Below are 115343 nucleotides of genomic sequence, written 5' to 3' on the forward strand. Positions count from 1 at the left end.
CTCACCCACCGGCGCACTCACCAACCTGCCACCATGAGTCGCCAAACCACGCCGAAGCTCACCACGCAACCCACACGCACCCCTCCAACCCTCATCAGCCAACAACACCACATACCGCATCGTCGCTGCGGTTCCCCCCAGATCGTGGAGGGCTTGCGGCTACGCGGCGTCCGGGACGGGCGTCGCGGTGGTCTGCTCGTAATTGACCGGTGACATCATGCCAGCGGCGCTGTGTCGGCGTTGGTGGTTGTAGAACCCGTAGGCCCAGTCGATGACGACGGCCCGGGCCTGGGCCCGGGTGTCGAACTCGTGCCGGGACAGGACTTCCCACTCCAGGGAAGAGAAGAACGCCTCGGCGGCGGCGTTGTCGAAGCACGAGCCGACCCGGCCCATCGACTGGCGGATCCCGAGGTCGGCGCAGAGCCGGGTGAACGAGGTCGCCGTGTAGGTCGAGCCCCTGTCGGTGTGGAAGATGACGCGGTTGGCCTCGTCCTCGCGCCAGATCGCCTCCTTGCCGCCGCGAGCGGTGACGGCCATCCGGATCGCCGCGCACGCCAGGTCAGCGTCGGGGTGGGCGCTGGTCGCGGCGCCGAGCAGCCGGCGCGAGTACAGGTCGATCACGGTGGCCAAGTACAGCTTGCCCTCGGCCGTGGGGATCTCGGTGATGTCGCCGACCCACTTGTAGTTGGGCGCCGGCGCGGTGAAGTCGCGACGCACCAGGTCCAGGAACTTGGGTGCGGTCCTGTCCTGCCTGGTCAGGCCGCTGCGGCGCTTGATCACGCGGGCCACCAGGCCCTGACGGCGCATCGACTCGGCGACCGTCTTCTCGCTGACCCGCCATCCGGCCTCGCGCAGGTCCTCGCGCAGGCGGGGCGATCCGTGCAGGCCCTTCGCCTTGCGGAACGCGACGGCCACGGCCCGGTCGACGGTGTCGCGCCGCCGGTCGGTGTCGGTGAACAGCCCGCTCGCGGCGCCCGGGCCGTCCGCGTGCTTGATCCACTTGTAGAACCACGCCTCGGAGACTCCGAGCAGCGCGCAGACGGTCGTGTGTGGCACGGCGTAGTTGGTCCTCTGGTCGGCGATGAAGCGTGCCACGCTCACTTCGTCGCCTCCTTCACCCACAGGACCACGGATCGCTTGAGGACATCGCGCTCCATCCGCAGCTCGGCGACCTCGGCGCGGAGCCGTTTCAGCTCCTCGTAGTCGTCCTTGGACAGCTCGCCATGACCTTCGCGTGCGGCACGAGCGCGTTGGACCCAGTCGCCCAGCGTGCCCTCGTTCACGCCCAGATCTCGAGCGACCTGCGTGATCGGCTTGTTCGTCTCCTCGACGATCCGGACCGCTCCCTCACGGAACTCCCGGTCGTACTTCTTGCGCTTCTCTGGCATCTCGATCCTCATTGTGGATGCCTCTACGCTCCGGGGGGAACCTCAGACGCTGGCGCAGCAGCTCCAGTACCCGAGTCTTGTGGTTAAGAGGAATAGTGGCCGTCCAGGTGCACTCCAGGCTCCATCCACCCAGCTCCGGGGCGACATCACACCGCAATTCGATCTGCCGGTTGGTCAGCAACTTCTGCAGCCGACGATGCAGGGTGCTGGCCGGAACGTCGAGGGTACGGGCAAGTGAAGTGGCGCTGGTACGTCCATCGACAGCGAGCGACTGAGCTACCTCCCGGTCCAGATCGTCGGGAGGTAGCATCCACAACTCCCCTGGCCGGGGGCCCTTGGCCAGGGTTTTCTCCGTTTTACTCAGCGCATCGATATGCCAAGAGTTCGAGCCGATAACGACTGAAGTCACCAAAGCGCTGCGCGAGCCATGAACCCCGCGCAACCCTCCAATCCAGTCGATAACCATGTCTGACAGGGTGGGAAGATCAGGCGCAACGACCGTCAAAAGAAGATCACGATCCCCCGTTGTCTCGTCAACACTGACGATCATGGGATTCGCACAGAGAGTCTTGATGACTTGGGGAAGGCTCTCGGTATGACAGTCGACCTCAACGATGGCTGTCATCTGCCGGTTGAGGTTCGGACAGGCAGTTATCCATGCAATTCCGTCATCGACGAGCCGTTGCCAGCGGTGGGCGACGGTGGTCGGGGAGACACCCAAAATATTGCCCACTTTGGCCCAGCTGGCGCGCGGGTCGATCTGCAAGACGTTAACGAGTCGCCGGTCAAGCTCTTCGTACATGTGACTCCTTCGCCGACGCTGGGAAGATCCTTAAAAGTGTCTCACTTCAGTTGGAAATAACGTGCAACCACCCCGCCAGTTGTGCGCACATCTGTCGCAGGAGCCACCGCACGAACTCCCAGTGCCAACGTAGGGGCCAGACGGATCAACGAAGAGCCGTCGACCTGCACAACTGCAGGTCAGGGCAGGCCTCCTTTGACTGCAGAGATGTCGCCAGCGCAGCGCTTGCGACTGAAGTGGCATCACAGCAAGGAAGCCGGCTCTTCAACACCAGACATCGTCGTCAGGGGGAACCACAATGACCGCTACCAATCCCATCCGAGTCGTCCAGTGGGGCCTAGGAGCGATGGGCCAAGGCATGGCCAAACTCATCGCTGCCAAGGACGGACTGGAACTCGTCGGGGCCATCGACGTCAACCCAGCTCTGGACGGCAAAGATGTTGGCGAGATCCTCGGCACTGATCCACTCGGAGCCACCGTCACAACTCATCCCACCTCCATCCTCAATTCCAACAACGTCGACGTCGTCACTATCGCCACAACCTCGTGGCTCCGCGACCAGATCGCCGATCTGCGCACCATCATTACCGCTGGCATCAACGTCGTGAGCATCGCCGAAGAGATGTCCTGCCCCGAGGCCCAGAACCCCGACATGGCCAAGGAACTCGACGAACTCGCCAAGCAGCACGGCGTCTCGGTCGTCGGCGTCGGCGTCAACCCCGGATTCGTGCTGGACCACCTCGTCGTCGCCCTCAGCTCCGGAAGCCAGGAAGTCACCCACATCGAAGCCCGCCGCGTCAACGACCTCGCCCCCTATGGCCAGACTGTGCTGCGCACCCAGGGAGTCGGCACCACCCCCGAGGAGTTCAAGGCTGGCGTGGCAAACGGATCCATCGTTGGCCACGTAGGCTTCCCCGAATCCATCCGGCTCATCAGCGACGCCCTCGGTCTGGACGTCGACTCGATCGAGCAGCACATCGAGCCCATCATCGCCAAGGTCGCCCGCCCTGCCCGGGACCGCACCGTCGAGCCAGGTCAGGTGGCTGGCTGCAACCACACCGCCGTCGGCCGTCGCGGAGGCGAGGAGGTCATCCGACTCATCCATCCGCAGCAGGTCGCCCCAGAGACCGAAGGCCAGGAGACCGGCGACTTCATCACCATCACTGGTGTTCCAGACATCGCAATGTCGACAGGCCCAGAAATTGCTGGCGGCAGAGCTACCGCGGGAATTTGCGTCAACACCATCCCGCGCATCGTCACTGCCACCCCCGGCCTCAAGCGCATCATCGACCTGCCCTCACCGTGTGCCCTCATGGGACCGTCGGCCTACCAGCGTCGTTGAGCGAGGTCGTCATGACAGATATCCCTCACACCACCCCGCAGGCAGACAGCCTCATTCCGAAGGGCACCTGGGTCGAGGTCCGCACCGTCATCCTGCCGCCCTCTGATCGGGCCGCTGCCGTACCGGCAGACACCGCAGCCACCCCTCTCGTGCAGTGGGTTAGCGGATTCCTCGACCAGGAGGCACACCTCGGTGACGAAGTCACCATCACTTCGATTATCGGGCGGCATCACACCGGCGTCCTCGACCGCATCAACCCCAGTTACAGCCACAGCTTCGGCAACACCGTGCCCGAACTGCTACCCATCGGCACCACGCATGAACCCATCACACCTCACGGGCAAAAGGACCAGTCATGAGCAACTCATATGACGACGTCATGGCTCGCCGCAGCGACATCATGCGGCAAGCCCTCGCCCTGGACTACGACAGTTTTCAGCACGGTGACCTAGTCTTCGACTACGACGCCTTGATGTCCTCGACTGGCTACCGCCTGGACGACGTCGCGCGCATCCAGGCCGAAACCAAGGTTGGCCACACCCCGCTATATGAGTTACATCGCCTCACCGAAGCCGTGCGTGAGATCGCCGGCCCTGGAAAAGGCGCCCGGATTCTCCTCAAAGACGAGGCTGCCAATGCGTCGGGCAGTTTCAAAGCTCGTCGCGCCTCCCTGAGTGCCCATGAAGCCCAAGTTAAGGGCTTCGCCGGCATGGTGACGGCAACCAGTGGAAACTACGGCGCTGCCGTCGCCTCCCAAGCCGCTCAGCGCGGGCTGGCCTGCATCGTCATCCAGGAAATCTACGACTCCCAGCACGTCAGCCAGCCCGAGATTGTCGAAAAATCCCGAGCCTGCGAGGCTTACGGCGCAGAAGTGATCAAGCTAACGGTCGGACCGGAACTTTTCTACGTGCTGCTGCGCACTTTGGAGGACACCGGATACTTCAACGCCAGCCTTTACACCCCCTACGGCATCGCCGGCATCGAAACCCTCGGCGCCGAAATCGGCCGCGAAGTGCAGGAACGCTACGGCCGCCAACCCGACGCCGTCGTCGTTACTCACGCCGGTGGCGGCAACATCACCGGAACCACCCGCGGCTTGCGCAAGGTGGGCTGCGACGAGACCCAAGTCATCGCGGTATCGGTGGATCTCACTGGGCTGCACATGGCCTCCGACCACGACTTCAACAACAAGTCGTTTACGACGGGGCACACTGGCTTCGGCGTACCCTTCGCAACCTGGCCGGACCGCGTCGACGTCCCGCGCAATGCCGCGCGTCCGCTGCGCTACATGGACGGCTACCAGCTGGTATCCCAAGGCGAGGTCTTCTACATGACCGAGCTCCTCACCAAGATCGAGGGCCTGGAGCGTGGGCCAGCCGGTAACACCAGCCTGACGGCCGCGGTCGCCATGGCCCGTCAGATGGATCGCGACCAGATCGTTGTCGTCCAAGAAACCGAGTACACCGGCGCTGGAAAACACCACAATAGCCAGCTGTCTTTCGCACGGTCGCGGGGAATTGAGATTCGCCGCGGCGATCCTGCCGACAACGTTCCAGGCAAAGCGATCGTCATTCCAGAACGCCTCGATCAGGTAAGCGTCCGCCCCCTCGACCTCGACAAGCTGCGTCACAGCTACCTGCGCCACGCGAGTCAGATCGTGGCACCCGAGCAATGGGGGGACGTCGAGCTGGAGTTCCTGGCTGCTGAAACCAACACCACCACTGATGACGTCCGCCAGATCGGCGCTGACCTGGCCACGCAGACGAAAGGAGCATGATGTCCAACCCTGATCAGGAGCGCGTCGAGCGCTACGAAGCTCTGCGCTCCGAACTCGCCGACCTCGACGACGCGGCCCTCAAGGAACGCTTCTGGCAACTGTGCGAGGAGGTCATGACACCGGTCGTTGACCTTGCCCGCAGCCACACCACCCCCTCCATTGAACGGTCCGTTCTACTGCGCATGGGAATCGACTCGGTGACAACCCATGCCGTCGTTGAGAACGTCTTCGCGGCCGGTTTGGGCGGCAAAGGGGCCGGCCACGCCGTACTGCGACTGTCCCGTCGTGACGGCATTGATCTGTGTAAGGCAGCTGCCCGCATAGCCGAGGATCCCAAGACCCTCGACGGACTATTCGACGGCACACCGCTGCCAACCGCGAAAACGCCGATCGCGGATTCCAAGGAAGGAGCCCCGGCATGACTGCCCAAGACACGTGTCTGCACCACAAGCACGCCCGCCAGCGCGAGCACCTCGACCCCGTCAGCGAATCCGCTGTGATGCCGTCGAAGCCGATCGAGCCCCACTCCCAACAAGACTCCCCCGGCCCGAATACCAAACTCAATATCGAGGAGATCCTCACCGACCTTGAGCACTACCATCCCCGTCGCAAGGGATGGACCTGGCGGAACGTGCCAGAAGAGGGAGTCGACATGGGCGACTTCCACTACCGGAACATGTCCACCCCGCTGAAGCAGAGTATGCCCCTGCCCGCAGCAGAGTACTTCGAGAACATCGATCCTCAGCCGGCACCCGTCGTCACCTCCGAGATCGCCTCCGGGCACTTCGAGGACGACCTGCGCCGCATGAGAATGGCGGCTTGGCACGGAGCTGACCACATCATGGTCATCCGCACCACCGGGCAGAGCCACATCGACGGACTACTAGAAGGCACCCCAGAAGGTATCGGCGGCGTTCCAATCACCCGTAAACAGCTGCGCGCCAGCCGCAAGGCCTGCGACCTCATCGAGGACGAGGTAGGACGCCCCATCAACTTCCACTCCTACGTTTCCGGAGTCGCCGGCCCTGAAGTGGCCGTCCTCTTCGCCGAGGAAGGGGTTAACGGCGCTCACCAGGATCCGCAATACAACCTGCTGTACCGCAATATCAACGCCTACCGCAGCTACGTTGACGCCGGCGAGGCCAAGAAGGTGATGGCAGGCGCACAGATCTTCCAGATCGACGGCGCACACAACGCCAACGCCACCGCCCGGCATGGCTGGAAGGTCATGCCTGAGCTCATGGTCCAGCACGGCCTCAACTGCATGTTCTCGGTCCTGATCGGGATGCCGAAAGACCTCATCGGCTTGTCGACAGTTCCGCCCAGCGCTCCACCGGCGCCCAAACTCTGGTACAACCTGCCATACGCGGTGGCCCTACGTGATCTGTTCAGCGAGTACAAGATGCGCGCCCAGCAGAACACCCGATACATCGAGTCCGACCTCGCCGAAGCCATCCGTACCCACACCATCGACACCCTCATCTCGATGCTGACCAGCGCAGACATCCAGAGCACCATTCCCCCTGACGAAGGCCGCAACCTGCCCTGGCATCACAACTCCGTTCGCGGCGTCCAGACGGTCAAACAGACCTGGGCCGCCCTCGATGGCATCAAAGAAATGGTGACCATCAACCGCGACGGACCGCTGGGTGACATGGCTCGCGACCTCAAGGAGAGGGCCATCGGGTTCCTTACCGAAATGCTCCACGTCGGTGGCTACTTCGCCGCCGTTGAAGACGGATTCTTCGTCGACTCGGCAGAATTCCCGGAACGCAACCACGACGGTATCGCCCGTGACGGCCAAGGCGGAATCGCCGAAGGAACCGTCGTCGAGCGTGACCCCGACTACCTCGCCCCAGTCTGCGACCATTTCGGCAACAATAACCTGCCCGAGGGCCTCAATAAGCCGTGCGATCTCATCGACGGCTGCACCCTGTGTAAGCCCGAGAAAATCGTCTACATCGACGAGCTCGACCCCAACGACTCGGCCGCCACCCGCCTGGCCCGCACCCGCCCCTTCCGCGACGGCACAGCGCTGCGGCCCGAGGCGGAATGGGCCGGTGACGGCGTCGTTCTGGTACAGATGAACATCCCCGCCTCCGAGGACATCGCCCGTGAAGCAGCCGTCGAGATGGCGCGCAGAATGGGCATCACCGACCCTTAGGTTTGCAACCTGCAAGCGCTGCACCCCGCCGAGGGATGCTTCGCTGAAGTCAGGGGTCAGGCGACCCACGTCGACGTCGACCCGTCCAAGCTGACGATCCCGGAGAAAATCGAACTGCTGCCCGCCGACGAATTACGGCAATTCGTCACCGACCACGAGTTGTCGGTAGTCGCCGGCACCGTTGGTGAGGACGAGCACAGCGTCGGACTGCGCGAAATCCTCGACATCAAGCACGGTGGCATCGAGAAATACGGGGTGAAGTACCGCTACCTCGGCACATCGGTGCCGGTGGAGAAGATGGTCGATGCCGCCATCGAAAGCGGAGCCGACGCCATCCTCATCTCCACGATCATCAGTCATAACGACATCCACCGCACCATGATGCGCAAGTTGGCTGATCTGGCCACCGAAAAAGGCATCCGCGACAAGGTCGTTCTCGTCGCCGGCGGCACCCAGGTAAACCGAGAAATGGCAGCAGAGACCGGCCTGGACGCCACATTCGGGCGCGGCACCAAGGGCATCGACGTCCTCGACGCCATCGTGCGCACCATGCGCATCCGCGAAGAGGGCTAACTACGATGACCATACTCACCACCGTGGAGATCGGCTCCACCATCACCAAGGCCAACGCCTTCTGCATGGAGTCCGGGGTGCTGCACCACATCGGGCAGGGTTTCGCCCCTACCTCGGTGGCCGACGGCGATGTGCGCATCGGCGCGGATGCCGCGATCACCCAGATGCGTGAGCAATGCGCCTCACCGCTGGCCGCCGAGAAGGTCTTCGTGAACTCCTCGGCGGCCGGAGGATTGCGCATGAGCGTCCACGGTCTGACCCGCTCCATGACGGCCAGAGCTGCGCGCGAGGCAGCCCTGGGCGCCGGGGCCATCGTCACTATGACCACCGTCGGGGCAATGGACGAGTTCGACTTGGAAGATCTCCAGGAGAACCACCCCAACATCATTCTGCTGGCCGGTGGGGTCGATGACGGAGAAAAACGTATCGTCGTCGAGAACGCGAAGATCGTTGCGTCCGCCCAACTTGGGGTGCCAGTTATCTACGCCGGGAACTCCCGTGTCAGGCGACACGTCGAGTCCATCTTCGCCGATGCCGGCCAACCACTGACATGCGTCGAGAACGTCTTCCCTGACGTCGACGTACTGCGTGTCGAACCGGTGCGCGCCGTCATACACGACGTCTTCAACGATCACATCACCGCCGCCCCAGGCATGCACGGCCTGGCCGAGCTGACTGACCATGAGATCCTGCCGACCCCAGGAGCCGTGCTGCTCGCCACTGAGTTGTTCGCCGATGCCGTGGGCGATGCGGTGGTGGTCGACGTAGGTGGCGCCACCACCGACATCCACAGCGTCACCGACGGATCCTCGGAGTGGTCGGCTCGGGTGATCGACCCCGAACCACGAACTAAGAGAACCGTCGAGGGCGACCTCGGAGTCTTCGTCAACGCACGTCGCGTCGCGGCGATGACTGATGAGGGAGAGGAGGAGCGTCTGGAATGGCTGCGTGCCATTCCCGGCGACGAGCGGGAGGCTGAGGTGACCCAGTGGCTTGCCCGGGAGGCCGTCGAGACCGGAGTGGGCCGTCATGCCGGAACGGTGACCGAGATCTTCACCCCGACCGGCAAGACCCAAGTGGTGCGTGGCAAGGACCTCAGCGCCGTTCGCTGGGTGGTGGGAACCGGAGGGGCCTTGACTCGGGTACCGGGCGGTGCGGATATCCTCCGCCGAATCTGTACCGGAGCTGGCGCCCAGCTGCTGCCTAGTCCTGAGGCCACCATCGTCATCGACCGCGACTACCGATTTTCCGCCCTCGGGACGATAGCCCAGTGCTACCCCGACGAGGTCCGTCGCACCTTCGCAACCTGGATCGAATCCCTCACTGGCAGCACAAAACTGCCCAACGACGAGAGGGTGGGCGTCACTGATGACGCTGCCCCACCCGACGTGACAAAAAACGACACCCCACACGGGATGGAAAACACATCATGAACGGCCTCACCCCCCGGTTGGAGATTTTCGCCGACCGTATCCGCAACAATGCGCGGGCAATCGTTCACCAGTGCGCCGAACACGGTGTCCAGGTCGCAGCCGTCACCAAGGTGCTACATGCCCACCCGGTGCTCCCAGGCTTTGGAGGACACCGGCATCACGATGCTCGCTGATTCTCGACTTCAAAACCTGCGTCAAATCGCCGAATGTGGCACTTCGCTACCAACTATGTTGCTGCGAGCCCCTGGACGTCACGACATTGACGACACTGTTCAGCTCGCCGACATTTCTCTCAACTCCTCCCTTACGACGATGACCGCTTTATCGGACGCCGCTGTCCGAGCCAGGACCCGCCACGGAGTCATCGTCATGGTCGATGTCGGTGATCTGCGTGAGGGAGTGTGGCCCGACCATCTCGTTGATGTTGTCTCCGCGGCAGCCGCCCTGCCCGGCATCGATATCAAGGGGGTCGGTACCAACCTGGCCTGCTACGGCGGAGTCCAACCAAGCGTCAAAAATATGACTCGCCTAGTACAGTTACGCGACATGGCGCGCGCGGCCACCGGCCTGGAGCTGGATCTCATCTCGGGCGGGAACTCGGCAAATCTTCCGCTTATGATGAGCGGTACCATGCCGTCCGAAATCAACAATCTGCGCATTGGTGAAGCCATCATCCTGGGTCGCAACACCCTGGATCGGTCGCCATGGCCGCAAACCCGTCAGGACACCGTCGAAGTTGTCACCGATATCATCGAACTCGAGCGCAAGCCATCGATTCCGCTAGGACGCACCGGCGAGGACGCGTTCGGTCAACACGTCACCTTCACCGATCGAGGTACTCGGCTGCGTGCCATCTGTAATCTCGGTCGCCAGGACGTCAATCCGTCTGATCTGACGCCCGTTGACCCTGGCCACATCGTGCTGGGAGCCAGTTCGGATCACCTCATCGTTGATATGACTGATTCCGCCGAATCCGTCGAGATCGGCACTGAAGTGAGATTCCGGCCCACCTATGCCGGCTTGCTCGCCACCGCCACCTCCTCTGCCGTGTGGAAGGCAGCGGCCACTGCCCATCGCCTGTGAGGCGACCGTCATCACCTTCACCGAACAAAGGAGTTCCCGTGAGTGCACGAGAAACACAATCCATCGACGTACCGCATCACAGCGCCCTAGCTAGACCCGTGAAGAAACCGTCACCCGCTCTCGGCCGGGAAGGCCCCGCAGAGGAGCGTGAGCTACAACGTGGGCTGACCAACCGTCACCTACAGCTCATTGCACTAGGCGGCGCCATCGGCACTGGAATGTTCATGGGATCGAGCAGCACCATCCATCTTGCTGGCCCGTCTAGTGCCCTCGTCTACGCCCTCATCGGCTTCTTCCTCTACTTCATGATGCGGGCCCTTGGCGAGATGCTGCTGTCCAACCTCAACTACAAATCTTTCCGGGACATCGCTGAGGACCTGCTTGGTCCAGCCGGTGGTTTTATCGCCGGGTGGACATATTGGTTCTCGTGGATCGTGGCCGCCATGGGCGACATGGCCGCTATTACCGCCTACTTCCAATATTGGTGGCCGAATGTCCCGAAGTGGCTTCCCGCAGCCGCCCTAGCCGCCGTCCTACTCGCCCTCAACATTATTGCCGTGCAGTTCTTTGGTGAGGCCGAGTTCTGGTTCGCCCTCATCAAGCTCATCGCAGTCGGTGCGCTGGTCATTGTTGCCATCGCACTGTTGGCAAGCCGCTTCGTCTCCCCCGACGGCGACCCTGCCACCATCGCCAACCTGTGGAATGATGGCGGTTTCTTCCCCAACGGCCTGATGGGCTTCCTCGGCGGCTTCCAGATCGCGTTCTTCGCCTTCGTCGGTATCGAGCTCGTCGGTACTGCCGCTGCCGAAACCAAGGATCCCTGCACCACTCTCCCAAAGGCAATCAATGCCATCCCGGTGCGACTTGCCCTCTTCTACGTGCTCGCCCTGCTAGCCATCACCGCCGTCATACCGTGGCGCAAAGTCGTGCCCGGGGTAAGCCCTTTCGTGTCGCTGTTCGGCTTGGCGGGCTTCGGCGCAGCTGCCAGTGTGATGAACTTCGTCCTGCTTACCGCTGCGGCGTCATCGGATAATTCCGGCCTGTACTCGACCTCACGAATGATGTACGGCCTAGCCCTCGACAGCCAGGCTCCCTCACGGTTTCGAAAACTGTCGAGCAACAACGTGCCGCGCAACGCGCTTGTCGCCTCGTGCCTGCTGCTGCTATGCGGCATCACTTTCCTCTACACCTCGGATTCGATCATGCAGGCCTTCGCCTTGGTGACGACAGTTGCCGCCCTACTGTTCCTCTTCACCTGGTCACTCATCGTCGTCTGCTACATCGTGTACCGCCACAAGCGCCCGCAGCTCCACAACGAGTCCGTCTACAAGATGCCTGGTGGCGTCCCCATGTGCTGGGTTGTGCTGGCCTTCTTCGCCACCAGCCTGGTCATTCTTACCTTGGACCCGACCACTCGGATCGCAGTGCTCATCACCCCGATCTGGTTCGCGTTCATCGGAGCGATGTACTTCGTGTACCGCCGCCGCGAGCAGCATAAAGAAGCGTTGCGCTAACTTTCACCGACGCCCCGACCCCAGGAACACACCAGATGCTCGTCGAGCCGTGGCCCGGGGATATTTGACCCGAGGCGATGCTCGTTGGGTACTGCCGCGGGCTGGCTCAGCCGTCTCAGCACCCTCGATACCCATCGATCACCACCTGCGTGAAAAATTCACCGACATGCAGCCAGACAGCCGTAAATCCTCTTTATATTGCCATTATTTCACCCCTTCCATATATCAAATTTGTCGCACGCTAACACACCAGTGTTACACTGCAATGAAGTCGCGTCGCGGCAGGCCGAATCACCGTCGATCCACCCTCATCGCACGCCCCTGGTTTTGGCGACCGTATTTAGGAGGCGACTGATATGACTGGTTTTAGCAAGATTCCAGGCAGGGAGCGACACTCGCACACATTGGCGTCAAGCGAACACCACGGGAGCGCGCCGAGAGCCGGGGCGTCACCGTCCAACCAGCAGCCAGAAGCTCACCTGCACCGCAACCTCAACAACCGTCACATCCAGCTCATCGCTATCGGCGGTGCTATCGGAACCGGCCTGTTCCTAGGCTCTGGCAAAGCCATCCGCGCCGCAGGCCCCAGCATCATCGTCTCATACCTCGTCATCGGCACCATGCTCTACTTCGTCGTTAGGGCTATGGGCGAGCTGCTCATGTACAACCTCGATTACAAGAGCTTCCAAGACTTCGCAGCTGATCTGATCGGCCCCTGGGCTCGATTCTTTGTAGGGTGGACCTATTGGCTTTGTTGGGTCGTCACCGGCATGGCCGAGCTCATTGGAATTACGACCTACTGGGATTTCTGGGTTAAGAATAGAGGGATTGCGACTCTACTCGCAGCCGCCACATTATTTCTCCTGCTCTGTTTGAACCTTCTTACCGTAAAAATGTTTGGAGAGCTAGAGTTCTGGTTTGCGCTCATCAAGATTATCGCGATTATTTCTCTCATCCTCCTCGCCATCGTGCTAGCCGTCATGAAGTTCCGATCTCCGTCTGGAGGCGCGGCATCCATCGCCAACCTGTGGAACCGCGGCGGCTTCATGCCCAACAGTTGGAGTGGCTTCTTCGCTGGTTTCCAGATGGCAGCATTCGCCTTCGTCGCAATTGAACTCATCGGAACCACCGCCGCTGAGACACAAGATCCCGAGAAGACCCTTCCCCGGGCCATTAGCGCTGTCCCGGCCCGAATCCTTATCTTTTACGTCGGCGCCTTGCTTGCGATCATGACCGTCGTTCCGTGGGACCAGGTCCGGGCAGATTCCTCCCCGTTCGTGCAGGTTCTCGGACTAGTGGGATTCACTGGCGCAGCTAGCGTGATGAATTTCGTCGTCCTGACATCGGCAGCCTCATCGTCTAACTCTGGGATCTACTCCATCTCAAGAATGCTTTTTGGGCTCGCACACAAGCACATGGCGCCGAAGTTGTTCGGCCGACTCAGTAAGAACGGCGTCCCCTGTTGGGGCCTCGTCGTCACTGTCCTGGCCCTGAGCACGTCACTGCTCCTAGCCGCATCCGAGTCGTTTACCAAGGCATTTACCCTCGTCACGACAATTTCGTCGGTACTATTCCTCTTCGTCTGGAGCATGATCGTCATCAGCTACATGAAGTACCGCAAGGTTGCGCCCGCCGCCCACGCCGCATCTAGGTACCCCATGCCTGGGGGTCGCGGCATGTGCTGGGCCATATTGGCGTTCTTCGTGTTCGTCCTCGTGCTGCTGACTCAGGAAGCCGACACTGCTCGAGCCCTGGCCCTCACACCAGTATGGTTCGTCATCCTCGGAATCGGCTGGTTCTTCGACCGCCGCCACGCCACCCAAGACGATGTAGGCACCGACGACGCCCATTCGAACGGAGATAGCTAAGTGATGATAATCGTCGGGTGCCGTTTTACCTGAGCACTGTGCCCGCGTCGCCGTCCTCCATACCGACCCTCAACCCTTCTATCCCCTATCCGTCCCTCTCAGACAATCCCTTCGCCTTCCTCCCGGGCCGATCCCGCCCTGCTCAGTCCAGCTCTTCCCGGATCAACCCGCCGCCTTACCCATCAGTCCGGCCCCTCCCCAAGCCAACCCGCCGCCTTACCATTTCTGACAGTTCAAAGGAGCTATGACACATGCCACGTTGTCCATCACCTTCTCACGCCATTATTGATCTGCGTGCCATCGCTGCGAATCTCGCCGTCGTGAGAAAACGCGCAGGTGACCGAAAAGTCCTCTTTGCCGTCAAAGCCGACGCCTACGGACATGGGGCAGTCGAGGTCTCGCGCTATGTCGAAAAACACCGATATGCCGACTGGCTCGCCGTCGCCACCGTCGCTGAGGGTCAGGAGCTGGTTGAAGCCGGCATCACCCTGCCCATACTCAAGCTCTCCCCCGCCGATCCTTGGGACATGGATGCTGCCATCACATCTGGGATGCGTCTAACCGTGGTGGATTTCGACACTCTGGAAGCGGTAAGTAAAGCCGCTGTACGACTAGGGATCACTGCCAGGATTCACATCGCTGTCGATAGCGGCATGGGACGCATTGGGCTGCGCCCTGAACACCTTGCTCAACTCACGGCTGCCGCTGACCGTACCGAACGCGTCGAAGTCGAGGGCGTCTTCACCCACCTTCCCATGAGTGATGTCCCTGAAGGAGAAGAGTTCACCCGCCATGAGATCGACGCCTTCATGACTGCTGTCACCCAGACACAAACCGATCGCGGGCCGTTTCCCCTCGTGCACCTGGCAAATTCCGGCGCCATCCTCGGCCACGACCTCGGGAAAACCTCTATGGTGCGCGCCGGCATCGTTGGATACGGATACGACCCCGACCCTCACGCCAATCGTGCCGACCTACACCCTGCCCTGTCATGGATCAGTCACGTCACCTTCGTTAAAACTATCAATCCGGGGGATGCCATCGGCTACGGCAGGACATGGACCGCTAGTGAAACGACAAAAATCGCCACCGTCCCCGTCGGTTACGCCGACGGATTGTCCCGAGGGCTGTCGAATAAAGGGCACGTCCTCATTGGAGGATCGGTTCATCCCATCGTCGGTCGGATCTGCATGGACCAATTCATGGTCGATCTTGGCCCCGATTCGAGCGTCACGGTGGGGGATGAGGTAGTACTCATTGGAACCCAAGGGGATGAAGTTCTGACCGCTGATGATATGGCCGAGCTCCTCGGGACAATCAGTTACGAAATCACCTGTGCCATTTCCAAACGCGTGGATCGGCGCTGGGTCGGACAGTGACGCGCCCACGCCAGTCATCCGTGCGGTGCCCGTAAGAGTATTCCCCAGGCGCTGCATGCCGTCGTCTGCCCCGTGTTACCAAAATCCCCGGTTCAGTTGAAGACTGATCACGTAAGGTCCGGCACCACGCCTCGATCGGGAAAAATCGTCATCGGGTCGCTGTAGTCCGCAATCGGACAAGGCGTGGTGAGGAGCTCAGCGCTGGCTACTCACTCGAAGTGGTAATGCTTCACGACCTTGTCAATACATTCGCGAGCCATCTCCGCGACAGGCATCTCACAAAAAACCCGCAGGAGAGGCTCCGTGCCAGAAAACCGCACAATGATCCACCCACCGTTCACGAAGTAGACCTTCACCCCATCCATGTCGCTGATGTGATCGACTTCTAGGCTGAAGTCGGGTAGGTCCTTATCCTGGTAGATACGCTGCTTAAGGCGGTCTTTGTCCTCAGGAGCGAAGGAGAAGTCGTCCTCCACCATCTCTAGCCGACCGTAACGCTCCTCGATGTCAGCGTAGATCTGCGAAAGTTTCTTACCGCGCTTAGCGATCATCTCCACCAGCAGGGTGCCGGCGTAGATGCCATCCTTGCCTGCAATATGCCCCTTGACGGTCAAACCTCCAGAGGACTCACCACCGATGATGGCGCTAGTCTCAGCCATCTTGGACGACACCCACTTAAATCCAACCGGTACCTCGTAACAGGTTTGCCCGTGGGCCTCAGCGACACGGTCAAGCAGATGGGTCGTCGCGAGGTTACGCACGCAGGGGCCCTGCCATCCCTTGTCTTCTAGAAGGTAGGTGTACAGCAACACGAGGATCTGATTGGGGTGCAAGAAATGCCCCTGATCATCAATGATGCCGAGGCGGTCTGCGTCACCATCGGTGGCGATGCCGATATCAGCCCCACGCTCGATGACTTCCTGGGTGAGCGCTTGCAGGGTCTTGGAGTTCGGCGAGGGAAGCCGTCCACCAAAGAGTGTGTCGCGACGCTCATGAATGGTATCGACGTCGCAGCGAGCCGTCATAAGAATGGTCTGAAGACAGGTGCGAGAAACGCCAAACATGGGGTCGAGGACGACCTTGAGGTGGGCGTGGCGGATAGCCTCCAGGTCGACATGATCAAGGATCGCGTCAATGTACCAGTTCATTGACGTCTGCACCTCAATTACGCCGTCACGAAGAGCATCGGTGCGGTGCATGCGCCTAATATCCCCGGTGCTGATGGAATTGGCACGGCACTGAATAGGTTCGGTGATCTTGACCTTGGCGTCGCGGCCACCTTCTGTGAACACCTTAAGACCGTTATAGGTGGCAGGGTTATGGGAGGCTGTCACGGCCATGCCATAGGCACAATCGAGGTCCCGAACGGTCCACATAATCATCGGGGTCGGTGCGGGCCGGTCGATGATCCGCACGACGATGTCGTTACCGGCGAGTACTTCCGCTGCCCACCAGGCAAATTCCGGAGAAAGGAAGCGCTGGTCATATCCGATGACAACAGGGCGATGTTGTTGGTTTTCGTCGTGTATACGGTCGGCAAGCGCCTGAGCGACCCGCTCAACATTTAAGCGAGTGAACGTATCCGCGATGATGGCTCGCCAGCCGCCGGTGCCAAACTCAATCTCGTCCGCCATGGCTCATAGATTAGGTCGAAAAAATCTTCCCAGTCCGTGAAACCCAGCTCCACAGCAGCTGCGCTCATCGCTCCTGCGCGATAGCAGGAATACGATGAGCGGGCCAGTGAACGAATCAGTCCAGGCGCCGGGCGGAAGGTCCCGGACGCGTCACCACAGTACTAGCCTGTGCAGCTTCCTCCGGGTATTCGCCGCGATACTTACCGAGCCACGTGCTGGCGAATTCCGAAGCCTCGGCGGTAGGCACGAGCGCCCACACCGAGCCACCGAACCCGGCCCCGAACGAGGTGGACCCAATCGCTCCAAGCTCGCGAGCGATGCGCGCGAGAGCCGATGTCTGCGGCGCTTGATTACCAAGGAGGCCCTCGGCCGCACGCTGCGACTCGTCAGCAATTCGCCCGAACTCTTCGAGATCACCACACGCCAGTGCCTTCGACGCCCCCGGAATGATGTTTTCAGACTCGGCAAGGAAGTGATCGAGACGCCGAGTAAGACCCTCGCAATCACTCACCACCTCGTGCAGCTTCTCAGCATTGGGGTCGACCACCAAAGCATCCCCGAGAACAGCGTCCTGACGACCTGTGGTCGAATTCCACCGCTCGATGATCTCGCGCGTCGCCAACGATGCCGCATTGTAGAGGTCACGAGCAGCTCCGGTCTTCTCGGCCGCCACTCCGGAAACGATGACGACAAAGGACATGTCTTCAGGAAATGGGACTCGCTGCTGCAATCGAATCGGGCAAAAGCGAAATTGACCGAGCTGCCCGTTCTCACTGCACACCATTGCGGTGTGGTCCTCTGAACCGCCAAAAGTTCCCACACCTGCGGCCCCTACGAGGTCCTTGAAAGTCATACCGTTTTCGTGACAGGCCAGATACCCGGCCAGATCGACATCGTCGGTGATGTTGTCTTGCCACGTGCGAGTATCAGGTAACCCATTGAAATCAGCCAGCCCCAACACGATCGCGCTGACGAGCGCAGACGAGGAACTCATCCCACTGGCTAGCGGCAGGTCGGAAGTTAACCGAATCCTGGCGGGGGCCAAATCACCGAAATTTGCCGTCAGACGGTCAATAACAGCCTGTGCGTACCTACCCCAGTGCCCAGCCGGCAGTTTTGGATCACGGCCCGCAGCCAAGGACAGCTCACCGGGAGCGGCGTCCGTCGACACCGTTATCTCGCTGTCACCTGGCTCGACGGAAATCGTCACTCCGCGATCCACGGCGGCCACCAGCGTGGACCCACCGGCATAGTCAGTGTGTTTGCCGAGGACCTCTATACGTCCCGGAACGAACCAGCGTGTCACAGTCTCACCTCGTAACTGCTGAGAGCCTCCACCACAGACGCAATGTCGCCGCGGTTCGACATGTCGAGAACCCCCGACTCGACCGGAATAACATCAAAATGCTCGCCGTGCTCCACCATCCAGCGCACTGCATCGACAATCTCGTACTCCCCGCGCTCCGACTTCTCGATCGAGCGGCACGCATCGAAGATTTTCGGGGTGAAGAGGAAGCAGTTCATCGATACCAGTGCGGCCTCTCCGGCAGCTTCAACGGTGTGGGGGTCCGGCTTCTCGATGATGCCCGTAAGCTGGCCGGAATCATCAGAATCCAGTAGGGCGAAGGCACGAATACGCTCAGGGTCGATGTTGGAATGCGCGATCATCGCGCGCTTTGTGAAACCTAGGGTCCCTGAGGCCGGAAGCTCGCGAAGCCTGGCGACCGCATCCTCCGGGTAAAAATTGTCAGAGTTCACAACCAGTACCCGGTCATCGCCGGCAAACTCCTCGGCGGCTGCAACGGCATCCGCAGTACCCAGAGGATGCTCCTGGACCGCATAGACAATCGACAGTCGCGATGTTTCACACGAGTCGTAGTAGTCCCGGATCATGTTGTGCTCGGGGCCGATCACCAGACAAAATTCGTCAAAACCGGCGTCGGCTAGCGCTGAGATGACGTAGTCGAGGAATGGACGACCATCAAGACTGATCATTGCCTTGACGCCGGCTGCGGCAGCAGCTGCCTGATCTGCCGTAAGGGAGACCCCCTCGGCAGATTTACGCATCCGCGCTCCCAGACCACGCGCCATGATGACGACCTTGTGAGGAGCCGTTTGTGTCACCGGATCGTGTGTCATGTGGGCAATCCTAGGAATCGATCCGAATCCGCGCGCGGCTGGGGCAGCATCCGGTCACTTCAGATGATCCTTTTCCATTTTTGCCCGTCGGCCAGGGGACACGTCAATCACGTATCCTGGCGGCATGGCCACCGGTAGTAACGGCACCTTGGACAAGAAGTCGCCAGCTAGCATGCACACCTCGGTAATCGTCTTGTCCCTCGTCCTCATCTTCGCTATCCGGAACAGCGCCCTCGACGTACCCCTCAGCCTGGTGCTGCTGGTGACGGCCGTCATGTGGGCCGTTCAAAGACAGAAGGCCAAGTCCAAACGAATCAAGAGCAGCGAGCACCACGAGTCCACCTCAGATGAGCAAAACCTGGGGACCCCGGCCCCCAATCCCGCGAAAGAAAAGAAGGTCGTAGAGCGCAGACCTCGATCATCAGCAGATAGGGACAACAGCTTCTCCGACTCGCCGGATCAAGCCCTGCGCGGTGGCCCCTTCGCGGCTCTGACCGATGCGTTACCCAGCAACGGTGACCAGTCCGGTAAGCACATCGAGCCCGCGCGGCCTCAACAACATCATCCAGCCCCGAAACTGGGGCATCCGCAATATCAAAGTCGTGCGCCGCACCCTTTCCCTCAGGATCCGGAGTCCGTGGGTCTCCACGACCCCGAGTCCCTCCTGCCTGAGATCGCTAGGCCCAAGATCAAACCCCCGGCCACGCCTGCCTCCGATGTTCCGGCACTCACTCCACCTACGGACGAGGCTATGAAAGCCACGGCCTCGAGTCCTGCTGTCACTCAGAAAGCCGCCTCAATCGCCGCCCCCACAAAAATCGCCCGCGACAGCCGATCCGACGACAACCAGGGCGGATCAGCAGCCATTTGCGTGACGCACGAGTCAGCTACGACGAGTCTGCACGAGCTCCGCGAGGACAACGGTTCGTGCCTGTCCACGTCTTCCCTCTTCGCGTAGCGATCACCGGATTCGCGCAGCGGCGACCGGACCCCACTCATTTACAACCCCACCAAGAGAAATCGCGAAACATGTCTGGTCGCCGACGGACCCGGCATAATCCGGTCCCAACCCCCAGCGTGCTGACGCTTTTCGCAAGCGTGCGAAAGCGGACCCCAACACAAACAGCATGTACCTGGTCGCAAATCCGACATACCGCTTTACGCCGCTGCAGCCACACCCCGGTGCCGGCCCCAGAGCGCTGACCTGACGGTGCCGAGTACCAGCTCCGGATTGTCCCGAATCATATTTGGCGTGATCCGAATGACGCGCAATCCAGCTCCCACCAAAAGTGCGTGGCGCCTGGCTGTCGCCTCGTAGTCTGCTGATCCCCCGTGGAAGGCATAGCTGTCGACCTCGACAACCACATTCTCCTTCTTAAACCAGAGGTCAGGAAAGACGGCGTTCCCGTCAATCCACAACCTCTCGTTCGCCTTCCACCCACTGATCCGATGACGGCGGAACAACGCATGAATCTCTCGCTCAGCGACAGACCACGGACGGTCCAACAACTGGCGCAAAACTCGCCTAACAACGCTGGATGGAGCCTTCCTCGCGACCCTAGGACGAACCTCGCGAAGGTCTTCAGGAGTTGCGTAGCCTTGCCGAAGGCATTCCGTGGCAGCTTCCCAGTCCCCACGCAGCGCCAACCAGAAGCACGTGTAGGCGCGAGTGGTACGTACACCGTACCGATCCTCGATGACGGGCTCGCTCGCAGCGCGATGGAACCTTAGCCATGGCCGACGCGAGCACCGCGGCATCGAGTGCGGGACGATGACGTCAATTTCGGTCACCTTAAGATCCCTCATCCCCGCCAGGTACAAAGCAGCCCTACCGGCAAAGACCGCGCTCGGACGCCACAACCTGACGGCACGCATCCACGACTCTGGGTGTCTGGCGGCCGTAGCCGTCATGACGATTCTGGGCAGGGGTCTGATGACGTGGCCCTCCCGTGCCGCTCGCCGCGCCTGCCGAGCGACTCGTCCCACCGAACTGATCTTGGCCACACCGCCGTTGGCCTCCAGGATGTCAACTAACTCCATACTTTCAGTTATCGTTTCGCCCCAGGTATTTTCGTCATCCAATTCGACATCTGTGGATAACGACCGCGGATGCTATCGGAGTTGTCCACAGCGTGACTCCTCGAGGGCCCCACACGCACCGTGTCGACCCCACGCCACAGCCCAATGGGCCAGATTCCTGACCGCCCCTCCCCCTCCTCCCCCGTAGCCTTCCTGACCAAAAATCCCACTACCCCGTCGCCTCTGTCCTTCCCGTGCAAAGTAGGCTTGCGACATGGCAGAGATGCGCATTGAGAAAGACAGCATGGGCGAGGTCGAAGTACCCGCCGAGCACTACTGGGGGGCCCAGACACAGCGCTCCCTTCACAACTTCGAGATCGGTCGTGACACCTTCGTTTGGGGGCGGGACATGATCCGTGCTCTCGGAACTCTCAAAAAGTCCGCGGCACTGGCCAACAAAGAACTGGGCGAATTGCCGGGCGACATTGCCGACCTCATCGTTCAGGCTGCCGACGAGGTCATCGCTGGAAATCTCGATGGCGAGTTCCCGCTAGTGGTCTTCCAGACTGGTTCGGGAACCCAGTCCAACATGAACACCAACGAGGTGATCAGCAACCGTGCCATTGAGCTGGCCGGTGGCGAGCGCGGGTCGAAGAAGCCCGTCCACCCCAATGACCATGTCAACCGTGGCCAATCGTCTAACGACACTTTCCCGACGGCCATGCACATCGCCGTCGTATGCGCCCTCAACGAGCGCCTTTACCCCGCCGTCCAGCAGCTTCGCGACACCCTCGACGAGAAGGCCAAGAAGTACGACGACGTCGTGATGGTCGGCCGCACTCACCTACAGGACGCAACGCCGATCCGCCTCGGCCAGGTCATCAGCGGCTGGGTCGCCCAAATCGATTTTGCCCTTGACGGCATCCGCTACGCCGATTCTCGCGCCCGTGAATTGGCCATCGGTGGCACCGCCGTCGGAACCGGCCTCAACGCCCACCCCGATTTCGGCCCGACCGTTGCCAAGCACGCGACCGAAGAGACTGGTCTTGAGTTCAAGCAGGCCGACAACCTTTTCGCCGCGCTGAGTGCCCACGACGCCTTGGTGCAAGTTTCGGGGTCGCTGCGTGTCCTCGCTGACGCCCTCATGAAGATCGCCAATGACGTCCGCTGGTACGCCTCCGGCCCCCGCAACGGTATCGGCGAGCTCCTCATTCCCGAGAACGAGCCCGGCTCTTCGATCATGCCGGGCAAAGTCAATCCGACCCAGTGCGAGGCCATGACGATGGTCGCCACCCGCGTGTTCGGTAACGACGCGACAGTCGGTTTTGCCGGTTCCCAAGGCAACTTCCAGCTCAATGTGTTCAAGCCCGTGATGGCTCACGCCTGCCTAGAATCGATCCGCCTCATCGCCGATTCGTGCATCAGCTTCGACAAGCATTGCGCCTACGGCATCGAGCCGAATCCCGACAAAATCAAGGAGAACCTCGACAAGAACCTCATGCAGGTGACGGCTCTCAACCGTCACATCGGTTACGACCTGGCTTCGAAGATCGCCAAGAACGCTCACCATAAGGGCATCAGCCTGCGTGAGTCCGCTCTCACGATCGGCGGCATGAGCGAGGAGGACTTCGATAAGTGGGTGGTCCCCGCTGACATGACTCACCCCAGCGCCGCTGAATGATTTTTGTCGCCATGACGACGCGTCGGGACGGTCTCTGCATCGACAGTGCCCGTCCCGACGTTTTTGTGTATGGGAAGGAAGGGTAATCCGGGAAACGGACCGCTTCGAGGACAAGATGATCCGCCTGCGTACCGACCGCGGTCACCGGAGACTAGAGGAACCCGCCGCGACAGGACTCACGTAGTGGGGATCCACGCACAGGACGTGCGGTGCCATCACCCCTTGACAGCTCCAGCAGCGAGCCCTGACTGCCAGTAGCGCTGAAGGACGAGGAACAAAATCACCAGCGGGACGACTCCAATGACCGAAGCGAGCATCACAGCCCCTTTGTCCGGGGCGAAATAGGCCATCATGCCGTACAGCCCTTGGGTTACCGGCTGCAAATTCTCATCGGTTATCATCATCAACGGCAGCAAGAAGTTATTCCACGTCGCGACGAAGATGAACAAAAAGATCGTCACCATGGCCGGGGCCAGCAGACGCAGCACCATGGTGGAGAAGATCCGGAATTCTCCCGCCCCATCAATGCGGGCAGCTTCAAGGAGTTCCGTCGGCACCGAAGAATCTGCGTAGACATTGCCGAGAAATACCCCAAACGGGCTAACCATCGATGAGATGATCACTGCCCATATGGTGTTAACCAGGTGTAACTTGATGAACAGCAAGTACAACGGAACAGTAAGCAACGCTACCGGCATCAGTAAGCCAATCATGATGACGATGAGCAGCACTTGGCGCCCCGGGAACTTGAATTTAGCTATTGCATACCCACAGGCTACCGAAATGAGCGTCCCGACGGCACCAGACACCGTTGAATATAACAATGAGTTGAGTACCCACCTCGGAAACATTCCTTTGGTCCAGGCCATGAGGGAGTGCCAGTTGGCGGTCCAGTTGAACTCCCCGAAGGTGAATCCAGAAGTGCTCACCAAATCGGTGTTGTTCTTAGTAGACGCGATGACCAGCCAGATGATGGGGAACAAAAAGTAGCACGCTGCAAAGATCAAAATCACCAATGTGATTGTCCGGGCCGTCGTGGAGGGGGCAATCGATCGAGGCGGAAGGCCAGCCAACGAGGGGCGATACTGAATGCCATCCTTGGTGACGGCGGTTTTGCCATGTGGCATGTTAGTCCACCTTCCTCTGAGCGAGGGCATAGATTATTGCGAGTACCCCGGCAACCAAGGCCATCATGATGGATACCGCGGAGGCCGGCCCGGCACCGCTAGGGCTAATTTTTCCATTCATGGTGTTGTAAGCCATCATCATGGGCGTGTAATCCCGCGGCATCCAAGTCGCAACGGTGGCTAAAACCGTCGGCTCATTGAACAATTGCACGGTGCCAATAATGGATAGCAGAACTGCCAGCATAGCTGCACCTCGAACCATCGGGACCTTAATCTTCGTCATGATATCCCAGCCCGAGGCGCCGTCAATACGTGCGGCCTCGTAAAGATCTGATGGGATCGCTTGTAGAGCGGCTAAGAAAATCAACATATTGTAGCCGGTAAAGGTCCACGTCGTCATATTGGCCATTGATGCGAGGATGACATGGGAGCTCAACAGACTGAAGCCTAAATGTCCCGCGAAAGGGGAAATCTCGGGCACGTAGAGGTAAGTCCACATGATCGCGGCTACCAGCCCCGGAATGGCGTATGGCAAGAAGTATGAGAGGCGCCAGAATCCGGGATGGCGCACCAGGTAAGAGTCGATAATCAGAGCGAGTAACAGTGCCGTAAGGATCATAATCGGGATTTGAAATACACCGAACAGCATGACGCGACGAATACCTTGCCAGAAGGCGGGATTCGTACATACGTCCTGGAAGTTCTCCAGGCCGACAAATTTCTCCACTGTCCGGCCTCCGCCGAAGAGACCACCACCCTCGGCAACCTGCTTATGGAAACCAGCCCGGATGCTCTCGATGATGGGAGCAACGAACACGATGATGAAGACGATGGTGAATGGCAACGCGAATAACCAACCGGTTAACGCCTCGTGCCTGGCCTTGCGACTGGCCATCGTGGATGAGGACATGCCGCCTCCTGTGGAGAGTTGTCACGGTGCGGATCTTCCCGCGCCGTTCGGCGACCATGGTGATCACCGCGGACTGTGTCAATGACAGATCACAACTGTCAGTTGAGGTGGGGCTCAGGCCCTCCTGGACCACAGGAGGGCCTGAACCGGTAAAAATGGCCGGTCCGGACTGCGCATAGCGCTACCCGCTCAGCTAGAGGCCGGCCCCGTCGATAATCACCCGTTCACAGGGAGTCCAGCGTCCTTGAGGGCCTGGACCGAGGTGTCCTGCGTAATCTGGAAGATGTCGCCGACTTTCGCCTTGCCAGAGGCGGCATCAGCAGCCTTCTCGTTCATCTTCGTGCCCACGGCGGTGAAGCCAGGAATATACCCAAACTGCGAGTCGAGTTTCTCATTTGCCTTAGCAAGCTCGGCCATAACGTCCTGGCCACCAAACTGCTTCTTCATTTTCGTAGGAGTAGTCACCTGGCCCTTAGCGGCGGGGACCAGACCCTGGGTAGCAAGGTCGTTGACCTGGGTGTTGAACCAGTCGTTAAACTGCATCGCCTGAGCGGGGTACTTGCAGCCCTTGACGACGGCGACACCTGAGCCGCCATCAGGTCCAGTCATGTTCGATCCGCCGAAGGATGGCAGCTGGGCGACGCGCCACTGACCGCTATAGCTGGTCTTGTCGAGGGCGTCCAGCATGAAGCCTGTCTCCCAAGCAGGGGCGATATTGCCGATGAGTTTCCCGCTGACAAGGTCCTTCGTATACGCATCGCTCCAGCGGGCGTCGGTGATAGCACTTTTGTCGTCGAGGGCTTTCTGCCAGAAATCGGCAACAGTCTTGCTCTTGTCACCGTTGGTCTCGACCTTCCACTTATCGCCTTCGGAGGAGTACCAGACGGCGCCCGCAGCAGCAGCCTGAGCGGACAGCCAGTTCTGGGCTTCGTCGGGCTCAAATCCGAGGAGGTACTTGCCCTTGGCGGCGGCCTTCTTAGCGGAGGCAAGCAACTCGTGAGAGGTTTTCGGAACTCCAATGCCGAGCTTCTTGAACTCGGCTTCGTTGTAGACGTACATCAATGGGCCAGTATCTTGAGGCAGCCCGACAACCTTGCCGCCGACAGACATCTGACCGTATGCGCCCGAGAAATGATCCTTATATTTCTCGGCCTCGTTGGTGACGTCCTGCACCAAGCCCTTGACGTACATGTCTGGGACCTCGGAATATCCCGACTGAACCAGGCAGGGGGCGGTCCCAGCCTTCACGTCAGCCTCTAGCTTGGGCATGAGCTCATTGGCCTTACCCGGGAATTTCGTGGCTTCGACCTGGATGTCAGGATGCTCCGAGTTCCACTTTTTAACGATGCCAGCGACCTTCGTCATCCCCTCCCCGTCGGGTAAGCGGTGCAAGTACTTGATAGTGACCGGGCCGGGGGCTGCCGCAGACTGCGACGCAACCTCACTGGGCGACCCGGATCCCCCCGTAGAACTGCCACAGGCACCGAGCAGGAGTGTTCCGACGACGATCGCACCAACAGAGGCCATCCGACGAGTACGGCGTGTGATCATGTCAACCCTCTTCCTTGAGTCATGGGCCACAGGTGGACCCGCATCTGCCGACCGGCGTGCATTAGATACCGCCCTAGAATCCGCCACAACATTGTGTACACGTGTACATTACGACTCGCGCACCGCCCCAGACAAGTGAGGTTGCACAATCGGAGCGTCACCGATGACGAACCGGACTAGTGAGGAGGATTGCCGATGAGCGCGGAACCAAGCCGACCCACCATGCACGACGTGGCTCGGGTCGCCGGCGTCTCCCATGCCACGGTGTCACGGGTCCTCAACGGCCACACCAACGTTGCTCCCACAACCGCACGAGCTGTCGCCGACGCGATCATTACCACCGGCTATGTACCTAACCGGGCAGCACGGTCGCTACGAGTCCAGTCCACCGACACTGTGGTCCTCGTAGCCCGCGAAAAAGTCGACGTTTTCTACAACGAGCCAACCCTGTCACCGATGGCATCAGGGGCGAACCTTCGTCTTTCCGAACACGGATACCAGATGTTGTTAGCCCTCGTCGATTCTCCCCGATCCGCTGAGCGGGTTGGGTCATTGATTGCCGGGGGATCCTTCGACGCGGCAATTTTGGTCGCCATGAGCAACGACGACCCGCTGATCACGCGTCTCATGGCCACGAATATTCCCCTCGTAACTGCATCCACGCCGTTTCCAGGATCTGACATCCCTTCGGTCGACACCGACAACGTCGGAGGTTCCCGAGCTATCACTGCGCAACTTGTAGCCACTGGTCGGTCAAAACTAGTCGCTATCGGAGGGCCATCGTGGGCCCCGGTCACCCCGCTACGTCTCGACGGGTTCTACCAAGGTGCAAAAAATACCGCCTTAGGGCACAGCACAGTCGATGAGTGGACCCTCACCGCCGGCAAGCGAGCAATGGCAGAACTCCTTGAGCGCCACCCGGACCTCGACGGAGTCGTCGCGGCCTCAGACCTACTGGCCGCAGGGGCGATCCAAGCCCTCAACGACGTCGGTCGGCCGGTGCCACAAAGTGTTGGCGTCGTCGGGTTCGATGATGCGCCGGTCGCTGCTCTCAACGATCCTCCGCTGTCGACAGTGCGCAGTGATGCCAGGGCAACAGGAATCGCCCTGGCGGACCTGACGATCGCACAGATTCGCGGTCAGGAACTCCCCCAGCGCCACCTCCTACTACCCAACGAAGTGGTCTGGCGGGAGTCAGCCTGACCAGTCAGTCACACCACCGACGGGCGTTGCAGGTCAGTGTAGTTGACGGCCTTAGCGTCAAGGAGTTCGACAAAAGCATCGAACCCGTTGGCCTCCAGCCACTGGCGCTCGGTCTCGGTGATCGGTACGCCAAGCAACCAGTGGACCTTCATGTCGCCAATTTCCACCCGGTCGAGCTGGGGGGTGGTGAAAGGATGGCACCACATCAGATGCGGGGTGGTGGAATTCGGCGCGTACATCGACACAACGTCGCCGAAGACGATTCCGGGAGCCATCGACCAGTGATCACGGAGCACCGCGAAGGCGCACGATCCCAGAACCTTACCCATGACGTCGGAACCGGGGGCGCCCACCACCATAAGCTCAGCGCGAATGTCGCTGCTGGTGCCGTCAACGAGACCGACCGCATTGGGCTCGGCGTGCAAACTCACCGTCGACCAGGTCGACCAGCCCGGCGCAGGCGCATCAGCAAAAGCCAGCACATCGATGCGCACCTCTTCAGCGGCATCGACCATACCGTCCGCACGGGGAGTACCACCGACCGCCTCGACTACGGCCTGGGCAACCTGGGGGCCGGTCAAGGGCATCTGCGTTGGCTCGGCCAGATGCTCGGGCAGATCTTGTGGGTCCAGCGGCCGCTCAGCCGTTAGCCCATCACTGCCAGGAAGGCGTGCTGCAGGGGAGACGTTTTCGTCGCTCATACATCGATCCTGTCACGTCGATGGCTCGAACGCGTCCGGGGCGGGGGTTTTCTTGCCCGGGGTGGAAAGGTGGAAGTGTTATTGGGGAGTACATCCACCGCCTGAATCCGACCGCAAAGGGAGACAATGCCTCCGCTGAAATCCGACGTGTGGACATGGGACACACTCATCCACATCGTCATCATCATTGCTGTAGCGATCGTCGCCCGTTGGCTGCTCCGCAAGGGTGTCGATTGGACGATTCATCTCATGGTGTCGCGCTCCGACAAACGCGAAGCGACGATGCCAGGCCGCACTCGTCGCATCTTCACAGAAGCGACCGGCGCGAGCATCGATCGACAAAATCAGCGAACCACAACCGTTGGCGGACTTCTTTCGAATGTCGGTGTGACGATCATCATCATCGTCGCCCTACTGTCAGGATTCAGCACCATCGGCATCAAGATCACCCCGATCCTGACTTCCGCCGGAATCGTCGGCGTCGCCCTGGCCTTCGGTGCCCAGACGCTCGTCAAGGACATTCTGGCGGGACTTTTCATCATCTTCGAAGACCAGTACGGCGTCGGTGACGCGGTGAAGATCAATGAGGTGGAGGGTCTCGTTGAGGATGTCGGCCTCCGCGTGACCCGGATCCGCGATTGGAATGGCGCAGCCTGGTATCTACGCAACGGTGAGATCACCAAGGTGGGCAATGTCACTCAGGGCTGGACGACCTCGTTTACTGACATCAAAGTGCATGCCTTAGAGGACCCGAACCAGGTGATCCGCGTCATCCGGAAGGTACTCGACGATCTCGAAGTCGAATTTGAGGGAGTCCTGCTCGACAAACCGCTGGTACTGGGGGTGGGCGACATCACCGGCGACACTATGACCTTCCAGGTGATGACGAAATGCATCGCCAACCGGCATCACGACGTTCTGCGCGCCCTGCGCCGCGAGTGTAAGGACGCCTTCGACGCAGCACGAATCCGCAGGGCCTTCTGATCTGACGGGCTAGTTTCGCCGAAGTCTGACACCTACCGTCATCACCGGTTCAGCGACCGAGCTCCTCCCGCACCGCTCGCTCCACCGCCTGGCTCAGCAGCAACCCGGCTTGGGCCATCGACACCTCAGGATCAGGCTCAGTGCTGGACAAGCAGATGATCCTCTGGAATGCCCCGCGCTTGTCCTCGGGGAGATCACACTTACCGCATACCGCCCACACCGGCACTCCTGCGTCGAGAGCAATCTTGCGGATAGTGTCGGGAAGCTTGCCCAGCAGGGTCTGCCCGTCGAGTCGGCCCTCGCCAGTGACAACAAGTCCGGCCTCGGAGATTTTTGACACCGCCTTAGCCCATCCGAGCACGGCGGCAGCCCCCGGGCGGTACTTAGCTCCCAGACAGCGAAGCGCCCAACCAACTCCGCCAGCGGCACCGGATCCCGGATCGTCCCGGTAAGCAGTGCCGATAGCTGGTTCCATCAGGTCAGCGAACCTGGTCAGACCGGCCTCAGCGACCCCAACCCCCTCGTAGTCCAAACCCTTTTGGGGACCGAAAACGGCTGCTGCGCCTTCCGGCCCCAGCAACGGCGAAGTGACGTCACACGCAACCGTCAAATTAGCTCCCGCCAATTTTCGATTGAGTCCGGACAAGTCGAGGCGCGAGAGTTCCGTCAACCCTGCCGCCCCGGGAGAAATCGGCGCGAGATTTTTGTCGAGCAAACGCGCACCGAGGGCTTCCAACATTCCTGCGCCGCCATCAGTGGACGCTGATCCGCCGACCCCAACGGTGATGTCAGTCGCACCTTTGCGCAGCGCAGCTGCGATGACCTCGCCAAGTCCACGGCTGGATGCCACGAGGCCACGTCGGGGCGTCGGCGGCCCGGATACTCGATCCGCTCTCTCTAAACCACAGCAGGTTGCCATTTCGATAACAGCATGGTGATCCCGCATTGCGTAGTCGACTTCCGCGAGGTCTCCCGTGGCGCCGTGACACTTAACGGTGACAGCATTCCAACCGGCCGCTAGAACCGCCTCAACGGTCCCTTCCCCGCCGTCAGCAACCGGGATTGTAATGACTTCACGATCCGGATCAGCCGCAGAAAATCCCCGCTGGACCGCTCTGCAAGCTTTCCCAGAGCTAAGTGAGCCTTTAAACGAGTCAACGGCTACGACCACCGGCGCATTCGGATCGGGACGCATGCTCTCAGCATGACACGCCAGCATGTCGTGGCCAGAAACCGGCTCCCCCCATCGTGATAAGCATTTCTCCCGCCTCGGGCCCCATGCCCTCACTTTTTCACCCCGACACGCACAGTGTCGGTACTTTTCGTCGCAACCCGTAAACTCAGGGTCATGGTGAATCGCGCCTACCTGTCCCTGAGTGTTCTTGCCCTCGTGTTGTGGGTGGCCGCGTATCGTCATCTACCCGGCTGGGCAGCTGGGATAACGCTGGCGTGCATCGTGCTGTTCTCACTGTTCTGCGAGTGGTCGCGGGTACGCACCCTGGCACGCATCGGCAAGGCTCGCGGTACCGCTACCCGAAGCTCGCGCGGCCGTAGGTTGTCCTGATCGACGCCAGGCGACCTTCATGACACGACCTGTCAGAACACGTTCTGTTGTGCTTCTACCGCCCAGTAGCCCCGACGCCAATGTCGCGTAGGCTATTTGCCGCCATGCCTGAGAAAAAAGTCAACAGCACCACCGTGCTGCCCGCCGCTTTGCGTCCCGCCCCCGACGAGTCTGGGATGACCGTGCCGCAGCTGCTCGAACACCGCATCAATGTGCTTTTCGAGCAGATCCCGTTGGTAGCCGAACTGGGTGATGCCTTCGCACAGGCTGGTCACGATCTGTATCTCGTTGGTGGATCTGTTCGCGACGCCCTCATGGGTCGGCTGGGTCACGACCTCGACTTCACCACCGACGCCCGCCCCGATGACACTGAAGCGATCCTGCGTAAACGCACCCATGCGACCTGGGACATTGGCCGGGCTTTCGGAACCATCGGCGCCCAAATTGACGATTGGGTGGTCGAGGTCACAACCTACCGCGCGGACGCTTACCATCCCGATTCACGCAAGCCCGAAATCGTCTACGGCGAGACCTTGAAGGACGACCTTATTCGCCGCGACTTCACCGTCAATGCGATGGCCCTTCACGCCGCTACCCGAATCTTCTCGGACCCTTACGCAGGCCTGGCCGACATCGTGGCGGGAGTTTTGCGCACCCCTTTCCCCCCGGAACGGTCTTTCAGTGACGATCCGCTGCGGATGATGCGAGCGGCACGTTTCACCTCTCAGCTGGGCTTCACCGTCACTAACGAGGTACGTGCCGCCATGACCGACATGGCCGCTCGTATCGAGATCATCTCGGCCGAACGTATTCGCGATGAGCTCTCCAAAACCCTCCTCACCGACCACCCCCGTGAGGGACTGAACCTCCTCGTGACTACAGGAATTGCCGACTATGTGCTGCCCGAACTCCCCGCGTTGCGTCTCGAGCGCGACGAGCATCACCGTCACAAGGACGTCTATGAACACTCATTGACGGTTTTGGATCAGTCGATCGACCTAGAGAAGCGTCGCGGCCATGACCCGGACCTCACGGGTCGTCTGGCGGCCCTGCTGCACGACATCGGTAAGCCCCCGACGCGCAAGTTCGAGCCTGGCGGCAAGGTGAGCTTCCATCACCACGACATCGTGGGAGCAAAAATGGCGCGCAAACGTCTTAAGGCTCTCACCTACCCCAGCCAGATCGTCAAGGACGTCTCCAAGCTCGTTGAGTTACACCTGCGCTTCCACGGCTACGGCGACCAGGGCTGGACCGACTCGGCGGTTCGTCGTTATGTTCGAGACGCCGGCGATCAACTAGAACGCCTCCACATCCTCACCCGATCTGACTGCACGACCCGCAATCGTCGCAAGGCCGAGCGGCTGGAATTCGCCTATGACGATCTTGAGGCGCGCATCGCCGATCTGGCCACTAAGGAGGAGCTCGCCGCCGTTCGACCCGATCTCGACGGTCAGCAAATCATGGCGACCTTGGGCATCAAGCCAGGGCCGGAGGTTGGTATGGCATACAAATTCCTACTTAACCTTCGCTTAGATGAAGGTCCGCACACTGCCGATGAGGCGAAGGCCGCGCTGCTGGCCTGGTGGGCCGAGCAGGATCACTAAACCATCTCTGATGGTCACAGCTGAAACAGGTCGGCCAACTACCATGACAGACGTGCCTTCTCCGTCCCGCCTCCGCCCAGCCGCCTGGCTGCTCGGTCTTTTAATGGTTCTGGCAACCGTTGTGGCGGGATCGTCCCCCGCCCAGGCGCGCGCTGTCCCCGAATTAGTCAAGGTGGCTATTACCTCCGTCACACCACCAACCGGCGACCCCAAAACTCCCATCACCATCAAGGGGACGGTCACGAACACCTCCTCGGTGTCCATGACGTGGGTACAGGCGTCTTTCTGGCGTTCTCAGGACGAGATCAACGACACCCGGGACCTCTCTGACCTCCTAGCTTCCCCGGCTACCGTGCCGGTGGGGATGCGTTGGTTCCGCGAGCCGAATGAGGCGTCAATTTTTAACATCACAGACCCGGAGGCCAACCAGACCTTTAAGCCAGGAGACACCGGGTCGTTCAGCGTCACCGGTACGCCCGCGCAAATGGGTCTGACGTCGCCAAATGCCGTCTATGCGGTCGGGATTCACGTGCAGGCGTCCCCAGGGAATCAACCGCGGCGAACCGTCGGACGGGCACGGGTACTGACGGTGCTCTCCGACGCTCACACCAGCGCAAACCTAGCCCCCGTTATCGTGCTGTCCGCCCCGCCGTCGCGACGAATTGACGGTACTTTTACCGACGAATCTCTATCCGACGACATCACCCATCGGTTGAAGCCCCTCGCTGAGGCAGCACATACCCGCAATGCCACCGTGCTCGTCGATCCAAGTCTTATCGATGAAGTTCGCGCCATGGCGTCGGGCTATCGGGTAGCTGGCAAAGGCCCGAACACAGTCGTTGGAACTGGCCAAGAGCGCGCCAAGGAATGGCTCAATCTCGTCGAACCCCTCTTATCGTCGGGCCGGGCATATCGCCTGCCCTACGGAAATGCTGACGTCGTCGGGGCTGTACGGCAAGGAAGCCCACGCCTCTTACCGAAGGTCAAGCACGCCCTCGACCCTTCCAACCCTGCGGCACATTTGCCCTTGGCCATCATCGATCCAGCTGCTGAACTCGACAATTCGTCGTTCAAAACCTTGGCTAAAGAGCTCTCCCCTTCCGTCATACTGACTTGCGCAGCATCAGTTCGTAAGGGGGTTCGCGAAGACTCTGGGGTGAAGATCATCGGGTTGGCCGACACAGTTCGGACCGGCGGCCATCCCCAGTCGAACAGTGACCCTCAACGGCGCGGAATCTTGCTGTCTCAAGCCCTCCTCATGACCCGTGAGTCGATCCCCGCTGTCACCCTCGTGACGACTGTCGACGACGTCCAGGCCACCGCCCCCATCAGCTGGCTTCACCTGCAAAACCTGTCGACAGTTCTCAACGGGGCGAAGCCGGGTCTGCACCTGCCGGAAAGTCGTGCCGGAGACACGATCCTCAAGGATCCGTGGTGGCAAGTCCAGCACGATGTCGGCATTGATGCTGACGGCTGGTCAGATTTGGTTGGGGCCTCGCCACAGACGGCTTCTTTGACCTCGGCGAAATTTGTCAGCCGGTCGCTGTCATCGTCACTCAAGGATCGGGAAGCGTGGGCCGTTGACGTTATGCGCCCGGCATCGGAGGTCATTGCCGGTAACGGTCTGGTCTTGCATTCGGCTTCCCAATTTGTGATGTCGTCATCACGTAACGATTTCCCGCTCACGATCACGAACTCGCTAGCACAGACGGTTCGTGTCAAGGTCGTAGTTACGTCAGAAAATCCGCAGCGCATCGACATCCCGGACACCCAGGTTGTTGCGATACAGCCCAAAGAGACGCAAACCATCAAGTTCGCTCCCAAGGCGAGTTCGAACGGCGTCGTTGAGATGCAGGCTCACCTTTCGACTCCGTCGGGGCGGCTCCTGGGTTCTCAGGCAAACTTCGTAGTCAAAGCCACCCAGATGGATGACGTGGGCTGGATCATCATCGTCGTGTCGGCATTAGTGCTCATCATCGCGACGGTGCTGAGAATCCGACAGGTGACGGCGAGTTCCCGGCGCGACACCGAAACGGCGGCCCCAGATGCTGAGCGACCTGCAACGAAGCTTGATGACATTTCTGACGACGCGCGAGCCGCCCCCGCACGAAAAGATCAGGAAGCGGTCCCAGGCGACGAGTCTGCACCGGGCCCTCTCACCAACATCGACGACCCCACTGTGTGACAATCCCAGAGTTCCCGAGGACGGATCGGTATCGTTGACGGTGCACAGTCGGATCGATCAGCCAGGAGGTGGCAGTGTCTTTCGAAGACTCCGCCGACCGCTACCGCGATCCGTGTCACTCGGGCTCCCATGAGACGGACGATCTCCCTCACCTCTCCGCGGGATCTTTTCTGGGCGGTCGTTATCGCCTCGACCAAGAGCTGTCACATCCGGAATCCTCATCACTTACGTGGCGGGCTTTCGACACTAAATTGCACCGCCCGGTTCTTATTCACGCCCTGCCCCCACATGGCCCTCGCACCCCTGCTGTCCTCGACGCCGCTATGCGCGCCGCTGTTGCTACCGATTCGCGCTTTTTGCGGGTTCTTGACGCCGTTGTCGCCGAGCCGGGAGAACCGGCTTCGTGGGTTGTCAGCGAATACGCACCTGGCAAATCAGTCGAGGAGTTACTAGGAGCCGGCCCGCTGTCGGCACTGGAGGCGGCGTGGATCGCCCATGAGATTGCTGATGCTATGGCCCCGTTGCATGCCCAAGGGGTCTTCCATGAACGCATTAGCCCCGGGACTGTCCTAGTCACCTCGACAGGAAACCTCAAGATCAGTGGTCTCCTCATTGAGGCCGCGTTGCATCCCCGGCAGGGAGACACTTCTCGCCCTTGGCCCGACCGCGAGGCCGCCGACGTGACGGATATTGGTCGCGTCCTTTACGCCTGCCTGGTGTCTCGTTGGCCCAACGGACGGGGACACCGGCCCTCCGTGGAACCGGCGACGACCATGTCGTGGGGGCTGCCACCTGCACCTACAGATGCTCATGGGTGGCTCACTCCACGCGAGGTGCGCGCCGGGGTCTCTCCCGCCCTCGACGTTCTCTGCGACCAAATCCTCTCAGAAGTTCCTCACTATGACGAGGTCCCAGTGCGCACAGCCAACGAGACCGCGCAGTCTCTGGGGCGGATCTTAGGATCTGCCGACGCCGCCGCTGATTTGGAGCGCCGCATCCATTTCCCAGTGGGCCCGGCGTCTCGGGCCGGGGAAGAACCATGGCGGTCAGACGAGTCCCCGGCACCGATGCCACCACAGAGTCCCGATGAGCCTGAGCGGGATGAAAAGTACGGTCCTGATGAAGAGGGGTACTGGTCTCCGGAGGCTGCTGCCGGCGAGTGGGGCCGTCGCGTTGAGCCCGTAGCGTGGACGGGTCCTAACGGTCCCCGCACCATTCAGTCCCCTCAAGACTGCTCAGAAGACGACGGCGCTGAGGTCGAGGCGAGGCTGGTGAAAGCCCGCCCAGATGGTCGACGCTGGCCACCGATGTTCATGGTTTTGGTGGCTGTCGTCATGATTGTGTGCCTCGTTGCTGTCGGGATGCGTCACATCGGCAGCGGCACCTCGCAAGCGTCCGGTGATCCGACGGTTGTTAAACCGACGCATGTTCAGGAGTTTGACCCCTTTAAGGACGGTGGCGACGCCAAGGAGAACCATAACCAGGTGAAACTTGCTGTCGACGGTAATCCGTCGACAGCGTGGCACACTGTCGTCTATCGCAACTCGGCGAAGCTCGGGAACCTTAAGCCCGGGGTCGGACTCGTCGTCGATTTGGGTCGGGTCACGGAGGTCACCTCGGTCAAGGTACGGCTGGTGGGTTCTGGCACGAGTGTCTCGCTATGGGAGCCAGGGCATGACGCGTCCTCGGATCAGCCGCCGATGAAGACAATCAAGGATTGGACTCGCGTCGCAGCGGTGTCGGAGGCTGGAACGACCGTGACGTTGAAGCCGCCGGCGGATACAAAGACCAGGCACCTTTTGGTGTATCTGACCAAGCTTCCCCTGAAATCAGCTACCCGGTTCCAGGGCGGGATCGCCGATATTACGGTCATCGGCGCCTGATGTGGTTGAGGCATCCCACTGTGGCTGACGCATCACGACGCGGCCATTCGACCACAGCCGCGTCGGCCGATGTGCTGGTTTGCAACGCTGACCGCAACGCTGCCACCCCGGGCAAAAATTCCCGCCCCACGAGTTCATCCAGCCCAGGATTTCCCGACCCCTACCCAGGCTGACATTTTTCGTCACGAGTAGCTGTCATGCTCGGTTCGTGACACAACGGGGTGCCGATCGATACAGCCACGAGACCCCACTCGCCCTGCAACAGCGCAGGAGCTAAACGCAGTGGTGCCCCGCGCTCGAAGGCACGGGGCACCACCTATCAACGATCCATCAGAATCAGCACAAGGTCACTCCTTGACGTCATCGTCCACCCAGTCGAAGGTCTTAGTGACGGCCTTCTTCCAATTGCGGAACAGACGCTCGCGCTCATCCTCGTCCATCTTGGGCTCCCAGCGCTTGTCCTCGGCCCAGTTGTCGGTGACGTCATGTTCGCCCTCCCAGAAACCGACGGCGATGCCAGCGGCGTAGGCAGCACCCAGAGCGGTGGTCTCGGCAACCACGGGGCGAACCACCGGCACGTTGACTTGGTCGGCCTGGAACTGCATGAGGGTCTCGTTGGCGGTCATGCCGCCGTCGACGCGCAACTCTGTGAGCGGTACACCAGAGTCGGCGTTCATAGCTTCGAGAACCTCGCGGGTCTGGAAGGCGGTCGACTCGAGCACGGCGCGGGCAATGTGGCCCCGGTTGACGTAGCGGGTCAGGCCCACGAGGGCACCACGTGCGTCGGGACGCCAGTACGGCGCGAACAAGCCAGAGAAGGCCGGCACAAAGTAAGCGCCGCCATTGTCCTCGACGGTACTGGCGAGAGCCTCGATCTCCGGGGCAGTTTCGAACATCTTGAGGTTGTCGCGCAGCCACTGAACCAGCGATCCGGCGACGGCGATAGAGCCCTCCAGGGCGTAGACGGTGGGCTGGTCACCGATCTTGTAGCAAACGGTGGTCAGCAGGCCGTTCTCGGAGAAGATGGCCTCCTTACCTGTGTTCATGAGCATGAAGCAACCGGTGCCGTACGTGTTCTTCGCCATGCCTTTGTGGAAGCAGGCCTGACCGAAGGTGGCGGCCTGCTGGTCACCGAGGATGCCGGCGATCGGGGTGTCGATCAGCAGGCCGTTCTTGCGACCGTAGCCGTAAACTTCGGAGGAGGACTTGATCTCGGGGAGCATGGACTTCGGAATTCCCATGACCTCGCACATTGAGTCGTCCCACTGCAGCTCCCGGACGTCCATAAGCATGGTGCGGGAGGCGTTGGTCGGATCTGTGATGTGGACGCCACCGTCAGTACCGCCGGTCAGGTTCCACAGCACCCAGGTGTCCATGTTGCCGAAGTACAGATCGCCGGCCTCGGCCTTCTCACGGGCTCCCTCGACGTTGTCGAGAATCCACTTGACCTTCGGGCCAGAGAAGTAGGTCGACAGGCCAAGGCCACAGATCTCCTTGTAGCGGTCTGCACCCTTGTCGCCGGCCAGCTCGTTACAGATCTTCTGGGTACGGGTGTCCTGCCACACGATGGCGTTATAAATCGGCTCGCCCGTGTTCTTGTCCCACACCACTGCGGTTTCACGCTGGTTGGTGATACCAACAGCAGCTAGCTGGTGGCGGTTGATGTTGGCCTTGGTCAGGGCAAGCCCAACAACGTCGCGAACGGCCTCCCAGATCTCGATCGGGTCATGCTCAACCCATCCAGCACGCGGGAAGATCTGCTCGAACTCCTGCTGGCCAACGGCCATGATCTGGCCGGCATGGTTGAAGATGATGGCACGGGCGGAGGTGGTGCCCTCGTCAATGGCGAGTACAAACTTCTCGTCGCTCATGTTGGTTGCCTTTCTTGTCTGCATCGACGTGTCTGACAGATTACGGCTGCTGCGCAATCAGTGTGTCACCAGAGGTATTCCACTCACCAGAAAATGATGTAGGTGAGCGCGGCCAGGACGGCACCGATTATCGGGCCGGCGACCGGAACCCAGGCGTATCCCCAATCGCTGTCACCCTTGCCCTTGATAGGCAAAACGGCGTGGGCGATACGGGGGGCGAGGTCACGGGCTGGGTTAATGGCGTATCCGGTGGGGCCACCGAGAGAAGCGCCGATGGAGACAATAAGCATGCCGACGGCCAGCGGACCAATCGTCACTCCCTGGGTGAAGCCGGAAATGATGACCCACAGCACGAGGACCCAGGTGCCGATGGCCTCAGTGATGGTATTCCACAACGGGTTACGGATTTCAGGGCCAGTAGCGAAGGTACCGAGCTTGAGGGCGGGGTCGCAATCCTCGTCATAATGCTGCTTGTAGGCCAGCCAGCACAGCACTGCACCGACGAAGGCCCCAGCGAACTGGGCGAGGATATAGATGGTGATGTTGCCAGCCGTGGCCGGGATACCAGGGGCCAGATCCTTGCCGGCGATAGCCAGACCGATGGTCACAGCCGGGTTCAGATGTCCACCGGTCTTGTAAGCCGCGTAAACACCGAACATCACAGCGAAGCCCCATCCCCAGTTGATCTGGAGTGAACCGGGGGCGTTAGCGTGGCCTTTGCTCTTGGGAAGGAGGTTGTTGGCGACGACGCCACAACCCAGGAGAATAAGGATCAAGGTGCCTAAGAACTCCGACCCGAAGATCGTTGCAGCGGGCACCGCAGTTTCGAGAAGCATGAAAACTCCTTCGTCGTGGTGTCATCCGTTGACACCGGTTTACTCGCCGGTGGCGGCCGATCCCGTAGGATTTAGGAAACGGGGACCGTCGTCCCGCCCTTGTGGGGGTCGGACGTGGCTCAGTCAAACATCAACGGCCCCACAGAATCGCGATTCTGCACTTACGTGCATGGCAAGGGGGGAGGCATGAACGAATTGTCCAACGACGTATGGACAGCTGCGTCCATGTATTACATGCAAGGCGAGACCATGGATGCCATCGCCAGCCATCTCGGCACATCTCGCTCAACCGTATCCCGACTTCTCAAGCAAGCGCGTCAATCCGGAGTTGTGCGCATCACCTTGTCCGAGCCGACGGGGTTACGAAGCGGGCTAGATTCCACCCTGACGAGGATGTTCGGGGTAAACACCACAGTCGTTCCCGTAAAGTCAGGAACCACCGAGATCCACCGTCTCGATCAAGTCGCCAGAATCGCAGGACAGATGGTGACGGATATGGTCGAGGACAATTCCGCTGTCGGCATCGCCTGGGGCACGACCCTTGACGCCGTCACCCACTATGTGGTGCCTAAAGACGTCAAGGGGGTCAGCGTCGTCCAGATGAATGGGTCGGCAAACCCCGCTAGTTCGGGAATACCCTACGTCGGATCGATCCTGTCACGGATGGCCGCCGCATTTGGTGGCGAAGTTATTCACTTCCCGGTCCCAACCTTCTTCGACAGTGCGTCAACAAAAGCCGCAATGTGGCAAGAGCGTTCCGTTCAGGCCGTCCTCAAAGCACATCGAGAACTCGACCTTGCTGTTTTCGGCGTCGGAGCCCTCGATAGCCCGGTCCCCTCCCACGTCTATTCGGCGGGTTACATGACCGAAGAGGAAAAAGCGAGTTTGGTACATGCTGGAGTCGTCGGTGACGTCAACACCGTCTTCCTCAAGGCCGACGGTGCTTACGACGTCGAGTTCAACAAGAGAGCAACCGGCTTAGCTCCCTTCCAACTGCAGCGCATACCGCGCCGGCTCTGCGTCGTCGCTGGGCGCGCCAAGGCCATCGGCCTGCTGGCTGCCCTCCGAGCCAGAGTCGCGACCGACCTCGTCGTTGATGACGCCACTGCCCGAGCGGTCCTCGATCTCATGTGAGAGTGCAGGTAGAAATCCAAACTCCCACAGCACATCGGCTGCGGGAGTTGACTGCGCCGCTACCACAATCAGGACTTCGCCGTGCCCATCGTCACGTCAACCGTCGCCTCCTGGGCACCACGTAAATAGCTAATCTTCGCTTTCTGCCCAGCTTTGAACGATCGAATAAGACCCACCAAAGACTCTCCCGAAGCGATATCAGTGTCGTCAATCCTGGTAATGACGTCACCTCGGCGCAAGCCGGCCTTGGCGGCCGCCGAGCCCGGAGTGACCGTCGCGACCCCGGCTCCCTGAACCTTGACCCCAGCTTTAGCCGCAGCCGCGTCACGAACCGAAATGCCTAGGAAAGCATGGGTGACCTTGCCGGTCTGGATGATCTGATCGGCAACCGACTTGGCCAAATTCGATGGGATGGCGAACCCGATGCCGATATTGCCTGACTGGGAACGACCCGCCGACGGCAAACTAGCGATTGAGGAGTTGATACCGACGAGTTCACCATCGGCATTGACCAACGCACCCCCGGAATTACCTGGGTTAATCGCGGCGCTGGTCTGAATCGCATTAGTGACGACAACCCCCGACGAGGAATCCTGCGATCCCAGCAAATCATCCGAGTCATCGCGATTCATGGTTGTGACCGGGCGATTAAGGGCGCTGATGATGCCAGTCGTCACCGATCCAGACAGGCCTAGCGGGTTACCCACAGCCATGACTGGGGCCCCGACGGTCAATTTGCTGGAATTGGCGAAACGAATCGGCTTCATGGACTCGGGCGGATTCGTTACCCGGATAACAGCCAGGTCGGTCGAGGGGTCGGTGCCGACCACTTTGGCGTCATACGTCTTGTTGCCTATAGATACCGTCAGTTGACCGCCAGATGTGGCGTCAGAGACAACGTGGTTGTTGGTGACGATGTTGCCATTGGAATCGACAACGACGCCAGACCCTTCACCTCCCCCATTACTGGTCGTCACAGTGATGGAAACCACAGAGTTCGAGACGGCGGAGGCGGTGGCCGTCCAATCCGGAGCAGAAGAGGACCCTTGAATGACCTTGGTAACGGTGCTCGGGGCAGCAGAACTTGTGCCCACTGCAGGAGTGTCATTTTTCGTCAGGGAACGATCGACTAGACCACCTGAGACGCCTCCCACGGCCGCGGCCAGCAGCACAGCAAGAACAATAGTCCCGCCACGGAAACCCTTGCCGCTCGATTGAGACGGGGGCTGGGGCGAGTCGGCATTTTTGTTACCAGGGTCCAGATCCGTGGCGGTGGGCTGTTCAGACGATTCCCACGGCTGGGTAGTCGGTGAATGTCCCGAGCTAGACCAGGAATCGTCGCTGCGCGACCAATAAGACTCCTGCGCCCAGTCATGGCGGGCATCCTCAGAGCGCGAGGAATATCCGCCCTCAGCGCTGGCACGCGGGAAGGAATTGGGTTCACGAGGCTCTCGGGGACCATTCGTCGACTCACTCATGGCTTCCAGTGTCCACGATGCCATCAAGTGTTTTGCCCGACCTCCCAGGGAAACTTGCTGCCGACAGAGCAGGAACGAGGCCATAGTGGCACGCACCCGGCCGTTCCATCCGACCATGGTCAGGTGGCTGGCGGGAGGGATTGGTCCGGGGTCAGAATCCCTACGGGAATGTCGTAGCGGCTTCGTGCGCTAGGTAGGTTGATCTGTGAACCAGTCACCGACCAGGAGACGCCATGACCACTCAGTCCCTCACACCCAACACCATCCTCGGCAACATTTCGCTGTCCGATTCCTCGGAAACCGGCGCTACCCAGTCCTCCCCTGAGGACGTCGGCGTCGATGCTCGGGGAAATGACGAGCCGCGCGACGTCATCATCGTAGGGTCTGGGCCAGCCGGATACACCGCCGCTGTCTACACCGCCCGCGCCGGGCTGAAGCCGCTGGTATTTGAGGGATCAATCGATGCCGGCGGGGCGCTCATGCAGACCACCGAGGTTGAAAACTACCCGGGCTTCTCCGAAGGGATCATGGGCCCCGATCTCATGGCGCAGATGCGCGCCCAGGCCGAACGGTTCGGAGCCGAGCTCGTCGCCGACGACATCACCGATATCGACCTCACCGGTGAAGTCAAAAAGCTCGTCGACACTGACGGAAACATCTACAAGGCGCGCGTTGTCATCCTCGCCATGGGATCGGCCTACCGCAAACTCGGACTTGAGGATGAGCCTCGGTTGTCCGGGCGCGGCGTGTCGTGGTGCGCCACCTGTGACGGGTTCTTCTTCACCGGCAAGGACATCGCCGTCGTCGGGGGCGGTGACTCCGCGGTCGAGGAAGCCACTTTCCTCACCCGATTCGCCAACTCGGTAACCCTCGTCCACCGCCGCGACCAATTGCGCGCCTCTCAGATCATGGCCGACCGTGCCGCAACCGACCCCAAGATCACCTTTGCGTGGAATAGCGAGATTGTCGCCATGCAGGGCGAGTCGAAGCTCGAGTCAGTCACCCTGCGCGACACCAAAACTGGCGAGGAGCGTCAACTCAAGGTTGCTGGAGTGTTTGAGGCTATCGGCCATGATCCGCGCTCCGAGCTAGTGCGCGGCCAGGTCGATCTAGACGAGGCTGGCTACGTCGTGTGCGCCGAGCCGTCCACCCGCACCAATGTGCCGGGAGTTTTCGCGTGTGGTGACCTGGTCGATTCTCACTACCAGCAGGCCATCACCGCGGCTGGGTCCGGATGTCGTGCTGCTCTGGATGCCGAGAGGTTCCTGGCTGAGCTCGGTCGTTGAGGTACTCGACAGTTTTCGCCGCATCACCCGAGCACGGGGTGGTGCGGCGACATGCTTGTTTGGATGCCGTGACGCATTACGGGGTCGGCGGCATAGGGCGCAAATTTGTCCCCGCAGTCTCTTCCCTCTGGCGTTTTTCGTCAGTTCACGACGAGTCGGGGCATCGCTGAGCTCTCGACCAGCCCAACCCGGGAAAAATGACCCAAGACACACATGTCGGTTGGCATTACGCCAGGGGTCACGATCTTGCCCTCACTGCCAGGCAGCCAGCCTCAACCTCGAGGTGAAGGCTCTCGGTTCGCCGGAGACGGGATCGGTGAATCCCATCCGCCATGCCTGCAATTGCAAGGGATGGGTGAAGTCATCAACTGGGGTGTCGAGAACTGTCGGGTAAAAGGGGTCGTTCACGATCGGAGCACCCAACCGTTGCATGTGGAGACGAATTTGGTGAGTGCGGCCAGTCCGAGGACTCGCCTCGTACAGTCCCAGCCCACCGCACTTACCAATCAACACAATATCGGTGACAGCATTCGGCACCCCGGGAACCTCACGGGCCTGCAAGATCCCCCTCTCCTTAATAATCCTTGACCTCACCTGCCAGCCGTTTTTTGTCGCGCCGATCCCCTCTCTAGCTGGATCATGTACCACGGGTGCCACGAGCCGATATTTTTTGACGACCTCACGACGCTCGAACATCTCTTGGTACGGCCGACGCCATTTTCGCTCCCGAGTCAGCAACAACACCCCAGCGGTAACACGATCGAGGCGATGGGCCACCGTCAGTTCTGGTAACCCCAATTGGGTGCGTAACCGAACAACAACCGACTCGAGGACATGGCGGCCCCGCGGGATTGAAGACAGGAAGTGCGGCTTGTCGACCACAAGGATGCGTTCATCGGAATAGAGGATGCCGATTCCGGCCGGAACAGGAGTCTCTGTAGGCAGGTCTCGATGGAAGAAGACGAAGGTTTGCGGGGTGAAGGGCGAATCCCGCCGGAAAACACGTCCCGCTTCGTCAACGAATCTCCCTTCATCGAGCATCTCGTCGACACGCTGCACACCCACCCTCTGGAGCTTCTCGATCAAGTATTCCCGCATCGTTGGCCAGGGCCAGCCATCGACTCCGCGCTCCTTTGCCAACCGACGGCACTGCCCATGATCGGGAGTATGAACCCACGCTGATTCCAGACCGTGACGTTGACGTAGCGGAGACCGAGGCACCGCGCCAGCCTATGGCTAACGGCACTTCCCCTCCCAGGCTTCCCCACCCGGTGAACAAAAAATCCCGCTTCACGGAGCGCCAGGTCAACAGATTGCTCGGCCTCCTCCGAGGTGGGACTTTTAGACCCCACCGCGTCCGAACCACCCCATCCACCACGGCGGGGATCGTGTTCTGCAGTACCGAGTAATACGAAGCTTTGTTAAGGGTGGTTCGCTCGCAGCGCACCGGCACAGCAACGAACCCCCTGACGACAATCCCGCGGACGCTGCTCAGCCCCGCCGCAAGCAGCAAGCCGGTACCGGCCCCCCTGGACGCAGTGATGCTCATCGAACAATTGGGGGCGGGCGGCAGTCGGTGCTGCCCGGCCGGGACGATGCCACCCCGACCTGGACCCACAGACAGAATCATCACCTGGCTGCGTGATCTGATCTCTTAATGACTTAGCACGGCCGGGCTCGGGATTTTTCGTCACCGGGACCGGCTGCCATCACACCCGCGGAGATTTATCCCTACTCCCGTCATCACACCTCGTGTGAAACCGCCGCGAGAGCTCCCGGTAGGGAAATCTCAGTCCAGCGGCTCACCGGCGATGCTGAAAGTCACCGGAGTCTGGGCCTCGACGGTCCGCGAGACGGTGCAATTTTTGTCGCGCGACATCGTGACAACCCGATTGACTAGCCCGGCGGCCTCGCGACCTTCCTCAGTATCGGGGAAGCGCAACTGGAAGTCGACGGCGACGTCGCCCAGGGATACCCGCCCCTCGTCGTCGCTGCGTTTAGTACCCGAAACGGAAACGGTGAACTGGGTGGGTTCCCCGCGGCGGCTTGTCACGGTGTCAACATCAATGGAGGAGCACCCGCCGATAGCAGCTAGCAGCAGCTCGACAGGGGTGAACTCGGCATCCTGCCCCGACCCAAGCTGAATCTGCCCACCACGCGCATTCGTGGCGGTGTAGTGGCCCTGACTACGGCGAACCAGGGAAACCTTCTTAGTAGCAGACGGCATGGCCCCTCCTCAGGCGACGAATTCTTCGATGACTTTGACCAGCGCCTTCTTCGTCTTGCCGCCCTGCAGCGACTTGACGAGCTGGCCACCCTGCCAGACCTGGATAGTAGGCAGGGACATGATCCCCTGCTCCGCGGCAACCCGGGTGTTGGCGCTGGTGTCGACCTTAGCGAAGACCATCCGGTCGCCGTAGGCTTCAGCAAGCTCCTCGATGATCGGGGACAGCTGCTTGCAGGGAGCGCACCAGTCGGCCCAGTAGTCCACGAGGACCGGCTTGGAAGCGCCGAGAACCTCAGAAGGGAAGGTCGTGTCGGTGACCTCGATGACGTTGTTCATGACAGCCTTTCTAAGACGACCAGACGAGTCTAAGTCGTGGCGGCCCGAAGGGCACCTCTGGTTCACGATAGCCAAGCAGACTCTCTGGCTGTTGCATGAGGCAGCCATCACCTAGTGCGAAAAATCCCGACCCAAGGAAGCATCGCGCACCACAATGCCCGGTCCTCCCTTAGACCGGTATTTTTCGCACGCAAACCGGTGAAGGCATCTGAGTCAGTATCGCCTCAGCGGAATGTTCCGACTCCGGCGGGCCAACATCACTTCTCCCCGCCAAAGAACTTCTCCCAGGGCAGATCGAGGGGGGCATCGTGAGCGACAATGTCGTAAAGGGCCCGCACCAATGGGTATTCGGTCTCAGCGATTACCCCGCGCTGAGTTAATTTTCCGATTGCCTCGCCAACGACGCCGATAGCGGCAACGCCTTCGAGGGTGATGCCCTTCATCTTGTCGTTGCGGACGTGCGAAAACGGCATCCCGGCACCGACGTAGGTTCCGGCACGCACATTGCGTCCGCCCATCGTGGTAACGAACATATCGCCGACACCACCCAGGCCGGTCGCCACCTCCGGATCACCGCCCATGAAAGCGACCATCTGTTTAAGCTCGCGGGCACCCTCGCCGAAGAGGGCCGCTGTGTAGTCGTGCATAACGTATTTGGCGTCGGTCTGCCCAGCCTTGTTCAGCATGCCGGCGGCAAAGCCTCCGCCGAAGGCAAAGATGTTTTTCATGCACGCTGCGACCTCGTGGCCGATGAAGTCGGTAGACGTCCAGACGTGGTAGTAGTCGGTGCGGTATGCCGCCGCCAAACGGTCGAGGACCTCCTGCTCCTCGCCGCAGAATACGACGCAGGTGTCGCGCTGTACCGCCAGCTCACCGGCGATGGACGGTCCGACTATGGCCGCCCAGTGGACCTTACCGGCGAGGTCCTCCATATGCTCCTTCAGTACCTCGGGCAGGATGTGGAGGGTGCCATCCTCATCGGCCTGCATACCCTTAGTTACACACAGGATGGTCTGCCCGGGCTCGGCTAATTTAGCCAGCTGTTCTCCCGCCCAGTCGACCCCGAATGAGTTGACGCCGCTCATGATGACGTCAGCCCCTTCGATGGCCTCGGCGGCGTTAGCGAAATGGTAAGCCTGGACGCGCTCGTCAACCTTGAGTTCAAGGACGGGGTGCTTCCGGGTGAGCTGAATAGAGTCGATGATGTCGTCATCGAGGTGGGTACCAATGAGGCGGACTTCGTTGCCGTTCTCGACAGCCGGGAAGGTTAATGCCGTGGCCATGACACCCGCACCGAGCACTGCAATCTTGAGCATCTTCGTACCTCCGAAGGTGGTTTGTGGCCCGACTGTGGGCCCGACGCGATTCACGCTAATCTCGGGTCCCGAATGATTCCCACATTCGTCGAAATCCTGCACTTGCGTGCACAGCGGCCTCGGCCCCACTTCTTTACTGAAAGGCACGCTTCGCTACTGAAAGGCACGCTCCGCTACTGAAAGGCACGCTCCGCGACATTGGCGTCAACAACCACGTCAGTACACAAGCCACCGCGCAGGGCTGTTCCCAAAGCCTCTGCTTTTTCGGCGCCCGATGCGATGGCCAGCACTGTGCGAGCGCATGGGAGACTGTGGCCCTCACCATCCCTGACTTTCACGCAGTCCAGGTCTACCGAGATCGTGCGGGAGTCCAATTCTTCATCGACAACATGGCCATGGACGTCAACATAGTGGCTCATGACGTCTGCGCGAGCCCCTTTGCTTCGCAGTTTCTCAATACCCTCAGCCGTCACATGGCCAGCCGTTACCAGGATCGAGTCAGTGCTCACCGCTCCGGGTGAATACACCACGAGATCGGCTTTCCGAGCAGCTTCTAGGGGCCGCGAAACGGACACATCCTCGCGCAGCATGTCCCCGAGATCTGCTGATTCTACGATTGTCGGGGCCTGCAAGGTGAGGGATCGGCCTGGGCCGAGCTCGGCCATCCTCACGACGGAGCGTCCTACCAAATCATTCCTGGTGACGGCGACCCCGCCATTGGCCTGGGCGACGACAACGTCGGGGTTCCAACCCGACCCTAGGTGTTGGGCCACATGGGCCGTCGTTCGACCCCAACTCACTGCAACCACCTGTGGTGGGGGCCGCCACTCAGATAACCGCTGCGCTGCCATCCGAGCGACGAGCTCCATCGTCAGTTCATCACTGGCTTGGACGGGCACGACGACGGCCGATTGCAACCCAAAAGTGTCAACCAGCTTGGTTTCGAGCCGGTGATGCCGGGCGAGGGGATGGTCAATTGTGATCTTGACCATCCCCGTGCGACGAGCCTCCTCGAGGATCCTGCCGACGGTCCAACGACTCATTGAGAGACGCTGGGCGATAGCGGCATGGGTCATCTGTTCGAAGTAGTACATCTCCGCGACGTGGAGCATCTCTTCATCTTGATTCGCCCGGCGTCGGTTCGACATCGTTTATGCCTCGCTCCGTGTCACAGCACGGTGTGGGCAACCTCCGCGACGTGGTCAGCAGTGAATCCGAACTTCTCGAACAACAACGCCCCAGAGGCCGAAGCTCCGAAATGCTCCAGGGACACCGAGGCGCCCTTGCAGCCGACATATTTTGACCACCCCATGGCGATGCCGGCCTCAACGCTTACCCGGGCGGTCACCGAGCTGGGCAGCACCGACTCGCGGTACTCCTCGTCTTGCTCGTCAAACCACTCCTGACACGGCATCGACACGACGCGGGTCGCGATCCCGTCGGCCTCGAGCTTCTTGCGTGCCTCCAGGGCCACCGACAGCTCGGACCCGGTACCGATGAGGATGACCTTGGGCTCGGCGCTGGCCTCGCAGACCACGTAGGCACCCTTGGCGACACCCTCGGCCGAGGCGTACTCGCTGCGATCGATCGTCGGTAGGTCCTGACGCGACAGCACCAGGCCGGCGGGACGGTCAGTGTGCTCCAATATGGTGCGCCATGCCACTGCGGTCTCGTTGGCGTCGGCGGGACGGACGATGTCAAGGCCCGGGATGGCTCGGTAGGAGGCCAGGTGCTCAATCGGCTGGTGGGTGGGTCCGTCTTCACCGACACCGATGGAGTCGTGAGTCCACACGAAGATCGACGGGACTTTCATGAGGGCCGCAAGACGAGCCGATGGCCGCATGTAGTCGGAGAAGACGAAGAAGGTTCCGCCGTAGCAGCGGGTCAGGCCTGACAGGGTGATGCCGTTGAGGATGCCACCCATGGCGTGCTCGCGAACACCGAAGTGGATGGTGCGCCCGTACGGACCACCCGGATCCTTCTCGGAACAGCGGTCCTCGGGCAAGAAAGAATCGGCTCCCTTCATGGTCGTGTTATTCGATCCGGCAAGGTCGGCCGATCCGCCCCACAGCTCCGGAAGCTGCGGACCCAGGGCGCTAAGGACAGCTCCCGAAGCCTTGCGGGTGCTCATCTTGCCCGGCTCGAAGGTGGGAATATCGAGGTTTTCGGGCAGCTTGTGGGCGAGCATCCGCTCAAGCAAGGCGGCGCCATCGGGGTTGGCGTCGCGCCAAGCGGCGAATTTTTCGTCCCAAGCCTCGCGCAGACTCTTGCCACGCGCCGCGAAAGCAGTGCGAACCTTCTGCACCATTCCAAGGTCGATAGCAAACGGTTTGTCTTCAAAACCGAGCTTCTCCTTGAGGGCGCTGACCCCTTCGGCACCAATTTTCGCGCCGTGTACCTGGGCCAGACCGGCGAGCACCGGAATCGGCCATCCGATGACGGTAGTGAGACGGATGAAAGACGGTTTGTCGGTAACGGCCTTGGCATTGTCGATGGCCTCCATCAGGGCTTCGACATTCTCTTCGTAGGTCGTGCCGCCGTTGGTGAAGTCGACGTGCTGGACATGCCAACCGTAGGCCTCATAGCGGGCCTCGACATTCTCGGAGAAGGCGATAGCGGTATCACCTTCAATGGTGATCCGGTTGTCGTCGTAGAACATGATGAGGTTGCCCAGTTCCTGGGTCCCCGCCAGCGATGAGGCCTCGGAGGCAATGCCTTCCTGCATGCAACCGTCACCAGCGATGGCGTAGATGTAGTGGTCAAAGGGGCTCGTGCCGGGGGCGGCGTCAGGGTCGAGCAGGCCGCGCTCACGACGAGCTGCCATGGCCATGCCGACGGCGTTGGCAACACCGGCGCCGAGCGGACCGGTGGTGGTCTCGACGAACTTCGTCAAGCCGTATTCGGGGTGACCAGGGGTCAGGGAACCCCAGGTACGCAATGACTCCAAGTCGGACAGCTCGAGTCCTAGCCCAGCCAGATACAGCTGGGTGTACTGAGTCAGCGAGGAGTGTCCGGCCGACATGATGAAGCGATCGCGGCCGAGCCAGTTTGGGTCAGACGGATCGATGGACATGACCTTGTGGTAGAGCAGGTAGCCGAGCGGTGCCAGGGAAATAGCAGTGCCGGGGTGGCCGTTGCCGGTCTTTTCGACGGCGTCAGCCGCCAGCACTCGGGCAGTGTCGACAGCGAGCTTGTCGGTGTCGGTCCACGTCAGTTCGGTTGCCACGATATTCCTCTCGTATTGGCCTTCTGGCCTGATCTGTGTGATGTGTCATCGCTCGGCATGGCGATAGGGTGGGGGTTCAGATCCTTGTAACGAATCTTATTCGCACCCTCAGGCGAGATGCACTTGTGGCGCTATTGATGTCACAAATGTGCAGAGTTGGCGCTGTTCGCCGCCTTCGTCGACTCTCGTGCCCGCAGATGAGCTTGCCGTCGAATCTCTTTAAGACGGTGCATCACTTGGTTGCCCCCGCGACCGAAGTAATCGTGGAGTCGAGCGTATTCGGCGTACAAGGCGTCGTACTGAATGGCCCGTTCCTCGTCAATCTGGTAAACCCCCGCTTCCTTCGCCCCCATCGCAGCAGAAGCTGCCTTGACGTCGGGGTACAGATCAGCGGCGACGGCCGCGAACACCGCAGATCCGTGCGAACCGGGCTGTTTGACAGTCCCGACGCTCAGAGGAACCCGGCAGATGTCGCAGAACAACTGCATGAGGAACGTGTTCTGCGTCAACCCCCCGGCCACCACCAACTCGTTGATCTCAACCCCGGAATCCCGGAACGACTCGATGATGGTGCGCGCCCCGAAAGCCGTCGACTCCAGCAGGGCCCGGTACTGATCTTCAGGGGTGGTGGTGAGAGTCTGACCCAAGATCATTCCCGACAAGTTGGCATCCGCGAGCACCGACCGGTTGCCGTTGTGCCAGTCCAGGGCTATGAGGCCATGGGCGCCGACCTCCTGCCTCGCACATTTCTCGGTAAGTAGGTCGTGGACACTGATGCCCCTGTGGTCGGCCTCGTCGAAATACGAGCCCGGGACGCAGTTGTCGATGAACCAGGCGAAGATGTCGCCCACCGCCGTCTGTCCGGCCTCAAATCCCCACGAACCGTCGACGATTCCACCGTCGACGACGCCAAACATGCCGGGCACCTCTTTGAGCTGAGGCCCGGGGACGACGTAGCAGGCCGACGTACCCATGATCGCAGTCATCTGACCGTTCTCCACAGCTTGCACGGCTGCGGCGGTAACATGGGCGTCAATGTTGCCACTGGCCACCGTGATCCCAGCTGGCAACCCCAGACGCTCGGCAAACTCCGGGGTCAGACCGCCGACTCGGGCTCCCAGGGGAAGCACCGGGGCGTTCATCTTGTCGGTGAAGACGTCGGCGAACTCCGGGTTGAGGTGCATCAAGTAATCGCGGGATGGGTATGTCCCATCCTGGTACATACGCTTGTATCCCGAGTCACCCGCCGAGAACGTCAGTACCCCGGTCAGCCGCCACGTCAGCCAATCTAATGCGGTGCAGAACACATCGGTGGCCCGGTAGACCTGCGGGGCCCGTTCCAAAGTCTCCAGCACCTTGGGCATCAGCATCTCGGAGGACAGAATTCCCCCGTACCGTGCCAGCCACGGTTCCCGGCGCTCCTGGGCCAACTTGACGATACGATCAGCCTGGTCCTGGGCGCCGTGGTGCTTCCAGAGCTTGACCCAGGCGTGAGGCTCGTTTCGGAATTCGGGAAGCTGACACAGCGCAGTGCCGTCCCTCGTCGCAGCGACGACGGTGGCAGAAGTGACGTCCAACCCGATACCAACGACCTGCCCGGGGTCAACCCCGGCATCCTCCACGGCCCCGCGGACGATCACCTCGAGGGTCTCCAGATAGTCAGCGGGATCTTGGAGAGCGAAGTCCGGTGGCAGCTTACGACCGTCGGCAGCACTCAAGGTGCGGTCCATCACCCCGTGAGGGTACTCATGCACGGCGCTTCCCATCTCGGCACCGTCGCTGGCCCGCACGACGACAGCGCGTCCGGACAACGTGCCGAAGTCCAGTCCCACCACATACTTGTTATTCATGGTGTCCTCCTCGTGAGGGGACCGAGTGGGGGCGCGAATGGTCGACCCCACCCGACATCGTCCTGGGATCAGTCCTGTGGCCAGGGGCGTCGGCCCCAGAATCCATCAGGTTCAAACAGCGGCTCGACGAGATCGCTGATGGTGCCGGTCTCGACGAGCAGGTCGAGAAGGGTATAGCGGGACCGAATCATCTGGCACCGGTAGTAGGTGTCGTGGAAACGCTCCCGGGTCAGGCCAATCTGCGCCGGATGGTAAATGCCACCGACAGCCTTGATGATCTCTTCGACCTCGGCAGCCGGCATCACCTGGCAACGGCAGCGATCGCGGATGGTCGGCCAAGTCGACCTGACGAGCTCCAGACGCTCCCGCAGCGCATCGGCGTCGAGGTATTTGTCCATGGTCTGCCTCACAGCAGGCTCGAGCATGTCACCGGTGAAGTTGGCGCGAACCTTGGCCTCCATCTGCTCGGCGGACGGCCACTTGGCGACAGCGGCGTCGACGTCGAGAGTGGTGAAATCGTGGTTCAGCGTCCTCTCCCATAGAGCGAGCACCGAGATCGTGCCAAGACCCACCTTGAACCCGTGAGTCAGCGGCGGATCTTGGTCCATACCGAGATGCTCCATCTCCCACAGGTGGGAGAACTGATGACCGGCACCCGAGGCTGGGCGCGACGAGAGGCGGTACTTTTGCATCGCCAGACCGGACATCACGAGCCCCTCGATGAGGCCGTCAAATGCCTCCGGTTTACCGTTGGCCAGTCCCTCGGGATCACTGATGGCGCTGGTGAGCGGCCCCTGGACGAGGTCCCACACCTCCTGGTCGATCGGCTCGATGCCCAGCTCATCGGCGACGATCCAGTCGGCACCGGCCGGGATCTTCTCGATGAGATCGCCCAGGCCAGTGGCGGTGCAGCGCTGTGGAGCCCCGGCCATCGTCGGCAGATCGGCAATGAGGGCCTGTGGGGCGCGGCAACTCATAGTGTGCTTGAAACCGTTCTCGGTAATCGAGGCACCGAAGGCGGCGTATCCGTCCATCGAGGCGGCGGTACATACGTTCATATAGCGCCGACCCAGCTCGTCACTGGCTCGCTTAACGATGTCGTTAAGGGTCCCCGAACCGATGGAGCAAGCAATCACCTCGTCGAGATCACGCAGGTGGTCACGAACCTTCTCAACGTTTTCGTAGCAGGCGTAGACGGCTGGACGCCCCGGGAAAATCATCGGTTCGACCATCTTGACCCCGGCACCCTCGAGGGACGCCTTAGTCTGCTCACCAGCAACGGCCCACGTGTTCTCGTCGGCGATGATGATGGCCTTCGAGTCGCCAAAAAGCTCTGTGAAGACGCGCCCCGTCTCCCCGAGCACGTCGCGGCCCATGGCCACGACGTCCGTGTCGCCGCAATCGGCCAACGCCTTGTCAATCAATTCGGACATTACTTCTCCTCTGATCAGTGTGATCGTCAGTTTTGTCGGCCTCGTGATCGACCATGTCATGAATCATGGGGCGCAGCTGCGGGTAGGTATCGCAGTACTTGTCCACGTAGTACTGGTACTCCTCGTGACGTTCCTGGTCCGGCTCGATGAAGTCGATCTCGTGGACCATCTGTGCGGCCGCCTCGGGGAGATCCTTGAACAGGCCAGCACCGACAGCGGCCACCATGCAGGTCCCGAGCACCACAGCGTCCCCAACCTCGGTGAGGGCGATCGGCACACCGGCCACATCGGCGTGCATCTGCATCCAGTCGCGGCCCTTCATGGCACCACCACAGGCGACCATACGGTCTACCTCGAATCCAGCAGCTTTCATGGCGCGCAAGTTGTGGGCCATGCCATAGCAGACCGACTCCTGAATAGCGTGGTAGAAGTGCGCCGGAGTATGCATGAGGGATAGACCCCAGATAATGCCGCGGGCTTTCGAGTCGGTGTACGGGGTGCGGTTGCCCTGGAAGTACTCATTGATGATGAGACCATCGGAACCCGGGCGGATGTTTCGCGACTGCTCGTTGAGGACGTCGTACGGGTTGAGGCCGATCTTCTCGGCGGCAGCGGTGTAGTCGGCTACGAAGTTGTCCTTGAACCACTTCAGTACCGAACCCGTCGAGACTTGGCTGGCTTCAACGGTGTACTGACCAGGCATGACGCCGTCAGGGTAGGCGCCGAAGAATCCCTCGCCGTGAATTTCGGTGTCGGCCTGACCAGTCAGCACATGCGAGGAACCGGTGATGAGGGCCATCGACCCTGCAGACAGCACGCCCAAACCAATCTGGCCAGCCCATGCATCAGCCAATCCTTGTGCGACCGGGATTCCTGGACGCAGGCCGAGTAACTGGGCCGGAATCGTCGCGAGAGTGCCAACCGGAGTGCCGAGGTCGAGGACCCGCTCGGGAATCTTGTCGAAGACGTCACCGCAACCGATGGTCTGGTAGAAATCCTCCGGCCAACCCCCCTTATCACGGTTGTAGTACATCCGGATGGCAGCCGAGTTGATGTTAGTGGTCCACTCCCCGGTGAGCTTGAACGTCACCCAATCCGGAGCGTCGACGAGATGGGCGGCCTTGCGGTAGGTCTCTGGCTCATGCTCGCGCAGCCAAGCAGCCTTGAAGGGGTACCACTCGGCGGTGGCCGGAGAGGCGCCAGCCCCGTTGTAGAGGCGGGCGACCGACTCCGAGTTCTCGGCGCGCGCAGCCTGCTCGGTGGCACGGACATCCATCCACATGATGGCGGGACGTAACTCGTTGCCACGTTCGTCCATGGCAACCATCGTCAGGGTCGTAGCGTCATACGAGATACCGGCGATAGCCGCCGGGGAGATTCCAGCGGCCGCAATAGCGCGATGACACGACGCCTGCAGTGCTTTCCACCACTCTTCAGGATCCTGTTCGGCCCAACCGGGACGAGGATGAGTGGTCTTGTACGGAGTTGCCGCGAAGGTGAGTGGGCGTCCCGCAAGATCAAAGATCGCGACTCGGCACGACTCCGTGCCGTAGTCGATACCTAAGAGGTAAGGACCGTTGTTCAACATCGTTGTCTCCTGTGAAGGTGTCGCTGCGGCAGCGGTGCACACAGCTCGGTCGTCTAGTCAGTCGTCGTTGTCTTCGGTCCAGCCGAGTTCGCGCCATACCGAGGCTGGGATGAGCCGATCGATACGGTCCAGAGTCCAGGTGGGACGATGCTGGGCGTCAAGGGCTGCAACGTCGTCAGCAGTGGCCTCCCCAGTGAGCACACAGGCCGACTTCATGCCAGTGTCGAGGGCCATCTGGATGTCGGTCTGCAGACGGTCACCGACCATGACGCAGTCTGTCGGGTCAACGTCGAGGCCGGACAAGGCCTCGGTAAGCATCACTGGCGACGGCTTGCCCAAACTAATGTTGCACTGCTGTCCCGTGCATGCCTCAATAGCTGCAGTAATGGCCGCACAGTCCGGCTCGCCACGACCTCCCGGAAAGGGGCAGAACCGATCGGGGTTGGTCTGGATGAGGAATGCCCGCTTGTGGAACCAGATGGCGTCAAAGGCGATCTGCAACTTGCGGTAGTCGAAGGTGCGATCGTACGAGGCGATGACGATGTCTATCTCTTCGGGATCTTCACACAGTTCGATCCCGGCCTCACGCAGGCTCCGCTTGAGCGGCTCCTCAGCGATCGCGAAAACTTTGGCGTCGGGGTGGTTGTTGACCAGCCAACGCGTCGTCGTCACGACCGTGTTGGAGATGTCCTCGATGGCCGTGGGCAGGCCCAACTTCGCGAGCTTCTCGACATACTGGTCTGGGCCCTTAGTCGGGTTATTCGACAAAAACCTCACCGGGATCTCACGGCGGCGCAATTCCTCGACCATACGACGAGCACCCGGCAATAAGTGTTCACCAAGGTAGATGGTGCCATCCATGTCGAACACGTAGGCCCGGGCGAAATCAGTGGGAATGTTGATGTCGTCATGCATGGTTGCTACTCCTGAAGCGAGGTCACGAGAACAGGGTGGCGAGCGAGACCACCACAGTGTTGCCAAGCCAGATGGCAGCGGCCGGTGGATCGATATGGCTGGTGCCGCGGTTGTACCAGAGGCGGGCACAGAACTCGCCCAGGCCAGCAGTGAAGACACCGAAGAATGCGGCGATGACCAGGGCAACCGTCGCCATTACCCACGTGTGGGAATCCCACGAAGACGTGTACGTCCAGCGGTAAGTGGTGAAGGTCTTGCCCATAAGCAGCGGGAAAAACTGCACCGCGGCTAGACCGGCGATGTTTGTCACATGATGCTGGACCGGCATGTTCCGATTGGTGATGAGGAACAGGATGATGACGGCCGAAATACCGAAACAAAAACTGTTGGCGTTGGCAGCGGCCAAATTCTTGGCGAGCCCCCGCGTGGTCAGATAGGCGCCAACGTTGGCAGCCAGGAAAAGGGACGCGCCACCGGCAAAGATGCCAAACAGTGACCCAATGGTAAGGAGCTGGCTGGGTTTCTCCTGCCACTCCAGCCACCGCCCATTGGGGCCCGGTTTGATCTTGGCCGGGAAACTGGTGGCGTTTTCGTGGAAGAGCTCTGAGTTGTGCAGGGAGCCATGGAACAGCCCCTTGCCGGGCGCCCCACCAAACATGAGGCGGGCCAGCAGCCCGGACAGCAGCACCGTCAGGGCGACTGGGTCAGTGTGCTTGCCGAACCACGGGATGTTCGAGATGACGATCTGGCATAGGTAACCGAAAATACCGAAGGCGGCACCGACGCAGAGAATGTCGGGGTGACCGATGCCGGCGAGCGGGGTATTGACGTCCTTGCCGTCACCTAAGCGACCTCGATACCGGGCATAGATGGCCGCCGCAACACCACCACCAAAGGCCACGTGAGGACCCATGAAGGGGCCGAAAGCCAGGTAGTCGAGCCCGAAAGTGGTGCCCGTCGCGGCGAACACTCCCCAGGAAGCCAGCACACAGAAACCGGTGAGGACGAATGCGTAGTTACCGCCGATGGCGGCTCCGACAGCACCGCCGGCGATGGCGGCGAGGAGTCCAAAGACGAAGACTCCCACAGAGGTGGTGAACATCGGTGTTCCTTTTATGAGGGCGGGCCTTACCCGCAATCGGATCTCCGCATGCAACGACGATGCTGCATGTGGTCTTTGTAGATTTTCCGGGAATGGCCCATGAGTAGGCAGATGCAGATGTGAGGCGGGCCACGGCTCACACCGCATTGGTGTCAGCAACTGCCCGTGGCGGCCTCCCCGGCGATGTCGCCTGACTCATAGGCGTTGATGAGATCGATATTGGCTTTGGAGTGGGAACTCGGGTCGAAGGTGTACCCGATGAACTCGTGAGCCAAGCGACGGGCAAGTTCGCGACCGATGACGCGTTGGCCGAGGCACAGCACGTGGGCGTCATTGGACATAATGAGCCGCTCCACGGAGAAGGAGTCATGGGCGGTGCAGGCGCGAATACCCGGCACCTTGTTGGCCGTGATAGCCATGCCCATCCCGGTGCCGCAGAAGAAGATGCCTCGATCAGCTTTTCCTTCTTTGATGACGTGAGCTCCCTTGACGCCAACATGCGGGTACAAGGTGTCCTCACCGGCCTGAACGCCAACGTCGATCACTTCATCGACTCGCGAATCTGCTTCCAGGTCGGCCTTGACGGCATCCTTGTACTCGACTGCTGCCGGATCAGCGGCAACGACGATTCTCAGTCCCATGATCCCTCCATGCCTCGTTGCTCCGTCGTGAGGAATCTCGGTCACGAGTGCGAGAAGCAACGACTCATGGTGTTGATATTAACATCATTGATGTGAAATGTAAGGGCCTACGCCGTGGATTTCGCCACACCCGAAATCCGAATGCACGGGAAAGCACACGGCAGTATCGGCTCAACTCGGGCTTCCCGAGCCACTCCCAGAACGTATGTAAGACTCAGAATTCACACACCACCTGTGCGGTAGCTCACCACGACGATGTTCGTACGACCCAGGATCGTCAAGAGTCGTCCGCGTCGTCCCCCACGACCAGGAGATGAACCCCGAGATCACGCAACTGATCGAGGATTCCACGTGGGGTGCGGGCGTCGACGACAACATGATCAAACTCCGTGAGATCTGCGAACTTGAACAGCGCCCGTCGTCCAAACTTGGTGTGATCTAACAAGAGGATCCGCTTCTCAGCGGACTCGAGCATGGCCCGCTTCACCTCGACGACCTCCTGGTAGGGGTGGTAGCACCCCGCCTCAAAAATGCCCGACGCCGACAGGAAGCACAGATCGGCATGCATTGAGCGGATCATTCGGACCGCAGCAGGACCCATCAGTGACTTCGCCCAGGACTGGTACTCCCCGCCCGCCACCACAAGCTTGTCCGAGCCGCTGGAGATGACCTCATCGGCCACCAACAACGAATTGGTGACAATCGTAAGCGGGGAGTGATCCCCCAGGGATCGCAGCAACCACACCCCCGACGTCGAATCATCAAGCATGATCGAACATCCCGGCGCAATGAGTCCACCGGCGAGCTCAGCTACCGCCTGCTTATCGGTCGAGCTCTGCTCCAGACGGAAGGTGGCATCGGCCTCGTGCAGACCATTCGCAACCGCAACGACCCGGCCCCGATGGCGTTGCAACACCCCACTGGCCTCGAGGGACGCCAGATCACGGTAAATCGTCATAGCGGAGACGCCCGTAGCCTCAACAAGGTCCTCAACGCTGACCGACCCAGCCCGAACAACAGCCTCAGCGATCGCAAGCTGACGCGCTCTTGGGCCGTCTTGGCCCTGAAGGGCCGTGGTCCTTCCGCCAGCCATGACTCTATCGTCTCCCGTCATCGTGAACTCGCAAGAATCCTAGCTGCGTAACGGGTCTTCGCTGTTGCGAATCAGCGTCAGATAGGCAGTTGAGTGATGGATCCGACATGACGGACTGGCTCCCCGGGTGATGGTCTCAGCGACAACTGATCTCTCCGCTTCCCTCACCGGTCAAAAGTCCCGACCTACGGCGGATCACTTCACCGAAGTGCCTCGGCCATCTCCCAGCCGGCATTTTTCGACATCAGCGGTAGGGATGCCGTCACGAACGGCTTTCCTGCCATAAGTCTGGTGAGGACAGATTGTTGTTATCCACTCACTGAGTGGGGGCCTTATCTATGGCCTCCCACAGGCCATTGAGGTAGGTGATGCCCAGGGCACGGTCGTATAGCGGGTAACCGGGGCGCCCTACTTCACCCCAGATCATCCGACCGTGGTCCGGGCGAATATATGCATTCGAGCAGTGGTCGTGGATGGCCTTCATGATCGTGTACATATCGAGGGATCCGTCGCTGGAAAGGTGCGAGGCCTCCTTGAATTTCTTGGACCCCAGGAACTTCACATTTCTGACATGAGCGGCCGCAACCCGCCCCATGTCTCCATACTTCTCGAGGATGGCCGGCACATTATTGTCGGGATTCGAGCCCAACGATCCGGCGCACACGCACAGCGAATTAGCCGGGGAATTTACCAGATCGATGACCTTCTGCAGGTCGGAGTCACTGTGGACGATACGAGGGATCCCGAAAATATCCCAGGCGGGATCATCGGGGTGGACGGCCATCCGAATCCCGACCTTCTCGCAGGTCGGGATGATTCCCTCGAGGAAGTAGCGATAGTTGTCGCGCAGCTGGTCAGGGGTCATGTCAGTGTACTGAGCCATGACCCCATCGAGATCGGCCAATCGTTCAGGCTCCCACCCGGGAAGCGGAAAGGCCGACGAATCCAGGGTAGCCTTGACGATATCTTGCGGAGTTAACCCCTCGAGTTCCTCGTGATCGTAGTACAGGCAGGTTGAGCCATCCCCGTTACGATGAAAGAGCTCAGTACGCAGCCAGTCGAAAACCGGCATGAAGTTGTAGACAACGACCTTAATGCCATAGGCAGCAAGGTTCTCTAAAGTCTTGCAATAGCTGATAATGTAACTGTCACGAGACGGCTTACCGAGCTTGATGTCCTCGTGGACGTTCACCGATTCGATAACTTCGCATTCCAAGCCAGCCTCATTGACTTTCCGGATGTAGGAAGAAATCTCCTCATTTGACCATACCTCACCAACCGGTATCCAATCCATCGCGCCCATTATCCCGCTGGTTCCGGGAATCTGGCGAATGTTCTCCAGCGTGATGGGATCGGCTTCTGGGCCATACCATCGAAATGTCATCTTCATGATTATGCAAACTCCTCGTCCAGAACCGACCTTACGGCACCCGGACCGACCGTCAGGCGGATAAAGAATTGTTCAACGATTCCAGCTAAAGGCGTCGCCGTCAGATCTACCCCGAAGATATCGACACGACTAAGGATAGGGGAAATAACCTTGGGGTCACCGTCACCGAAACGGACACCTGACACCACGGATTTCAGTTCCTCGAGCAGCGGATCTGGGGAAAGGTCGATAGGATCACCATCGTCGGCAATGCCCATGAGGTATCGGCACCAGGCAGCAAAAACGAACGGGATTGCCCGCAATGACGCGAGATCGAGGGAATCCTTGGCAAGATACGACTTAATGGTCTCTCCGAAGCGGATCGGGATCTTCTGAGATGTGTCGGTCGCAATACGACTCGGGGTGTCACCAAGGAACGGGTTCGGGAAACGCTCATCCTCGACCTCGCGCAAGAATTCCTTGGGGTCAATAATCCCGGGATCGCTGACAACCGGAAGCCCTTCTTTCCATCCAAGATGGTGCACCAAACCCGCTAACCCCGGGTCTTTCATGGCCTCGTCTACAGTGGGCTTCCGCAACAATACTCCGATAATAGCCAGCGCAGTATGGAGCGGGTTGAGGCATGACGTCACCTTCATCCGCTCGAACCGGTCGCAGGTATCGCGATCCGTGAAGTAGACCCCAGCTTTCTCTAATTCTGGACGTCCATTCGGGAAACGATCCTCAATAATGAGATACTCAGCAGGCTCGGTGTTGACAAATCCCGCCACCTCGGCGTCGGGATCGATCGCCATATCCTCAAACCCCATCAACGCCAGCCGATCACTAACCTGCTGCGACGGGGCCGGGGTGATCTTGTCGATGACGGAGATTGGGAACGCCACCTTCTCCGTAATCCACTCGACAACCCTGTGGTCGATGGCGCCTCGTTTCTCCCACTCCGCGGCGATCGTCAGCACCGAAGTGCGCAACTTGTCACCGTTGTGGGAAAAATTGTCACAGGACACCAGAGCCACCGGCGTCGCCCCAGCGTAGAAACGTCGAACCAGCAAGGCGGTCACCAGACCCATCGCCGTCGACATACGATCTGACAAGGGGTCACGGCTCAGATCCTTAATGACAGCGTTTTGGTAGGACCCGTCGTAGCCGCTGAGCCGATACCCCTTCTCAGTGATCGTCAGGGTGATCAACTGCAGGGACTCGGCACAGGCAATCTCTGCGATGCGACAAAAATCGTCATCTCGCCGGTAGGCCAGCCCCTCGCTGATCGACGCTATAGCCCCGACGTCGGTGTGCCCGTCGGCGTGGGAGGTCACACCCAGGGTCAGCAAGTCGTGGTTCGCGAGCCCGTGATCGAGGCGCTGCGGATCGCGAGGCGCGATGGCGGCAATACCGCACTGCTCAGCCCCGGAGTTCATGATGTCCTGGGCCAGCCGAGCGATATGAACACGGAACAGATTTCCTGGTCCGATATGCATCCACCGCGGCCGATCATGGGCCTGCCTACGCATCTCCTCAACGTCGAAAGTAGGCGAGGTGATCCCAGCATCCGCCAACGCGGACCCACGTAATGTGTCGAGATCAAGCTTCATGACATCTCCTCCGAATCAGAGACCAAACACCTGAGTGGGCTGCTCCACGACGAGGCGGTGGGCGATCTCAACCGCCTCATCCAAATCGAGCCTGCCCAAAACCACCAGCTCAGCGAGGTGGGCGGCATCAAGGCGCCGACTCATATCGTGACGCGCCGGAATTGAGCAAAAAGCGCGGGTGTCGTCAATCATGCCGCTTACCCGGCTGAACCCGGCCATCTCAGTAACGGCATGTTTGAACCTCATCACCGACTCAGGCGCGTCAATGAACCACCAGGGCACGCCGATATAGAGGCTGCGGTACCACCCGGCCAACGGGGCAATTTCCCGTGAGTAAACGGTCTCGTCGATCGTGAAAATGACCAGCTTGAGGTCCGTGTTACCAAATTTGTCAAGCAAGGGGTGCAAGGAGTCGACAACCTCGAGGGCTACCGGAACATCGGAGCCAATATCGGCGCCAAAGCGGCGAAGGGCGGCGGTGTCGTGATTACGGTGAACCGCCGGATGAACGGTCATCGTCAGGCCGTCTTCGCTGGCCATCCTCGCCTGATCTGTGAAGAGATGCCGGCGAAGGAGGGTCATCTCCTCGACAGTGGCCCGACCCGCCACCGAGGCGTCAAAAATCGACGCCGCGCGAGCGCGGTCTAGGACGATAGTGCCCAGGTCGCGGTGGCTGTGGTCACTGGAAACCGCGCCGTGCTGCTTAAAGTAGGAGCGCCGATTCTCCATAGCCTCGGTAAATCCGTCCAGCGTCATCGCATCGCAACCACTTACCTCAGACAGCTTTGCGAGCAAGCCCACCCAGCCCCCGGCAGCTGGCTCCAAATACTTATCCGGGCGGAAGGTGGGAGCAACACGGCGGGTGAATGTCTGGTCGGCAGTCAGCCGAGCGTGCCCGTCAAGGTCGTCGCAAGGATCATCGGTGGTCGCGATGAAGACAATGTCGAAGGAGTCCATGAGAGCGCGGGGCCGAAAGTCCGGCTGGGCGATTTTCTCAGCGATGGTGTCGTAGATGCGGTCAGCGTTCTCAGGACTAGGACGTTCGGTGACACCAAAAATGCCGACAAGTTGGTCCACGAGCCAGTAGCGCATTGCTGTGCCGGCAAAGTCACGCCAGTGCTCGCACAGGATCCGGAAAGCTTTTCGGTTGTCCTCCTCACCCATTGTCTTGCGCCCGACGCCCAGGTCCTCAAGATCGACGCCATTAGCATGCAGCAGCCGATTCACGTAGTGGTCGGGGGTAATGAGCAGGCTCGTCGGGTCAGAGAATGCCATGTCGTCGGCAATCCATGACACCGGAACGTGTCCATGGGGAGAAATTATGGGTAGATCCTTCGTGGATCGGTAAATTTCGCGCGCAGCGGCCAAGGCGGAGGCCTCGCGGGGCAGCAGACGATCCTCGAAGAGGGTGAGAGTCGGCGTTGACATGACATTCACTGTGCCCCGTGGAGAATCTCCCCGGAACGAGTTGCCGTCACTTGCCGCGCTTAGCTATCCAGATTCACGCGCCATAAAGGACACCGGGATGATGTCCTCACTCGGCGGTCGACGCCCATAGTGGCTCGGTTTCTCAACCATGTCGAGAAGCCGGTTGACGGCCACAAGCCCCATTTGGAACTGATTGACGCGAACCGTTGACAACGCCGGTGAAACCAGAGCCGAGAACGGGATGTCATCGAACCCAATGACGGCAACGTCGTCAGGAATCCTGAGACCACAGGCCATAGCGCGACGCATGAACCCGATCGCGATGAGATCGTTATAGGCGATGACGGCCGAGGTAGGGCGCGTCTTCCACTTGTCAAACGCCTCTATGCCGCCCCTAATAGTGGGGGTCGGACAGGCGAGCTGGTGCACTGTGACCTTGTCGTCGCGACGAGCACGGTCAAGCAAGCTGCGCCACCTTACCCCCGATTGCCAAGACGCCATCGGCCCGGCGAGATACGTCACCGTAGACCGTCCGTCTCCTATTAGATGGGTAAGAGCTTCCCCGAGTCCTTCATCGGATGCTGGTGTCACCGCCGACACTCCTGGAACTTTACGATTCACCGTAATTACCGGCTTTATGCCGGCCAGGTGCCGCAACCCAGCGTCCGACATGCGGGAACCAACAAAAATAAAACCATCAACAGTAGTCAAGGAGCGTTTCGTGGTTTCAGACTCGATTTCTGACGACTCATTAGAGTCGATGAGAACGACCATGTAACCGCGTTTGCGGGCGCCCGCGAAAACCCCCTTGACGGTGGCCCCAAACACTGGGTTCATGGCGTCGGCAACGCACACTGCGACGAGATGATATGTCCTGTCTGTCGAAACTCTCAGCACCGCATCCTGGCGGTAACCAAGTTGTCGAGCAGCTTGAAAGATCCGTTCTGACGTCTTGACGCTAACCCGCCCCGGGCGCGAAAAAGCGCGAGAGACAGTTGACGGAGCAACACCGACAGTCCGCGCAACGTCACTGATGGTAACCGGTGCGGTGGACTCCTCGCCTACACCCATGGTTTGACTCTACCGCTAACTAGCCTGACTCTGGCACGTAATGCTCAGGATGCAAACCGTGGCAAATCATCGCAATCCTTGACACTCCAGTGCGAATCTCTAGACAAGGCGATGATGCCTGTCCACAATGCTGTGACGATGATCGTCGCAGCCCTGAATAGCATAGAGGGTTGTCAATGCCAACCATCACAACGAAGGGCCAGAAAGCTGAGGCGGTGAATGCTCGCGATTTCGATATTCGCGACATGATTGGCTACGCACTCGGCGATGTTGGAAACAATTTCACCTTTAACTTAGTGAATTTTTTCCTCATGATTTTCTACACCAATGTTTTCGGTCTTGCTGCGGCCCTGGTGGGCGCATTATTCATGGCTGCCCGTCTCGTTGACGCCTTTGTAGACATCATAGTTGGCCGCCTCATCGACAACTCGAAGATGACCGCGCGAGGACGCTTCACCCCGTGGGTCATGCGAATGAAGTTCCCGCTTGCCGCCTCCGCTATTCTTCTCTTCCTGCCGGCAGCCGGCCACCTTCCCATGACAACACGCGTGATCTACTCCTTCATCACCTATCTGGCCTGGGGCATCTTCTACTCTTTCGTTAATATCCCCTATGGATCCATGGCGTCAGCCATCTCTGGAAGGCCACGCGATAAGACCTCACTGTCCACCGCACGGAGCATCGGCTCAGCCTCGGGCGCTGCCATCGTCAGCTATGTTGTGCCGCTCATAATGTACGGCAGCAGCTCTCACCAGATAAGCCCGCATCGATTCTTTATAGGGGCGGCTATCTTTGCTGTCCTCGGCGTATTCTGCTACATAGGATTAACGCTACTGACTGTCGAGCGTATTCGCATTGACAAAACAGAGCGCGTTCCACTGGGCAAAATGTTCTCTGAAATGGCGCACAATAAAGCCCTCGTCATGTTAGTCATTATTGACATAATTGTCGTCATTAACCAGAACCTTTCTGGCGTCACGCTGACCTATCTTTTCAATGACTATTTCCAGAATAAAACGGCAATGTCCATTGCCTTGGTCTTTAATTTCACAACTGTTATTCTCGTGGTTCCTTTTGCACAGATTATGGTCCTGAAGTTCGGTCGAAAAGAATCAGCGACAGTGGCATTGTTCTGCGGGGCTGCCATGTACGGTCTGATGCTCATCATCCACACGCACAGCCCCTGGATCTTCCTTGTTGGCCTCTTCTTCGGCTCGCTAGGCGCCGGCGTGTTCAACCTCATGGTGTGGGCCTTCATCACCGACGTCATTGATGCCCAGGAGGTCATATCCGGGGAACGTGAAGACGGCATCATCTACGGCGTGAACTCCTTCGCCCGCAAACTTGCCCAGGCCATCGCCGGCGGAATCGGCGGAGTCATACTGACGATGATCGGCTACCAGTCCTCCTCACAGGGTGGTGCCGTTCAGTCAGAGTCCGTCGCCAATCATCTGTACACCCTCGCCGCCGCCATACCGACAATCTGCTGCCTCGGCGCCGCCCTGCTCATGCTGGGCTACCCACTCACCCGCGACAAGGTGGTCGCCAACGCCGACGAGTTAGCTCGCCGCCACGAGGCGCAGGCCGGGCAGACATCCTGACCCATAACGGAGGCACATCATGGACACGCTCATGCGGATCACCAACCACGAGATAACCTCGCCGGATATCCAGCTGACAATTGACGAGCGATGGTGTGCCTCCGTCGAATTTGTGACCCGTTCCATCGCCCACGTGCGAATTTTCGACGCCGCCGGTCCGCAGCTCGACCGGACCTGGAGTATCAGCCTCGGCCCCGACGTCACCCCACAGACCGGATTGGGTCCCCACGATCTTCTCGACCACTCCCCTGCCTCGGCATGGGAGGGCGATTCCCGCAATGTCACGCCAGTTGAGGACGTGACCGTAACGACAACCGTCACCACCAACGCCGAAGACCTCGCCAGCCACCCGGAACCTTCCGGGATCTACCCTGACAAGCCGATCGACTCCCCAGACCCAGACGAGCAATCCTTCATCATTGGCACCGATTCGCTGCGGGTCATCGTCGGTGACTGCCCGCTACGGATGACCTGGCAGCGCCGGGCTGGCGGCTGGGTCACAGTCAGCGAAGACCGTCCTACCGGCGCCTACGAGATCGGAACTCGTACCGGACGGGTCGCCCACCACAGGGTCCGCAACATCGATGATCATTACTACGGCCTCGGTGAAAAGTCGGGCGACCTGGAGCGCACCGGACGTACCTTCGACATGAAGTGCCTGGACGCCCTGGGATACGACGCCAGCCGCACCGACCCGCTGTACAAACACGTACCCTTCCTCATGACCCGCACCGCCAACGGTGCCTTCGGCATCTTTTATGACAACCTCTCGGCATCGCGGTTCAATCTGGGGGCAGAAGTCGACAACTACCACCGCCCCTTCACCTCGTGGCAGGCCGACCGCGGCGACATCGACTACTGGGTCATGACATCCGACCACGTCTCCGGTCTTACCCTGCAGATCTTGCGTCTGACCGGCGACCCGGCTTTTCTACCGCGCTGGGCGCTGGGCTACTCAGGCTCGACGATGCACTACACCGACGCCCCAGACGCCTCTCGCCAGTTGCTAAAGTTCCTCGACCTGCTACGAAAGCACGCCATCCCGTGCGACTCCTTCCAACTCTCGTCCGGCTACACCACCATCGGCTCGCACCGTTACGTCTTTACCTGGAACCGTGACAAATTTCCCCAGCCCACCAAGATCACCGAGCAGTTTCATGACGCCGGTCTCCATCTGGCGGCAAATATCAAACCAGCCCTGCTGACGACGCACCCTTATTACCGCGATGCGGCAGAAGCGGGGATTTTTGTCACCAACTCCCAAACTGGGAAACCGGCAACATCGATGTTCTGGGGCGGTCACGGCAGCAACGTCGACTTCACCAACCCGCGCGGAGTGCAGTGGTGGAAGGACAACGTCCGCCACCAGCTCATCGACATGGGAATCGAATCCACCTGGAACGACAACAACGAGTACGAGTTGTGGTCAGAGGACGCCACTTGTGACGGTTTTGGTCACCCTGTCGAGCTGGACCGCATCCGCCCGGTGCAGGCCCTTCTCATGAGCCGTGCCTCCTTTGAAGCCCAACGCGAGGCTGCCCCTGCCGAACGCCCCTTCCTTATTTCCCGGTCCGGGCCGCTGGGTCTGCAGCGCTACGCCCAGACCTGGAGTGGCGACAACTCCACCTCCTGGCGCACCCTGAAATACAACACCCGGATGGGTGTGGGGATGAGCATGTCTGGGCTGGTTAATTTCGGCCATGACGTCGGTGGGTTCGCCGGCACCGCCCGCCCCAGCGCCGAGCTTTTTGCCCGCTGGGTAGCCAACGGCGTGATGCATACGCGCTTCACGATCCACTCCTGGCACGATGATGGTTCGGTCAATGAGCCGTGGATGTACCCCGAGATCACCGACATCGTCCGGGAGATGATCCGGCTGCGCTACCGGCTTATCCCATTCCTGTACACACTGTCCTACCTGGCGGCGGAGCGACGCGAGCCCATCGTCAACCCGGTATTCAGTCTTGATGACACCCTTATCGAGGAGTCCGATGACTTTCTACTCGGCCGCGACCTGTTGGTGGCATCCGTCGTCGAAGAGGGCCACACCACTCGAACCGTTACCCTCCCCAACGTCCCCGATGGCTGGTTTGAGTTCGACACCGGCGTCCATCACGACCCAGGTACCGTCACCCTTGACGCCCCGCTGGAGCGCCTGCCACTACTGGTGCGCGCGGGAACGGGGATCCCGCAGTGCGCGCTGCCCGCACCTTCCGAGAAGATCATCACAACACAAACGGTCGAAAACTCCCCGCACAGGATCGTTCTTTACCTTCCTGAGGGCAACGGCCACTCAGAAGGTTTTTTCTTCGACGACGATGGCCACACGGATGGCTACCGCCAAGGCCACGGCTATTGGCTCACCTGGACCGCCGATCACACCGATACCACGGTGACAGTCCATACCCGCGTCGAAGGCGACTACCAGCCACCGTGGGGATCTATGGCCTTCGCTCTGCGCCCAGGAGACGATCGCGCCATCGAGGTCTTAGCCGAAACCGCCACCCGGAACTAGAAACCAAGCGCCACTATCGGAAATACAAGGAGATCATGATGCTGCGACCACAGGACACCGCCACGCGGGACACGAAATGCCTGTCGGGGATGTGGGACTTCGCCTTCGATCCCGAAGACCGCGGCCAGACCGAACGATGGTTCACCCAGCTGCTGCCCGAACGCACCGAGATGGCAGTACCAGCTTCATACCAGGATCTCTCCACTGACCCCGCCACCCGCGACTACGTTGGCCCGGTCTGGTATCAACGTGAGGTTCGCATTCCGCGTGGCTGGGTCGGGAATCGCGTCGTTGTTCATTTCGAGTCCGCGACCCATGCCGCCACCGTCTGGATCAATGACATCGAGGTCGTCAGCCATGTTGGCGGGTACCTCCCTTTCGAAGTCGACATCACCGACCATGTCCGCGCTGGCAAAAAATGTCGGCTCACGGTTCGTGTCGACAATCGACTGTCCTTCCAGACCATTCCGCCGGGCATTATCGTCGACTCCCCCGAGGGCCCGAAGCAGAAGTATTGGCACGACTTCTTCAATTACGCCGGCATCCACCGCGACGTGTGGCTATGTAGCCGCCCCCAAGTCCACGTTGAGGACGTCACCATCACCACTGATATTGACGGAGGTGACGGAATCGTCACCTGGTCGGTTCTTTCGCACAATGCTGACCTCTTAGCCACTCGGGTGACGATTTTCGACGATGAGGGCAACGTCGTCGCTGACGAAACCGGCGCGAACGCCCAAACCCGCATCCCGTCGGGCCACCTCTGGCAACCCGGCCAGGGCTACCTCTACGAGGCCGAAATCTCCCTGGTCAACGGTGATGAGGTGATTGATGCTTACCGGCAAGCGTTCGGCGTCCGCACTATCCGCGTCGACGGCACTTGCCTGCTAATCAACGGCGAGCCGGTATACCTGACTGGATTCGGCATGCACGAGGATCATCAAACCATCGGCAAGGCCCACAATGACGCCCTCATGCTGCGCGACGCCGCCTGCCTAGAGTGGGTCGGGGCGAACTCACTGCGCACCTCCCATTACCCCTACTCCGAGCACATCCTCGACTACGCCGACCGTCATGGCTTACTCGTGATCGACGAAACTCCTGCTGTTGGCATGAACATGGGCTTGGGTGGCGGCATTTTTGGCACCCAGGGCTATACGACTTTCTCCGCGGAGACCATCAACGACGAGACTCAGAAGGTTCATGCCCAGGTCATCCGCGACCTTATTGACCGAGATAAGAACCACCCCAGCATCATCATCTGGTCGATCGCCAACGAGCCCGAGTCGGAGACCGAAGCGGCCGAGAACTACTTCCGTCCTCTCTTTGATGTCGCCCACGAGGCCGACCCCAGCCGTCCGGTCAGTTTCGTCAACGTCATGCTCGCTCCGTTCGGAAAGTGCCGCGTATCGCAGTACTCCGACATTCTGCTGCTGAACCGCTACTACGGCTGGTACGTCGACACCGGCGACCTGGCCGCCGCCGAGCGTCATTGGCGAGAAGAGATGGCGGGCTGGGCCAGCGAAAACAAGCCGATCATCATCACCGAATACGGCGCTGACACCATGCCCGGTCTGCACCAAATCCCCGCCGAGCCATGGAGCGAGGAGTACCAGGTCGAGGTGCTCAAGATGAATGAGCGGATCTTCGACTCTTTTGACGCCGTCATCGGCGAGCAAATCTGGAATTTCGCGGACTTCGCTACCACAAGTGGCACGATGCGCGTCGGGGGCAACCGCAAGGGTATCTTCACCCGGGATCGCCAACCCAAATCGGCTGCTTTCCACCTGCGCAAGAGGTGGCGCGGCGTCAAGCAGTAGCTTCCGCAAGGAGATCCGGTGGGCGTGAGAGCGAATGCCCTGACGCCCATCCCCGCCCAAGCCGGCTGACCGTCTGGCCACTCCCTCATGGGACCACTCTCTGGCGGGCACAATGGGCTTCATGGTCACTCAAGCTCACATGGATTCCGTGAATCTACGACTGGCGCTCAACGGTCTGTCACTGCCGACGGTCGCGCGCGCTTCCTACATTGACGTTGTCGCCCCAGTCTTAGCCCGACAGCGAGAGCTAAGGAGGGAGCTTCCCGAGCTCCTTTGTCCAGCCGACCGTCGTATCCAGACATTCATCGACCGCTACCTAGGCGAGGACTCCCCGGTCCACCCCCGACTGCCCGAAACCACCTTGACTCTTGACGAGCCCGGTCTCGCTCGTGCACTTTCATTACCCGTCGACGGCGACGATTTCAGTTCCGACCTTGTCTCGAGCTACCGAGTGGCCAATGGAGTACTGCACAACCCGCGTAATGACCGGCGCACCACTGCTGGCGTATTCCATGTCGCCGAGGGCGGGCTGGCTATCCCCGACGACAAGAAGGCCGTCCCGATCGACGTCTTCGCCCGTCTGCTCGACCTTGCCTTCCAGGCCCCGCCCGAGCACACTCTGCTGCCTTACACTTCCACCCAACCGGTCGACCGCCAGGCCCACACCTGGGTTTCTCTGCTGCTGAGGCCCCTGGTGGTGCCCGAAGTGCCTGGCTTCGTCTCCGAGCGCCGCATGGAGATCCGGTTCTTCGCCCCCGGCGGGCTGGTCTCGAACCTGGACTTCGTGGAGGGGATTTTTGGCAACAGCGGTGATCCCCTTCTGCCCGCCAACGACTCGGCCCTCGCCCCGTCGGGTTGGACTGGCCACAGCGGTTGCATCATTCTCGCCCCGCACCTAAACCTTATCCGCAAGGTGGACCTTGATCTGCCCCACATTGACCAGGCGACCGACCGTCAGCGTCGCGACGGGATGTGTTGGTCTGACGAGTCTGAGCTCTACAACGAGGGCAAGCCGTTCAAGCTGTGTGCCCGTGATGAGTCCGGGGTCATCCTCACCATCGTTGCCGACAATTACTTCGGCTACTGCAAGAAGGAGGTCAAAACCCAGATTTCCTACTCAGCTAACTTGTTCGGCCTGGCCGAGGAGGAACATTCCGGCGGCGCTCGCGCCTATATCTCCCACAACGAGGGCCAGGAATATGCCACCCCAGTCTGCGACCAGACAGTTTCCGACATCGTCATGGCCAATCCGGATCATTTCGAGATGCTCAAGGACGGTCAGGCCCGGGTACTCGATATTGACGACGTCATCCTCGTGCCGGGTGGCGCTAAGTTCAGCCTACGTGACGGCACGGTCAGCTGGGACGATGGTGACCACTCCATCCGAATGCGCGCCGACACCGAGTATGTCTCCCCCGCCGGCTATCGGATGCGCATGGTTCACAATGATGCCGACGACCAGTGGTACCTCGAGGGCACCTACGGCGATTCGACGACCTTGCACAAGTGCTGCACGGTCTCCGGTGGTGGAAAGTCGGAGATCTCCAAGGCCATCTCGGACACCTTCCTATGGGGCAATGCCTACTCTCCAGATTTCGAGGCCGACATGGATGCCATCGATGACATCCTGCATCGGGATTTCTCGACGCGGTTCGCCGATCCCGAGCTCAACGGTATCGACCACCGTCCGATCCTCTCGACGGAGCGTTCGGTGGGTTCGGTCATCAAGCTCCTCACCCCGTCCTCGGACTTCACCGACTGGTACAACGATTGGATCAACTCGATTCCGGCCTTCCGCAAGGAGCTGATCTTCACCATCAAGCGCTACTACAAACCGGAATGGGGTGACGACTGGCGCTCCCACTTCAGCGTCGCTCCTACGAACGGTCGGCACGGCAACATGGTCCGACTCGACGGCCAGAAGGTGCTAGTGAGCATGGCGCGCGTGGGGTTCCAGCCCGACGGTGCCTGGCGGCTGTTCACCCTGCGCCACGACTACGCCCCGGCCGTCAAGGTGCAGACCGAAGACGATATGACAGCATCAATCGTCACCTCTCCGGGCATGGTCACCGGCCCTGAAGGCCTGTCACGCAAAGTCGTCGCCAACTGCGAGGCGCTGCTCTTCCAGCGCCCCGACGACGCCATTTACCGCGGGTACGACACTCAGACCGAGCGTGATATGAGCGGGCAAGACTTGTTCATCTCGAACTACCAACCGCTGACTCGCGAGGACGTCAGGGCAATGCGTGACGACGTAGTGGCCTTCTCAAAGTTCACCCCACCGATGCGCACGTTCCTGTCGGACTTCGCCGACTCCGACCCTTCGAAGGAGCCAAAGTTCGTCGTTTCCAGCGCCGATCCTCGTCTCATCGACGGGGTGCGCTCGCGCAATCCGCGCTACCTGCAGGTGCGTCCGGACATCGCCAAACCGCGCGAGACCGCGATCGCCGATCTAGCCAGCCACCTGTACCACGGGTTGCCGATCGACGAACCGCTGCCCCTGCCAGTCGACGTGGTCGCCGCCGGGCGTCGCAACAACCCGCCCGAGGGCAAAATCCCGGCCCTGTGTGCGTACAACCCGTTGCACTATATGGAGCTGCCGGAACTGTTCATGGAGTTCATCTCCTCGATGACTGGCAAGAGTCCTTCGACGACGGGAGCCGGTTCGGAGGGAGCCCTGACGAAGGCACCGTTCAATGCTCTGCCGGCGGTCTTCGACCTCAACTCATCCTTCCTGTCTTTCGTGCTGTCGGGATACGACGGCTGGCTGTCCTCGGCCGGATTCATCGGCCCGAAGGTCGAGGTCGCCCACGACATCTCCCTGCTCGTTCCGGAAATCTTCTGCCGAATGTCACCGACCGAGAGGGACGCCAAGACCCTCATCGAGGGTGGCTACCTGGAGAAGCTGGAGGATTACGACAAGGACGGCGAACTCATTCTTGCCTCCCGTCTGGGTTACCGCATGACGGAGAAGTTCATGCGCACCTACTTCGGGCGCATCTTCTTGCACCCCGACACCGTTTTCACCCCCGAGATGCTGCGTCCGGAATTGCAGGACGCCGACATCTTCGCTGACTCAGTGCGGACGATCTCGACGACTCACGCCCGAGTGGCCAAGGCTTATTTCGACGACGGGACGGTCTCGCTAGCGGTACCGCCCATCCGGGCCTTGCTGGAGATCATGGTCAACGGAGTCTGCTCGGAAGGTTGGACCCTCGACGATCCCGAGTTGCGGCAAATGTTCACCCGCGAGTCAGTGCTCGCCTCTGACTGGTACGCCGAACGCCTCGACGCCAAACAGGCCGAGGCTGTACAGCGCGCCGAGCGAGGAATCGCCCACCTTGAGCAGTTCATGGCTGATCCGCGCAACGCGTCCGCCTGCGAGGAGATCGACGTGCAGGCCCGCCTGGATCAAGTCCGCAGGTTCCATGACCGTGCCGTAACTGCTGAATACCGCCAACAGTTGGTGGGCACTCTCGGTCGGCAGGTTAACTTCCGCTGAGATTGGTCGGCCCCGCGTGATATCACCCGGGGCCGACCAACTGCCCCCAGCTTTCCGTAACGATCCCCCCTGTGACCTATCCGGATCTCTACCTTCTTGTGACATATCCGGACCGGCGGATCCTTGTGACGAAAAATCCCGCCTCGGGTGAGGTCAGAGCACATGAGTGCCTCGACCTTCACCAAGGCGGGACTTTTCGCACCCCACGTCACCCGATTTTCCTGTTGTCGGACATGCGAGGCAGCACTATGGGGGTGTGGACGTCGTTGATCTCGCTGCAGCCGGTTTCGATGAGTGGGTCTGTGTCGAAAATCATCGGCCGGGCGACACTCCCGCTGATTCCTGGCTTCCAGCAATTCAGCTCATCGCTCCCGGAACCCTCTTCCGCCGTGTCGACCACACCCACGAGGCTCTCCTGGCCCAACGCCATGCGGGGAAAGCGGGCCATGGTCACGCGGTCCCTGCCGCGGATGGCCCGGTCGCCCGTCGTGTCGCACTATCGGCAACCCAACTTGGAATCGTCGCCAGGCTAGTGGTCCCGGTCGTCGCGGCCCGGACCCTCAGAATCGATGTCAATATTCCCCGGCTCGCGGACCTCTGGTTCCGTGATGTGCTTTCTGCTCCGGTGCCCGTGTCCGTGGCTTGGCAGCCAGGACCAGCGATAATCACCGGTTCAGCAGTTGAAGAGATCACTAATGCCTTTATCGGCGCCGGGCTGAGCAAAATTGTCGCCTGGGACAACCTGGCTTCAGCGGTGAGCACCTCGGTCATCATGGTGACTCGCTGTCGCCCAGACTTACGTTGGACAGCCATCGATGCCGCCACAGAAATATTGGCCATGGTCGACCCACGCCCCGGTATCACTGCCGGACGGGCCTTCCACCGCCGCAGCTGCCGCCTCTACTACCAGGTCAGTGGCTCTCGTAAAGCCTGCTGCCGGGATTGCGTACTGGTCTGAACCATGGGCGCCGGGTCGTCGTGCTCATGACACGTTGAATCCGTCGACCACCGCAATCGTCCGACATCAGCTGGGGCTAAACCGTTGCCGCGCAGCCACCCGAACCAGCGTTCCGTCCAGCTCTTTTCCGCTTTAACTGACCGCCGCAGATCTAATCTCATGCGGCGAATTGGTCCGGCGCTCATGGGGTCAACCTCTTGAAATCCCCACGACTCCAACCAGGTGACGGGGGCGACACGAGGATCGGTGCACGGCCCAATAACGCCACCGGCTTCTATGACTGGTACGGATCCGTGTAGGCGGGCCGCGAGGAAAGAGGTGCGCACTCGCCCCCACGAAGCGTCGCTCCGATGAGGAAGAAGGCCCACCAGAACCGCTCCTCCAGGTGTGCGGGGAATTTTCGACATCGGATGGTCTGGCGGGAGACAGGTTTCGGGAGCAACGAGCAGAATGCCCTCGATCTCGTCCCCGTGACGACTTGCGACCCCATAGAATCCCCACCGCTGGCAAGCTTCATCAGCCCACGCTGGCAGAGCCTTATCAGGATCAATTTTCCATGGGCGCAGCTGGGTGGCGGCTCCCAGAATCCGGGTGTCCTCCCGTTTCAGCGTCGTCAAATGTCTGACTCGCATAATGTCTCCTCCCGATGCGCCTTGCAGCGGGTCGACGACGGCTCTCACCGCGCCCCCTGTGACGCCCGATGGGTGAAATAGACCACACCTGGGTGAGTGTCATTCTAGGTTTCCGGGTGTCCGGTACGGCACAGTGGGAGGGTGAGCAGCAAAGACCACATCACCAGGCAACCCGTCCCTGCGACCGATGACGGGCACGCTGATGCCGCTGCTGCTGTTCCCGAAGCCGGTAAAACCACCACCAACCACCGAGTAGACACCACCTTTGACAAGTTCCACGGTCGGTATTCCACCCGCTCTCTAGGGTTGAAAACCTCTCCCGTGCGCGCCTTGTTCGCGGTAGCGAATCGGCCCGAGGTAGTTTCCTTGGCCGGTGGCATGCCTAATATTGCTGATCTTCCTCTTGACGTCGTTAGTGAGTCGCTGACAGAGCTTGTCGATACGCGTGGCGCCGTCGTCATGCAGTACGGATCGGGGCAGGGCGAACCCGAGATTCGCGAGCACATCTGTGAGGTAATGGCCGTCGAGGGGCTGGTCGCAGATCCTGACGACGTCACTGTCACGTGTGGTTCTCAGCAGGGCTTAGACCTCGTCACGCGCATTTTTTGCGACCCAGGCGATGTCATCATGGCCGAGTCGCCGGCTTATGTCGGGGCGCTTAATACGTTCGCTTCGTACCAGACTGAGGTCATCCACGTTGACATGGACGACAGTGGGCTGGTTCCGGAGTCCCTGCGTGAGAAAGTGACTGTGGCGCGCCAGGACGGCAGGTCGGTGAAATTCCTCTACACGGTTCCCAACCACTCAAACCCGTCGGGAATCTCGCAATCCACCGAGCGTCGCCGGGAGATCTTGGCGGTGGCTAACGAGCTGGATCTGTTGGTGGTTGAGGACAACCCGTACGGACTACTCAACCTCGATGGGGACCCACTACCGACGTTGAAGTCGATGGATCCCGACAACGTCGTGTACCTGGGGTCCTTCTCCAAGACGTTCGCGCCAGGCTTCCGCGTCGGTTGGGTGCTGTCGCCGCCTTTCGTACGCGACAAGCTAGTTCTTGCCCAAGAGTCCGCGACCCTATGCCCGCCGGTCTTTTCCCAGTTCGCGGTTTCGAGCTACCTGGCCCATTGGGATTGGCGTGCTCAGGTGGACAGCTTTATCAATATGTACCGCACTCGCCGTGACACCATGCTGGCTTCGTTGGCCGAAACAATGCCCGAAGGGACAACATGGTCCCGTCCGTCTGGCGGGTTTTTTGTCTGGCTGACGATGCCGGGAACGATTGATTCTGCTGCCATGCTTCCCCGAGCTGTAACGAAGCTCGTCGCCTATACTCCAGGGACGGCGTTCTATGCGGATGGCCGTGGCCAGCGCAATATTCGCCTGTCGTTCTGTTATCCAACTCCCGAACGCATCAAGATCGGTGTTGAGCGGCTGGCCGGTGTGGTGCGCGAGGAGTTGGATATTGCTGAGACGTTCGAGTTGACTGACGAACGGCGTCATTCCCGTGATCTAGGGCCAGGTCCGAACTTGGCGTGATCCCAGCAACGGGTCAAGCCTGACAGCGGTAGAGCTCCGACCTACCTTCTATCGATATATCGTTATGTCGACTTAGTTATATATGTCAGACGGATTTTCGGGACCAACTTTGGACTCGGTTCGTAGCAGTTCTACCACAGGATTGTCGTTTGCTAGTCGCTTTGATGACGAGCGTAGCCGGGGACCTAATGGGTACCGAGCTCACTCTGCCCCAATCGCACTCCTAGCAAACGTTCGCACAGGATGCCCCAATTCGTTGCCATCATCTGTCCCCGTTTATAAATACCGGGAGGTCGGGCATGTCGTCATCGTCCGGACGCTGGTTGAATAGGGGCATGTTGCAACCAGTCGTCGTCCTCGCCGGAAGACTCAGCCACCAGCGCGACATTTCCCTGAAGTCTGGTCGCACCGTCGCACAGGCGCTGCGGCGGGTCGGACACGAAGTCGTCGAAGCCGATGTCGATTCTGCACTCATTGAGACTCTGCGTGCTAATGACAGTGCCGTCGTGTTTCCTATGTTGCACGGCGGACTTGGCGAAAATGGTGCCCTGCTTGAGGTACTTCAACTCATGGGCATCCCATATGTGGGCTCTGGACCGGCAACCTGCCGTATCTCCTTCGATAAGTCCATCGCGTCCCGCGCTGTGGCTGCAGCTGGGGTTGCTACACCACAGCAGGTCGCGCTGCCCCATGACATCTTCCGTGAACTCGGCGCTCGGACGGTCATTCGCTCGATTACCGAGAGTTTTGGCCTTCCAGTCATCGTCAAGCCAGCACGCGGAGGCTCGAGCCTCGGTGTCACAAAGATTGACGACATCGACGATTTTCCTCAGGCCATTGCGAATGCCTACGCTTATGACGACATGGTTGTGGTCGAGGAGTTCATTGCGGGCACTGAGCTCGCAATAGGAATGATTACGACTTCAGAGGGCACGCGTGTACTGCCAGCCGTCGAGGTTCGCCCTGTCGGCGGCGTTTACGACTATTCGGCGATGTATACCGGCGGTGAGACGCGACTAACGGCTCCAGCAGACATTAGCGATGAGGTTGCCCAGGCGGCGGACGAAATGGTCCGAGTCGTGCAGAAGGAGCTCTACTTCTCCGGGATATCCCGCGTCGATGCGATCGTGGACGAGTCCGGTCGTCCTGTCTTCTTGGAGGCTGGTGCCGCTCCAGGCATGACAGCTACCTCTCTTGTGCCCGTGGCCATGAAAGCTGCCGGACTAGACCTTGGCGAGGTGTGCTCCCAACTAGTTGACGACGTCGCTCGCAACCATGGCTAGCGGTTCACCCACTGAAGGTTCCCACTCCGCTGTGCGCATCAAGCAGGTATTTATCATCCTGTTCGGCGTCATTCTTGCCGGAGTCATGGTCTTCCTCGGACTGTGGCAGATGAACGTTTTTGAGTCCCAACAAGATAACTCAACGCAAGCGCGTATCAGCGAGCCAGTAATCACTTGGAGCGAGGCACCCAAGAAGGCCGATGTCATGGGCCAGTACGGACGCCGGGTGACAGTGACGGGCACTTTCGAACCATCGACCACAACCTTGATCGGTACATCGTGGCCAGTACGTGTCGTAGAGGGAGTCAGGCTGGCATCTGGAGAAACGCTCGCCGTGGTTCGCGGCGAGCTCTCGGAAGGTAAGAAGGTCCCGACTGAGCCCTCTGGCTCCGTGACACTGACAGGTGTGCTCGCAGCCTCTGAGACTGATGATGGTCACCGAAATCCACAGATGCCAGCGGCCGTGCTCCCCTCCCTCCGGCTGGAAGTGTTGACTCAAACGTGGCCCCAGCCCTTGGTGCCAGCAACCCTGACTCTCGATAACAAGGATGCACACACTCAGGGCCTTGCGCCTGGGCAACCGGTGCTCCCGAAGGGTGACGGTGGCGAACGTAATCGCGGCTACGCATTGCAGTGGTGGGTCTTCGCGATTTTCACCGTTGCCATGTCTCTCGCCTTCGCCCGGGCAGCAGGTAAGCATCAAAAATGACGAGTTACTCGATGCAATCTCCGTTGACCTGCATCAGTACTCTGTTTCACGTGAAACACAACGACGACGTGACTAGCGATGATTTCTACACGATGCCTCACAGTGTCTCTGACGACACTCATGCTGGCGACAAGACCTACAGTCGCTCAGCGGACTCCCGCCACGGTGCGAGTGCCACCGAGACCGATGAGGAGCCTTGGATCGAGCCTGATGACATCCCAGGGATTCGTAAAGCCCTGCTCTGTTACCGCGTCATGGCGTACCTTGTGGGAACACTCTTGATTGTCCTCGTGTGTGTGGCGATGCCACTCAAATACGCGGCGGGCCAGCCGACCATGGTCAACGTGGTTGGAATATCGCACGGATGGCTTTACCCCGTGCTGCTCATCACTGCCTACTTACTGGGACGCAAGGCCGGCTGGCCGCTGACGCGCCTGCTGATCATCGCCTTAGCCGGAACAGTTCCGTTTTTGTCCTTCGTCGCGGAGTACTTCGCTCGGAAAGATGTCGACCGTCGTATTGAAGACGCAAGAGACTACTGGGCCCATCACGGCGCACCAGCTGAGTGACGAGATTGCTTGCACCTTACTTCATTGTCGTGCTTGAGGCAGCTTCTCATCCCTGCGGACCGTTTTCGCAAAGCCCCGCGCTCACGCAACTCAGCACCCCTCGTACGCCAGTGTCGTTGCGAGCTATCCCTGCCCTGTAATGACGCCCTCGCGGCGTGGTCGATGACCACCAGACGGACCGTAACAGAGGCTCGATGTGACGCGTTTGACTGCCCATCCCGCCCTAGCCAAGGGCCGTTAGCTTCACGCCTAATCAGTATGACAATATGTCGATAAGTCGTTCTAGCTCTTCATCGTCATTGAAAGGGAAGGTTATAGTTCCCCTGCCGTTACGGCGCTGCACCTTGACTGCAGTACGGAACCGCTGAGAAAGCCGTTCTCCTAGTTGTACGGCCTCAGTATCCCTACCGGGCTTTTTACGATGATGCGGCTTAACCTCTGTTGTGTCGTCCAGGGTCTGTCGCACCAGTTCTTCAGTCGCACGGACAGACAGGCCTTCATCTATGACGCGGTTCGCTGTACTGACTTGCACGTCAGGCTCATCGATAGCCAAAAGGCATCTAGCATGGCCAGCGGTGATCTCACCGTTCAGAAGCCGCTTCTGCACACCGGCGCTAAGTTTGAGCAAACGAATGGTGTTCGCAATCTGTGATCGGGAACGCTGGACCTTCTCAGAGAGCTCATCTTGAGTGCACCCAAAATCGTTGAGCATCTGTTCGTAGGCAGCTGCCTCTTCGAGCGGGTTCAACTGCACGCGATGGAGGTTTTCGAGCAACGCATCCCGCAGCATGTCCTCGTTCGCCGTCGTACGCACGATCGCAGGAATCGTTGCTAGGCCAGCTTTGCGAGCAGCACGCCACCGACGCTCGCCCATAACGAGCTCATATTCGCCATCGACTGGGGTCACAACCACGGGCTGCAGGACTCCCACCGTCCGAATGGACTCGGATAGTTCAGTCAGTTCGTCTTCGTCAAACACTTTACGTGGCTGATGAGCATTCGGACGGACCTTATTGACGGAGATGTCCTCGAATCTCGAGCCTCCGACGGGTTTCTCTATCGCTTCGTCACCATTACTAACCTCATCAATGGGTCCGTCATCATCGAGGTCCGTGCGTTGGAAAAGTTCCCCGAATCCCCGCCCCAAACCGCTGTGCTTTGCTGCCACTGTCATCCCTCCTTGGTGTCAGACGCATCATGGTGCTCCACAACGCTGGTCTCTGTACTGTGATCGTCTCCCGCATGCCGCCTCGCAAACTCGGCAGCAGCTTCACGGTATGCAACAGCTCCGGCTGATGTCGGCTCATAGGTCAAGACGCTACGGCTGTAGCTTGGCGCTTCAGAGACTCGGACAGAGCGCGGTATGCGCGTCATCATCGTCTCACGTGCAAAGTGGGTGCGAACCTCTTCATCCACCTGGGTAGAAAGTCGTGTTCGGCCATCGAACATGGTCATCAGGATCGACCCCAGGCGGAGTCCCTTGTTCATCGCATGCCGAACGGCTTCAATCGTGCGCATGAGCTGCGTGACGCCTTCCAGGGCGTAGTACTCACATTGAATTGGCAGCAACACTTCGTCTGCAGCCACTAAAGCGTTGAGAGTCAAGAGCCCTAGCGAGGGGGGACAGTCCAGAATCACATAGTCCACGTCATGAGTCTTCAAATACTTCCGCAACGCCTTCCTCAGACGGCGTTCACGCCCCTTCACGTCGACAAGTTGGAGCTCAGCGCCAGACAGGTCGATCGTAGCTGGGACTACTTCAAGGCCAGGGGCTTCCGGACTTGACTTAGCTACAAGGCCGATATCCTCCTCATCGAGAAGAATCTCGTACGTTCCCGGTGTCCCCGCTTCATGGTCGATTCCCAGTGCCGTCGAAGCGTTACCCTGTGGATCGGTGTCGATTACGAGCACCCTAAGTCCACTCATAGCCAGCGCCACTGCGAAGTTGACTGCAGTTGTGGTCTTGCCAACACCGCCCTTCTGGTTGGCCACCACAACGGTTCTCGGGGAGGTGGGACGGGGGAGAGTCACGGGCACGGTTGGTGTTATCGAGTCATCGACACTGTCACTGGACGAATCGGCCAACTCAGGCATATCGGGACTATCAAATGCCGCCCGCTTGGGCGCTCCGTCATAGATGGGGACCTCGTTGGTCATGCGCATCCTTTCAGTCGCGAGCGGTGTACTGTTTCACGTGAAACACTGACGTCTGATCACTCTACCGGCCATGTCCGTCAGAGTCAGGGCCATGTCTAAAGCTGTGGATAACCCTCGATGTTGGCCACAGCAGCCTGTGGATAACCGCCTTCCTCCGGTGGAAAACCACGCCCTTCCACCTTTACTGGGGCCGATCCCGCGTCACCCTGGCATCCGTCCCATCGACCCTGTTTGCCTCTGACTCCGCCACGTCCCCCTATCTCCGGCTGAGCATCTAACCTCCTGTGAGCTCTCGCTCCCAGCCGCAAATGACTCGATCAAACACGCTAAGCAATAGCACGCTGACGCGGCCTCGGCGTTTCAGAACGCACCACCGATCGTTCTGATCACCACGGTGGAAAACCCCGGACCCAATTCCACCAGGTCTACCTCACCAAGCCACCGTCATCCTAGAACCATCTGACCTAACGTACCGTCGGGTATCCCTATCCCTCACTGGATGAAGTTAAGTGCCATGGAAGGCACTCAACTCGCACTTGAAACTGAGCTGGTTCCTAGATCTGGACATGCCTAGCCTCCCGTGACCAGTTGCACCCCCACTTTCATGCCACTAGCACGTATCCCTGTGTTGCCGCGATCATGAGGGTGAAACCGTTCGAGCTCAGATTGGCTCCTCAAAGTAGCAGCCTCGCCATCAGCTAGCAGCAGCTGAGGTCGGTCGCGACTCGCGTCACGCTAGTCGACATGCCCTTATTTGCGCTACCACCTGACTACTGCCGCACGCTGACTTGAAAGTAGTGATCAGATCATCCTGTACTCCCGCCGAGGGGCCTGCCACCCTACTTGCGCGTCATCTCGAAAAGCATGAGCCAGTCACCCCCTCACTCGGTCTATAACTGGCACGCAGCCGTTGAGCAGTCGTCATGCGTCGCAGTCGGCCACCGGATAACTCCTACTTCCACGGCGCCAACATCGACACTCAGCGTGATGTTTCACGTGAAACACCGCGCCACGCTATGCGGGGTTGGCTATCCCCTCCTTGCTACCAGGACGATCGTCCCCCCGGTCACCGTAGATGAACCTTGTGCTCGCACACCGCTGTTCTTAGCACTGTCGCCTAGCACTAATAAGAGCGCGCTACTGGCCTATTCACGGTGCTCGCACCGCCTAGCGCGACCCGTGCCTTCAGGCAGCCCATACGACCCAAAATCACTTATCACGGAGCCAGCGCCAATATCAGCCCTCTTGGCCCGTTAGGTAGGGAGTTAACTAAGTTCGTTTCTTACAAGCACCGATACACACGGTCTTCAGCCCAGCGCCGGGCTCACCACGTTACCTGGCATGAGCTAGCGCCGCCTCCGCTCCGTATCTCGGCGGCATCCAACTCAGCTCCGACCTGCAATCATCAGCCGACACTGCAGATCAGCCGTCACCATCCGACGCCGACGACGAAACCTCACCCTTTCTTAGCCGCGCGGCGAACACGGACTGCCCGCGTCACCTCAGATGCCGGATCAGCTCGGACTAGCAGTACTTCGGCAGTCAGGCCCCGCGTCGAAAGCTCCTTCTTAGCCTTGGCAACTTCTTCCTCTGCCGATTGCCCCTTCAAAGCCAGAAGACTGCCCGAATCCACAATCAGGCCGGCCGTCCAACCAATCAAGGTAGCTAGCTTCGCCACGGCACGCGACACAACGACGTCAACGTCCAAACCGGCATCCTCGGCACGACCCCGAACGACCGTGACCCTATCACCCAGGGCTAACTCGTCAACTGCTTCAACCAGAAAATTCGAGCGGCGCAGCATTGGTTCAATGAGGGTCATCTCAAGGTCGGGTCGCAGGATCGCTAAAGGAATACCCGGCAACCCAGCTCCACTACCAACATCGGCAACACGGCAGCCCTCAGGTATCAAGCTCTCAAGGGCAGCACTGTTTAGGATATGGCGCTCCCACAGCCTGCTAATCTCACGAGGCCCTATTAGCCCCCACTCGACTCCGCGAGATGCCAATATATCGACATATCGTCTAATCGTCTTGTAGTTATCTCGGTAAAGCCTCTCAGCTATGGCATCGTCACTCACCAAGGTCATGCCAAATATCCTGCCATGTTTGCCAACATCTCATTCCGTCATTCCTACCAGGATTAACCCTGAACCACAGACAGCTAGCGGCCCCATCGCGCTGCCCTTGCAACCCCAGTAGGGCCAAGATTGCTATGTTGCGTCCCGTCTGGGACAGCCCAGCATCAGCCTCGACAGCCCCGATCGCCTCCCAGACCTCTGATCTTCCGCATTGCACCGGACTCTCACAGACTGACCATCACAACCCGGCACATAGGCCCTGGTATCGTCACGCAGTCTTCCGAACATCCGACAGACGTTAAGCGGCAATTGTGCCAACGCAAAGGGCACCACGATGCACGTGATACGTCTCACTCAAGGGGACGGGGTCAAAATGAGTGCAAGACACTCGCGGGACTTTTTTGCCCAGCGACGGGTGCCAGACTCGTGTCTCTGTCAGACCAAGGCCGCATTACTCAGTTCCCCGCGACTAGTCATACGAGTACATCGGACGCACAACCAGGCCTCGCACCAGCCAGAAAGGGACATTTTCCGAACTCATCAGCATGATCACAGTTCGGGAACCTCATTGTTGCCCATGATCACAGGACATCACCAGCTCCAGACCCGCTTAGCACCAACGCCGTCCTACATCTTCGCGGCGCCCCGAACGTACACATGCGGTTCGGCATTACTAACGACGGGAGGGAGAAACAATGGTTCACTCTGATCCACCCACATGCGGGGAAAGGTATGCAGATACTGCACCGCCGCATCCAACCCCGGCCTCAACAGCGACACTAGCTCCGACTTGCCACCCCTGCGGCTCCAGTTCGAACTTACGGATCCACAACCAGAGATACGAACCCGAGCCGCAGAATCCCCATCCACGTGAGGGACGGTGCGGTGGATGGATCCGCAATGGCATGAACTCCCGGGACCGTCGCCTCACCGTCAGATATCTTTCACACCAGTGATACCAGCGGTATTCAACTAATTGCACAGGAGGGAATTTCAGCGAAGTTGTCCTGCGGCAACCTTCCCCTGATTCCACAACGCTCGTGAAAAGCTAGCCTCGTCTTCTCGCCGTCTCAGCAATGACGTCGTCCTGCTATGAATACAAGGGGCTCAAGTTACTATCAAGTTCAACGCACCCACGACGGTAACCTTCATGCCACAGGAGGTGGGGCGCCTTGATTGACCGAACCCGATGTCACCACGCCCCAACACACAAGACAGTAGGCCAGAGCACACATCTATTAGTCCGCTGAGCAGTCCCCACTACTAACTTCTCGACATCGAGACCCTTCACACGATGCGGATCTAGTTAGACCGCACTCTCGTATAACCCGATCACCCTCAACTCCCGTGTTCCACGTGAAACACATCTCATCGATTTCTCGTTATATCGATATATGGCTATATGAACGTGCTCGATCGTGTCCCAGGCGCGGAACCACGTCGATCCCACATCCGCCACCCCACTAGCCAGCAACCTCCACCGGTCACACGTTCACCAGCAAGGCAACTCACACAGGGAGGGGACGGACAGAAACCGAGCGGCACAAAAACATATCGGGCCCCGCGACACCGTCACGAGGCCCGACAACCAACATCACTCTCGACCATCAAGAGAAATCTCGTCAAAGGTCGCCGTCGTCATCCGTACATTCACCGGCACTTCATCGCCAACCTGGGCGGGCTCTCCAGGCCCATTCACAAAGACCAAAGATGAATGCATATGCGGGGGCTCAGCGAATACCGCCCTCTTCCCAGCAATAGTGAACGGGCTAATAACCCATCCCACCATCTGTTGCAGTGCTTCAGCCCCAGGAATCAACCACTGACGCAGGGATCCAGCTGAGATGGGTGCAGATAGCGCGACTCCGTGCGCGGTTCCTCCAGACACCACGACGATGTATCCGTCAGTACGAGTTTTGACACGGTGGTACCCCACCGGTGTCCGCTTCGGTAGCCAGTGGACGTCAAGGACGGTGCCCGTCACACGGTAAGCATCGGCGTCACCCAGCCATAGGCGAGTACCGACCCTCATCCGCATCGGAACATCCAGTTCCTTGGACAACGCGATGTAATCGTCACAGGTGAGATGGGAAAACCAGATACCTCGCGAGGCCAACGGATGCCGTTTGACGATCCGAGCCATCTCACGGCCTTCGTCCAGGGATGCCCCTGATGGCAGGTGAATGGTCCAGCCTCGCATATCAAAGCCGTCAAGATCCAAGGCCGCCACCTCGTCGACTGGAACACCATGCCGGTGCATCGACGTCTCGACCTCAACCAAGATCGCCGCGCCGGGCGCAAGCTCACGCACCATAGCGATGTCCTCACGCCGTGACACCGTCGTGAGGACCTTGGGATCACGTAACAGATCGGTGGCTGTCTCGTCGCCAGGGCGCCACGGGTTAAGGACAACGACGTCCTTGTCCCAGCCGTACTGACGGACCGACGCCACCTCTTGGGCCACGCCGACCGCAAGAGTATCGACTCCCAGCCGCTGGGACTCCTGCACCAGCAGCTCATGCCCGAAGCCGTATCCGTTTCCCTTGGTAACTGGCACGATTCCGGGGCAGGACTTTGCAAAGGCCGTCAGGTGGTTGCGCCAGCGTTGCGCGTCAATGGTGAGCTTAAGCATGTCAGCGTCGCTTCATGTAGAGGTCAAAAGCTTTGTAGAGAACCCGGTTGATGGGCTTATCCCACTCACCGGGGAAGGCCACTGCTTGGCCGCCGCTACCAACCTTAAACTGGATGAGGCCAATCTCTGGGTCGTCGGCACCTACTCCGGCGACGATGCCCCGCATATCGTAGACCGCACATCCAGACTCATTGGCGGTGCGAATCATGGCCCATTGGATGGCGTTTGAGCCACGTACCTCTCGCTTGGCCGTGGTCGACGCGCCGTAGGAATACCAGGCGTGCTCACCGACGGTGACGAAAGTAGTTGCAGCAACAACGTCGCCCTCATGCTCAGCGAGGAAGACCTTCATGCGGCCCTCTTCTTCAGCGTTGAGGACATCCCACATATGCTCGAAATATTCTAGCGGGCGACCGGTGAATCCGTCGCGCTTAGCAGTCTCCAAGTAAACCTGATGGAAACGCGCTAGATCTTCGCGGGTGCCAAGTTTCACTTCGACACCGAGCTTGGCAGCCTTCTTGATATTGCGTCGCCACAGCTGATTCATTCCCTTGAGGAGCTCATCCTCGGACTTCTGGGTACCGTCCTCGTGGCGCAGCGAAAGCTGAAAGTTGAACTGCGGCTGCCCGGCAGCAAACCCCTGACCGGTGTTGTCAGTGATCCATCCGCCCCGCTTGAGCACTGATACGACGCGCTCTCCTTCGGGGGTTATGGCGTCCGGGGCAACCTCAGTCAACGAGGTGACGTTGTCGTCAGCGATGGCGGTTTTGATGGTTTTCGTTCCCCACATACGGTGCACGACAGCTGGTCCGACACGCACTGCGAAAGCCTGACGTTTCTTGACGTGGGCTACCAGCGCGTCGAAGTGCTCGTCGATGTCGTCCCGGGACCAGTCGAGAACCGGCCCCTCCGGCAGATAGGCCAGGTAGCGAGGCAGCTTGGGGAGTTTTCGGTAGAGGATCAGACCGACGCCGGTGAGCTCGTCACCGTCATAGAAACCTATTCGTTCACCTCGCCATTCCGACTTCACCCGCGCCCATGCGGGGGTCTGCAGGAAGGAGGCTGATCTTCGAGCCGCAATGAACTCGAGCATCGTGGGGACGGAAATGGGGCGAGCGGAAATTGGCACTCTGTTGAGTATAACGCCGTAATTATCTTGTCTTCAAAGAAGACGGGGTCCGGTTTTTACTCACCGGACCCGCCTCAATCCCTCAAAGAGTTATGTGTCACTGCTCCTGGGTGATAACCACATGGCGCTTAGGCTCGATACCCTCGGACTCACTGACGAGCCCTGCTGCGGCAACCGCGTCATGGACGATCTTGCGCTCGAAGGGATTCATCGGGGCAAGGTGAGCCGGTTCGCCGGTCTCCTTAACCGACTGAATCGCCTCGGTCGCCAACACCACGAGCTCCTTGCGACGCGACTCCCGATATCCGGCGATGTCGAGCATAAGGCGGGAACGGTGCCCGACTTCAGTCATGACGGCCAGCCGCGACAACTCCTGCAAAGCCTCTAGAACCTTGCCATCCTTGCCAACAAGGGTTTGCGAATCCGTGACGATGGAGACGTGGGCTCGGCCACTTTCCACATAGGTATCGATGTCGCCGTCCAGATCTGCGATGTCGAGGAGCTCTTCGAGGTAATCAGCGGCGATGTCACCCTCCTCGTCCAGAGGGTCGCCGGTCCCCTCATCATCGTCCTCGGCATCATCGTTATCGTCGATATCGGAATCCGCCGATTCGAGGTCGTCAGCCTCAATCTCCTCAGGTTCAAGGTTGCCTCGGTCCTCGATCTGATCGACGTCGAGCCCCTCGATGCGCTCGCTGCTCTCGCTCATCTGTTACCTTTCCAAGATCAACTAATAGTTCGGGACAGGCCTCAGGGCCCTTACTTCTTGCGTTGGGCTCGCGTCTGTTTGGCGGGCTGCTGACGACGAACCACCTGACGACCGCCATTGGCGTCCCTACGAACTGTCTGACGGGTCACGCCCTGGCGAGCCACCATTGGCTTGTCACCATCCTCGGCGGTAGCTACCGGAGTGGCGGCAACAACTTTGCGACGACGCTTCTCGCGACGAGCACGCTCGATTTCGTCGGGGTCTTTACCCTTGGCGATCATGCGCTCGCGCCAATCGATGTATGCCGGGGTATTTGGCGTCGGGTTGTTACGGATGAGGATCTCTTGCTGTCCTAGCGTCCAAAGGTTCGAGGTGGACCAGTAGAGCATGACACCGATCGGGAAGCTCACACCACTGAACAGGTACATCAGTGGGAACAGGTAGATCATCATCTTCTGTTGCTGAGCCATGGGGCCGGTTAGCGACTCCGGTGGCATGTTCTTCCGCATCAGCTGAAGCTGGGTGTAGAACAGCGTCGCCACCATGATGATGATCAGAACAAGAGCGACGACCTGAGTACCGCCAAATCCGTCGTTCATGGGAAGGAATCGACCAGCCAACTCCGCGCCAAAGAACTTGGCATGCTGCAGGGATTCCATTAGCCCCGGGTTTTTGGCGAAGAAGTGACCACGGGGGATACCACGAGAGGCGCCGTCCAGCACGCGGAACAACGCCAGGAAGATTGGCATCTGCAGTAGCACAGGTAGGCAGGATGCCGCCGGGTTAACCCCTTCCTCGCGGTAGAGGTTCATCATCTCCTGACCGGCTCGTTCCCGATCGTCGCCGTATTTCTCCTGGATGGCTTTCATCTTCGGCTGGATAAGCTGCATCGATCGCGCAGAGTTGATCTGCTTGACGAATAGCGGCACTAGCAGCAGACGGATGAAAATCGTCAGGCAGACGATGGCCAACGTCCACGAAGTACCGGAGTCGCGACCGAACAGCGGCGACCACAGGTAGTGGAAGAGGACGATCAGGCCGGACACTGCCCAGTACAGCGGCACCATGATGGCGTGACCCATTGCGTGTAGGGCGCCGCCCAGACCAAGTATGACCAGCGGGTTGAGCATCAATTCTCACCTCGGGTGTGGGAAGGGGTACCCAGGTGGGTACTCCCCGGATCGGTGTGTCCAGGGATGGTTCTTCGTAGGGCCGGTTCGTGATCCCTCAGGTTATCGCCTGTCAGATCGTGAGTCGGTTCATTCTTTGAGCGTGCAGTCTCCGGGTGGAGTTCACGCCATTGCCTCGCCTCGGCGGTGCCTGGTACTGGGTCATATCCACCGTGGGACCACGGATTACATCGCAGAATCCGCCAGATGATCAACGGCGTCGCACGAAAGATCCCGTGCACCTGCAACGCTCGCAGGCCGTAAGCCGAACAGCTGGGCTGATATTTGCAAACGTCCCCGTAGAGCGGCGAGATGAAGGCTCGCCACCCTTTGACAAATCCGATAGCCAGCCAGGTGAGGGGGCGAAAACGTCGCACCGTTGCCCACACGCCGCCATCACTGTTCGAGCGTCGTGAAGGTATCGCCGCAACCATCATCGCAGTTTCCGCAATGCCTGGTGCCATGCCCCGTCGAGGTCTTTGGCAACCCGATCAGGTTGGGTCGCTGCAGCTGGTAGGGCCCGCACGACGACCACGGTGCCATCCTCGAGCTCATCCACGAGGGGACGACAGAGATGACGCAGCCGACGTTTGACCCGATTGCGTGTCACGGCATTACCCACGGCCTTGGACACGACAAAACCGACCCGCGGTGTAACGCTAGGGTCGGGTCGAGGGGTTGTCGTTATATCAAACGCCGATGGCCCGCCGGAACCACAGTTATCCATAGGTGCTGTGGATAACTCGGTCATATCGGCTGAGCCGAGCCTGACCTGTGCGCGTCGCCCGGCATGCACAACGAGAGTGGGACGACCCGACCTGACCCCCCCGCGGACCGCGTCACGGTAGTCACCGGGACGGTGCATCCGCGACCGGGCAGGCAGCATAGGAACTCAGGCCGACAGATTGACGCGGCCCTTGCGGCGGCGAGCAGCGAGGATGCTGCGACCGGCACGGGTGCTCATGCGGGAACGGAAGCCGTGGTTACGGGCACGACGACGGTTGCTGGGCTGGAAAGTGCGCTTCACGGGATGTTCTCCCTTGTGTCTTGGGGATCACCCGGGGGATCGACGCGAGCCGGCCCCTCCGGGGCGCCCGGATGGGCGCAGGGGAAGTGGACGCTGGAGACAGCGACTGGACAACTCTACGTTGTCGGAGCCCTCGTCGGCAAACTGACGGTCCTGTGCCGTCAAGGCATCGAATAACATTCATGAAACCACATTCATGTAGTCATTTGACCCGCCTGGCAAGCCGCTCAAACCGGTTGCGGATAGGCCGAGGACTCACTAGCGTTCAGCGGAGTGGTACTCCTTGGGTATCCTGTCTCACCGGCTGTGGAAAACTGTGTGGACAACTCTCGACAACTTCTAGCGAAACAGGTGGTGGAATGACCGACACCCCGTTCGGTGACGCCGACCACCCCCGTCCCGCACCGATCCATCCGGATGCTGTACTACCTCCGCCGATGAGTTCACAGCCGGCTGATAGTGATCCCACTGAGGCTCTTAATGAAGCTTGGGCCAACATCCTCACAAAGGTTTCGAAACCCAATCGGGCGTGGCTATCCAACACCACCCCGGTAACGATGCACGCTTCTACGGCGATGGTTGCCGTCCCCAACGAATTTGCCCGTGACCGTCTTGAATCGAAGATGCGTTACGAGCTGGAAGAACTTCTGTCCGACCATTTTCACAAGGCCATCCACCTGGCCATCACCATCGATCCTGATCTGGAGTTGGCTCTTGGCGCCCCTGATCATGAGGACGAGGAAGAAGATCTTCCACCTGCCCAGTTTGTCCCCAAGGTCACCGTCGGAGTAGCTGAACCTTCCGCTCAACCCGCCGCCACCATTGATGATGACGAGGTCAACCGACTCAACCCGAAGTACACCTTCGATTCCTTCGTTATCGGCGCATCCAATCGGTTTGCCCACGCCGCTGCCGTCGCGGTCGCTGAGACGCCTGGAAAGTCGTACAACCCGCTGCTCATCTACGGTGGCTCTGGGTTAGGTAAAACCCATTTGCTGCATGCTATTGGGCGTTACGTCCTGTCGTATTACGACAATGTCAAGGTGAAGTACGTCTCCACCGAGGAACTCACCAACGATTTCATTAACGCAATCGGCACCAATCGCACCCGAGAGTTCCGTCGTTCTTACCGCGACGTCGATGTCCTGCTAGTTGACGATATCCAGTTCCTAGAGTCAAAGATCCAAACTCAGGAAGAGTTCTTCCACACCTTCAATACTCTTCACAACGCTCAGAAGCAGATCGTCATGACTTCTGACCGGCCGCCAAAGCTATTGGAGGCTCTTGAGCCGCGTCTGCGCAGCCGGTTCGAGTGGGGTCTACTCACCGACATCCAGCCCCCAGATCTAGAGACTCGCATCGCTATCCTGCGACGTAAGGTCGCGGCCGAGAAGATCACCGTCGAGCCGGATGTACTGGAGTTCATCGCTAGCCGTATCCAAACCAATATCCGTGAGCTCGAGGGAGCCCTCATTCGGGTAACCGCCTTCGCCAGTCTCAACCAGCAACCGGTGGATACCTCGCTGGCTGAAGTTGTCCTCAAGGACCTCATTCCAGAAGGTCGCGAGACCCCGGTGACGCCAGAGCGCATCATCGCGGAGACCGCCGACTATTTCGACATCTCCACGGACGATCTTTTGGGCACGTCGCGCGCTCAAAGCCTTGTCACAGCCCGGCAAATTGCGATGTACCTGTGCCGGGAGCTTACTGACCTCTCGTTGCCCAAGATCGGTGCTGAGTTTGGCGGTAAGGACCACACCACCGTCATGCATGCTGACCGCAAAATCCGCGCCCTCATGGGAGAGCAGCGTCAGATCTTCAATCAGGTCTCTGAGATCACCAACCGCATCAAGCAGTACTGAGGGCCACGAGGCCGTAGCTTGTCAACGGCGACAGCTATGTCCGTGTCGTTTGGCTATGCATGCATCCCGGTATCCCCATCCCCACACCCAGGTGTGGAAAACCAGTGGATAGCCAGGGGATAACGAGGGGACAACTTCCGGCATCCACAGCCACCCCATCGACGTGCACATCTGGTCCACGTCGTTATCCACTACCAAATAGCGCATCTGACAAGGGGTTTTGGAGGTTATCCACAAGTTCCACAGGGGTTACGAGTACGAAGAAAAGACATACATCTTGATCCCTTACAAGTCTGTGGGTGTGGATTTGGGGACAAGGCCTCGTTGGTGCACGCGCTGACAGCTCTAACGCGAGACCACGAATCCACTGCCAGCGAGAACCCTCGACGTTGGCATCACCATGGGAGTGCCAATGGCCAGTAAGCATGGATATGATCGGCATGCAGGCACCATGGGGTGCGAGACGCCAAGTCAAGGGGACGCAGTGGAAATCCGTCTGGAACGCGATGTCATGGCCGAAGCTGTTGCCTGGGCTGCTCGCAGTCTGCCGAACCGGCCGACAGTGCCGATTTTGGCTGGACTGCTTGTGCGAGCTCAAGACGACTCGGTCGTGATGTCAGCCTCCGACAACGAGACGAGCGCACAAATTACCCTTCCTGCTCAGGTTGACAAGCCGGGGGAATCTCTCGTCTCTGGCAAGCTGCTTGCTGAAATTGCTCGCAGTCTGCCCAACAAGCCGGTTCAGATCACGACTGATCCTGCCAAGATGGATCTGGTGTGTGGATCTGCTCGCTTCACTCTGCAGGCCCTTCCTGTTGATGAGTATCCCGATCTGCCGCAAATGCCTGCGGCCACGGGCACTGTTGACGCGAATGTTTTCTCCAGGGCTGTCGCCCAAGTCGTCGTGGCTGCGGGTCGTGATGAACTATTGCCGGTCTTTACAGGTGTGCGCGTCGAGATCAACGGGGAGGTTCTCTCGCTGCTGGCCACGGACCGTTACCGGATGGCTCTCAAGGAAGTCACGTGGAATCCCAGTGCCACCGACGCCGAGGCCACCGCTTTGGTGCCGGCCAAGGTCATCAATGAAACCGCGCGCTCGATGACCTCTGGTGAGCATGTCACCGTGAACCTTTCTTCAGGCGACAGTGGTGAAGGTCTCGTCGGCTTCGAGGGTGACGGGGCTAACGGCGTGCGTCGTATGACCACGCGCCTGCTAAGCGGGGAGTTCCCCAAAGTGCGCCACCTTATGGACATCAAGGCCACCCGCTCAGTGCGGGCCCGTACTGATGAACTCATCAATTCCGTGCATCGCGTCTCCCTCGTCGCTGAGCGCAACACTCCGCTGCGGATGGTCATCAATGATGACTCGATCGCCTTGTCGGCGGCCACAGGTGACCAAGCCCAAGCTTCTGAGGCCATTGAGGCTGTTGTCACAAACCACGTTGACGGGGAGTCCACCATTACCGCGGCTGGGTTCAACCCGCAGTACCTGTCTGACGCTCTCGGTGCCTTGGACACCCCTTACGTCCACTTCTCCTTCACCGCTCCTGGCAAGCCTTGCCTGGTGACCGGTCTCAATGATCTCGACGGCAAGCCGGAGACCGATTACCGTCACGTCATCATGCTGATGAGATTGCCTTCCTGAGGTGGCTTTGCGTTACGAGGATGTCTTGCCCGGCAGCCCCACAAGGCATATTTATGTTGGGCTATAGCACCACCCCTGGTGGACAAGTGTCATGGGGTGCCAGATGGTCCCGCTAAAGGGATTGCCACACTGGTCCCATGACAACCATCGCTGACGTCAAGACTGAGGTTGACCGCGTCTTCGATGCCTCTGGTGCGCCTTATTGGCCGAATCCACACGCTGATAATTCCATTGCTGCCGAGGAGGAGTACAGCAGGGTCACTGATCCCCAGAAGTACCACGTTCTCGTGCTGCGTTTACAGGCGTGGCAGACGGTCCTCGCGAAAATGTGTGGCGTTGACGTCGACACCAGAGCCAAAGGCCTGGGCACGTTGCGGCAGCGGTGGTCAAGTCCTCACAGTGACACACTGCCGCTATACGCCTCGGTGGTGACCCTTGACCAGGTTCCTTTCGTAGGGCTGTCCGTCACCTCAGACACCGATCCTTTTGACATCGTTCCGGACTGTGCCTGTGATGCCTGCGACTACGGTTCGCAAGATCTCCTGCGGGTCCTTGACGCGGACCTGACGGCCGTCGTTGACGGTAGCCTTGTTGTTGTCACCGGGCCGGTGGTTGATGGTGATCCAACATTCCATCTCGTCGGTACCGGACGGGGGTGCGCGGTGACCTGGGGAGAAGATGAGGTCGGCCCATTATTCGAGCCGGAAGCCGTCATTGACGCTATTCGCAGTGGGGACGATCCGTTGCTGCCACCTGGATGCACCGTCCGCCACGGTAGATCGTGGCTGTGAACATGTCTGTCCGGTAATCTGACTCGGACGACCTGTGGTCGGAGGGGGTTCGGATGTTCGTTGAGCGCCTCGAGCTGATTGATTTCCGCTCCTACGTCCGTGCTGACGTCCCCATGACCGCAGGGGCGACGACCTTTATTGGCTCTAATGGCCAAGGGAAGACGAACCTCGTTGAGGCGGTGGAATATCTTTCGACGTTGTCATCGCACCGCGTCAGCAATGACACTCCGCTAGTGAGACTGGGAGCTGACCAGGCTGTCGTACGAGGCCGGGTCCGTGCCGGGGCCGACGACGCCCGCAGCTTGCTGCTGGAGGTGGAGATTAATGCGCGACGCGCCAATCGGGCGCGCATTAATCGTGCCCCGTTGACTCGACCACGGGAGATTCTCGGGGTGTTGAGAACTGTAGTGTTTTCGCCCAATGACCTGGCCGTGGTGCGCGGTGATCCGTCAGATCGTCGCACGTTCCTCGATGGTTTGGTGATGACGCGGTGGCCCAGGATGGCTGCGGTGAAGTCTGATTATGAACGGGTCCTTAAGCAGCGTAATGCCCTGCTTAAATCCCTGTCCGGGAAGGGGCGATCGGCGGGAGCTGAAATTGGCGCGACGATGGACATCTGGGACGACGAGCTGGCTACTATCGGTGCTGAACTCCTTTCGGCTCGGCTAGATACTCTGTCGGCTGTCATGCCGTTGACTTCGGCCGCCTACCGCGAGATTGCTCCGGTGAATGACTTGGCAACCGCGTCGTATAAGTCCACGATTGATCTTGAGGGGCTGTGGTCGCCTCCGCAAGAGGGGAAGAATCCCGAACCGATCGACCGCAACGAGCTTGCACATCGGTTCCTCGCTGCCTTAGCGACTCGGCGGGCTGACGAGCTCATCCGCGGCGTCACCCTCGTCGGCCCGCAACGTGACGACATCGTCTTACATATCGGAGAAATGCCGGCTAAGGGATATGCCTCCCACGGTGAATCGTGGTCGTTGGCTCTGGCCTTGAGATTGGGGTCGTTCCAGCTCCTGCGTGATGACGGCATTGAACCCGTTCTCGTCCTTGACGACGTTTTCGCTGAGCTTGATGCGACGCGCCGGGACCGACTGGCATCGTCGGTAGTGCAAGCTGATCAGGTGTTAGTGACGGCCGCGGTAGCCTCGGATGTTCCCGAGATTCTGCGCGGGGAGAGGTTCGACGTTGGGGGTGGTCAGGTGCTGGCCTATGAGGGGAGTGACGATGACTGACGGCCTTGACGAGGGTCCGACTGAAGAGGATCGTTGCCTAGCGGCTGATCATGATGACGAGGGTGTCGATGTTGCCTTGGCTATTGCTCGAGCCGCTCGTGGTGAACCGGCAGGAACCCCGCGTCGTGACGATGATGGTGAGGTTTTGCTGCCGCCACCTCGACGTTCCACAGTGAGGAAACGCCGTCGTCGCTCCGCTACTCCCCCGGCATGGTCTGGTCCTGGGGATGACGGCCGTGACCCGATGGTTCTTGGCGACGCCTTCACCCACCTGGTCCGCTCCAAGGGGTGGGGCCGCCAGGTTAATCTGCATCTGGTGCTCTCACGCTGGCCGGAATTGGTCGGCCCGACGAATGCGGAGCATTCTCGCCCGGTTAAGTATCAGGGGACAGTTCTGACAGTCCGGACCGAAGCGACGGTGTGGGCGACGTCTTTGCGCACTATCGCACCTCAGTTGGTGGCCGAGCTCAATCGTCGTCTGGGAGAGAGGACCGTCACCAGGGTCGTCATTGAGGGGCCAACTGCTCCCAGTTGGAAGCATGGGCCTCGGTCGGTGCCGGGTAGAGGGCCGCGAGATACCTACGGGTGATGGAAGTCCAGTCAATTTGACCGAGTAGTCACGGTCAACATGACTGGATTTCGTCCATGGTCTACTGCTTTTCCCAAAGTCTGTTGAAAACTTCATCGTCGTTAGCCAGCTCCGCTGGGACCCGCGATACCAAAGCTAGCGCCGCGGACAACTTTCAAGTCTGTTGGTTTTAGATAGTCGCGTCGTCGTGGAAGTCGTGGTACTCATGATCGTCGGGATTGCCCGCACTTAGGTGACTCGAACCCAACCGACGTGATGAAATCGGACTATGCGTGCACTGAAGGGTCAGGTCCAGCATTACGACTGGGGTTCCACTGACGCCATTCCCGCCATCCTTGGGATCAGACCCGATGGCACCCCGTGGGCCGAGTACTGGCTGGGAGCCCACCCCAAAGCTCCATCGACCCTACCGGACGGCACACCTCTGGATCAGTGGCTGACACATCACCCCGACGAGCTGGGAGCCGCGAGCCGCGAGGTTTTCGGTGATCGTTTGCCCTTTCTGCTGAAAATCCTGTCTGCCGATCATGCCCTGAGTATCCAGGCTCACCCTTCACGGAAACAGGCTGAGAAGGGGTTCGCCGCCGAGAACAAGGCAGGGGTTCCCCTTAATGCCCCCGACCGCATCTTCCGCGACGACTGGCCCAAGCCCGAGATGATCGTCGCCCTTACTGATTTTGATGCCCTGTGCGGCTTCCGTGATCCATCCTTGTCGGTGGTATTGCTGTCGGGTTTGGGAGAAGTGGATGGACTGAACGAGGTGCTGGCACCACTGAGTCACAACGGTGGCTTGGCCACTCTCGTGGCGGCAGTGCTGTCGGGTGACGGCGATGTGACTGCGGTCGTCGAAGGGGTTGTGTCCGCCTCGCGTGCCTACCTCAACGACGGCGCAGACGAAGACGTCCGGAGTTTGGCCACCACTGCCGTCGAGCTGTGGGAGGACCATCCCGGAGACCCATCGATTCTTGTCGCTTTGCTGATGAATCGGGTTCGATTGGCCCCAGGTCAGCAAATCCACCTGGGGGCGGGCACGATGCACGCCTATCTTAGTGGCACCGGTGTGGAAATTATGGCTAATTCCGACAATGTTCTGCGTGGCGGTCTGACGAGCAAGTACGTCGACGTCAAAGCCTTATTAGACCACGCCAACATGACTCCGGAACCGTGTGTCGCAGAGTATGCCGAGCAAGTATCTTCAGGGATAGGTCGGTATCGCACAGAATTTCCGGAATTTCGGTTGTGGGAGCTCAAGAGCCATGATGACACCCTTGCTCTTCCCGCCGCCGAACTAGGGCGAATCCTTCTTGTCACGGAGGGCCAACTGGTGGCTCACTGGGGTACTACAAACTGCGAATTGAGCAGTGGTCAATCCGCTTGGTTGTCGGCCGGTGACAAGGTGATGGTGTCCGGTCAGGGGCGTGGATTCCTGGCAAGTGCCGGGATCGGTGCCCCCTAAATGGAGGCGGCGTAACGCTGCTGACGTCGTGACCCTCACTCGGTACCCGTAGTCGGGCGAGGGGGTTAAATCGCTCACAGGCCCTCTCAATGTCCGTCTCGCGGGTTCCGGTGTCTGGTGCCGCGCGGGTTTGCGGTAGCATAGGAGCGTTGGGCTCCCCGCCGGTTATGACATCCGACGGTGACGCCAGACCCGGAGGTCACCGTGACCTCTGTAGAGACACAGGAGCGCATTGCCCGTGAGCCAGCCCGAGATGCCCGAGTCCGTGACCGACGGGAACACCCCCGAGGACCTTCTCATTGATGTCACCGATCATCCTGACGCTCTGGATCCGGAACTTCCCCCAACCACCGTCGACGGTTCCTACGATGCCGGTCAGATCACCGTTTTGGAAGGCTTAGAAGCCGTCCGAAAGCGCCCCGGCATGTATATCGGCTCCACTGGTGAGCGCGGTCTGCACCACTGCGTCTACGAGATCGTCGATAACTCCGTCGACGAGGCGATGGCCGGCTATTGCGACACTATCCAAGTTGAGTTGCTCGACGATAACTGGTGCCAGGTTACCGACAATGGACGTGGCATCCCCGTCAAGGAGCACCCCATCGAACACATCCCTACCGTCACCTTGGTGCTGACCAAGCTGCACGCTGGTGGCAAGTTCGGCAACGGCGGTTACAAGGTCTCTGGTGGTCTGCACGGCGTCGGTTCCTCAGTCGTCAACGCCTTGTCGGCCCACTTCATCGTCGAGGTGAGACGGGATGGCTATCACTGGCGTCAGTCCTTCACCCTCGGTGAGCCCGACGGTCCGCTGGAGCAGCTGGAAGCTCTTAGCCCCGACGACCGCGAGGGCACCACGGTGCGTTTCCAGCCTTCTGACGAGATCTTCGATGCCATCGTCTTCGACTACGAGACATTATCGAACCGCTTCCGCGAGATGGCCTTCCTTAATAAAGGCCTGCGTATTGTGCTCACTGATCGTCGCGCCGACCACGCCGACGAGGAGGGCAACCCGGTCCACGAGGACTTCCTTTACGAAGAAGGCCTCAGAGACTACGTCCGATTCCTCACCGGTACCCGCGACGTCATCAATCCCACCATCATCTCCCTAGAAGCCCATCGTCCCGAGGAAGGCATGGGCCTGGAGATCGCGATGCAGTGGAACACTTCCTACACCACCAGCGTCCACACCTTCGCCAACGCCATCAACACCATCGAAGGCGGCGCCCACGAGGAGGGTTTCCGTGCTGCTCTCACCAGCACCGTCAACCGGTGGGGTGAGACGTGGGGACTCATCAAGAAGCGTGAAGATCGTGTTTCCGGTGACGACATCCGCGAGGGCCTGACAGCTGTCGTTTCCATCAAGCTGACTGAGCCGCAGTTCGAGGGTCAGACGAAGACCAAACTCGGCAACGCCGAGGCCAAGTCCTTCGTCCAAAGAGCCCTCAACGAGAAGCTTTCAGACTGGTTCGAAGAGAATCCCAATGAGGGCAAGAGCATCGTCCGAAAATCCCAAGCTGCTGCCCAGGCCCGTGTAGCCGCTCGCAAGGCCCGCGATTTGGCCCGTAACCGTAAAGGTCTGCTGGGGTCGACGTCGCTGCCGGGCAAGCTTAAGGACTGCTCCTCAACCCATCCGGAGGAATGCGAGATTTTCATTGTGGAGGGCGACTCGGCCGGTGGCTCGGCCTCTCAGGGTCGTGATCCGCGCATCCAGGCCATTCTGCCGTTGCGAGGAAAGATCCTCAATGTTGAAAAAGCCCGCCTCGACCGCGCGCTGAGTTCAGAGACTATCGAGTCGATCATTAACGCGCTAGGAACCGGTGTCCACGAGGACTTCGATTTGGACAAACTGCGCTATCACAAGATCATCCTCATGGCCGATGCCGACGTTGACGGCGCTCATATCCGCACCCTGTTGCTGACCCTACTGTTCCGGTTCATGCGCCCGGTCATTGACGCTGGCCACGTCTACCTGGCACAACCCCCGCTGTTCCGGCTGCGCTGGACGAACTCGCCTCACGAGCTGGCCTACTCCGACGAGGAGCGTGACCTGCTGCGCGAGGATGGTCTGGCTCACGGCAAGAAGCTGCCCCAAGTCAATCCGATTCAGCGGTACAAGGGTCTGGGCGAGATGGATGCCGAGGATCTGTGGGACACCACTATGGACCCCGACAAGCGTCTACTACTCCAGGTGACCCTTGAGGACGCCGCCTTGGCCGACCAGATGTTCTCCATCCTTATGGGCGAGGACGTTGAACAACGCCGATCGTTTATTCAGCGCAATGCCAAGGACGTTCGTTTCCTCGACATCTGAGCACTCATTCCCTCATCCACTGATTATTCAAAGGACACTCCATGGCTGACGACGAGCAGAACCAGGCGGACCGTCAAGGATTGGTGACCGGCCGTCACGTCGGAATCCAGCCGGTCGAGATTCGTGACGAGATCCAGAACGCTTATCTCGACTACGCGATGAGCGTCATCGTCGGGCGAGCCCTGCCCGATGTGCGCGACGGCCTAAAACCGGTGCACCGTCGTGTTATCTACGCGATGTACGACGGCGGTTACCGCCCCGACCGCGGCTGGAATAAGTGCTCCCGTGTCGTCGGCGACGTCATGGGAAAGTACCACCCCCACGGTGACTCGGCCATTTACGACACGTTGGTGCGTCTGGCCCAGCCGTGGGCGATGCGATACAAGCTGGTGCAGGGGCAGGGCAACTTCGGGTCTCAGGGTAACGACGGCGCGGCCGCCATGCGATACACCGAATGCAAAATGGCCCCGCTGGCCATGGAGATGGTTCGCGATATCGACCAGGACACTGTCGATTTCCAGCCCAACTACGACAACAAGGAGACCGAGCCGGTCGTCTTGCCGTCGAGGTTCCCCAACCTGCTTGTCAACGGTTCTTCGGGTATCGCGGTGGGCATGGCCACCAACATTCCGACTCACAACCTGCGTGAGGTTAACGAGGCCGTGCAGTGGTCTTTGGCTCACCCCGAGGCTTCCGAAGAAGAGCTACTCGAGGCGTGTCTGGAGCGCATTAAGGGCCCGGACTTCCCCGGTGGCGCCCTCATCGTGGGTCGGCAGGGGATCGAGGACGCCTACCGCACCGGTCGCGGTTCGGTGACGATGCGTGCCGTCATCGACATGGAAGAAGATAAGAAGGGACGCCAGTGCCTAGTTGTCACCGAGTTGCCTTATATGTGCAATCCGGACAACCTTGCCACCAAGATCGCCGACCTGGTGAACTCCGGTCGCATCAATGGTATCGCCGACATCCGTGACGACTCCTCAGCTCGTACCGGTCAGCGTCTGGTCATCGTCCTCAAGCGCGACGCCCAGCCGCGTGTGGTTATGAACAACCTGTACAAGCACACTGCGCTGCAGGACACCTTCGGCTGCAACATGCTGGCTTTAGTGGACAATGTGCCGCGCACCCTGCGACTAGACCAGTTCATCAGCTACTGGATTGACCACCAGATGGAGGTCATCCGCAGGCGTACCGAGTATCGCCTGGCTCAGGCCGAAAAGGACGCTCACATCCAGCGAGCCCTCGTCAAGGCACTGGACATGCTCGATGAGGTCATCGCGCTCATTCGCCGCTCCCCGAACACCGAGGCCGCCAGCACCGGCCTGCAGGAGCTGCTCGATATCGACGAGATTCAGGCTCGCGCCATCCTCGATATGCAGCTACGTCGGTTGGCTGCCCTGGAGCGTCAAAAGATCATTGACCGGCTCGAAGAACTCGAGCGCCTCATCGCGGAGTACAAAGCAATCCTGGCTAGCGAGGACCGCCAGCGCGAGATCATCTCCACCGAACTTGCCGAGATCGTCGATAAGTACGGTGACGAGCGTCGCACCCGCATTATCGCGGCCGACGGAGACTTCTCCGAGGAGGATTTCATCCCTGACGACGGCGTCGTCGTCACCATCACTCGGGGCGGCTACGCCAAACGGACTCGTACCGACCTGTACCGAGTCCAGAAGCGCGGTGGCAAGGGGGTTCGCGGTGCCAGTCTGCGTGCTGACGACGAGGTGGCGCAGCTGTTCACCACCACCAACCATCAGTGGATCCTGTTCTTCACGAATATGGGACGCGTCTATCGCACCAAGGTGTGGCAGCTGCCGGAGGCTGGTCGTGACGCGAAGGGTGGTCACGTCGCTGGGCTACTGAGCTTCCTGCCTGACGAGAAGATCGCGCAGGTTATGACTCTGCGGTCTTACGAAGATGCCGAGTACCTCCTGCTAGCCACCCGCAAGGGCATGGTCAAGAAGACGGCTCTCAAGGCCTACGACTCGTCGCGTCAGGCCGGCGTCATTGCCATCAACTTCCGCACCGACGATGACGAACTCATCGGTGCTGAGCAGTGCTCCGCCGCTGACGATGTGCTGCTCATCAGTCGCAAAGGTCAGGCAATCCGATTCTCTGCTGGCGACGACCAGCTGCGCGCGATGGGACGTGCCACTTCAGGGGTTACCGGCATGAAATTCCGGGATGACGACGAGCTGCTGTCGATGTCGATCATCCACTCCGACATGCCCGAGGACGATCGGTTTGTCTTTACTGCTACTGACGGTGGCTATGCCAAGCGGAGTGCCGTTTCGCAGTATCGCCAGCAAGGACGCGGAGGGCTCGGTATCAAAGCCATGGCTCTCAACGAGGAACGTGGCTCTCTCGTTGGCGGCCTGGTGGTGAGCGAGGCTGACGAGATCATCGCGATTAAGTCGTCAGGTCAGATCACCCGGTCGGCCGTGTCAGAGGTTCCTGCCAAGGGACGCTCCACGATGGGGGTCAAGTTCGTCTCCGTCCGCGGTGGCGACGCTGTCTCAATTATCGCTCTCAACCCCGAGCAAGCCGTCGACGAGGACGTTTCCGAAGAGCCGGTGGAAAACGTTGAAGGCGATGCCGCACACAGTGAACCGGGGGATGTGCTTTTGCAAAGCGATATTGTGGATGGCGACCGGGCCGTCGATACGGCGGAAAGCGAGATGGAGCCGGAGGACAACGGTGAGTGACAATAAGAAGGTGACGCATCCGGGTCCCGATGATCTGGAGGCAACCCACTGGACCACCGGTGACGCCCGTCGTATCTTCCACGGGGAGGGCAACGAGCGCTCTGATCCGCTTCGGGAATCTGATCGCAAGCGGACGACGGCGTCTACCCCGGTGAGGCGTGCCGGTTCGCGTGCTGCCCAAAGGGAGAAGGCCCCGAACCAGCAGGAGTCACGCCGTTCGCCTCAGGGGCATCAGCCGACACGCGCTGCCAGGCGCACACGTAAGGCTCGGTTGCGCCTGACCCGCGTCGACCCGTGGTCGGTCATGAAGACCTCCCTGCTATTCGGTGTGGCTGGCGCGGTGATTCTCTTCATCGCAACCTGGATCATTTGGGGCATCATAGGTGCTTCGGGTGCCTTTGATTCTCTGAATAAGGTCGCTAATGACCTCATCAGTTCGCCAAGCTCGACGTCGAAGTTCCAGCTGTCTGACTACGTCAATACTGGGCGCGTGCTGGGTTTGACGGCCCTCATAGGTGCCATCAATGCGGTGCTGTTTACGGCGATTTCGACGTTGTTTAGCTTCCTTTATAACCTGGCTGCTCAGGTTATGGGAGGCTTGGAGGTCACCCTCGCCGAGGATTGAGTTCGGTGCCGTTGCCGGAACTGCGCACCGACTCGTAGACCTCCCGTACCGCCGCAGCCGAAGCCAACAGTTTCTCCTGTTCCCACTCGTCCAGGACGATGTCGAGGTGGTGTTCGACCCCGTGGCCACCGACCACCGCTGGCAGGGACAGGGACACCTCGCCGTGGAATCCCAGTACCCCGTCGGCCAGTGTGCATACCGGATGAATGGACCGCTGGTCGAGCAACATGGCCCGTGCCAAGCTCACTGCCGCCTTCGAGATGCCCGAGGACGTCCATCCTTTGCCCTCAAGGACATCGAAGGCCGACTGTACGACGCTGTTGCCCACCTGCTCGGGGGACAACGGTTCCAGCCCCAGGGCGGTAGTCGCCTCGGCGAGGGTCAGACCACCGATTGATGCATGCGACAGGTAGGGAAATGCTGTCGCCCCGTGCTCGCCCAGCATGAAAGCTTGCACCGAGTCGGGGCTTACGCCGGCCCAATCGGCGAGGTGGCGGCGCAGTCGGGCTGAATCGAGGGCGGTTCCGGTGCCCACGACGAGATTCGACGGGTAGTCGAACTCGGTTGCCGCGATATGGACGTTGACGTCCAGTGGGTTAGTGATGAGGATGATGGGCGCGCTGTGAGTGTATTGGCAGATGTTTCCCATCACCTCGCGGATGACCTTCGAATTGATCTGGGCCAGTGAATTACGTGAGTCATGGCCGCCGCCGTAACTGTCGGGCAGGACGGAGGGGCCAGCGGAGATGATGATGGCGTCGGCGCTGCGGCATGCGTCATAGTCGGCGGCCGTGATGGTGCTCGTCATGGCCGGGGCGACGGCGGTGGCCTGATGGTTGTCGAGGGCTTGGCCGTCGCGGACCTTCTCATCAACGTCGATGAGTGAGATGCGTGAGAAGAGTCCTAGAGCTGCGGCGTTGGTGACGACGTCTGAGCCGACGTGGCCGATTCCGATGACGACGAGGTGCGGTGCAGTTGACATAGATGTGATCCTTCCGTTGACGTTCATCGTCTCACTCGGCGCGTCAGCAGTCTCTGACAGTGAGATTGCGGTGGAGGGCTCTAGACCTGGTGTGGCAAATGTGTTCGTCGTTGGGTTAGGTGCCACTCCACATGGCACGCCCCCGTGTGGTGTGCCGGATTGCCACAGCCTTGATGGGGCCATAGCCGACGGGTGACTGGCGGGGTAGCCGAGGGCGTGGGGCAGATTCCGTAGTGCTGCCTTGACACTGGCTGCGCAATGTGATTCCGTTAAAGCCACGCATTCATGGAAACGTTTCCATGAGTTGGGCTTGGGAATGGCTTTTCAGCACCTCGCACTCGATGACGAGAGGAGGGGAAGGTGACTCGTAACACGACGATCAAGGATGTCGCTCGGCTGGCAGGAGTGTCACTAGGAACGGCATCGCGAGTTCTCAACGGCAGTTCTGCGACCTCCGAGGCCTCCCGCAGCGCGGTGCACAACGCAGCTCAGCAGTTGGGCTATCTGTCGAACGCGCACGCTAGGTCCTTGCGTTCATCCCACAGTGGCGTCATCGGGTTGGTCGTCCCGGATATCCGTAACCCATACTTTGCGGAGTTGGCATCGGTCGTTGAGAACGCGTGCCTCGCTCATGGTTGGGCAACTGTGCTGTGCAATGCCGACGAGTCTCCCGACCAGTTCAACCGGTACATCAACACTCTGCGTCGTCAGAGAGTAGACGGGGCGATCGTGACGCCCACTGGCAGCGGCGGGCAGGCCGTCAAAAACTTAGTTGACGACGGCGTTCAGGTGGTGTGCGTGGACCGTGACATCGTGGGATCCTCGCTGCCAGCTGTCACTTCTGATCCCTGGAATGGAATGAGACAGGCCGTCAACCACCTGGTGGATTGTGGACATTGCAGGATTGGTTTCATTACCGGCCCACAGCAAACCTCAACCGGTTTGGAGCGCTACCAGACCTATCGACAACTGTTGGCTGAACACGGGCTGCAGGTTGACGAGGACCTCATCGCCGAAGGTGACTTTCAGGAGGAATCGGGACGCGTGGGTGCCCGGCAGCTACTTGATAGTGGCGCAACTGCCATTTTTGCCTCCGATTCCCTCATGTCGATGGGGGCGCTGCGGACATGCATTGACCAGGGGATCCGGATCGGTGACGAGATTGATCTGGTCGGTTTCGACGACTTGCCGGTATTCAGCCTCACCAATCCCGCTCTGACCGTCGTGGCCCAGGCTATTGACACCATGGGGAAGGCCGCTGTCGATCTGCTTGATCGTGCCATGTCTGGGGAGCCCACCAGCTCCGTCCGCTTGGACACCCACCTCATCGTCAGGGCATCAACTCGAACGGCCAAGGTTGTGCTGATGGCCGAGGACAACGTGAAGGATTACGAATGAGCGGCGCAACAGCGAAAGTCACCGTCGTCGGATCGATCAATGCCGACATGAGGATCGGCGTGGAGAGGTTTCCGGGCCCGGGGGAAACCCTGACCGGAGGTGAGGCCACGCTGACCCCGGGCGGTAAGGGAGCTAATCAGGCTCTTGCGGCGGCGCGCTGCGGAGCTCAGGTGGAAATGGTCGCAGCTGTAGGGAACGATCCGACGGCTGAAACCGCCCTATCCCTGTTATCGGAATGCGTCGGTCTTGATGGTGTGGCCCGTCGTGACGTATTGACGGGGACGGCCGTCGTCATGGTGGCGGATACCGGGGAGAACTCGATCATCGTCATCGCGGCCGCGAACGGAACCATTGACGCGCAGACCGTTCGGGCTCAGGCTAAGCGAATCCAGGACGCTGACGTGGTGGTGTGTCAAGGTGAGATTCCGCCTGACGGGATCGCTGAAGCTGCTCGCGGCGCCAAACGATTTGTGTTCAATCTGGCACCGGTTATTGACGTTGACCCGGAAGTGATTCGCCTCGCTGACCCGCTGGTAGTCAATGAACACGAAGCGGCGTTGGCCGCGACGGTGCTGGGATCGACGACTCCCCATCTTGAGGATGACTCCGACGCGGCTTTGCGGGAACTGCTGAATCTAGGGTGTCGCAGTGTCGTCATCACCCTGGGTTCGGCCGGATGCGTCGTCGGCGGGCCGGAAGGGTTCGACGCCGTGGCTGCGGCGACCGTGAAGGCTGTCGATACCGTCGGTGCGGGAGACGCATTTGTTGGTGCATTGGCTGCGGAGCTGGCTCGGGGCCGTTCTCTCATCGAGGGTTGCCGCTTTGCTACCGCCGTGGCGACTCTGACGGTGGCCAAGCCGGGGGCACAAGCCTCCTACCCCAGTGTTGGGGAAGTCGAGAATATTCGTCAAGGAGAACAGGCATGAAAAAGAGCGGACTGCTTAATCCCCAACTGTGTGCGGCGGTGGCCAGATTGGGGCACACCCAGACCTTTGTCATCGCTGATGCCGGGCTGCCAATTCCTCATGAGATCCCGGTTATTGACCTTGCTCTGGTGCTGGGAACCCCGAGGTTCCAGGAGGTTTTCGACGCCATCCTCGACGAAGTGGTCGTGGAGGGAGCCACGATTGCTCACGAGGCTCTCGGGCATGAACCGGAGCAGTGGGTGAGGAGCCGGATTGAGGAGGTTGAGATCGTCAGCCATGAGGACCTCAAGAAGGAGCTTCCCAGCGTCTCCTTCGTCGTGCGGACGGGAGAGACGACGCCGTATTCCAACGTCATCGTGCGTTGTGGAGTGCCGTTTTGATGGGTGTGTGACACCCCGATCGGATCCCGATTTGGTTCTTCGGAGCGTGATCCAGTAGAGTTCTTACTCGCGGTCGGGCAACCGATCGAGGTTCGGGCCTATAGCTCAGTCGGTTAGAGCGCCGCCCTGATAAGGCGGAGGTCACTGGTTCAAGTCCAGTTAGGCCCACAATGAATGTCCCCTTTGGCAAAGGGGTGTCTCACTACAGCGATTGTGGTAGAGGATTTGGTCCTCGATTGCGGGATCGTAGTTCCGTTTGGAGAGAAGCACGTCATGGCGTTTACTCGTCTTCGTGGTGCTGGCAATGGTTATGTGCGACGAGGGCAAGCAGGAACGCCTATCCCTACGTTTGGCGTGCTAGAGATGCGTCATTGCAGCGTCTCAGCTCGGAATAATAGGGGAGTGGGTCACCATGCTTGGAGCGTCCGCGTCTGTAGTTGCTGGAAACGGTCCCGCGTATTTGGTAATGCGAGTGTTCTGGTAGAGGCGGCGCGGTGCAGAGCCAAGCAAGGCGCTTGTTCCCGTCCTGGTAGGCCTGCGCTTGGGCAATGCCGAAGGCTAGCCGAGCTGCTTTGTCGATCCAGGGTCGGGAATGCTTCATGACCGTCGAAGCTCGCGTAGGGCGCGGCGACGGCGGCTTCGAGCAGATCGCGACGAAGCAAGGGGGCCGCATGGACCTCCTGCTCGTAGATTGCGAGGCAGTGCTTGATCGTTAGTTCGCGGATCACTGCGCTAGCAACGACAGCGTGCGATCCCAACGCTTGCTGGCATCGGACGCGTGGCGGAGAACATCGGTCATGTTGGCTACCTCGCGAATGGCGCCAGCCGCACGGCGAGGACCCTTGCCCTCCCTACTTTGGGCTGAGTAGGTTCGGCGCATAGTCTCCGGAGAAATTGGCGTCGAGCATGGCGCGTTCTCCGGGAGGTCCCCACGTGCATTTCGCCAAGGGTTTTCGGCATGCGTCAGGCGGCTAAGCGTTTTGCCGTCCAGCGCCCCGTAATACTTCATTACGGCATCGACTACCGACTTCTGACGTTCGTCAAGCGGAGCGTCTGCATCGGCAGACACTACGATGTGACGAAATGCGTGACCTGGAACAGGGCGACTCGATCTATCGCCCCCGGGTGCTGCACCAGAGACCAGCGAGTTCTAACTGTTTGAACGAGGAACCACCTTCTATTACTGACAGCACAACCCCTCAGGTGATCGCTAGAGATCTCTCTCAGAGGAATGGAGGCCCTGTTTCACGTCGCCTTGACGGGCCCGCTTTCATCAGGACACGACGGTCTCTCGCGAGTAACACGGCCGGGGCTACTGACTCTGCCTGCCATCCACTCCACTGGTCGCATTAAAGTAGTGCGGTCAGATCGCCCGCCCGAACGCGGCCGTGTGGCGGATGCGGGGCTCATCGCCGTGGTAGTAATTTCGTAGGTACACAGCGCCGCATCGGGGAAGGCCCATGTGATCGGAGCGAGTTGTTGGTGGCTCCAGGTCACGAGATCTTTGGGGTGCTCGATGGGGCCGCGGAAGTGGAGCAGGGACACGTACCAGAGATCTCGGGGGCTGAGGATGCCTTCTCGGTAGGCGTTGGGTCCGAGCTCGTGGCCGAGCGTGTAGGTGCGGAACTCATCGGCGTCCGGGCTGGTGGGATGCAGGAGCGCAAGAACGCCGCCGGGGGTTATTAGGAGGCGCTCAAGTTTCATGAACAAGGGCGCGTGGTGAGCACAAGCTCGGTCAAGCGCGCTCGCGCAACTGGCCGCGAATGGATCTTGTGGTGGTACTGGTCGCCGGTTCTCTAGCGCCCGGACGGTGACATGTGCACAGCCCACAGCCCCACTGTGCAAGTGGTCTGTCCCGGCGAGGTAGATAGCTTCCTGTGTTAAGGCGGCCAGAACGCTCTCTGCAGGTGGTGGAGGCATCAGGACGATACTCAGTGGCCAGCGTCCCGCCCCGTCATGGACTGGCGGTTCGATGGTGTGGGCGCTGGTGGCTACCGCTCGCTCACCCTGAGTTTGCAAGGTTGTGATGTTCACGGTCTTCTGCTCTCTCGATCAGGCTACTTGGAACGTATCTGGGCGAGTAGGCGGTGCAGGTCGACAAGGTCGTGACATACGACGTCGGCATCCTTGCGTCCCCCGACAGCCACGACTACGGTGCCGGCGCTACGTGCTGCCGCGATGCCGGGCGCAGAGTCCTCCACGGCCAGCGCTCGGGTTGGCGCGACACCGCAGGAGCGGGCTCCATGGAGGTAGCCGTCGGGCGCCGGCTTGCCATGTTCGACGTCCTCGAGGGTGACCAGGAGTGGTGGGTCGATAGTGGCCGCGCCGAGTCGGGCGAGCGCGAGTCGCCGCGGCGCGTTGGTGACGACGCCCCACGGGATGTGGTGGGCGTCGAGCCAGATGAGGAGCTCCAGGCCGCCGGCCGCAGGCTTGACGCTGGCGAGCTGTGTGCACTCCTGGTCTAGCTGGGCACTCACCATGCTCTGGAGGGTTTCCGGGGCGATGTGGGGCAGGAAATGGGTGATGGTCGCGGCCACGTTGCGGCCATGGCACCAGGCCAGGACGTCAGCGGTGGGGATGCTGTTCCGTTCAGCCCAGGCCGACCAGATGGATTCGACGGCTACGGTGGAGTCCACCAGCGTCCCGTCCATGTCGAAGAGGACCGCCTGGAAGTCGGCCAGTTGTTGATCAGTGCGTGTCATTGTTATCTCCGTCCTGTCCGGCTAACTGGCGGCACACGCTTGCGGTGATGGCCAGGCCCTTGGTGCTGAGGACGGCCCAGATTCGCTGCCATTGATGAGCCATGTCACTAGCGTGCATGATTAAATAATCATATGCAACGATTATTTCGCCAGAAAATGATCATCGGCTCTCTCGGGGCCTCACCGACGTCGGTGGATACACTCGTGGAGCTCACCGGTGCCTCGCCGGCGACGATCCGCCGCGACCTCACCGACCTTGAAGGCCACGGACAGTTGCGCAAGGTGCATGGCGGGGCGGTGGCGGTGAACCTGCGTGGCACGCCGATGCCCTACTCCCTGCGGTCGGCCGAGAATGCTGACAGCAAGGCTGCCATAGCTCAGCTGGTCTCCCGCCTCGTGACTGACGACATGTCCGTGATCATCGACAACGGCTCGACCATGGTCGCCGTGGCGCAGGCCCTTCAGGAACGCCCCATCACGGCTTTGTGTCTCTCGTTGCGCGCCGCGCTGCCCCTGGGCGAAGGCGGCGTGGCTACCGTGAGCACGCCGGATGGAACGCTTATGCCCGAAAGCCTGCGCTACGAGGCTGCTTCATGTCTGCGTGCACTAGGTGAGTTCCGGGCCGATGTCGCCATCGTCGGCACATGTTCTGCCTCTCCTGCCATGGGCCTGACGGTCACGACGCATCAAGATGCCCAGGTGAAACGCGCCATCCTTGCGTCCTCGGCCCGGGTCGTTCTAGCTGCCACGGGTGACAAGCTCTCACGAACCTCAAGTTTTCGCTTCGGTGACATCGAGGACATCGACGATTTGGTCACCACGCGAGATGCGCCTCAGGTAACGCTTGACGCTTTCCGGGCCGCGGGAAGTAGGGTCCACGTCGCCGACTGACTAGTTCTGAGGAACGCACGACTCTCGGCTATCTAGAGAATCTCTTGCAGGATCCGGTAGCCAAGTTGAGTCTTAGGTGCCCAAGACCGACGCTTTCATGTTGTCTGCGCGATCCTAGGCACTGCCGGTTTGTTTTCGAGTAAGTCATGCTGCTAGGAGATTAATAGGGAGTGCGACTGTTAAAGACGGTGTTCCTATCCAGTGTGTGAGGTACTTGTGATTGTGTAGAGAATTTTCGAGTTCCCTGATTTACATCTGTGTTTGTGGTGGGTTTACCAGGGTCGGATTTTTTGTTCGGTTGGGGTGGCGTGGATGTGTTGTGGTGGTTGGCCTTGGAGGAGGGTGATGAGGTCGAATAGCCAGCCTAGGGCTGTGATGTCGTCGGGCATGTGCCAGGTGAGGGTTTCTTGGTGGGCTTGGGGTGTGTGTCCTAGCCAGGGGTATTCGAAGTCTGGTGGGAACCAGCGGTTGATGGTGTTTTGTGCTAGGTGAGGGTCGAGGTCGGGGTTGGTGGTGGCGGTGGTGTGCCAGGTGTGGGTGAGGTAAGGAGACATCCATCGGCAGACCTCGCGGCTGAGGGTCCAGATCATATCCGCGTGGTCCTCGGGGTCTGGGTTGAGGAGATCCCAGTCGTGGGGGTCGAAATAGACGCATTCGACGTCGATGCTTTGGGGGGTGGATAACCCTATGAGTCGGAGGGCGTCGGCGAGGACGAGCATGATTTTCATGCCGGGTCGTCCGAGGATGTGGCGCTCAGGGTGAGAGTCTAGGCGTAGGGTGAGATATTCGGGTTGACTGGAGTCGGATACGACTACTCCGATGGGTTCTTCTATGAGGTATTCCCGGTTTTCTAGTGGGGGTGGGTCGAAGTAGCCGTGGGATTCGGCTGATTCCATGAGGATGCGTAGTTCATCGGTGTTGGTGAATGCTCCGATATCGTTGGGTGCGAGGTGGAGCGTTGTGCTGATGGCTACGTTGCCGATGATGCATGGGCGTTGTTCTTTTACCATGGTTGACAGTTTAATTCCACGTCATGTGAGTTGGGTCGATTGGATGTGTCGATGGCGTCGATGATGTCTACATCAACTTGTCCGTGATACCAAGTAGGTGTGTGACTACGACAGGATACTGATCCTGAGGCTCGTTTGCCGCCGCCTCCCCCGGCATAGACAGTCACCGGGTTCTTCTTGGTAGGAATCTTGTTCACTTGGACCCACTGCGACCCTTTTTTGGCCCACAGATAAACCGTAACTCGGGCCTTCATTCCGCTGAAGTTGTTATACTTATCTAGCCACCATCCATGGACATTGACACTTCCAGCATGACTGGATGAATAGTGAGGATCGTCTATTTTAGATATGAAGGGAGCGGCTTTGGATGCGACTTTGGCGGAACCCTGTTCGGGTCTTAAGTCGCTATTGCCACTAGCAGTGGGGGATGGAGATGTGGTTGGGGAGGCGGATGCGGTAGCAGGCACTGCTAAGGCAAGTGTCAGGGCCAGCAGGGCTACAGCGGGTTTTTGATACATAAATAACTCGTATCACCCGAGGGGGTCGGCCGAAGGATCGGAGTCAAGTACAGCGTGGCTGGTCCGTGTCAGATGTAGTAGAGCATCGCGACGGCGACTGTCGGGGGAGTGTGAAAGAGTTCTAGCGAACGTTGAATGGGAGGATGACGTGAGTCAGGACCGACGCGATGTTGTTCGAGGACTACCGCTCTACAAGCAAGGGGCAAGTCACGGCGAGAACGCTGTGAAGCTGTCATCCAACGAGAACCCTTTCGAACCACTGCCGAGTGTGGTTGAAGCCGTCACGCGCACCCTGCCGAGGTTCAACCGTTACCCGTCGATGAGTGCCGAGGAAGTACGCTCCAGTATCGCCGGTCACTTCGGCGTCGACGTGAGCCAGGTGGCGGTGGGGGCTGGATCGACGGAGGTAGCCAGCCAGCTCATGCATGCCTTCGCCGGCGCTGGTGACGAGATTATCTTCCCGTGGCGCTCCTTCGAGGCCTACCCAATCCTGACCCAGGTCGCCGGGGCCACCCCTGTCCCGGTGCCGTTGACGAAGGATCTGCGTCACGACCTCGACGCGATGTCCGCCGCGATCACCGACCGCACCCGACTTATCTTCCTGTGCACCCCCAACAACCCGACCGGAACAGTCCTGCACACCGACGAGGTGGTGGAGTTCTTAGCGAGGGTGCCGCAGAACGTGGTCGTCGTCATGGACGAGGCTTACTGCCACTTCAACCGGGACGATGCCGCTGTGGACGGTCTCACTCTTCTCAATGATCACCCCAACGTCGTCGTGCTGCGCACCTTCTCCAAGGCCTACGGGCTGGCCGGGCTGCGTATCGGTTTCGCTATCTCCGCCCCCGAGATCAGCGACGACCTGCGACGTGTCGCCACCCCGTTCACGGTGACCACCCTGGCCCAGCAGGCCGCGATCGCCTCCTTGGCAGCCGAGGACGAGCTCAACGAGAGGGTTAACCGGATCGTCGCCGAGCGCACCCGGGTCTTTGACGAACTGACCCGCCAAGGCTGGAAGATCGTGCCGTCCCAGGCGAACTTCCTCTGGCTGGCCACGGGCGACGACACCGATCGGATCGACGAAGTGATGGTTTCCCACGGCGTTTTCGCACGCTGCTGGAGCGGGGAAGGGATTCGGCTGTCGATTGGGTTGGACGCAGAAAACGACCGAGCAATCGAGGCACTATCCCAGGCCGTCAAGGGCTGAGGCTCAGACTCCCAGGAAGTCCCGCCACTGCGGCAGCTCGGCGTTGACTTGGGCCATCCCAAGAGCGTAGGCCTGACGCAACTTTGTGACGTTCTTCTCCTTATTGGTCACGGGCATCACGCGTGGATAGAAGACGTAGGCCTTCCCGTCTGCCTCAAGGTCGCGCAGCATCTCACGGGTAGCGTTGTACTTGGCCGGTCGGGCAATGGCTGCTTCGGCGACGCTAGGGCGGCGTCGGAACAACTGTCGAAGCACCTGAGGACGTTTGATCTCATTCTTGACGTAGTCGCGGGGCTGTGTGCAGACGACGAAGAACCGGTCGTAGCCGTCGAGTTGGGCACCGTCGATGGGAATGCCACCCGAGTCTCCCAAGGCTCCGTCGACGTACTCGACACCCTCGATCGTTACCGGTGGCATGAATCCCGGCATAGTTGATGAGGCTCGTACCCGCACCATGAGGTCATTCATTGTTTTCATGTCCTCGCGAGTGAACCACTCCTGCCCGCCGTCGCTGGTGCGGGTTGCGCCGATGCGGATGGCCTGGCTCGAAGCGCAGAAGGTGCGAAAATCGTAAGGAAGGGCCTGGTAGGGTTCGGCAGTTCGTTGGTAGATGTACTCGGCATCGAAGTATCCACGCCCTGCCAGCCAGGTGCCGAGGTTGCCAAGCCTGGGGTCCGCGGCGAAATCGGTGAAGCTGAGACGGGTGCGTTCGGGATCGCGGGAGATGTAGTTAGCGGTGAGGCTGGAACCAGCGGAGATACCGGAAACGTGCGGGAACTTCCACCCCAGCTCGAGCATCTTGACAACGACGGCGCTGGTGTAAGCGGCACGCATGCCACCTCCTTCGAGGACCAGAGCTGTACCGTCTATGGAAGTCGTCATGGATCCAGCCTGCCACGCACCGAGTTGTCTTGGACAGGCAAAATGGGGTCATGAGCCCACCGCGCGACATTTCCCCTTGTGATGGCCCTGTACAGGTCGGGAATGTTAAGGCCGTCGGCTCGCAGTTGCCCGAGGCGACCTTTGCCGCCATCGATGCTCAGGTGGTGACTCTGACTACGTAGAGCTGCAATGGCAGAATAATCCACTGTGTCAGTGTTGTGGAATATCGAGAATGTGGCAGGATTCCGCAGCCACGACCGTAGCAGGGGCATCGCTGGGATTTGGTGACGATGGCCTTACTGCGTGACGACTTGTGACGGAGGTGAGGATATGCGCCGCGGTGTGGTCACGAGTGTCTTGCTGGCTTGCGCCCTGGTATCGGGGTGTAGCACCCTCAAACCTCTAACTGGGCCGCAGTCAACCCCGACAGTTTCGGCAGGTAAAGCCCTGCAGGGTACTGACGCACACCCGGCCTGGGCTATTCCAGTGACGCGATTAGGCAAGAAGCTGGGGCACTTTGGTGATGACCGTATTCGCATTGAAGTGGACCAAGTGGCAGTAGCGAAAGCTCCCGAAGACTCCATCATGGTGGATCCGCAGGATGGCACTCCGGTGGTGAGCAAGGGCTCGTCAATCGTGCTGATGCGCTACATCGTCACAAATGTGTCACAGGAACCAATCAATCTGGGTTTGGGGACGGTGACGATCACCGCGCGCTACCCGAACTGGAGCTGGCGTCAGCCGTTGGTGTCGGTGCCGGCCCCCAGGGCTGATGCGGCCCACAAAGTCGTGATGACCCCATTCGCTCCGGGGACTGCGCGGCCGCCGTACGTGTTAGGGCCAGGAGAATCCTTCATGGTCGGGGCCAACTAT

90 protein-coding genes, 1 tRNA gene and 7 pseudogenes (1 of these 98 running past the window's edge) are annotated in these 115343 nt (G+C 60.0%); 46 read left to right on the plus strand and 52 right to left on the minus strand.

What is annotated here, in order from left to right; all coding sequences use genetic code 11:
- The 4 genes and pseudogenes from A5483_RS10945 to A5483_RS00015 form a co-directional block, all read right to left on the minus strand.
- Positions 1–132: pseudogene (locus tag A5483_RS10945) on the minus strand (alanine dehydrogenase); the annotation flags it as partial.
- 27 nt (positions 133–159) lie between these two features.
- The gene (locus A5483_RS00005) at positions 160–1095 is read right to left on the minus strand and encodes an IS3 family transposase (RefSeq protein WP_241497657.1); all 936 of its coding nucleotides are present in this window, start codon (positions 1093–1095) and stop codon (positions 160–162) included.
- Positions 1096–1097: 2 nt separating this feature from the next.
- Positions 1098–1388 (minus strand): transposase, encoded by a 291-nt coding sequence (locus A5483_RS00010; protein WP_063810618.1) that lies wholly within the window; start codon positions 1386–1388, stop codon positions 1098–1100.
- A gap of 46 nt (positions 1389–1434) precedes the next feature.
- Positions 1435–2190, minus strand: a pseudogene (locus A5483_RS00015) (AsnC family transcriptional regulator); the annotation flags it as partial.
- A 298-nt stretch (positions 2191–2488) separates the two neighbouring features.
- Here A5483_RS00015 and ord point away from each other — a divergent pair.
- The 10 genes and pseudogenes from ord to alr all read left to right on the plus strand — a co-directional run bounded on the left by ord (position 2489) and on the right by alr (position 15323).
- A complete protein-coding gene (gene ord / locus A5483_RS00020) occupies positions 2489–3532 on the plus strand; it encodes a 2,4-diaminopentanoate dehydrogenase (RefSeq protein ID WP_063810619.1) in 1044 nt (347 codons plus the stop codon).
- An 11-nt stretch (positions 3533–3543) separates the two neighbouring features.
- Complete coding sequence (ortA, locus tag A5483_RS00025) at positions 3544–3891, plus strand: 2-amino-4-oxopentanoate thiolase subunit OrtA (protein WP_063810620.1); 348 nt, start codon at positions 3544–3546, stop codon at positions 3889–3891.
- Complete coding sequence (ortB, locus tag A5483_RS00030) at positions 3888–5309, plus strand: 2-amino-4-oxopentanoate thiolase subunit OrtB (protein ID WP_063810621.1); 1422 nt, start codon at positions 3888–3890, stop codon at positions 5307–5309. The genes ortA and ortB overlap by 4 nt, the downstream gene beginning before the upstream one ends.
- Complete coding sequence (gene oraS, locus A5483_RS00035; protein ID WP_002522722.1) at positions 5306–5731, plus strand: D-ornithine 4,5-aminomutase subunit OraS; 426 nt, start codon at positions 5306–5308, stop codon at positions 5729–5731. The genes ortB and oraS overlap by 4 nt, the downstream gene beginning before the upstream one ends.
- Positions 5728–8046 (plus strand): annotated as a pseudogene (gene oraE / locus A5483_RS00040) (D-ornithine 4,5-aminomutase subunit OraE). The gene oraS and the pseudogene oraE overlap by 4 nt, the downstream one beginning before the upstream one ends.
- Positions 8047–8051: 5 nt before the next feature.
- Entirely contained in the window at positions 8052–9479 is a 1428-nt protein-coding gene (locus A5483_RS00045) for a glutamate mutase L (protein ID WP_063810622.1), read from the plus strand.
- Positions 9476–10562 (plus strand): annotated as a pseudogene (locus tag A5483_RS00050) (alanine/ornithine racemase family PLP-dependent enzyme). Before A5483_RS00045 ends, A5483_RS00050 begins: the two are co-directional and overlap by 4 nt.
- 98 nt (positions 10563–10660) lie before the next feature.
- Positions 10661–12076: an amino acid permease gene (locus tag A5483_RS00055; protein WP_002522726.1), complete on the plus strand. Its 1416-nt coding sequence runs from the start codon at positions 10661–10663 to the stop codon at positions 12074–12076.
- A 356-nt stretch (positions 12077–12432) separates the two neighbouring features.
- A complete protein-coding gene (locus A5483_RS00060) occupies positions 12433–13944 on the plus strand; it encodes an amino acid permease (RefSeq protein WP_063810624.1) in 1512 nt (503 codons plus the stop codon).
- A gap of 251 nt (positions 13945–14195) precedes the next feature.
- Entirely contained in the window at positions 14196–15323 is a 1128-nt protein-coding gene (gene alr / locus A5483_RS00065; RefSeq protein ID WP_002541845.1) for an alanine racemase, read from the plus strand.
- Between the two features lie 209 nt (positions 15324–15532).
- On the opposite strand, the gene A5483_RS00070 is transcribed toward alr, so the two are convergent.
- The 3 genes from A5483_RS00070 to A5483_RS00080 form a co-directional block, all read right to left on the minus strand.
- A complete protein-coding gene (locus tag A5483_RS00070) occupies positions 15533–16957 on the minus strand; it encodes a phosphoglucomutase/phosphomannomutase family protein (protein WP_002522730.1) in 1425 nt (474 codons plus the stop codon).
- 115 nt (positions 16958–17072) lie between these two features.
- Complete coding sequence (locus tag A5483_RS00075; protein WP_063810625.1) at positions 17073–18263, minus strand: galactokinase family protein; 1191 nt, start codon at positions 18261–18263, stop codon at positions 17073–17075.
- Complete coding sequence (locus A5483_RS00080; RefSeq protein WP_063810626.1) at positions 18260–19096, minus strand: nucleotidyltransferase family protein; 837 nt, start codon at positions 19094–19096, stop codon at positions 18260–18262. The genes A5483_RS00075 and A5483_RS00080 overlap by 4 nt, the downstream gene beginning before the upstream one ends.
- A gap of 124 nt (positions 19097–19220) precedes the next feature.
- On the opposite strand from A5483_RS00080, the gene A5483_RS00085 reads away from it, so the two are divergent.
- Complete coding sequence (locus A5483_RS00085; protein WP_002522733.1) at positions 19221–20054, plus strand: LapA family protein; 834 nt, start codon at positions 19221–19223, stop codon at positions 20052–20054.
- A gap of 200 nt (positions 20055–20254) precedes the next feature.
- On the opposite strand, the gene A5483_RS00090 is transcribed toward A5483_RS00085, so the two are convergent.
- Positions 20255–21136: an endonuclease domain-containing protein gene (locus A5483_RS00090; protein ID WP_002522734.1), complete on the minus strand. Its 882-nt coding sequence runs from the start codon at positions 21134–21136 to the stop codon at positions 20255–20257.
- Positions 21137–21389: 253 nt separating this feature from the next.
- On the opposite strand from A5483_RS00090, the gene fumC reads away from it, so the two are divergent.
- Positions 21390–22796: a class II fumarate hydratase gene (gene fumC / locus A5483_RS00095; protein ID WP_002526087.1), complete on the plus strand. Its 1407-nt coding sequence runs from the start codon at positions 21390–21392 to the stop codon at positions 22794–22796.
- A gap of 215 nt (positions 22797–23011) precedes the next feature.
- Here fumC and A5483_RS00100 read toward each other — a convergent pair whose 3' ends face one another.
- The 3 genes from A5483_RS00100 to A5483_RS00110 form a co-directional block, all read right to left on the minus strand.
- Complete coding sequence (locus tag A5483_RS00100; RefSeq protein WP_063810627.1) at positions 23012–23923, minus strand: carbohydrate ABC transporter permease; 912 nt, start codon at positions 23921–23923, stop codon at positions 23012–23014.
- 1 nt (position 23924) lies between these two features.
- Positions 23925–24818, minus strand: coding sequence for a carbohydrate ABC transporter permease (locus A5483_RS00105; protein WP_193790413.1), 894 nt, complete (start codon positions 24816–24818; stop codon positions 23925–23927).
- A gap of 231 nt (positions 24819–25049) precedes the next feature.
- Complete coding sequence (locus A5483_RS00110) at positions 25050–26360, minus strand: ABC transporter substrate-binding protein (protein WP_063810922.1); 1311 nt, start codon at positions 26358–26360, stop codon at positions 25050–25052.
- Positions 26361–26606: 246 nt separating this feature from the next.
- Here A5483_RS00110 and A5483_RS00115 point away from each other — a divergent pair, with 246 nt between their 5' ends.
- On the plus strand, positions 26607–27587 hold the full coding sequence (locus A5483_RS00115; RefSeq protein WP_176607899.1) for a LacI family DNA-binding transcriptional regulator: 981 nt from the start codon (positions 26607–26609) through the stop codon (positions 27585–27587).
- A gap of 8 nt (positions 27588–27595) precedes the next feature.
- Here A5483_RS00115 and A5483_RS00120 read toward each other — a convergent pair whose 3' ends face one another.
- Positions 27596–28288 (minus strand): suppressor of fused domain protein, encoded by a 693-nt coding sequence (locus A5483_RS00120; RefSeq protein WP_063810629.1) that lies wholly within the window; start codon positions 28286–28288, stop codon positions 27596–27598.
- A 126-nt stretch (positions 28289–28414) separates the two neighbouring features.
- Here A5483_RS00120 and A5483_RS00125 point away from each other — a divergent pair, with 126 nt between their 5' ends.
- A complete protein-coding gene (locus A5483_RS00125) occupies positions 28415–29272 on the plus strand; it encodes a mechanosensitive ion channel family protein (RefSeq protein ID WP_063810630.1) in 858 nt (285 codons plus the stop codon).
- 49 nt (positions 29273–29321) lie between these two features.
- On the opposite strand, the gene A5483_RS00130 is transcribed toward A5483_RS00125, so the two are convergent.
- Entirely contained in the window at positions 29322–30467 is a 1146-nt protein-coding gene (locus A5483_RS00130) for a glycerate kinase (protein ID WP_241497658.1), read from the minus strand.
- A 114-nt stretch (positions 30468–30581) separates the two neighbouring features.
- Between A5483_RS00130 and A5483_RS00135 the strand changes: the two genes are divergently transcribed.
- Together A5483_RS00135 and A5483_RS00140 are read left to right on the plus strand one after the other, a co-directional pair.
- The gene (locus A5483_RS00135) at positions 30582–30836 is read left to right on the plus strand and encodes a hypothetical protein (protein WP_042843039.1); all 255 of its coding nucleotides are present in this window, start codon (positions 30582–30584) and stop codon (positions 30834–30836) included.
- Positions 30837–30940: 104 nt separating this feature from the next.
- The gene (locus tag A5483_RS00140; protein ID WP_002549794.1) at positions 30941–32440 is read left to right on the plus strand and encodes a CCA tRNA nucleotidyltransferase; all 1500 of its coding nucleotides are present in this window, start codon (positions 30941–30943) and stop codon (positions 32438–32440) included.
- Positions 32441–32446: 6 nt separating this feature from the next.
- Here A5483_RS00140 and A5483_RS12185 read toward each other — a convergent pair.
- A pseudogene (locus A5483_RS12185) lies at positions 32447–32704 on the minus strand (DNA-binding protein); the annotation flags it as partial.
- Here A5483_RS12185 and A5483_RS00145 point away from each other — a divergent pair.
- On the plus strand, positions 32703–34625 hold the full coding sequence (locus tag A5483_RS00145; protein ID WP_176607897.1) for a DUF6049 family protein: 1923 nt from the start codon (positions 32703–32705) through the stop codon (positions 34623–34625). The pseudogene A5483_RS12185 and the gene A5483_RS00145 sit on opposite strands and share 2 nt — an antisense overlap.
- 68 nt (positions 34626–34693) lie before the next feature.
- Positions 34694–36508 carry a protein kinase family protein gene (locus A5483_RS00150; protein ID WP_193790402.1) on the plus strand — a complete coding sequence of 605 codons (1815 nt, stop codon included), beginning with the start codon at positions 34694–34696 and terminating at the stop codon, positions 36506–36508.
- A 347-nt stretch (positions 36509–36855) separates the two neighbouring features.
- On the opposite strand, the gene glpK is transcribed toward A5483_RS00150, so the two are convergent.
- Together glpK and A5483_RS00160 are read right to left on the minus strand one after the other, a co-directional pair.
- Positions 36856–38403, minus strand: coding sequence for a glycerol kinase GlpK (gene glpK, locus A5483_RS00155; RefSeq protein WP_063810633.1), 1548 nt, complete (start codon positions 38401–38403; stop codon positions 36856–36858).
- 59 nt (positions 38404–38462) lie between these two features.
- On the minus strand, positions 38463–39215 hold the full coding sequence (locus A5483_RS00160; protein WP_063810634.1) for an MIP/aquaporin family protein: 753 nt from the start codon (positions 39213–39215) through the stop codon (positions 38463–38465).
- 186 nt (positions 39216–39401) lie between these two features.
- On the opposite strand from A5483_RS00160, the gene A5483_RS00165 reads away from it, so the two are divergent.
- On the plus strand, positions 39402–40349 hold the full coding sequence (locus A5483_RS00165; protein ID WP_002522776.1) for a sugar-binding transcriptional regulator: 948 nt from the start codon (positions 39402–39404) through the stop codon (positions 40347–40349).
- 68 nt (positions 40350–40417) lie between these two features.
- On the opposite strand, the gene A5483_RS00170 is transcribed toward A5483_RS00165, so the two are convergent.
- Positions 40418–41851: a S1C family serine protease gene (locus tag A5483_RS00170; protein WP_002550507.1), complete on the minus strand. Its 1434-nt coding sequence runs from the start codon at positions 41849–41851 to the stop codon at positions 40418–40420.
- A 209-nt stretch (positions 41852–42060) separates the two neighbouring features.
- Here A5483_RS00170 and trxB point away from each other — a divergent pair, with 209 nt between their 5' ends.
- A complete protein-coding gene (gene trxB / locus A5483_RS00175; RefSeq protein WP_002549816.1) occupies positions 42061–43113 on the plus strand; it encodes a thioredoxin-disulfide reductase in 1053 nt (350 codons plus the stop codon).
- Between the two features lie 252 nt (positions 43114–43365).
- Here the strand turns inward: trxB and A5483_RS00180 are convergent, their stop codons facing one another.
- From A5483_RS00180 to A5483_RS00260, 17 genes are all read right to left on the minus strand, one after another.
- Positions 43366–44211 carry an RluA family pseudouridine synthase gene (locus A5483_RS00180; RefSeq protein ID WP_002522779.1) on the minus strand — a complete coding sequence of 282 codons (846 nt, stop codon included), beginning with the start codon at positions 44209–44211 and terminating at the stop codon, positions 43366–43368.
- Between the two features lie 691 nt (positions 44212–44902).
- Complete coding sequence (locus tag A5483_RS00185) at positions 44903–45340, minus strand: OsmC family protein (protein WP_002522780.1); 438 nt, start codon at positions 45338–45340, stop codon at positions 44903–44905.
- A gap of 9 nt (positions 45341–45349) precedes the next feature.
- Positions 45350–45676, minus strand: a complete 327-nt coding sequence (trxA, locus tag A5483_RS00190; RefSeq protein ID WP_063810635.1) for a thioredoxin — start codon at positions 45674–45676, stop codon at positions 45350–45352.
- Between the two features lie 257 nt (positions 45677–45933).
- Positions 45934–46992: an NAD(P)H-dependent glycerol-3-phosphate dehydrogenase gene (locus tag A5483_RS00195; protein ID WP_002522782.1), complete on the minus strand. Its 1059-nt coding sequence runs from the start codon at positions 46990–46992 to the stop codon at positions 45934–45936.
- A 173-nt stretch (positions 46993–47165) separates the two neighbouring features.
- Complete coding sequence (locus tag A5483_RS00200) at positions 47166–48140, minus strand: sugar-binding transcriptional regulator (RefSeq protein WP_002522783.1); 975 nt, start codon at positions 48138–48140, stop codon at positions 47166–47168.
- A 20-nt stretch (positions 48141–48160) separates the two neighbouring features.
- Positions 48161–50218 carry a transketolase gene (gene tkt, locus A5483_RS00205; protein WP_002522784.1) on the minus strand — a complete coding sequence of 686 codons (2058 nt, stop codon included), beginning with the start codon at positions 50216–50218 and terminating at the stop codon, positions 48161–48163.
- Between the two features lie 140 nt (positions 50219–50358).
- Positions 50359–52068: a ribulokinase gene (locus A5483_RS00210; protein WP_002549766.1), complete on the minus strand. Its 1710-nt coding sequence runs from the start codon at positions 52066–52068 to the stop codon at positions 50359–50361.
- A gap of 68 nt (positions 52069–52136) precedes the next feature.
- Positions 52137–53501, minus strand: a complete 1365-nt coding sequence (locus A5483_RS00215; RefSeq protein ID WP_002549804.1) for a sn-glycerol-1-phosphate dehydrogenase — start codon at positions 53499–53501, stop codon at positions 52137–52139.
- Positions 53485–55089 (minus strand): FGGY-family carbohydrate kinase, encoded by a 1605-nt coding sequence (locus tag A5483_RS00220; RefSeq protein ID WP_002549742.1) that lies wholly within the window; start codon positions 55087–55089, stop codon positions 53485–53487. The genes A5483_RS00215 and A5483_RS00220 overlap by 17 nt, the downstream gene beginning before the upstream one ends.
- A 57-nt stretch (positions 55090–55146) precedes the next feature.
- The gene (locus A5483_RS00225; RefSeq protein ID WP_002549776.1) at positions 55147–56004 is read right to left on the minus strand and encodes an HAD-IIA family hydrolase; all 858 of its coding nucleotides are present in this window, start codon (positions 56002–56004) and stop codon (positions 55147–55149) included.
- Positions 56005–56026: 22 nt separating this feature from the next.
- Positions 56027–57106, minus strand: coding sequence for a DUF7973 family transport facilitator (locus A5483_RS00230; protein WP_063810636.1), 1080 nt, complete (start codon positions 57104–57106; stop codon positions 56027–56029).
- Between the two features lie 152 nt (positions 57107–57258).
- Positions 57259–57747: an RpiB/LacA/LacB family sugar-phosphate isomerase gene (locus tag A5483_RS00235; protein ID WP_063810637.1), complete on the minus strand. Its 489-nt coding sequence runs from the start codon at positions 57745–57747 to the stop codon at positions 57259–57261.
- 277 nt (positions 57748–58024) lie between these two features.
- Positions 58025–58840, minus strand: a complete 816-nt coding sequence (locus A5483_RS00240) for a DeoR/GlpR family DNA-binding transcription regulator (RefSeq protein WP_002549747.1) — start codon at positions 58838–58840, stop codon at positions 58025–58027.
- Positions 58841–59156: 316 nt separating this feature from the next.
- A complete protein-coding gene (gene uxuA, locus A5483_RS00245) occupies positions 59157–60230 on the minus strand; it encodes a mannonate dehydratase (RefSeq protein WP_063810638.1) in 1074 nt (357 codons plus the stop codon).
- Positions 60231–60232: 2 nt separating this feature from the next.
- Positions 60233–61822 carry a mannitol dehydrogenase family protein gene (locus A5483_RS00250; protein ID WP_063810639.1) on the minus strand — a complete coding sequence of 530 codons (1590 nt, stop codon included), beginning with the start codon at positions 61820–61822 and terminating at the stop codon, positions 60233–60235.
- Positions 61823–61837: 15 nt separating this feature from the next.
- Positions 61838–63250 (minus strand): glucuronate isomerase, encoded by a 1413-nt coding sequence (gene uxaC, locus A5483_RS00255; protein WP_063810640.1) that lies wholly within the window; start codon positions 63248–63250, stop codon positions 61838–61840.
- A gap of 63 nt (positions 63251–63313) precedes the next feature.
- Positions 63314–64321: a LacI family DNA-binding transcriptional regulator gene (locus A5483_RS00260; RefSeq protein ID WP_063810641.1), complete on the minus strand. Its 1008-nt coding sequence runs from the start codon at positions 64319–64321 to the stop codon at positions 63314–63316.
- A 176-nt stretch (positions 64322–64497) separates the two neighbouring features.
- Here A5483_RS00260 and A5483_RS00265 point away from each other — a divergent pair, with 176 nt between their 5' ends.
- From A5483_RS00265 to A5483_RS00285, 5 genes are all read left to right on the plus strand, one after another.
- Positions 64498–65922, plus strand: coding sequence for an MFS transporter (locus tag A5483_RS00265; protein WP_063810642.1), 1425 nt, complete (start codon positions 64498–64500; stop codon positions 65920–65922).
- Between the two features lie 19 nt (positions 65923–65941).
- Complete coding sequence (locus tag A5483_RS11745) at positions 65942–68437, plus strand: glycoside hydrolase family 31 protein (protein WP_063810643.1); 2496 nt, start codon at positions 65942–65944, stop codon at positions 68435–68437.
- A gap of 35 nt (positions 68438–68472) precedes the next feature.
- On the plus strand, positions 68473–70257 hold the full coding sequence (uidA, locus tag A5483_RS00275; protein ID WP_063810644.1) for a beta-glucuronidase: 1785 nt from the start codon (positions 68473–68475) through the stop codon (positions 70255–70257).
- A 121-nt stretch (positions 70258–70378) separates the two neighbouring features.
- A complete protein-coding gene (locus A5483_RS00280) occupies positions 70379–73759 on the plus strand; it encodes a PPi-type phosphoenolpyruvate carboxykinase family protein (RefSeq protein WP_063810923.1) in 3381 nt (1126 codons plus the stop codon).
- Between the two features lie 256 nt (positions 73760–74015).
- Positions 74016–74717: a hypothetical protein gene (locus tag A5483_RS00285; RefSeq protein ID WP_063810645.1), complete on the plus strand. Its 702-nt coding sequence runs from the start codon at positions 74016–74018 to the stop codon at positions 74715–74717.
- On the opposite strand, the gene A5483_RS10965 is transcribed toward A5483_RS00285, so the two are convergent.
- A complete protein-coding gene (locus tag A5483_RS10965) occupies positions 74663–75349 on the minus strand; it encodes a hypothetical protein (RefSeq protein WP_082863945.1) in 687 nt (228 codons plus the stop codon). The two genes, A5483_RS00285 and A5483_RS10965, sit on opposite strands and share 55 nt — an antisense overlap.
- A gap of 159 nt (positions 75350–75508) precedes the next feature.
- Here A5483_RS10965 and A5483_RS00290 point away from each other — a divergent pair, with 159 nt between their 5' ends.
- From A5483_RS00290 to A5483_RS00305, 4 genes are all read left to right on the plus strand, one after another.
- Positions 75509–76888, plus strand: coding sequence for an aminotransferase-like domain-containing protein (locus tag A5483_RS00290; RefSeq protein WP_417033714.1), 1380 nt, complete (start codon positions 75509–75511; stop codon positions 76886–76888).
- Between the two features lie 335 nt (positions 76889–77223).
- Positions 77224–78171 carry a D-alanine--D-alanine ligase family protein gene (locus A5483_RS00295; RefSeq protein WP_082863946.1) on the plus strand — a complete coding sequence of 316 codons (948 nt, stop codon included), beginning with the start codon at positions 77224–77226 and terminating at the stop codon, positions 78169–78171.
- A complete protein-coding gene (locus A5483_RS00300) occupies positions 78164–78880 on the plus strand; it encodes an SURF1 family protein (RefSeq protein ID WP_063810646.1) in 717 nt (238 codons plus the stop codon). Before A5483_RS00295 ends, A5483_RS00300 begins: the two co-directional genes overlap by 8 nt.
- Before the next feature lie 11 nt (positions 78881–78891).
- Complete coding sequence (locus A5483_RS00305) at positions 78892–79449, plus strand: DUF3817 domain-containing protein (RefSeq protein ID WP_108773307.1); 558 nt, start codon at positions 78892–78894, stop codon at positions 79447–79449.
- A 253-nt stretch (positions 79450–79702) separates the two neighbouring features.
- Here A5483_RS00305 and A5483_RS00310 read toward each other — a convergent pair whose 3' ends face one another.
- The 10 genes from A5483_RS00310 to rpmH all read right to left on the minus strand — a co-directional run bounded on the left by A5483_RS00310 (position 79703) and on the right by rpmH (position 90352).
- Positions 79703–80623: a ParB/RepB/Spo0J family partition protein gene (locus tag A5483_RS00310; protein ID WP_063810649.1), complete on the minus strand. Its 921-nt coding sequence runs from the start codon at positions 80621–80623 to the stop codon at positions 79703–79705.
- Entirely contained in the window at positions 80620–81612 is a 993-nt protein-coding gene (locus A5483_RS00315) for a ParA family protein (RefSeq protein WP_042843035.1), read from the minus strand. The genes A5483_RS00310 and A5483_RS00315 overlap by 4 nt, the downstream gene beginning before the upstream one ends.
- Before the next feature lie 1450 nt (positions 81613–83062).
- A complete protein-coding gene (gene rsmG / locus A5483_RS00320; RefSeq protein WP_042843037.1) occupies positions 83063–83704 on the minus strand; it encodes a 16S rRNA (guanine(527)-N(7))-methyltransferase RsmG in 642 nt (213 codons plus the stop codon).
- A 1576-nt stretch (positions 83705–85280) separates the two neighbouring features.
- Complete coding sequence (locus tag A5483_RS00325; protein ID WP_002549779.1) at positions 85281–86318, minus strand: alanine racemase; 1038 nt, start codon at positions 86316–86318, stop codon at positions 85281–85283.
- 1 nt (position 86319) lies between these two features.
- Positions 86320–87447, minus strand: coding sequence for a lipid II:glycine glycyltransferase FemX (locus A5483_RS00330; RefSeq protein ID WP_303660081.1), 1128 nt, complete (start codon positions 87445–87447; stop codon positions 86320–86322).
- Between the two features lie 97 nt (positions 87448–87544).
- Positions 87545–88156 (minus strand): Jag family protein, encoded by a 612-nt coding sequence (locus A5483_RS00335; protein ID WP_002549759.1) that lies wholly within the window; start codon positions 88154–88156, stop codon positions 87545–87547.
- Between the two features lie 50 nt (positions 88157–88206).
- Positions 88207–89286 (minus strand): membrane protein insertase YidC, encoded by a 1080-nt coding sequence (yidC, locus tag A5483_RS00340; protein ID WP_002549758.1) that lies wholly within the window; start codon positions 89284–89286, stop codon positions 88207–88209.
- On the minus strand, positions 89286–89762 hold the full coding sequence (gene yidD, locus A5483_RS10970) for a membrane protein insertion efficiency factor YidD (protein ID WP_082863947.1): 477 nt from the start codon (positions 89760–89762) through the stop codon (positions 89286–89288). Before yidD ends, yidC begins: the two co-directional genes overlap by 1 nt.
- Positions 89759–90211, minus strand: a complete 453-nt coding sequence (gene rnpA / locus A5483_RS00350) for a ribonuclease P protein component (protein WP_002549787.1) — start codon at positions 90209–90211, stop codon at positions 89759–89761. Before rnpA ends, yidD begins: the two co-directional genes overlap by 4 nt.
- Before the next feature lie 6 nt (positions 90212–90217).
- Entirely contained in the window at positions 90218–90352 is a 135-nt protein-coding gene (rpmH, locus tag A5483_RS00355) for a 50S ribosomal protein L34 (RefSeq protein WP_002512704.1), read from the minus strand.
- 359 nt (positions 90353–90711) lie between these two features.
- On the opposite strand from rpmH, the gene dnaA reads away from it, so the two are divergent.
- The 9 genes from dnaA (at position 90712) to A5483_RS00400 (ending at position 103574) form a co-directional block, all read left to right on the plus strand.
- Positions 90712–92214, plus strand: coding sequence for a chromosomal replication initiator protein DnaA (gene dnaA, locus A5483_RS00360; protein WP_063810651.1), 1503 nt, complete (start codon positions 90712–90714; stop codon positions 92212–92214).
- 484 nt (positions 92215–92698) lie between these two features.
- The gene (gene dnaN, locus A5483_RS00365; RefSeq protein WP_002549812.1) at positions 92699–93859 is read left to right on the plus strand and encodes a DNA polymerase III subunit beta; all 1161 of its coding nucleotides are present in this window, start codon (positions 92699–92701) and stop codon (positions 93857–93859) included.
- A gap of 137 nt (positions 93860–93996) precedes the next feature.
- Positions 93997–94650 (plus strand): DUF6226 family protein, encoded by a 654-nt coding sequence (locus tag A5483_RS00370; RefSeq protein ID WP_002549808.1) that lies wholly within the window; start codon positions 93997–93999, stop codon positions 94648–94650.
- Between the two features lie 32 nt (positions 94651–94682).
- Positions 94683–95888, plus strand: coding sequence for a DNA replication/repair protein RecF (gene recF / locus A5483_RS00375; protein ID WP_176607901.1), 1206 nt, complete (start codon positions 94683–94685; stop codon positions 95886–95888).
- On the plus strand, positions 95881–96477 hold the full coding sequence (locus A5483_RS00380) for a DciA family protein (protein ID WP_002549782.1): 597 nt from the start codon (positions 95881–95883) through the stop codon (positions 96475–96477). Before recF ends, A5483_RS00380 begins: the two co-directional genes overlap by 8 nt.
- Positions 96478–96745: 268 nt before the next feature.
- Positions 96746–97933 carry a mannose-6-phosphate isomerase, class I gene (gene manA / locus A5483_RS00385; protein ID WP_063810653.1) on the plus strand — a complete coding sequence of 396 codons (1188 nt, stop codon included), beginning with the start codon at positions 96746–96748 and terminating at the stop codon, positions 97931–97933.
- A 253-nt stretch (positions 97934–98186) separates the two neighbouring features.
- Positions 98187–100244 carry a DNA topoisomerase (ATP-hydrolyzing) subunit B gene (gene gyrB / locus A5483_RS00390; RefSeq protein WP_176607902.1) on the plus strand — a complete coding sequence of 686 codons (2058 nt, stop codon included), beginning with the start codon at positions 98187–98189 and terminating at the stop codon, positions 100242–100244.
- 41 nt (positions 100245–100285) lie between these two features.
- Positions 100286–102949 (plus strand): DNA gyrase subunit A, encoded by a 2664-nt coding sequence (gyrA, locus tag A5483_RS00395; protein WP_002549745.1) that lies wholly within the window; start codon positions 100286–100288, stop codon positions 102947–102949.
- Positions 102942–103574: a DUF3566 domain-containing protein gene (locus tag A5483_RS00400; RefSeq protein WP_063810655.1), complete on the plus strand. Its 633-nt coding sequence runs from the start codon at positions 102942–102944 to the stop codon at positions 103572–103574. The genes gyrA and A5483_RS00400 overlap by 8 nt, the downstream gene beginning before the upstream one ends.
- Here A5483_RS00400 and A5483_RS00405 read toward each other — a convergent pair.
- On the minus strand, positions 103555–104583 hold the full coding sequence (locus tag A5483_RS00405; protein WP_052647612.1) for an L-lactate dehydrogenase: 1029 nt from the start codon (positions 104581–104583) through the stop codon (positions 103555–103557). The genes A5483_RS00400 and A5483_RS00405 overlap by 20 nt on opposite strands.
- A 333-nt stretch (positions 104584–104916) precedes the next feature.
- Between A5483_RS00405 and A5483_RS00410 the strand changes: the two genes are divergently transcribed.
- The 4 genes from A5483_RS00410 to A5483_RS00425 all read left to right on the plus strand — a co-directional run bounded on the left by A5483_RS00410 (position 104917) and on the right by A5483_RS00425 (position 107428).
- Positions 104917–105954 carry a LacI family DNA-binding transcriptional regulator gene (locus A5483_RS00410; RefSeq protein ID WP_002549771.1) on the plus strand — a complete coding sequence of 346 codons (1038 nt, stop codon included), beginning with the start codon at positions 104917–104919 and terminating at the stop codon, positions 105952–105954.
- On the plus strand, positions 105951–106880 hold the full coding sequence (locus A5483_RS00415) for a ribokinase (RefSeq protein WP_002549821.1): 930 nt from the start codon (positions 105951–105953) through the stop codon (positions 106878–106880). Before A5483_RS00410 ends, A5483_RS00415 begins: the two co-directional genes overlap by 4 nt.
- Positions 106877–107260 (plus strand): D-ribose pyranase, encoded by a 384-nt coding sequence (gene rbsD / locus A5483_RS00420; protein WP_002549818.1) that lies wholly within the window; start codon positions 106877–106879, stop codon positions 107258–107260. Before A5483_RS00415 ends, rbsD begins: the two co-directional genes overlap by 4 nt.
- 94 nt (positions 107261–107354) lie before the next feature.
- A tRNA-Ile gene (locus A5483_RS00425) sits at positions 107355–107428 on the plus strand.
- Between the two features lie 175 nt (positions 107429–107603).
- On the opposite strand, the gene A5483_RS11750 is transcribed toward A5483_RS00425, so the two are convergent.
- From A5483_RS11750 to A5483_RS00435, 3 genes and pseudogenes are all read right to left on the minus strand, one after another.
- Positions 107604–107861 (minus strand): Fic family protein, encoded by a 258-nt coding sequence (locus tag A5483_RS11750; protein ID WP_233500964.1) that lies wholly within the window; start codon positions 107859–107861, stop codon positions 107604–107606.
- Positions 107862–108623: 762 nt separating this feature from the next.
- Positions 108624–108964: pseudogene (locus A5483_RS00430) on the minus strand (hypothetical protein).
- A gap of 353 nt (positions 108965–109317) precedes the next feature.
- Entirely contained in the window at positions 109318–109962 is a 645-nt protein-coding gene (locus A5483_RS00435; RefSeq protein WP_002548109.1) for an HAD family hydrolase, read from the minus strand.
- Between the two features lie 132 nt (positions 109963–110094).
- Here A5483_RS00435 and A5483_RS00440 point away from each other — a divergent pair, with 132 nt between their 5' ends.
- A complete protein-coding gene (locus tag A5483_RS00440; protein WP_063810657.1) occupies positions 110095–110853 on the plus strand; it encodes a DeoR/GlpR family DNA-binding transcription regulator in 759 nt (252 codons plus the stop codon).
- Between the two features lie 272 nt (positions 110854–111125).
- Here the strand turns inward: A5483_RS00440 and A5483_RS00445 are convergent, their stop codons facing one another.
- The gene (locus A5483_RS00445; protein ID WP_063810659.1) at positions 111126–111863 is read right to left on the minus strand and encodes a hypothetical protein; all 738 of its coding nucleotides are present in this window, start codon (positions 111861–111863) and stop codon (positions 111126–111128) included.
- On the minus strand, positions 111857–112330 hold the full coding sequence (locus tag A5483_RS10985; RefSeq protein WP_075261046.1) for a hypothetical protein: 474 nt from the start codon (positions 112328–112330) through the stop codon (positions 111857–111859). Before A5483_RS10985 ends, A5483_RS00445 begins: the two co-directional genes overlap by 7 nt.
- Before the next feature lie 199 nt (positions 112331–112529).
- Between A5483_RS10985 and hisC the strand changes: the two genes are divergently transcribed.
- Positions 112530–113588, plus strand: coding sequence for a histidinol-phosphate transaminase (gene hisC, locus A5483_RS00450; protein ID WP_002550115.1), 1059 nt, complete (start codon positions 112530–112532; stop codon positions 113586–113588).
- A gap of 3 nt (positions 113589–113591) precedes the next feature.
- Here hisC and A5483_RS00455 read toward each other — a convergent pair whose 3' ends face one another.
- Positions 113592–114470 (minus strand): patatin-like phospholipase family protein, encoded by an 879-nt coding sequence (locus tag A5483_RS00455; RefSeq protein ID WP_063810661.1) that lies wholly within the window; start codon positions 114468–114470, stop codon positions 113592–113594.
- A gap of 131 nt (positions 114471–114601) precedes the next feature.
- On the opposite strand from A5483_RS00455, the pseudogene A5483_RS12290 reads away from it, so the two are divergent.
- A pseudogene (locus A5483_RS12290) lies at positions 114602–114733 on the plus strand (GNAT family N-acetyltransferase); the annotation flags it as partial.
- Between the two features lie 67 nt (positions 114734–114800).
- On the plus strand, positions 114801–115343 hold the 5' portion of the coding sequence (locus tag A5483_RS00465) for a hypothetical protein (RefSeq protein WP_063810663.1). 117 nt of this gene lie beyond the right edge of the window; 543 of the gene's 660 nt are visible here — the first part of the coding sequence; it begins with the start codon at positions 114801–114803; its stop codon lies off the right edge, out of view.

Origin of the sequence: Cutibacterium namnetense (assembly GCF_001642025.1) — a bacterium.
Lineage (GTDB): Bacteria > Actinomycetota > Actinomycetes > Propionibacteriales > Propionibacteriaceae > Cutibacterium > Cutibacterium namnetense.

Coding starts and splice junctions, on each gene's coding strand:
- A5483_RS00010 (WP_063810618.1), bottom strand. CDS start 1,388: ATGCCAGAGAAGCGCAAGAAGTACGACCGGGAGTTCCGTGAGGGAGCG.
- ord (WP_063810619.1), top strand. CDS start 2,489: ATGACCGCTACCAATCCCATCCGAGTCGTCCAGTGGGGCCTAGGAGCG.
- ortA (WP_063810620.1), top strand. CDS start 3,544: ATGACAGATATCCCTCACACCACCCCGCAGGCAGACAGCCTCATTCCG.
- ortB (WP_063810621.1), top strand. CDS start 3,888: ATGAGCAACTCATATGACGACGTCATGGCTCGCCGCAGCGACATCATG.
- oraS (WP_002522722.1), top strand. CDS start 5,306: ATGATGTCCAACCCTGATCAGGAGCGCGTCGAGCGCTACGAAGCTCTG.
- A5483_RS00045 (WP_063810622.1), top strand. CDS start 8,052: ATGACCATACTCACCACCGTGGAGATCGGCTCCACCATCACCAAGGCC.
- A5483_RS00060 (WP_063810624.1), top strand. CDS start 12,433: ATGACTGGTTTTAGCAAGATTCCAGGCAGGGAGCGACACTCGCACACA.
- alr (WP_002541845.1), top strand. CDS start 14,196: ATGCCACGTTGTCCATCACCTTCTCACGCCATTATTGATCTGCGTGCC.
- A5483_RS00070 (WP_002522730.1), bottom strand. CDS start 16,957: ATGGCGGACGAGATTGAGTTTGGCACCGGCGGCTGGCGAGCCATCATC.
- A5483_RS00080 (WP_063810626.1), bottom strand. CDS start 19,096: ATGACACACGATCCGGTGACACAAACGGCTCCTCACAAGGTCGTCATC.
- A5483_RS00085 (WP_002522733.1), top strand. CDS start 19,221: ATGGCCACCGGTAGTAACGGCACCTTGGACAAGAAGTCGCCAGCTAGC.
- A5483_RS00090 (WP_002522734.1), bottom strand. CDS start 21,136: ATGGAGTTAGTTGACATCCTGGAGGCCAACGGCGGTGTGGCCAAGATC.
- fumC (WP_002526087.1), top strand. CDS start 21,390: ATGGCAGAGATGCGCATTGAGAAAGACAGCATGGGCGAGGTCGAAGTA.
- A5483_RS00100 (WP_063810627.1), bottom strand. CDS start 23,923: ATGCCACATGGCAAAACCGCCGTCACCAAGGATGGCATTCAGTATCGC.
- A5483_RS00105 (WP_193790413.1), bottom strand. CDS start 24,818: ATGGCCAGTCGCAAGGCCAGGCACGAGGCGTTAACCGGTTGGTTATTC.
- A5483_RS00110 (WP_063810922.1), bottom strand. CDS start 26,360: ATGGCCTCTGTTGGTGCGATCGTCGTCGGAACACTCCTGCTCGGTGCC.
- A5483_RS00115 (WP_176607899.1), top strand. CDS start 26,607: ATGCACGACGTGGCTCGGGTCGCCGGCGTCTCCCATGCCACGGTGTCA.
- A5483_RS00120 (WP_063810629.1), bottom strand. CDS start 28,288: ATGAGCGACGAAAACGTCTCCCCTGCAGCACGCCTTCCTGGCAGTGAT.
- A5483_RS00125 (WP_063810630.1), top strand. CDS start 28,415: ATGCCTCCGCTGAAATCCGACGTGTGGACATGGGACACACTCATCCAC.
- A5483_RS00130 (WP_241497658.1), bottom strand. CDS start 30,467: ATGCGTCCCGATCCGAATGCGCCGGTGGTCGTAGCCGTTGACTCGTTT.
- A5483_RS00140 (WP_002549794.1), top strand. CDS start 30,941: ATGCCTGAGAAAAAAGTCAACAGCACCACCGTGCTGCCCGCCGCTTTG.
- A5483_RS00145 (WP_176607897.1), top strand. CDS start 32,703: ATGACGTGGGTACAGGCGTCTTTCTGGCGTTCTCAGGACGAGATCAAC.
- glpK (WP_063810633.1), bottom strand. CDS start 38,403: ATGCAGACAAGAAAGGCAACCAACATGAGCGACGAGAAGTTTGTACTC.
- A5483_RS00160 (WP_063810634.1), bottom strand. CDS start 39,215: ATGCTTCTCGAAACTGCGGTGCCCGCTGCAACGATCTTCGGGTCGGAG.
- A5483_RS00165 (WP_002522776.1), top strand. CDS start 39,402: ATGAACGAATTGTCCAACGACGTATGGACAGCTGCGTCCATGTATTAC.
- A5483_RS00170 (WP_002550507.1), bottom strand. CDS start 41,851: ATGGCATCGTGGACACTGGAAGCCATGAGTGAGTCGACGAATGGTCCC.
- trxB (WP_002549816.1), top strand. CDS start 42,061: ATGACCACTCAGTCCCTCACACCCAACACCATCCTCGGCAACATTTCG.
- A5483_RS00180 (WP_002522779.1), bottom strand. CDS start 44,211: ATGCGGGAATACTTGATCGAGAAGCTCCAGAGGGTGGGTGTGCAGCGT.
- A5483_RS00185 (WP_002522780.1), bottom strand. CDS start 45,340: ATGCCGTCTGCTACTAAGAAGGTTTCCCTGGTTCGCCGTAGTCAGGGC.
- trxA (WP_063810635.1), bottom strand. CDS start 45,676: ATGAACAACGTCATCGAGGTCACCGACACGACCTTCCCTTCTGAGGTT.
- A5483_RS00195 (WP_002522782.1), bottom strand. CDS start 46,992: ATGCTCAAGATTGCAGTGCTCGGTGCGGGTGTCATGGCCACGGCATTA.
- A5483_RS00200 (WP_002522783.1), bottom strand. CDS start 48,140: ATGTCGAACCGACGCCGGGCGAATCAAGATGAAGAGATGCTCCACGTC.
- A5483_RS00210 (WP_002549766.1), bottom strand. CDS start 52,068: ATGAATAACAAGTATGTGGTGGGACTGGACTTCGGCACGTTGTCCGGA.
- A5483_RS00215 (WP_002549804.1), bottom strand. CDS start 53,501: ATGTCCGAATTGATTGACAAGGCGTTGGCCGATTGCGGCGACACGGAC.
- A5483_RS00220 (WP_002549742.1), bottom strand. CDS start 55,089: ATGTTGAACAACGGTCCTTACCTCTTAGGTATCGACTACGGCACGGAG.
- A5483_RS00225 (WP_002549776.1), bottom strand. CDS start 56,004: ATGCATGACGACATCAACATTCCCACTGATTTCGCCCGGGCCTACGTG.
- A5483_RS00230 (WP_063810636.1), bottom strand. CDS start 57,106: ATGTTCACCACCTCTGTGGGAGTCTTCGTCTTTGGACTCCTCGCCGCC.
- A5483_RS00235 (WP_063810637.1), bottom strand. CDS start 57,747: ATGGGACTGAGAATCGTCGTTGCCGCTGATCCGGCAGCAGTCGAGTAC.
- A5483_RS00240 (WP_002549747.1), bottom strand. CDS start 58,840: ATGGCTGGCGGAAGGACCACGGCCCTTCAGGGCCAAGACGGCCCAAGA.
- uxuA (WP_063810638.1), bottom strand. CDS start 60,230: ATGAAGATGACATTTCGATGGTATGGCCCAGAAGCCGATCCCATCACG.
- A5483_RS00250 (WP_063810639.1), bottom strand. CDS start 61,822: ATGAAGCTTGATCTCGACACATTACGTGGGTCCGCGTTGGCGGATGCT.
- uxaC (WP_063810640.1), bottom strand. CDS start 63,250: ATGTCAACGCCGACTCTCACCCTCTTCGAGGATCGTCTGCTGCCCCGC.
- A5483_RS00260 (WP_063810641.1), bottom strand. CDS start 64,321: ATGGGTGTAGGCGAGGAGTCCACCGCACCGGTTACCATCAGTGACGTT.
- A5483_RS00265 (WP_063810642.1), top strand. CDS start 64,498: ATGCCAACCATCACAACGAAGGGCCAGAAAGCTGAGGCGGTGAATGCT.
- A5483_RS11745 (WP_063810643.1), top strand. CDS start 65,942: ATGGACACGCTCATGCGGATCACCAACCACGAGATAACCTCGCCGGAT.
- uidA (WP_063810644.1), top strand. CDS start 68,473: ATGATGCTGCGACCACAGGACACCGCCACGCGGGACACGAAATGCCTG.
- A5483_RS00280 (WP_063810923.1), top strand. CDS start 70,379: ATGGTCACTCAAGCTCACATGGATTCCGTGAATCTACGACTGGCGCTC.
- A5483_RS10965 (WP_082863945.1), bottom strand. CDS start 75,349: ATGCGAGTCAGACATTTGACGACGCTGAAACGGGAGGACACCCGGATT.
- A5483_RS00295 (WP_082863946.1), top strand. CDS start 77,224: ATGTTGCAACCAGTCGTCGTCCTCGCCGGAAGACTCAGCCACCAGCGC.
- A5483_RS00300 (WP_063810646.1), top strand. CDS start 78,164: ATGGCTAGCGGTTCACCCACTGAAGGTTCCCACTCCGCTGTGCGCATC.
- A5483_RS00305 (WP_108773307.1), top strand. CDS start 78,892: ATGCAATCTCCGTTGACCTGCATCAGTACTCTGTTTCACGTGAAACAC.
- A5483_RS00310 (WP_063810649.1), bottom strand. CDS start 80,623: ATGACAGTGGCAGCAAAGCACAGCGGTTTGGGGCGGGGATTCGGGGAA.
- A5483_RS00315 (WP_042843035.1), bottom strand. CDS start 81,612: ATGCGCATGACCAACGAGGTCCCCATCTATGACGGAGCGCCCAAGCGG.
- A5483_RS00325 (WP_002549779.1), bottom strand. CDS start 86,318: ATGCTTAAGCTCACCATTGACGCGCAACGCTGGCGCAACCACCTGACG.
- A5483_RS00335 (WP_002549759.1), bottom strand. CDS start 88,156: ATGAGCGAGAGCAGCGAGCGCATCGAGGGGCTCGACGTCGATCAGATC.
- yidC (WP_002549758.1), bottom strand. CDS start 89,286: ATGCTCAACCCGCTGGTCATACTTGGTCTGGGCGGCGCCCTACACGCA.
- yidD (WP_082863947.1), bottom strand. CDS start 89,762: ATGATGGTTGCGGCGATACCTTCACGACGCTCGAACAGTGATGGCGGC.
- rnpA (WP_002549787.1), bottom strand. CDS start 90,211: ATGCTGCCTGCCCGGTCGCGGATGCACCGTCCCGGTGACTACCGTGAC.
- dnaA (WP_063810651.1), top strand. CDS start 90,712: ATGACCGACACCCCGTTCGGTGACGCCGACCACCCCCGTCCCGCACCG.
- A5483_RS00370 (WP_002549808.1), top strand. CDS start 93,997: ATGACAACCATCGCTGACGTCAAGACTGAGGTTGACCGCGTCTTCGAT.
- A5483_RS00380 (WP_002549782.1), top strand. CDS start 95,881: ATGACTGACGGCCTTGACGAGGGTCCGACTGAAGAGGATCGTTGCCTA.
- manA (WP_063810653.1), top strand. CDS start 96,746: ATGCGTGCACTGAAGGGTCAGGTCCAGCATTACGACTGGGGTTCCACT.
- gyrB (WP_176607902.1), top strand. CDS start 98,187: ATGCCCGAGTCCGTGACCGACGGGAACACCCCCGAGGACCTTCTCATT.
- gyrA (WP_002549745.1), top strand. CDS start 100,286: ATGGCTGACGACGAGCAGAACCAGGCGGACCGTCAAGGATTGGTGACC.
- A5483_RS00405 (WP_052647612.1), bottom strand. CDS start 104,583: ATGAACGTCAACGGAAGGATCACATCTATGTCAACTGCACCGCACCTC.
- A5483_RS00415 (WP_002549821.1), top strand. CDS start 105,951: ATGAGCGGCGCAACAGCGAAAGTCACCGTCGTCGGATCGATCAATGCC.
- rbsD (WP_002549818.1), top strand. CDS start 106,877: ATGAAAAAGAGCGGACTGCTTAATCCCCAACTGTGTGCGGCGGTGGCC.
- A5483_RS11750 (WP_233500964.1), bottom strand. CDS start 107,861: ATGAAGCATTCCCGACCCTGGATCGACAAAGCAGCTCGGCTAGCCTTC.
- A5483_RS00435 (WP_002548109.1), bottom strand. CDS start 109,962: ATGACACGCACTGATCAACAACTGGCCGACTTCCAGGCGGTCCTCTTC.
- A5483_RS00440 (WP_063810657.1), top strand. CDS start 110,095: ATGCAACGATTATTTCGCCAGAAAATGATCATCGGCTCTCTCGGGGCC.
- A5483_RS00445 (WP_063810659.1), bottom strand. CDS start 111,863: ATGGTAAAAGAACAACGCCCATGCATCATCGGCAACGTAGCCATCAGC.
- A5483_RS00455 (WP_063810661.1), bottom strand. CDS start 114,470: ATGACGACTTCCATAGACGGTACAGCTCTGGTCCTCGAAGGAGGTGGC.